At 61.8% G+C, this 115,343-nt stretch carries 92 protein-coding genes, 1 tRNA gene and 20 pseudogenes (2 of these 113 cut by a window edge); 55 read left to right on the forward strand and 58 right to left on the reverse strand.

Features of this window, described 5'->3' with window-relative positions; genetic code table 11:
* From ACFQAU_RS16635 to pdxH, 12 genes and pseudogenes are all read right to left on the reverse strand, one after another.
* Positions 1-128, reverse strand: partial view of a hypothetical protein gene (locus ACFQAU_RS16635; protein ID WP_386283526.1) — the 5' portion only. Its footprint begins 1 nt before the window's first position; the window shows 128 of its 129 coding nt (coding positions 1-128); it begins with the start codon at positions 126-128; its stop codon straddles the left edge of the window (only 2 of its three bases are visible, at positions 1-2).
* The gene (gene exbB / locus ACFQAU_RS16640) at positions 128-844 is read right to left on the reverse strand and encodes a tonB-system energizer ExbB (RefSeq protein WP_386283529.1); all 717 of its coding nucleotides are present in this window, start codon (positions 842-844) and stop codon (positions 128-130) included. The genes ACFQAU_RS16635 and exbB overlap by 1 nt, the downstream gene beginning before the upstream one ends.
* 3 nt (positions 845-847) lie before the next feature.
* Positions 848-1,531, reverse strand: a complete 684-nt coding sequence (locus tag ACFQAU_RS16645) for a Fe2+-dependent dioxygenase (protein ID WP_132443490.1) — start codon at positions 1,529-1,531, stop codon at positions 848-850.
* A gap of 61 nt (positions 1,532-1,592) precedes the next feature.
* Positions 1,593-2,987, reverse strand: coding sequence for a TonB-dependent receptor (locus ACFQAU_RS16650; RefSeq protein WP_386283980.1), 1,395 nt, complete (start codon positions 2,985-2,987; stop codon positions 1,593-1,595).
* Positions 2,885-3,805 carry a TonB-dependent receptor plug domain-containing protein gene (locus ACFQAU_RS16655; RefSeq protein WP_386283533.1) on the reverse strand — a complete coding sequence of 307 codons (921 nt, stop codon included), beginning with the start codon at positions 3,803-3,805 and terminating at the stop codon, positions 2,885-2,887. The genes ACFQAU_RS16650 and ACFQAU_RS16655 overlap by 103 nt, the downstream gene beginning before the upstream one ends.
* 83 nt (positions 3,806-3,888) lie before the next feature.
* Complete coding sequence (locus ACFQAU_RS16660; protein ID WP_386283537.1) at positions 3,889-4,083, reverse strand: hypothetical protein; 195 nt, start codon at positions 4,081-4,083, stop codon at positions 3,889-3,891.
* 557 nt (positions 4,084-4,640) lie between these two features.
* Positions 4,641-8,054, reverse strand: a complete 3,414-nt coding sequence (locus ACFQAU_RS16665) for a vitamin B12-dependent ribonucleotide reductase (protein ID WP_386283983.1) — start codon at positions 8,052-8,054, stop codon at positions 4,641-4,643.
* Positions 8,033-8,296: pseudogene (locus ACFQAU_RS16670) on the reverse strand (hypothetical protein); the annotation flags it as partial. The gene ACFQAU_RS16665 and the pseudogene ACFQAU_RS16670, both read right to left, overlap by 22 nt.
* Positions 8,297-8,991: 695 nt before the next feature.
* Positions 8,992-9,068: transfer RNA gene (locus tag ACFQAU_RS16675), tRNA-Pro, on the reverse strand.
* A gap of 77 nt (positions 9,069-9,145) precedes the next feature.
* Positions 9,146-9,652 carry a DUF192 domain-containing protein gene (locus ACFQAU_RS16680; protein WP_132443492.1) on the reverse strand — a complete coding sequence of 169 codons (507 nt, stop codon included), beginning with the start codon at positions 9,650-9,652 and terminating at the stop codon, positions 9,146-9,148.
* Positions 9,628-10,175 (reverse strand): annotated as a pseudogene (locus ACFQAU_RS16685) (cold shock domain-containing protein). The gene ACFQAU_RS16680 and the pseudogene ACFQAU_RS16685 overlap by 25 nt, the downstream one beginning before the upstream one ends.
* Before the next feature lie 20 nt (positions 10,176-10,195).
* Positions 10,196-10,801 carry a pyridoxamine 5'-phosphate oxidase gene (pdxH, locus tag ACFQAU_RS16690; RefSeq protein WP_120350954.1) on the reverse strand — a complete coding sequence of 202 codons (606 nt, stop codon included), beginning with the start codon at positions 10,799-10,801 and terminating at the stop codon, positions 10,196-10,198.
* A 238-nt stretch (positions 10,802-11,039) separates the two neighbouring features.
* Here pdxH and fabI point away from each other — a divergent pair, with 238 nt between their 5' ends.
* From fabI to ACFQAU_RS16720, 6 genes and pseudogenes are all read left to right on the forward strand, one after another.
* On the forward strand, positions 11,040-11,846 hold the full coding sequence (gene fabI, locus ACFQAU_RS16695; protein ID WP_132443493.1) for an enoyl-ACP reductase FabI: 807 nt from the start codon (positions 11,040-11,042) through the stop codon (positions 11,844-11,846).
* Positions 11,847-11,900: 54 nt separating this feature from the next.
* Positions 11,901-12,434 (forward strand): xanthine phosphoribosyltransferase, encoded by a 534-nt coding sequence (gene gpt / locus ACFQAU_RS16700; RefSeq protein ID WP_067629419.1) that lies wholly within the window; start codon positions 11,901-11,903, stop codon positions 12,432-12,434.
* Between the two features lie 48 nt (positions 12,435-12,482).
* Entirely contained in the window at positions 12,483-13,664 is a 1,182-nt protein-coding gene (locus tag ACFQAU_RS16705) for an aminotransferase (RefSeq protein ID WP_132443494.1), read from the forward strand.
* Between the two features lie 30 nt (positions 13,665-13,694).
* Positions 13,695-15,539 (forward strand): peptidyl-prolyl cis-trans isomerase, encoded by a 1,845-nt coding sequence (locus tag ACFQAU_RS16710; protein WP_132443495.1) that lies wholly within the window; start codon positions 13,695-13,697, stop codon positions 15,537-15,539.
* Positions 15,540-15,659: 120 nt separating this feature from the next.
* Positions 15,660-17,062: pseudogene (gene trpE, locus ACFQAU_RS16715) on the forward strand (anthranilate synthase component I).
* 2 nt (positions 17,063-17,064) lie between these two features.
* The gene (locus ACFQAU_RS16720; protein WP_067935596.1) at positions 17,065-18,105 is read left to right on the forward strand and encodes a succinylglutamate desuccinylase/aspartoacylase family protein; all 1,041 of its coding nucleotides are present in this window, start codon (positions 17,065-17,067) and stop codon (positions 18,103-18,105) included.
* A 24-nt stretch (positions 18,106-18,129) separates the two neighbouring features.
* Here the strand turns inward: ACFQAU_RS16720 and ACFQAU_RS16725 are convergent, their stop codons facing one another.
* The gene (locus tag ACFQAU_RS16725) at positions 18,130-19,656 is read right to left on the reverse strand and encodes a divergent polysaccharide deacetylase family protein (protein WP_386283986.1); all 1,527 of its coding nucleotides are present in this window, start codon (positions 19,654-19,656) and stop codon (positions 18,130-18,132) included.
* 204 nt (positions 19,657-19,860) lie between these two features.
* Between ACFQAU_RS16725 and ACFQAU_RS16730 the strand changes: the two genes are divergently transcribed.
* From ACFQAU_RS16730 to lexA, 7 genes and pseudogenes are all read left to right on the forward strand, one after another.
* Positions 19,861-20,442, forward strand: a complete 582-nt coding sequence (locus tag ACFQAU_RS16730) for an anthranilate synthase component II (RefSeq protein ID WP_132443498.1) — start codon at positions 19,861-19,863, stop codon at positions 20,440-20,442.
* A complete protein-coding gene (gene trpD / locus ACFQAU_RS16735) occupies positions 20,439-21,455 on the forward strand; it encodes an anthranilate phosphoribosyltransferase (RefSeq protein WP_132443499.1) in 1,017 nt (338 codons plus the stop codon). The genes ACFQAU_RS16730 and trpD overlap by 4 nt, the downstream gene beginning before the upstream one ends.
* Complete coding sequence (locus tag ACFQAU_RS16740; protein ID WP_132443500.1) at positions 21,452-22,111, forward strand: uracil-DNA glycosylase; 660 nt, start codon at positions 21,452-21,454, stop codon at positions 22,109-22,111. The genes trpD and ACFQAU_RS16740 overlap by 4 nt, the downstream gene beginning before the upstream one ends.
* Positions 22,112-22,118: 7 nt before the next feature.
* Positions 22,119-22,931, forward strand: a complete 813-nt coding sequence (gene trpC / locus ACFQAU_RS16745) for an indole-3-glycerol phosphate synthase TrpC (protein ID WP_120350946.1) — start codon at positions 22,119-22,121, stop codon at positions 22,929-22,931.
* Positions 22,931-23,404: a cyclic pyranopterin monophosphate synthase MoaC gene (moaC, locus tag ACFQAU_RS16750; protein WP_067941390.1), complete on the forward strand. Its 474-nt coding sequence runs from the start codon at positions 22,931-22,933 to the stop codon at positions 23,402-23,404. Before trpC ends, moaC begins: the two co-directional genes overlap by 1 nt.
* Positions 23,401-24,570, forward strand: a pseudogene (locus ACFQAU_RS16755) (molybdopterin molybdotransferase MoeA). Before moaC ends, ACFQAU_RS16755 begins: the two are co-directional and overlap by 4 nt.
* Positions 24,571-24,641: 71 nt before the next feature.
* Positions 24,642-25,337 (forward strand): transcriptional repressor LexA, encoded by a 696-nt coding sequence (lexA, locus tag ACFQAU_RS16760; RefSeq protein ID WP_120350944.1) that lies wholly within the window; start codon positions 24,642-24,644, stop codon positions 25,335-25,337.
* Here the strand turns inward: lexA and ACFQAU_RS16765 are convergent.
* Positions 25,331-27,358 (reverse strand): ComEC/Rec2 family competence protein, encoded by a 2,028-nt coding sequence (locus ACFQAU_RS16765; protein ID WP_132443502.1) that lies wholly within the window; start codon positions 27,356-27,358, stop codon positions 25,331-25,333. The genes lexA and ACFQAU_RS16765 overlap by 7 nt on opposite strands.
* 115 nt (positions 27,359-27,473) lie before the next feature.
* Here ACFQAU_RS16765 and gltX point away from each other — a divergent pair, with 115 nt between their 5' ends.
* The 3 genes and pseudogenes from gltX (at position 27,474) to ACFQAU_RS16780 (ending at position 31,063) form a co-directional block, all read left to right on the forward strand.
* A complete protein-coding gene (gltX, locus tag ACFQAU_RS16770) occupies positions 27,474-28,874 on the forward strand; it encodes a glutamate--tRNA ligase (protein ID WP_132443503.1) in 1,401 nt (466 codons plus the stop codon).
* Between the two features lie 115 nt (positions 28,875-28,989).
* Positions 28,990-30,284 (forward strand): annotated as a pseudogene (locus tag ACFQAU_RS16775) (citrate synthase).
* A 479-nt stretch (positions 30,285-30,763) separates the two neighbouring features.
* Entirely contained in the window at positions 30,764-31,063 is a 300-nt protein-coding gene (locus tag ACFQAU_RS16780) for a hypothetical protein (RefSeq protein WP_120350941.1), read from the forward strand.
* Positions 31,064-31,065: 2 nt separating this feature from the next.
* Here the strand turns inward: ACFQAU_RS16780 and ACFQAU_RS16785 are convergent, their stop codons facing one another.
* From ACFQAU_RS16785 to ACFQAU_RS16830, 10 genes and pseudogenes are all read right to left on the reverse strand, one after another.
* On the reverse strand, positions 31,066-31,839 hold the full coding sequence (locus ACFQAU_RS16785; RefSeq protein ID WP_120350940.1) for an enoyl-CoA hydratase-related protein: 774 nt from the start codon (positions 31,837-31,839) through the stop codon (positions 31,066-31,068).
* A gap of 67 nt (positions 31,840-31,906) precedes the next feature.
* Positions 31,907-32,359 (reverse strand): cytochrome c-type biogenesis protein, encoded by a 453-nt coding sequence (locus ACFQAU_RS16790; RefSeq protein WP_120350939.1) that lies wholly within the window; start codon positions 32,357-32,359, stop codon positions 31,907-31,909.
* Positions 32,356-34,320, reverse strand: coding sequence for a heme lyase CcmF/NrfE family subunit (locus ACFQAU_RS16795; RefSeq protein ID WP_132443504.1), 1,965 nt, complete (start codon positions 34,318-34,320; stop codon positions 32,356-32,358). Before ACFQAU_RS16795 ends, ACFQAU_RS16790 begins: the two co-directional genes overlap by 4 nt.
* 73 nt (positions 34,321-34,393) lie before the next feature.
* Positions 34,394-34,969 carry a holin family protein gene (locus ACFQAU_RS16800; RefSeq protein ID WP_132443505.1) on the reverse strand — a complete coding sequence of 192 codons (576 nt, stop codon included), beginning with the start codon at positions 34,967-34,969 and terminating at the stop codon, positions 34,394-34,396.
* The gene (locus ACFQAU_RS16805) at positions 34,960-35,571 is read right to left on the reverse strand and encodes a holin-associated N-acetylmuramidase (protein WP_132443506.1); all 612 of its coding nucleotides are present in this window, start codon (positions 35,569-35,571) and stop codon (positions 34,960-34,962) included. Before ACFQAU_RS16805 ends, ACFQAU_RS16800 begins: the two co-directional genes overlap by 10 nt.
* A gap of 82 nt (positions 35,572-35,653) precedes the next feature.
* Positions 35,654-36,097 (reverse strand): cytochrome c maturation protein CcmE, encoded by a 444-nt coding sequence (gene ccmE, locus ACFQAU_RS16810; RefSeq protein ID WP_067937768.1) that lies wholly within the window; start codon positions 36,095-36,097, stop codon positions 35,654-35,656.
* Entirely contained in the window at positions 36,094-37,122 is a 1,029-nt protein-coding gene (argC, locus tag ACFQAU_RS16815) for an N-acetyl-gamma-glutamyl-phosphate reductase (protein WP_132443507.1), read from the reverse strand. Before argC ends, ccmE begins: the two co-directional genes overlap by 4 nt.
* A gap of 38 nt (positions 37,123-37,160) precedes the next feature.
* Positions 37,161-37,970: a glutamate racemase gene (locus ACFQAU_RS16820; protein ID WP_120350934.1), complete on the reverse strand. Its 810-nt coding sequence runs from the start codon at positions 37,968-37,970 to the stop codon at positions 37,161-37,163.
* Positions 37,971-37,979: 9 nt separating this feature from the next.
* Positions 37,980-38,851, reverse strand: a pseudogene (locus ACFQAU_RS16825) (lysophospholipid acyltransferase family protein).
* Between the two features lie 57 nt (positions 38,852-38,908).
* Positions 38,909-42,325, reverse strand: coding sequence for an indolepyruvate ferredoxin oxidoreductase family protein (locus ACFQAU_RS16830; RefSeq protein ID WP_132443508.1), 3,417 nt, complete (start codon positions 42,323-42,325; stop codon positions 38,909-38,911).
* 169 nt (positions 42,326-42,494) lie between these two features.
* Here ACFQAU_RS16830 and ACFQAU_RS16835 point away from each other — a divergent pair, with 169 nt between their 5' ends.
* A complete protein-coding gene (locus ACFQAU_RS16835) occupies positions 42,495-43,406 on the forward strand; it encodes a LysR family transcriptional regulator (RefSeq protein ID WP_132443509.1) in 912 nt (303 codons plus the stop codon).
* Positions 43,407-43,687: 281 nt separating this feature from the next.
* Positions 43,688-45,847 carry a phosphoribosylformylglycinamidine synthase subunit PurL gene (gene purL, locus ACFQAU_RS16840; RefSeq protein ID WP_120350930.1) on the forward strand — a complete coding sequence of 720 codons (2,160 nt, stop codon included), beginning with the start codon at positions 43,688-43,690 and terminating at the stop codon, positions 45,845-45,847.
* A gap of 209 nt (positions 45,848-46,056) precedes the next feature.
* Here the strand turns inward: purL and ACFQAU_RS16845 are convergent, their stop codons facing one another.
* The 3 genes and pseudogenes from ACFQAU_RS16845 to ACFQAU_RS16855 form a co-directional block, all read right to left on the reverse strand.
* Entirely contained in the window at positions 46,057-46,191 is a 135-nt protein-coding gene (locus tag ACFQAU_RS16845; protein WP_386284013.1) for a hypothetical protein, read from the reverse strand.
* A 12-nt stretch (positions 46,192-46,203) separates the two neighbouring features.
* Positions 46,204-47,044, reverse strand: a pseudogene (locus ACFQAU_RS16850) (vWA domain-containing protein); the annotation flags it as partial.
* A 274-nt stretch (positions 47,045-47,318) separates the two neighbouring features.
* Complete coding sequence (locus ACFQAU_RS16855; protein WP_132443511.1) at positions 47,319-48,227, reverse strand: AAA family ATPase; 909 nt, start codon at positions 48,225-48,227, stop codon at positions 47,319-47,321.
* Positions 48,228-48,412: 185 nt separating this feature from the next.
* On the opposite strand from ACFQAU_RS16855, the gene ACFQAU_RS16860 reads away from it, so the two are divergent.
* The 11 genes and pseudogenes from ACFQAU_RS16860 to ACFQAU_RS16910 all read left to right on the forward strand — a co-directional run bounded on the left by ACFQAU_RS16860 (position 48,413) and on the right by ACFQAU_RS16910 (position 59,351).
* Complete coding sequence (locus ACFQAU_RS16860; protein ID WP_132443512.1) at positions 48,413-49,432, forward strand: glycosyltransferase family 2 protein; 1,020 nt, start codon at positions 48,413-48,415, stop codon at positions 49,430-49,432.
* Complete coding sequence (locus ACFQAU_RS16865) at positions 49,429-49,659, forward strand: hypothetical protein (RefSeq protein WP_386283566.1); 231 nt, start codon at positions 49,429-49,431, stop codon at positions 49,657-49,659. The genes ACFQAU_RS16860 and ACFQAU_RS16865 overlap by 4 nt, the downstream gene beginning before the upstream one ends.
* Positions 49,656-50,054: a hypothetical protein gene (locus ACFQAU_RS16870; protein WP_386283569.1), complete on the forward strand. Its 399-nt coding sequence runs from the start codon at positions 49,656-49,658 to the stop codon at positions 50,052-50,054. The genes ACFQAU_RS16865 and ACFQAU_RS16870 overlap by 4 nt, the downstream gene beginning before the upstream one ends.
* On the forward strand, positions 50,054-52,408 hold the full coding sequence (locus tag ACFQAU_RS16875; protein WP_132443728.1) for a glycosyltransferase family 2 protein: 2,355 nt from the start codon (positions 50,054-50,056) through the stop codon (positions 52,406-52,408). Before ACFQAU_RS16870 ends, ACFQAU_RS16875 begins: the two co-directional genes overlap by 1 nt.
* Positions 52,409-52,411: 3 nt before the next feature.
* Entirely contained in the window at positions 52,412-53,101 is a 690-nt protein-coding gene (locus tag ACFQAU_RS16880; RefSeq protein WP_132443514.1) for an FkbM family methyltransferase, read from the forward strand.
* Positions 53,091-54,154 (forward strand): annotated as a pseudogene (locus ACFQAU_RS16885) (glycosyltransferase family 2 protein). Before ACFQAU_RS16880 ends, ACFQAU_RS16885 begins: the two are co-directional and overlap by 11 nt.
* Before the next feature lie 142 nt (positions 54,155-54,296).
* Positions 54,297-55,256, forward strand: coding sequence for a phosphoadenosine phosphosulfate reductase (locus tag ACFQAU_RS16890; RefSeq protein WP_132443516.1), 960 nt, complete (start codon positions 54,297-54,299; stop codon positions 55,254-55,256).
* 46 nt (positions 55,257-55,302) lie between these two features.
* A complete protein-coding gene (gene pyrC / locus ACFQAU_RS16895) occupies positions 55,303-56,334 on the forward strand; it encodes a dihydroorotase (RefSeq protein WP_132443517.1) in 1,032 nt (343 codons plus the stop codon).
* A 55-nt stretch (positions 56,335-56,389) separates the two neighbouring features.
* Positions 56,390-57,067 (forward strand): orotate phosphoribosyltransferase, encoded by a 678-nt coding sequence (locus ACFQAU_RS16900; protein WP_132443518.1) that lies wholly within the window; start codon positions 56,390-56,392, stop codon positions 57,065-57,067.
* 150 nt (positions 57,068-57,217) lie between these two features.
* Positions 57,218-58,720: a replicative DNA helicase gene (locus ACFQAU_RS16905; RefSeq protein WP_132443519.1), complete on the forward strand. Its 1,503-nt coding sequence runs from the start codon at positions 57,218-57,220 to the stop codon at positions 58,718-58,720.
* A gap of 175 nt (positions 58,721-58,895) precedes the next feature.
* Complete coding sequence (locus ACFQAU_RS16910; protein ID WP_132443520.1) at positions 58,896-59,351, forward strand: DsrE family protein; 456 nt, start codon at positions 58,896-58,898, stop codon at positions 59,349-59,351.
* A 177-nt stretch (positions 59,352-59,528) separates the two neighbouring features.
* On the opposite strand, the gene ACFQAU_RS16915 is transcribed toward ACFQAU_RS16910, so the two are convergent.
* Together ACFQAU_RS16915 and ACFQAU_RS16920 are read right to left on the reverse strand one after the other, a co-directional pair.
* Positions 59,529-60,716 carry an alpha/beta hydrolase family protein gene (locus ACFQAU_RS16915; protein ID WP_386283578.1) on the reverse strand — a complete coding sequence of 396 codons (1,188 nt, stop codon included), beginning with the start codon at positions 60,714-60,716 and terminating at the stop codon, positions 59,529-59,531.
* 88 nt (positions 60,717-60,804) lie between these two features.
* Complete coding sequence (locus ACFQAU_RS16920) at positions 60,805-61,416, reverse strand: sterol desaturase family protein (RefSeq protein ID WP_386283581.1); 612 nt, start codon at positions 61,414-61,416, stop codon at positions 60,805-60,807.
* Between the two features lie 241 nt (positions 61,417-61,657).
* Here ACFQAU_RS16920 and alr point away from each other — a divergent pair.
* The 5 genes and pseudogenes from alr (at position 61,658) to purF (ending at position 67,559) form a co-directional block, all read left to right on the forward strand.
* A pseudogene (gene alr, locus ACFQAU_RS16925) lies at positions 61,658-62,700 on the forward strand (alanine racemase).
* Between the two features lie 279 nt (positions 62,701-62,979).
* Positions 62,980-63,777 (forward strand): DNA repair protein, encoded by a 798-nt coding sequence (locus ACFQAU_RS16930; protein WP_120350917.1) that lies wholly within the window; start codon positions 62,980-62,982, stop codon positions 63,775-63,777.
* 102 nt (positions 63,778-63,879) lie between these two features.
* Positions 63,880-65,246 (forward strand): annotated as a pseudogene (gene radA / locus ACFQAU_RS16935) (DNA repair protein RadA).
* A 28-nt stretch (positions 65,247-65,274) separates the two neighbouring features.
* On the forward strand, positions 65,275-65,829 hold the full coding sequence (locus ACFQAU_RS16940; RefSeq protein ID WP_067629130.1) for a CvpA family protein: 555 nt from the start codon (positions 65,275-65,277) through the stop codon (positions 65,827-65,829).
* A gap of 245 nt (positions 65,830-66,074) precedes the next feature.
* A complete protein-coding gene (gene purF / locus ACFQAU_RS16945; protein WP_067629132.1) occupies positions 66,075-67,559 on the forward strand; it encodes an amidophosphoribosyltransferase in 1,485 nt (494 codons plus the stop codon).
* Positions 67,560-67,647: 88 nt separating this feature from the next.
* Here the strand turns inward: purF and ACFQAU_RS16950 are convergent, their stop codons facing one another.
* Complete coding sequence (locus ACFQAU_RS16950) at positions 67,648-67,917, reverse strand: hypothetical protein (protein ID WP_067629134.1); 270 nt, start codon at positions 67,915-67,917, stop codon at positions 67,648-67,650.
* Positions 67,918-68,055: 138 nt separating this feature from the next.
* Between ACFQAU_RS16950 and infC the strand changes: the two genes are divergently transcribed.
* The gene (gene infC, locus ACFQAU_RS16955) at positions 68,056-68,664 is read left to right on the forward strand and encodes a translation initiation factor IF-3 (RefSeq protein WP_465320585.1); all 609 of its coding nucleotides are present in this window, start codon (positions 68,056-68,058) and stop codon (positions 68,662-68,664) included.
* Between the two features lie 111 nt (positions 68,665-68,775).
* Here infC and ACFQAU_RS16960 read toward each other — a convergent pair whose 3' ends face one another.
* The 6 genes and pseudogenes from ACFQAU_RS16960 to ACFQAU_RS16985 all read right to left on the reverse strand — a co-directional run bounded on the left by ACFQAU_RS16960 (position 68,776) and on the right by ACFQAU_RS16985 (position 76,761).
* Positions 68,776-70,719 carry an OmpA family protein gene (locus ACFQAU_RS16960; protein ID WP_132443523.1) on the reverse strand — a complete coding sequence of 648 codons (1,944 nt, stop codon included), beginning with the start codon at positions 70,717-70,719 and terminating at the stop codon, positions 68,776-68,778.
* 162 nt (positions 70,720-70,881) lie between these two features.
* Positions 70,882-71,669: pseudogene (locus ACFQAU_RS16965) on the reverse strand (FAD binding domain-containing protein).
* A 71-nt stretch (positions 71,670-71,740) separates the two neighbouring features.
* Positions 71,741-74,116 carry a xanthine dehydrogenase family protein molybdopterin-binding subunit gene (locus ACFQAU_RS16970; RefSeq protein WP_132443525.1) on the reverse strand — a complete coding sequence of 792 codons (2,376 nt, stop codon included), beginning with the start codon at positions 74,114-74,116 and terminating at the stop codon, positions 71,741-71,743.
* Positions 74,117-74,231: 115 nt separating this feature from the next.
* Positions 74,232-74,717 carry a (2Fe-2S)-binding protein gene (locus tag ACFQAU_RS16975; RefSeq protein ID WP_120350911.1) on the reverse strand — a complete coding sequence of 162 codons (486 nt, stop codon included), beginning with the start codon at positions 74,715-74,717 and terminating at the stop codon, positions 74,232-74,234.
* 86 nt (positions 74,718-74,803) lie between these two features.
* The gene (locus ACFQAU_RS16980; RefSeq protein ID WP_132443526.1) at positions 74,804-75,805 is read right to left on the reverse strand and encodes a molybdopterin-binding protein; all 1,002 of its coding nucleotides are present in this window, start codon (positions 75,803-75,805) and stop codon (positions 74,804-74,806) included.
* Positions 75,802-76,761, reverse strand: coding sequence for an XdhC family protein (locus tag ACFQAU_RS16985; protein WP_132443527.1), 960 nt, complete (start codon positions 76,759-76,761; stop codon positions 75,802-75,804). Before ACFQAU_RS16985 ends, ACFQAU_RS16980 begins: the two co-directional genes overlap by 4 nt.
* A gap of 142 nt (positions 76,762-76,903) precedes the next feature.
* On the opposite strand from ACFQAU_RS16985, the gene ACFQAU_RS16990 reads away from it, so the two are divergent.
* From ACFQAU_RS16990 to grxD, 3 genes are read left to right on the forward strand one after another with little or no spacing between them, the layout of a single operon-like run.
* Positions 76,904-77,140, forward strand: coding sequence for a BolA family protein (locus tag ACFQAU_RS16990; RefSeq protein WP_067629149.1), 237 nt, complete (start codon positions 76,904-76,906; stop codon positions 77,138-77,140).
* A gap of 2 nt (positions 77,141-77,142) precedes the next feature.
* A complete protein-coding gene (locus ACFQAU_RS16995; RefSeq protein ID WP_132443528.1) occupies positions 77,143-77,487 on the forward strand; it encodes a hypothetical protein in 345 nt (114 codons plus the stop codon).
* A gap of 1 nt (position 77,488) precedes the next feature.
* Positions 77,489-77,851 carry a Grx4 family monothiol glutaredoxin gene (grxD, locus tag ACFQAU_RS17000; RefSeq protein WP_120350907.1) on the forward strand — a complete coding sequence of 121 codons (363 nt, stop codon included), beginning with the start codon at positions 77,489-77,491 and terminating at the stop codon, positions 77,849-77,851.
* A 176-nt stretch (positions 77,852-78,027) separates the two neighbouring features.
* Here grxD and rpiB read toward each other — a convergent pair whose 3' ends face one another.
* From rpiB to ACFQAU_RS17020, 4 genes are all read right to left on the reverse strand, one after another.
* Positions 78,028-78,477, reverse strand: a complete 450-nt coding sequence (gene rpiB / locus ACFQAU_RS17005) for a ribose 5-phosphate isomerase B (RefSeq protein ID WP_132443529.1) — start codon at positions 78,475-78,477, stop codon at positions 78,028-78,030.
* 101 nt (positions 78,478-78,578) lie between these two features.
* Positions 78,579-78,914 (reverse strand): MliC family protein, encoded by a 336-nt coding sequence (locus ACFQAU_RS17010; protein WP_132443530.1) that lies wholly within the window; start codon positions 78,912-78,914, stop codon positions 78,579-78,581.
* Complete coding sequence (locus tag ACFQAU_RS17015) at positions 78,911-79,303, reverse strand: cell division protein ZapA (protein ID WP_067629152.1); 393 nt, start codon at positions 79,301-79,303, stop codon at positions 78,911-78,913. Before ACFQAU_RS17015 ends, ACFQAU_RS17010 begins: the two co-directional genes overlap by 4 nt.
* Entirely contained in the window at positions 79,303-79,833 is a 531-nt protein-coding gene (locus ACFQAU_RS17020) for a hypothetical protein (protein WP_206054260.1), read from the reverse strand. Before ACFQAU_RS17020 ends, ACFQAU_RS17015 begins: the two co-directional genes overlap by 1 nt.
* A 327-nt stretch (positions 79,834-80,160) precedes the next feature.
* Between ACFQAU_RS17020 and tkt the strand changes: the two genes are divergently transcribed.
* Positions 80,161-82,176: a transketolase gene (tkt, locus tag ACFQAU_RS17025; protein ID WP_132443531.1), complete on the forward strand. Its 2,016-nt coding sequence runs from the start codon at positions 80,161-80,163 to the stop codon at positions 82,174-82,176.
* 81 nt (positions 82,177-82,257) lie between these two features.
* Here the strand turns inward: tkt and ACFQAU_RS17030 are convergent, their stop codons facing one another.
* On the reverse strand, positions 82,258-83,232 hold the full coding sequence (locus tag ACFQAU_RS17030; RefSeq protein ID WP_132443532.1) for a DUF808 domain-containing protein: 975 nt from the start codon (positions 83,230-83,232) through the stop codon (positions 82,258-82,260).
* 218 nt (positions 83,233-83,450) lie between these two features.
* On the opposite strand from ACFQAU_RS17030, the pseudogene gap reads away from it, so the two are divergent.
* Both gap and ACFQAU_RS17040 read left to right on the forward strand, forming a co-directional pair.
* A pseudogene (gap, locus tag ACFQAU_RS17035) lies at positions 83,451-84,451 on the forward strand (type I glyceraldehyde-3-phosphate dehydrogenase).
* 59 nt (positions 84,452-84,510) lie between these two features.
* Positions 84,511-84,654 (forward strand): hypothetical protein, encoded by a 144-nt coding sequence (locus ACFQAU_RS17040; protein ID WP_162931831.1) that lies wholly within the window; start codon positions 84,511-84,513, stop codon positions 84,652-84,654.
* Positions 84,655-84,971: 317 nt separating this feature from the next.
* On the opposite strand, the gene coaD is transcribed toward ACFQAU_RS17040, so the two are convergent.
* The 3 genes and pseudogenes from coaD to ACFQAU_RS17055 form a co-directional block, all read right to left on the reverse strand.
* Entirely contained in the window at positions 84,972-85,469 is a 498-nt protein-coding gene (gene coaD / locus ACFQAU_RS17045; RefSeq protein ID WP_067629160.1) for a pantetheine-phosphate adenylyltransferase, read from the reverse strand.
* A 132-nt stretch (positions 85,470-85,601) separates the two neighbouring features.
* Positions 85,602-86,036, reverse strand: a complete 435-nt coding sequence (locus ACFQAU_RS17050; RefSeq protein ID WP_067941819.1) for a CBS domain-containing protein — start codon at positions 86,034-86,036, stop codon at positions 85,602-85,604.
* A 61-nt stretch (positions 86,037-86,097) separates the two neighbouring features.
* Positions 86,098-87,017: pseudogene (locus ACFQAU_RS17055) on the reverse strand (LysR family transcriptional regulator).
* A gap of 110 nt (positions 87,018-87,127) precedes the next feature.
* On the opposite strand from ACFQAU_RS17055, the gene ACFQAU_RS17060 reads away from it, so the two are divergent.
* The 7 genes and pseudogenes from ACFQAU_RS17060 to ACFQAU_RS17090 all read left to right on the forward strand — a co-directional run bounded on the left by ACFQAU_RS17060 (position 87,128) and on the right by ACFQAU_RS17090 (position 94,093).
* Complete coding sequence (locus ACFQAU_RS17060) at positions 87,128-88,627, forward strand: CoA-acylating methylmalonate-semialdehyde dehydrogenase (protein WP_132443534.1); 1,500 nt, start codon at positions 87,128-87,130, stop codon at positions 88,625-88,627.
* A gap of 50 nt (positions 88,628-88,677) precedes the next feature.
* Positions 88,678-89,786, forward strand: a pseudogene (locus tag ACFQAU_RS17065) (carboxylate-amine ligase).
* A gap of 81 nt (positions 89,787-89,867) precedes the next feature.
* Positions 89,868-91,010 (forward strand): acyl-CoA dehydrogenase family protein, encoded by a 1,143-nt coding sequence (locus ACFQAU_RS17070; RefSeq protein WP_132443536.1) that lies wholly within the window; start codon positions 89,868-89,870, stop codon positions 91,008-91,010.
* A 7-nt stretch (positions 91,011-91,017) separates the two neighbouring features.
* A pseudogene (locus ACFQAU_RS17075) lies at positions 91,018-92,060 on the forward strand (enoyl-CoA hydratase/isomerase family protein).
* Positions 91,964-92,941: a 3-hydroxyisobutyrate dehydrogenase gene (mmsB, locus tag ACFQAU_RS17080; RefSeq protein WP_236627378.1), complete on the forward strand. Its 978-nt coding sequence runs from the start codon at positions 91,964-91,966 to the stop codon at positions 92,939-92,941. Before ACFQAU_RS17075 ends, mmsB begins: the two are co-directional and overlap by 97 nt.
* Before the next feature lie 80 nt (positions 92,942-93,021).
* Positions 93,022-93,654 (forward strand): hypothetical protein, encoded by a 633-nt coding sequence (locus ACFQAU_RS17085; protein ID WP_386283607.1) that lies wholly within the window; start codon positions 93,022-93,024, stop codon positions 93,652-93,654.
* Entirely contained in the window at positions 93,644-94,093 is a 450-nt protein-coding gene (locus ACFQAU_RS17090; RefSeq protein ID WP_386283610.1) for a hypothetical protein, read from the forward strand. Before ACFQAU_RS17085 ends, ACFQAU_RS17090 begins: the two co-directional genes overlap by 11 nt.
* A 37-nt stretch (positions 94,094-94,130) precedes the next feature.
* On the opposite strand, the pseudogene uvrA reads toward ACFQAU_RS17090, so the two are convergent.
* The 11 genes and pseudogenes from uvrA to ACFQAU_RS17145 all read right to left on the reverse strand — a co-directional run bounded on the left by uvrA (position 94,131) and on the right by ACFQAU_RS17145 (position 106,821).
* Positions 94,131-97,014 (reverse strand): annotated as a pseudogene (gene uvrA, locus ACFQAU_RS17095) (excinuclease ABC subunit UvrA).
* Positions 97,015-97,080: 66 nt separating this feature from the next.
* Positions 97,081-98,256, reverse strand: coding sequence for an MFS transporter (locus ACFQAU_RS17100; protein ID WP_132443539.1), 1,176 nt, complete (start codon positions 98,254-98,256; stop codon positions 97,081-97,083).
* Between the two features lie 6 nt (positions 98,257-98,262).
* On the reverse strand, positions 98,263-98,826 hold the full coding sequence (locus ACFQAU_RS17105; RefSeq protein WP_240791531.1) for a methyltransferase domain-containing protein: 564 nt from the start codon (positions 98,824-98,826) through the stop codon (positions 98,263-98,265).
* Positions 98,827-98,898: 72 nt separating this feature from the next.
* Positions 98,899-100,293 (reverse strand): dihydrolipoyl dehydrogenase, encoded by a 1,395-nt coding sequence (gene lpdA, locus ACFQAU_RS17110; RefSeq protein WP_132443540.1) that lies wholly within the window; start codon positions 100,291-100,293, stop codon positions 98,899-98,901.
* Between the two features lie 97 nt (positions 100,294-100,390).
* Entirely contained in the window at positions 100,391-100,990 is a 600-nt protein-coding gene (locus tag ACFQAU_RS17115) for a DUF924 family protein (protein WP_067626556.1), read from the reverse strand.
* Between the two features lie 65 nt (positions 100,991-101,055).
* Positions 101,056-102,389: pseudogene (locus ACFQAU_RS17120) on the reverse strand (MFS transporter).
* A gap of 72 nt (positions 102,390-102,461) precedes the next feature.
* Positions 102,462-103,525: pseudogene (gene queA / locus ACFQAU_RS17125) on the reverse strand (tRNA preQ1(34) S-adenosylmethionine ribosyltransferase-isomerase QueA).
* A gap of 44 nt (positions 103,526-103,569) precedes the next feature.
* The gene (locus ACFQAU_RS17130; protein ID WP_386283623.1) at positions 103,570-104,181 is read right to left on the reverse strand and encodes an AsmA-like C-terminal region-containing protein; all 612 of its coding nucleotides are present in this window, start codon (positions 104,179-104,181) and stop codon (positions 103,570-103,572) included.
* On the reverse strand, positions 104,127-105,521 hold the full coding sequence (locus tag ACFQAU_RS17135) for a YhdP family protein (RefSeq protein ID WP_386283627.1): 1,395 nt from the start codon (positions 105,519-105,521) through the stop codon (positions 104,127-104,129). The genes ACFQAU_RS17130 and ACFQAU_RS17135 overlap by 55 nt, the downstream gene beginning before the upstream one ends.
* Positions 105,518-106,462 (reverse strand): hypothetical protein, encoded by a 945-nt coding sequence (locus ACFQAU_RS17140; protein WP_386283631.1) that lies wholly within the window; start codon positions 106,460-106,462, stop codon positions 105,518-105,520. Before ACFQAU_RS17140 ends, ACFQAU_RS17135 begins: the two co-directional genes overlap by 4 nt.
* Positions 106,459-106,821, reverse strand: a complete 363-nt coding sequence (locus ACFQAU_RS17145; protein WP_386283634.1) for a hypothetical protein — start codon at positions 106,819-106,821, stop codon at positions 106,459-106,461. Before ACFQAU_RS17145 ends, ACFQAU_RS17140 begins: the two co-directional genes overlap by 4 nt.
* 194 nt (positions 106,822-107,015) lie before the next feature.
* Here ACFQAU_RS17145 and ACFQAU_RS17150 point away from each other — a divergent pair, with 194 nt between their 5' ends.
* The 4 genes from ACFQAU_RS17150 (at position 107,016) to ACFQAU_RS17165 (ending at position 110,328) form a co-directional block, all read left to right on the forward strand.
* Positions 107,016-107,489, forward strand: a complete 474-nt coding sequence (locus ACFQAU_RS17150) for a peroxiredoxin (protein ID WP_132443543.1) — start codon at positions 107,016-107,018, stop codon at positions 107,487-107,489.
* Positions 107,486-108,304, forward strand: coding sequence for a ferritin-like domain-containing protein (locus ACFQAU_RS17155; RefSeq protein ID WP_120350891.1), 819 nt, complete (start codon positions 107,486-107,488; stop codon positions 108,302-108,304). Before ACFQAU_RS17150 ends, ACFQAU_RS17155 begins: the two co-directional genes overlap by 4 nt.
* A gap of 205 nt (positions 108,305-108,509) precedes the next feature.
* Positions 108,510-109,838 (forward strand): M23 family metallopeptidase, encoded by a 1,329-nt coding sequence (locus ACFQAU_RS17160; RefSeq protein ID WP_067623553.1) that lies wholly within the window; start codon positions 108,510-108,512, stop codon positions 109,836-109,838.
* On the forward strand, positions 109,828-110,328 hold the full coding sequence (locus tag ACFQAU_RS17165; RefSeq protein WP_067623551.1) for a bactofilin family protein: 501 nt from the start codon (positions 109,828-109,830) through the stop codon (positions 110,326-110,328). Before ACFQAU_RS17160 ends, ACFQAU_RS17165 begins: the two co-directional genes overlap by 11 nt.
* 81 nt (positions 110,329-110,409) lie before the next feature.
* On the opposite strand, the gene ACFQAU_RS17170 is transcribed toward ACFQAU_RS17165, so the two are convergent.
* From ACFQAU_RS17170 to ACFQAU_RS17180, 3 genes are all read right to left on the reverse strand, one after another.
* Positions 110,410-111,378: a DUF3179 domain-containing protein gene (locus tag ACFQAU_RS17170; RefSeq protein ID WP_132443544.1), complete on the reverse strand. Its 969-nt coding sequence runs from the start codon at positions 111,376-111,378 to the stop codon at positions 110,410-110,412.
* 98 nt (positions 111,379-111,476) lie between these two features.
* Positions 111,477-112,031, reverse strand: a complete 555-nt coding sequence (locus tag ACFQAU_RS17175; RefSeq protein ID WP_132443545.1) for a peptidylprolyl isomerase — start codon at positions 112,029-112,031, stop codon at positions 111,477-111,479.
* Positions 112,024-112,530 carry a peptidylprolyl isomerase gene (locus ACFQAU_RS17180; RefSeq protein ID WP_067623544.1) on the reverse strand — a complete coding sequence of 169 codons (507 nt, stop codon included), beginning with the start codon at positions 112,528-112,530 and terminating at the stop codon, positions 112,024-112,026. The genes ACFQAU_RS17175 and ACFQAU_RS17180 overlap by 8 nt, the downstream gene beginning before the upstream one ends.
* A gap of 127 nt (positions 112,531-112,657) precedes the next feature.
* Here ACFQAU_RS17180 and ACFQAU_RS17185 point away from each other — a divergent pair.
* The 3 genes and pseudogenes from ACFQAU_RS17185 to pdhA form a co-directional block, all read left to right on the forward strand.
* Positions 112,658-113,835, forward strand: a pseudogene (locus ACFQAU_RS17185) (phosphoglycerate kinase).
* 121 nt (positions 113,836-113,956) lie between these two features.
* On the forward strand, positions 113,957-114,256 hold the full coding sequence (locus ACFQAU_RS17190; RefSeq protein ID WP_067265383.1) for an FtsB family cell division protein: 300 nt from the start codon (positions 113,957-113,959) through the stop codon (positions 114,254-114,256).
* A 196-nt stretch (positions 114,257-114,452) separates the two neighbouring features.
* Positions 114,453-115,343, forward strand: a pseudogene (gene pdhA, locus ACFQAU_RS17195) (pyruvate dehydrogenase (acetyl-transferring) E1 component subunit alpha); it runs 116 nt beyond the window's last position.

Genomic DNA, 115,343 nt, shown 5'->3' on the forward strand with positions numbered 1-115,343 from the left:
TACTCCGCCGCCGGGGCTGAAACGGACCCCAGATGGTAGGCGGGTCGTGCCCCTGCCATCTCGTCATCGGCAAGGTCCAGATCGCGCGACAAGGTCCGCTCGACCAGCGCGCCCGCATCGGCCAGCATCACCTTATAGCCCCCAAGCCCCGCGCGAGGATGTTGTAAAAAATTACCGCAGGGATCGCCGCGACAAGGCCGATGGCCGTGGCCAACAACGCCTCGGCAATGCCCGGCGCGACGATGGCCAGATTGGTGGTGTTGCTTTCTGAGATCGAGATGAAGCTGTTCATGATCCCCCAAACGGTGCCGAACAGCCCAACAAAGGGTGCAACCGAGCCGACATTGGCCAAGACCCCAGCCCCCAGCCCCATGCGCCGGGCGGCCCCGGCCTCAATCCGCGCGATTTCCGACCCCACGCGCTCCTTGATCCCGGCCTTAATCCCCGTCTTCATCCCGGCACTCGTGCCCGAGGCTGCGCGCTCACGCTCGGCTGCGCGCACCATCTGCCCCATGACGCCTTTGCGTTTGGCGAAACGCGCACGCGCCGCAACCAGCGAGCCTGCCTTGTCCAGATCGCGATACCGGCGGCGCAGCACGCCGCGTTCCCATCGCAGGATCATCACCCGTGCGACAAAAATCACCCAGACCAGAGCTGAGGCAAAGAGCAGCGACAGCATGACGCCTTTGACAACCCAATCGGCCGCCATGAACATGCCAAGGGGCGACATCTCGTCATGCTCGGCCTGCTCAAGCAGCGTGGTCACCGTCTCAAGATCGAAAGCGGCGGCGGGGGCTGCGGCGATACAAAGGGCAGCAGCGGGAAAAACCAGAGAAAGCTTCATCGTTTAAGTCTCGGCCCATGTGCGAATAAGGTTGTGATAGATGCCGGTCAGACGCACCGTTTCGGGATCATTTGCCCCGATGCTGTCGCTGAGCGCCTGAATGGATTGATCCAGATCGAACAGGATGCGGCGGTTCGCGTCAGAGCGGATCATGCTTTGCAGCCAGAAAAAGGACGACACACGCGCCCCTCGGGTCACGGGGGTGACCTCATGCAGGCTGGTGGCCGGATAGAGGATCATATCCCCCGCAGGCAGTTTCACGGTCTGGCGGCCATAGTGATCCTCGATCACCAATTCGCCGCCGTCGTAGTCTTCTGGCTCGCTAAGAAATAGCGTCATCGACAGATCGGTGCGCAGCCGTTCCTGTGTCAGCGGATTGACCCGAATGGCATTGTCGATATGCGCCCCAAAGGTTTCGGCCTGCGCGTATTTGTTGAACATCGGCGGCAGGATTTTTGCGGGCAGCGCGGCAGACAGAAACAGCGGATCACTGGTCAGCTTTTGCAAGATGAACTTGCCCAATGTTTGCGCCGTGTCCGAGGTTGGCGGCAATTGTTGATTGCGTTTGACCTCCCGTGATTGCGCGCCTGCGGTCTTGGCTCCGTCCTCCCAATCAGCTGCATCAAGATGCGCGCGGACCTGTTTGACGTCGTCTTTGCTCAGGATCGAAGGGATCGTGATCAGCATATCATACCTCTTGCTGTCAGCGGGCAACCCCAGGAGGGCTGCCCGCCTTGATGGCTGCGGTTTAGAACTTCATTTCCAGAGAGAAGGAAACTTCACGGCCCGGCGCGACATAGGTGAATGGCGTGCCCGAACGGTAGGCAGCGTCATAGACCGTTTCATCCGCGACATTGGTGACGGCCATCTTCAACATGGTGTTGTCGGCGAATTCGTATTCACCCAGCAAGTCAAAGGTAAATGCGTCGGGAATGGACCGGCCATTGGCGGCCACGCTGCCCAGATCAATCGCACCTTGATAGTTCACACGCCCGCCCAGCATCAGCTTGTCGGTCACCTGATAGGTGGCGAGAAGATTCAGCTGCTCATGCGCAACGTTCGCCACCGAGAGGCCGATGTTGTCGCTGTCGGCACTGCGCAAGACCTTGCTGTCCATGAAGTTGGCGCCGCCAAAAAGGCTCAACCGTTCGGTCACCTTGCCCGCAACGCCGAGTTCAAGACCCCGCATGCGGTACTTCAGCGTGTCGGAGGTGACGGTCGCACCGCGTGGCCCGATATCCTCTCGCGCTTGGTCTTTGGTGGTTTGATAGAGCGCCGCAGTGAACAGAAGGTTCGGCGTGAAGCTGTATTTCGCACCGATTTCAAGCGAGGTGTTCTCTTCGGGCGCAAGCCCTGACCCGTTATCATCCAGCCCGCCGTAAAAACCGCCGCCCGCTTCCAGTTCCTGCCCCGCCGGGTTGGTCGAAGTAGCCGCCGCTGCATAGATGTTCAGACGGTCGGTAAAGGCATAGGTCGCCCCCAAGTTCCAGTTCAGCATGACATCATCGCGCGACAGCTCATAGGCATCTTCGCCGGTGCCGCCACTACGAGAGATGTCATACATATCCACCCGCAGCCCGCCGTTGACCTTCAGGCGGTTCGACAGGGTCACGGTATCCAGCGCATAGAGGGAGGTGGTCTTGACCGTCGTTTCCGTAAGGTCCGTTCCCAATACGGGTTCTTCGCCGCTCCAGCAGCCTTCCCCGATGGGATCGGGATTGACGGCGCTGACGGTGCAGCCGCGTTGGCCAGCCGGTGGCTCATAATCCTCGCTGGAGAGGTTCGAGTAGCTCAACTTCTCAATCTCTTCGCGCGAGGTGGCAAGACCAAGCACATAAGAATGCGACGCGCCGGCGAATTGGGCGGCCCCGCTCAGTTCCAGAACGTTGGCAAGCACATCGGTTTGCTGGTTCCAGCTTTTGAAGCTGAGACCGACTTCCCAATCCTCGGGATTGGTGGAATCATTGTCGATCAGGCTGCTGGGTGCTGTCAAAACATAGTCGTTGGTCGACCGTGCCGCACGGAATGTGTTGGTCAGCGTCATGCCGTTGTCAAAGGCATAGTTTGCCTTGGCCGTGGCCACCGTCTCTTCGACAGTCTGGAAATCGCGGCCCCGTACCCCGTAGAAAGTATCCCGGTCGATGCCGTATTCCGTGACCGGACCGACCAGGCCCAGGTCTTCGTTGTTGACGTAGGGCACCCCCAATCGGGCGTCTGCTCGATCTTGGTGTAGCTCAGGTTGCCTTCCAAGGTCAGCGCATCGGTCGCCGCGAATTTCAGTGCCAGTGCAGCACCCCGGCGGTCATCGGTGATCTCATCGCGCCCGGCCACTTCGCCATCTTGCAGCATTCCGTTGAAACGCAGTTGCAGACGGTCGCTGATGACCTTGTTGGTGTCGATGGTCTGGCGCAGGGTGGTCGCGTCGGTGACAGTGGTCACCGTTTTGGTGAAATCAACATCCTGCGGGCTTTTGGAGATCAAATCGATCGCGCCGCCCGTGGTCCCGCGCCCGCCGACTGTGCCCGCCGGGCCTTTGGTGACTTCGACCTGCTCGGTGTTGAACGTCTCGGCGACACCGGTGCCGGGGCTGCGGATGCCATCGGTATAGGTGTCGTTATTGGCTTTGAACCCGCGGATATAGATGTTGTCTCCAAAGGAGTTCCCGCCCTCGCCGAAGCCAAGCGAAATGCCCGGTGTCGACCGCGCCAACTCGCGCACGCTGGTTGTGCCGGTGGTTTCCAAGACCTCTTGGGTGATCGCTGTCACCGTGCGCGGATTGTCTTTCAGCGGGCCGGGCATCCGACTGTTGGCAAGCGTGTTGGCTTTGAATGGGGCGTCTTGATCAACGTACGAACTGCCACCTGCCGCCGCTTTTGCGGCAGCGCGGGCCTGCGCATCGGCCAGTTCCTGCGCTTGGCGTTCCGCGGCTTCCTCGGCGGCGCAGACGGGGGTGCCCGCCAATGCAGCTGTGCAGACCGTGGGTTCAGCCGCCCGCGGCTGGGCCGCTCGGCGTGGCGCTGGCTGGGCGGCGCGCGGCGCAGGCTTTACCGCCGGCTGGGGGTTGGTTCTTCGGTCGTCTCGACCTCGACTGTTGGCAGGATGATCAGATCACTGTCCTGCGCGGCGCCGGGTGTGGCCATGCAGGCCATGGCCAAGGAGGCTCCGAAGCCCCCGACCACCAGCGTGGAATGTCTGTGAATTTTGTCTGTGCAGTTTTGGGTGTCGTTGGTACGGCGCATAAGTCCCTCGCGGAGAAGATTTTTTCTTGCTGACCGCGCTTCCAACGGCTGGCTATTTGAATGGGTCACCGCTTAATCTGAGTATTTTAGTAAGTAAAGATATTAATCCTATTAAAATAGTCAAGTATAGCGCCGTGTTGTGAAGCTACACCACTTGGGGAGCGGCGTTTGCGCCCGGGCGCGGGCAGTGAAAGATTTCACGACTGAGGCTGGATGGGCGGTGAAAGCGGCTGGGCTCTTGCGTGGTGGCAGCCTGCGTCTTCGCTATTCGGGCGGGGGCGCATCGAACCGGTGCCCTCAAGAACAAGCGGAAGTCTGGTTCACAGAGGGTGTTTTCGGCGTCGCGCAGCGCGTCTGCAGGCCACGATCAGTGAGACCGCTACGTGATTTCGTATCTCCGACATCGGAAAGCGCAAAACGTCTGAACCAGTGGGTACAGCACCCCGACATAAATAAAGCTCCAGACCCAAAGGACCTGAAGCTTTGACTTTTTAAATTGCGAGCACTTAGGCGCCCTCGGGCTTCAAAACCCTCGCAAATGAGCGCCACAACCCCGTTTAGCTACAGCCGCTGGTGCCGCCGCAGGTGTTGCACTTCATGCAGGTGCCGTTGCGAACCAGCGTATAGTTGCCGCATTCGCCGCAGGCTTCGCCTTCGTAGCCCTGCATCTTGGCCTTGGACCGCGCATCAAGGCTGACCCCGCCGGAACTGACAGCAGTGGAGGATTTCACCGCCAAGGCCATGTCACCGCTGCCGCTGATCTGTGGCGCGAGGCCCTGCAAGCCCGCATCTGTGTCCGCGCTTTGCCCGCCTTGCAGCACCACAAGATCTTGCGGCAGGCGGTTGCGCAGATACCCGGACGAGCTGATTTGCTTGAGCACCTCAAGCGATTTATTCGCCGCGTTCTCACTCAACTCGCTCACATTGCCAAGGTTCTCTTCCTCACCTCGACCCAGATCGTCAAAGGTCGCGCCTTCAGGCTTCACATGCGCCAGATCGGTCCGGTCGAGGTAGGACACGGCGAGTTCGCGGAACACATAGTCAAGGATCGAGGTCGCCTGTTTGATGCTGTCGTTGCCCTGCACCATGCCCGCGGGCTCGAATTTGGTGAAGGTGAAGGCGTCGACGAACTCCTCCAGCGGCACGCCGTATTGCAGGCCCACGGAAACCGCGATGGCGAAGTTGTTCATCATCGCCCGGAAACCCGCGCCTTCCTTGTGCATGTCGATGAAGATTTCACCCAGCTTGCCATCTTCGTATTCGCCGGTGCGCAGATAGACCTTATGCCCGCCGACATTCGCCTTCTGGGTATAGCCCTTGCGGCGCTGCGGCATCTTCTCGCGGTGCGATTTGATGATCTCTTTGACGATCACCTTTTCGACGATCTTCTCGGCCAACACGGCGGCTTTCTCATGCGCGTTGCCGCTTTCCAGCGTTTCGGCGGCGTCATCGTCGTCTTCGACCAGCGCGGCCGCCAGCGGCTGGCTCAGCTTTGAACCGTCGCGGTAAAGCGCATTGGCTTTGATCCCCAAGGACCAGCTTAGCTCATAGGCCTTTTGGCAGTCCTCGATGGTGGCGTCATTCGGCATGTTGATCGTCTTGGAGATCGCCCCCGAGATGAAGCTCTGAGCCGCCGCCATCATATGGATGTGGCTGTTGACCGACAGATAGCGTTTGCCCTTCTTGCCGCAGGGGTTGGCACAATCGAAGATGCCGTAATGCTCGGCCTTGAGGTGCGGCGCGCCTTCCAGCGTCATAGTGCCGCAGACGTGATCATTGGCCGCTTCGATATCCGCCTTGCTGAAACCGAGGGAGCGGAGCAGATCGAAGGTCGGGTCGTTCAGCTTTTCGGTCGGGATGCCCAGCACCTGCGTGCAGAACGCCTCGCCCAGCGTCCATTGGTTAAACACGAAACGGATATCAAATGCCTGCTTCAGCGCGGCATCCACCTTGGCCAACTCATTCGCGCCAAAGCCGTGGCCCGCCAGCGTGGTATGGTTGATCGCAGGCGCGTTGCCGATGGTGCCGTGGCCCACGGCGTAGCTGACGATCTCTTCGATCTGGGCCGACCCGTAGCCGAGTTTCTCAAGCGCTGCGGGCACGGATTGGTTGATGATCTTAAAGTACCCGCCCCCGGCGAGTTTCTTGAATTTCACCAGCGCGAAGTCCGGCTCGATCCCCGTGGTGTCACAATCCATCACCAGACCGATGGTGCCGGTGGGCGCGATGACAGAGGTCTGGGCGTTGCGGTAGCCATGCACCTCACCCAGTTTCAGCGCCTCGTCCCAACAGGATTTGGCGATGTCGACCAACCCGGCCTGTGGGCAATTGCCATGATCCAGCGGGACTGGCGTGACCGAAAGCTGCTCATAGCCATCCGCCTTGCCATAGGCGGCGGTACGGTGGTTGCGGATGACGCGCAGCATATGCTCAGCGTTCTTGGCATAGCCCGGAAAGGCCCCCAGTTCGCCCGCCATTTCCGCCGACGTTGCATAGGCCACGCCGGTCATGATCGCGGTCAACGCCCCGCCAAGGGCACGGCCCTCGTCACTGTCGTAGGAATAGCCCATGTTCATCAGCAGCCCGCCGATGTTCGCATAGCCAAGCCCCAGCGTGCGGAAGTCATAAGACCGCTGCGCGATCTCTTTGGAGGGGAACTGCGCCATCATCACGCTGATCTCAAGCGTCACGGTCCACAGACGCGAGGCATGCATGTAATCCTCGACCTGAAAAACGCCGTCCTTGAGGAAGGTCAGCAGGTTCATCGACGCCAAGTTGCAGGCCGTGTCATCAAGGAACATGTATTCCGAACAGGGGTTCGAGCCGCGGATCGCACCGTCTTCGGGGCAAGTGTGCCAGTCGTTCACCGTGTCGTGGTACTGGATCCCCGGATCGGCGCAGGCCCATGCGGCATGGCCGACCTGATCCCAAAGATCGCGGGCCCGGATGGTTTTCACCACACGGTTTTCGGTGCGGCTGATCAATTCCCAATCGGCGTCCTTTTCCACCGCCTTGAGGAAGGCGTTGGTGACCCGGATCGAGTTGTTGGAGTTCTGGCCCGAAACCGAGTTGTACGCCTCAGAGTCCCAATCGGTGTCATAGGTCGGGAATTCGATGCCGGTATGGCCCTGTTTGGCATAGTCCAGCACGCGCTTGACGTAGGTCTCGGGGATCGCGACCTTTTTGGCCTCGCGGATCGCGGCCTTCAGCTGGTCGTTCTTGGCCGGGTCGTAGGCATCCGCCTCGGCACCGTCCCATGCCTTGATCGCGTCGAACAACAGGTTCAGCTTCTGCTCATGCATCTTGGAGCCAGCGACGATGCTCGCCACCTTTTGCTCTTCGAGCACCTTCCAGTTGATGAAATCTTCGATATCGGGGTGGTCGGCGTCGACGATCACCATCTTCGCCGCGCGACGGGTGGTGCCGCCGGATTTGATGGCGCCAGCGGCGCGGTCCCCGATCTTGAGGAACCCCATCAAACCCGACGACTTGCCGCCGCCCGACAGCTTCTCGCCCTCTCCGCGGAGCGATGAAAAGTTGGTGCCCGTGCCTGAGCCGTATTTGAAAAGCCGCGCTTCACGGACCCAGAGGTCCATGATACCGCCGTCGCCCACCAGATCGTCGGCGACCGACTGGATGAAGCAGGCATGGGGCTGCGGGTGCTCATAGGAAGACTTCGAACGGGTCAGTTTCCCGGTCTTGTAGTCGACGTAGTAATGCCCCTGCGCCGGGCCATCGATGCCGTAGGCCCAGTGCAACCCGGTGTTGAACCATTGCGGGCTATTGGGGGCCGCGCGCTGGCTGGCCAACATGTGGCGCATTTCGTCGTAATAGGCGCGGGCGTCTTCTTCGGTCGAGAAATAACCGCCCTTCCAGCCCCAATAGGCCCAAGCGCCCGCCAGACGGTCAAAGACCTGCTTGGAAGAGGTCTCTCCCCCATCTCGGCGCCCTCGGCGGGGACCGAGCGCCAGAGGAACTCCGGCACGCCCTTTTCTTTGACGCGGCGCGTGGCGCTTGGCACGCCCGCTTTGCGGAAATACTTCTGCGCGATCACGTCGCTTGCGACCTGGCTCCAGGATTTCGGGACTTCGACGTTGTCGAGCTTGAACACCACCGAACCGTCAGGGTTGCGGATCTCTGACACCGTGGTGACAAAGTCCAAATCCGCATAGGCGTCCTGCCCGGCTTTGGTGAAATTCCGTTCAATCTTCATCGTCGCTGCCCTTTTCCAAACTTTTAAAATCCTAAGCCGACCCGCTCTAAGCAGACCGTCTCCCCCGCTTGTTGGCAGTTTGGGCAGAGCTTCGCCGTGCCACCTGCTGACGCGGGCGGCTGGAATCCCATTGAAACACTGGTGCTTGTATTCTGTCCCCACTGCCAAAGCGCCGGCTGCGTTACACACAACATCTTGTGGCGCTCTACTTGACCCCCACAAACTGACGTAGATAGACCTAATCGGTCAACGGTTTTTTTACGTTTTATTTCCGGCAAGACAGTTGACCGATGCGCCCCTATTTGCGCCATCCGCGCGCGAAGTGATTCAGCCTCAGGATATCCCCAAAGATACCCGCAAGCCCGGTGCAGCGTTGAATTCCAAATAATCCATTGCCCCGGCAGAGTTAGGGGCGGTGCTTGAGGGATTGGTCGAATTCATCCACAGGCCGAGACGCCCGAGAGAGCATCAGGCCCGCCGAAGCTGGCCACATATCGCCGCGGAAGGGGTCCAGCGCCCCTGCCCGTCAGCTCAATGCAAAACCGCGACAGAATCATCACGGTCTTCGCAGGCATTGGCGTAAATCTGCCAAAGCACAGGCGGCAGACACTATATCTTGTGCAGAATGGAAATATTCCAGCCGATACAGCCCCTAGATCGCTAAGGACTGAAATAATCTCAAGGCTGGAAGAAAGTGGTCGGAGCGAGAGGATTCGAACCTCCGACCCCCTGTACCCAAAACAGGTGCGCTACCAGGCTGCGCCACGCTCCGACTGGGGCTTCTTTAGCCATAAGCCCGCCGATTGAAAAGCCCCGATTGACCTTAAACTCAGAAAAACGACGAAGTCTTTAGCAAGGCCAGGCCGGGGTGTTCCCAGCAAAGGCCGGATGGCGGATTTCGCTGCCTTCCGTGATGCCCAGACGTTTCGCCAGACCGCCATTAATCTCCAAGACCGACAGCAGATCATCCCCGCCCGGAATCGGTGTCTCATCCAGTGGTATGGCGGAGTGGTGAATTTTCTGCACCACGCCCCTATCGTCGATGAACAACAGGTCGAGCGGGATCAGCGTATTGCGCATCCAAAAGCTCAGCGGTTGGGGGGTCTCATAGATAAAGAGCATCCCCGCACTCAGCGGCAGAGAGCGTCGGTGCATCAGTCCCTTGGCCCGCTCCGCCGTGTCATCCGCCACTTCGACGGAGAACCGCGCCTTGCCCCAGTCGCCCCGCAGGCTCACGCTATCGGCGCGACAGACCTCGGCCAGCGCCGCACCGGTCAGCAGCAGGCTGGCAAGCGCCGCCCCTGCAATATGCCCTGTCAGATGTCGTACCTTCAGCCGTCTATCACCGCGTCCCATGAACTTACCTCCGCCGCCAGATGGCCCCGATCGCCAACAATCACCCGCATGGCAAGCGCTTCGCCCGGTTGCAAATCACAAAGTCCGGATTGGCGCAGTACATCGATATGCAGAAACACATCTTCCGCGCAGCCAAAGACATTTGCAAACCCAAAACCCTTGGCCTTGTCGAACCATTTCACACGGGCGGGCTCGAACTCGGCAGCGGCAAGTTGATCGGGATCAAATCCTGCGAATTCGACCACGGCGGCGGGCGGCTCGCTGGGGGCGTGACGGCAAGCACCTCGACCGCCTGCGCGCCGCGGTCGGTCTGCTGCACCCGCACCGTCACCCGCGCCCCATCAGCGACAGAGCTTTGGCCGAAATTGCGCAGAACATTGACGTGCAGTAATATGTCGGCCCCGCCCGCATCGGCCACGACAAAGCCGAAGCCTTTGAGCGGATCGAACCATTTGACCACGCCCTCAAGGGGATCGCTTAGTCCCGGCGTTTCTGCCGGTTGGGTATCAGACACATCTTTCATCGCTAATCCGTGCCGTCCTATCAAGGATTGAGCCGTGTGACGGCCCAGGGCGCTGCGGCATCCGCGCGGCGCCATTGAAAACGGTCATGCAGGCGGAATTCGCCATCTGCCCAGAATTCGATTTCCAGCGGGGTGATCCGGTAGCCGCCCCAGAACGGCGGACGTTTAGGGTTCACCCCCTGCTGCGCGGTCACTTTGGCGACTTCGGCCATCAACGCCCCGCGCCCCGACAGAGGCTGCGATTGGCGCGAGGCCCAAGCCCCCAAACGGCTCTTGAGCGAGCGCGATGCGTAGTAGTCATCGGCCTTTGGCCCGTCTTCGCGGCTGATCAGCCCACGCACCCGCACCTGACGGCGCAGCGATTTCCAATGCATGACAAAGGCCGCCTTGCCCGCGCCATCCAGTTCTTGGGCCTTTTGGCTTTCGTAATTGGTGTAAAAGACAAAGGCGTCCGGTTCGATCTCTTTCAACAGCACCATGCGGGCGTTTGGCAGCCCTTGCGAATCTACCGTGCTCAGCGCGATGGCGTTGGGGTCATTCGGCTCACTCGTGTCTGCTTCGGAAAGCCAACGCTGCGCAATCGCAAAGGGATCGTCCCCCGCAAATATACCAGTCCGCGTTTCCATTCGGCATCCCCTCCTAGAGTGTTCGAGCCCGTAACCGGTTCTTCGCCGGAATCTGAGTTATTCGCTAAGACATTTGTTAACGATCGGCAACTCAAAGGACAACCTTACCCGATTTCCGTCAGTTAGCCGCCGATCTTATGGCAAATCACGGGGGTGAAGCCGCCTGTGCAGTCTTGATGGCCGCGCTGCAATCGCCTAGACCAAGACAACCTAAACGGAACATAGACAAGGCGGCGGAATGGGAAACGAATTAATGCGGGGCAAGCGCGGGCTCATCATGGGGCTTGCGAATGACAAATCCATCGCATGGGGCGTGGCCAAATCGCTGGCCGATGCGGGGGCTGAGCTGGCTTTTTCCTACCAAGGCGATGCGCTCAAGAAGCGCGTTGGTCCTTTGGCCGAACAGCTTGGCAGCGACATCGTTCTGCCCTGCGACGTCGGCGACGAAGCCTCGATCGACGCGATGTTTGATGGGCTGAAAGAACGCTGGGACGGGCTTGATTTCATCGTTCACGCCATCGGCTTTTCCGACAAGGGGGAACTGCGGGGCCGCTACGTCGACACCAGCCGCGGCAACTTCGCCATGTCGATGGATATCTCGGTATATTCCTTCACCGCCGTGATGCAGCGCGCGGAAAAGATGATGTCGCCCGGTGCCAGCGCCCTGACGCTGACCTACTACGGCGCCGAAAAGGTGATGCCGCATTATAATGTGATGGGTGTGGCCAAGGCCGCGTTGGAGGCGAGCGTTAAATACCTTGCCGAAGATCTGGGCAAGGACGGCATTCGCGTCAACGCGATCTCGGCGGGGCCGATCAAGACGCTGGCGGCCTCCGGCATCGGTGATTTCCGCTACATTATGAAATGGAACGAATACAACTCGCCCCTGCGCCGCAATGTCACCACCGAAGATGTCGGCAAGGCCGCCCTCTTCCTGCTGTCGGATCTGGGCAGCGGCACCACGGGAGAGAACCTGCATGTCGACGCGGGCTATCACGTTGTCGGCATGAAGGCGGTTGACGCGCCCGACATGTCCAAGGAATAAGCCGCCCAAATTAATTCGCGCGGGTGCCCGCGCCAGCTGCTGCAAAGGACCATCATGACCAAATCCAAGGACGCCTCGCGCCTGCCCCATGAAAAGGGCTTTCACATCTCCTGGGATCAGATCCACCGCGACAGCCGTGCGCTGGCGTGGCGGCTCGATGGTCTTGGTCCCGACGATGGCGCGTGGCGTGCCGTGGTGGCGATCACCCGCGGCGGCATGGCCCCCGCGATGATCGTCGCGCGTGAGTTGGATATCCGCACTGTCGATACGATCTCGGTCATGTCCTACCATTCGGGCGGCGGCGCCGCCGACCAGCGCCGCGAGGCCAAGGTCCTGAAATCCCCCGACGCTGAGATGATGGGCGATGGCACCGGCATCCTGATCGTCGATGATCTGGTCGACAGCGGCAAGACCATTGAACTGGTGCGCGAACTTTACCCCAACGCCCATTTCGCCACCGTCTATGCCAAGCCCGAGGGCGAGCCGCAGGTCGATACTTTCATCACCGGCGTCAGCCAAGACACGTGGATCTTCTTCCCGTGGGACATGGCGCTGCAATATGTCGAGCCCTACCGCGGCAAGGACTGAGGGGCCCTGCGCCACCTTCCCCTGCCCCTTACCTGACCGGATACACCTATGCCGCTTTCGCGCACCGCCACCACTTTCTTCCCTCCGGTGATGGAGGCGCGGCGCTGGCTGGATGGCGTGACATTCACCGATGACCGTCCGCTGATCAACGTGAGCCAAGCCGCCCCCGTCGATCCGCCCCCCGAGGGGCTGCGCCGGGCGATGGCCGAGGTCACGCTGAACAACGATGAGGCGCATCTCTATGGCCCCGTGCTGGGCTTGCCGGAACTGCGCGCCGAACTGGCGCGGCAGACGGCAGAGAAATACGCGGGCGTGGTGACCGACGAACAGGTCTGCATCACATCCGGGTGCAACCAAGCCTTTGCCGCCGCCATTGCCACGCTCTGCGGTGAAGGCGATGAGGTGATCATCCCGACGCCTTGGTACTTCAACCACAAAATGTGGCTCGACATGAGCGGGGTCACCGCCGTGCCGCTGCCCGTCGAAGCCGACATGCTGCCCGACCCCGACAAGGCCGCAGCCGCCATCACCCCACGCACCCGCGCCATCGCGCTGGTCACCCCCAATAACCCCGGTGGCGTGGAGTATCCCGCCGCCCTCGTGCAGGAATTCTTCGACCTCGCGCGCCGTCACGGCATCGCGCTGATCCTCGACGAGACCTACCGCGATTTTCACAGCCGCCCCGGCGCGCCGCATGCGCTGTTCCGCGACCCCGACTGGCACGACACGCTGATCCACCTCTATTCCTTTTCCAAAGCCTACCGCCTGACCGGCCACCGCGTCGGCGCGCTGATCGCCAGCACGGCGCGGCTGGCGGAGGTTGAGAAGTTTCTCGATACCGTGGCCATTTGCCCGGCGCAGATCGGCCAACACGGCGCGCTCTGGGGGATGCAGAACCTTGGCCCGTGGCTGGCAGATGAACGCGAAGAAATCCTTGCGCGCCGCGCCGCGATTGCTGCGCTGATGCCCAAGATCGAACCGCTGGGGTGGGAATTGCTCGGGCTCGGCGGCTATTTCGCCTATTTGCGACATCCCTTTGACCTCTCCTCGGCAGAACTGGCCCCGCAATTGGTGCGCGATGCAGGCGTGCTTTGCCTGCCCGGCACGATGTTCCAGCCCGAGGGAGACGCGCGCGGCGAAAGCCAGTTGCGCATCGCCTTTGCAAACCTCGACACCGCCGGTCTCGAAGTGCTTTTCGACAGGCTTGCAGCCCTGCCACGCAACGCATAGACAGGTCCGAAATTAACGAGGGACCGTGTCATGGCCAAAAAAGGCTTCAGCTTTTCGAAAACCGCCGTCTGGGCCTTGATGGCCCTTTTGATCTTGGGTCTTGGCGGCTTTGGTGCGATCAACCTCAGCGGCAATCTGCGCAGCATCGGCAGTGTCGGGGACAAGTCGATCTCGGTCGATCAATACGCCCGCCAATTGCAGCAGGAAATCCGCGCGATTGAAGCACAAACCGGCGAGAGCCTGTCCTTTGCCCGCGCCCAAGAAATGGGTCTGGACCGCGCCGTTCTGCAACGGATCGTCCGCAACCGCGCGCTGGATCACGAAGCCGACGAAATGGGCCTCTCTATCGGCGATGCCACCCTGCGCGACGAGATCGTGGCCATTTCGGCGTTCCAAGGGATCGATGGCAACTTCGACCGCGAAGGCTATCGTTTCGCCCTTCAGCAAAGCGGCATGAGCGAGGCCGAGTTCGAGCGTTCGATCCGCGAAGAGGCCGCGCGCGGCCTGTTGCAGCGTGCGGTTCTGGGCGGCGTCTCAATGCCTGACACCTACGCCCGCACGCTGGTTGACTACGTTGCCGAACAGCGCAGCTTCACTTGGGCCCGGCTGAGCGCGGATGACCTCGACACGCCCGTGGCCGCGCCGACAGAAGAAGAGCTTCAGGCCTATTACGACGCCAACACCGATGACTTCATGCTGCCCGCCAGCAAAGGCATCACCTACGCATGGCTCCGCCCCGAAGACCTGCTGGACGAGGTAGAGGTGCCCGAAGAAGAGCTGCGCGCCGAATATGACGCCCGCAGCGATGAATACGACCAGCCCGAGCGTCGCTTGGTCGAGCGTCTGGTCTTTGCCAACGAAGAGGCCGCCACGCAGGCCGCAGCAGCGCTCGAAGTTGACGGCACCACCTTTGAGGCGCTGGTCGAAGAGCGCGGCTTGGCTCTGGCGGATGTGGATATGGGCGACGTGGCCAAATCCGATCTCGACGCCGCAGGTGACGCGGTGTTTGGAGCGCAAAGCGGCGACATCGTTGGCCCTCTACCCACTTCGCTTGGGCCGGCCCTCTTCCGCGTGAACGCGGTTCTGCCTGCGCAGAACGTACCTTTCGAAGAGGCCCGTGAGGTGTTGGAAGAAACCCTCGCCATTTCCCGCGCGACCCGCGCTGTCGAAGCCCGCGCACAGGAAATCGACGACCGCCTCGCCGGAGGGGCCACGCTTGAAGATCTGGCCGAGGAAACCAAAATGGACCTCGGCACCATCGACTGGACCCAAGAAAGCAGCGAGGGCATCGCCGCCTATGGCGCCTTCCGTGAAGCCGCAGCAAGCCTGAGCGCGGATGCCTTCCCGCAGATCGACCAGTTGGAAGACGGCGGCGTTTTCGCCATGCGCCTTGATGAGACCAAGCCAGAGCGCCCCGAACCTTTCGAGCAGGCCCGCGATGCGGTTGAGACCGCGTGGCGCAATGCCCAGATCGTGGAGGCGCTGACCGCCAAGGCCGAGAGCCTGACCGGCACATTGGCCGAAGCGGACGGTTTTGAGGCCGCCGGTCTCACGCCGCAGCTTGGCGAAGGCCTGACCCGCAGTTCCTATGTCGACGGCACGCCCGACGATTTCATGGATCAGGTCTTTGACCTCGACGAGGGTGGCGTCGCGGTCCTGCCCGCAGGGGACAGCGTCGTGGTTCTGCGCCTTGATGCCGTGACCCCCGCGGGCGAAGACGACCAGACCCAAGCGCTGATGACCCGTCTGTCACAGCAGTTGGATCAGGCGCTGGCCCAAGGTCTTTTCGATATCTACAGCAATGCAGTGATGCGCGATGCCGATCCCCAGATCGACCAGCGCGCGGTCAGTGCTGTGCATGTGAACTTTCCCTGATAGGCAAATTTGATGGCCCTGACCCCGGATTTCGACACTTTCGCCCGCGCCTATGAAGCGGGCGAAAACCAGATCGTCTACACCCGCCTTGCCGCCGACCTCGACACGCCGGTGTCGCTTATGCTCAAACTGACGGGCGCGGCGGAGAATGCCTTTGTGCTGGAGTCTGTCACAGGCGGTGACGTGCGCGGACGCTATTCCATCATCGGCATGAAGCCCGACCTGATCTGGCGTTGCCGGGGTGAGACCGCAGCACTGAACCGTGCGGCGCGCTATGATGCGGATGCCTTTGAGGACATGCCCGGCGATCCGCTGGACCGTCTCCGCGATGTCATCGCGGAATCGCGCATCACCCTGCCCGATGATCTGCCCCAAGCCGCCGCTGGTCTCTTTGGCTATCTCGGCTATGATATGATCCGGCTGGTCGAACATCTGCCCAATGTGAACCCCGACCCTCTGGGCCTGCCTGATGCGGTGATGATGCGCCCCTCGGTCGTGGCCGTGCTGGATGGGGTGAAGGGCGAAGTCACCATCGTCTCCCCCGCTTGGGTGTCCGAGGGCCAGACGGCGCGCGCCGCCTATGCCCAAGCCGCCGAGCGGGTGATGGACGCGGTGCGTGATCTGGAACGCGCCATGCCGCAGACCTCCCGCGATTTGGGAGAGGCCGAAGACGCGCCGGAGTCCGTGAGCAATTTCACCCACGACGGGTACAAGGCCGCCGTCGAAAAGGCGCGCGATTACATCAAGGCGGGCGATATCTTTCAGGTGGTGCCAAGCCAGCGTTGGGCTCAAGGGTTTACCCAAGCCCCCTTCGCACTTTACCGCAGCCTGCGGCGCACCAACCCTCGCCCTTCATGTTCTATTTTAACTTCGGCGGCTTCCATGTGGTCGGCGCAAGCCCAGAGATCCTCGTGCGGGTCTTTGGCAACGAAGTCACCATTCGCCCCATCGCCGGCACCCGCAAACGCGGTGCCACGCCGGAGGAAGACCGCGCGCTAGAGGCCGATCTGCTGAGCGATCCCAAAGAGCTGGCCGAACACCTCATGCTGCTCGATCTGGGCCGCAACGATGTGGGCCGGGTCGCCAAGATCGGCACCGTACGCCCGACGGAAGAGTTCATCGTCGAACGCTACAGCCATGTCATGCACATCGTCTCCAACGTGGTCGGAGAGTTGAAACAGGGCTGCGATGCGCTTGATGCCTTCTTTGCCGGGATGCCCGCAGGCACCGTCTCGGGCGCGCCCAAGGTCCGCGCGATGGAGATCATCGACGAGTTGGAACCCGAAAAGCGTGGCGTTTACGGCGGCGGCGTGGGCTATTTCAGCGCGGGCGGCGACATGGATATGTGCATCGCCCTGCGCACGGCAGTGGTGAAAGACGAAACGCTCTACATCCAAGCCGGTGGCGGCGTTGTCTATGACAGCGATCCAGAGGCCGAGTTCATGGAGACGGTGCATAAATCCGGCGCGATCCGCCGTGCCGCAGCCGATGCGGCGCGCTTTGGCGGTAAAGGGAACAGCTGACCATGCCAAACCGGGCCCCCTTTCAGATTGCGGGGCATTCCGTTGCCCCCGGCAGCAGCCTTGCGGTTGACCTGCCCGTTTCGATCCTGCCGGATCACACGCCGGTGCATCTTTCGCTTGAGATCTATCACGGCAAACGTCCGGGGCCGACGATGTTCGTCTCGGCTGCCGTGCATGGGGATGAGGTCATCGGCGTTGAGATCACGCGCCGACTGCTGCGCGCGCCGCAGCTCTCCGCCCTGCGCGGTACACTGATCGTGGTGCCGGTGGTGAACTCCTTTGGCTTTCTGAACCGCTCACGCTATCTGCCGGACCGGCGCGATCTAAACCGCTGTTTCCCCGGCTCGCCTTCGGGCAGCCTTGGCGCGCGGCTGGCGCATATTTTCCTGCAAGAGGTGGTGCTGCGCTGCGACTTTGGTGTCGATCTGCATTCGGCGGCGATCCACCGCACGAACCTGCCGCAGGTGCGTGTTTCGCCCGCGGACAAGGTGACGCATAAGATGGCGATGGATTTCGGCGCCCCGGTGGTGCTGACCTCGCCGCTGCGCGATGGGTCGTTGCGCGCGGTTGCGGCGCGCGAAGGCACGCCGATTCTGCTTTATGAAGCGGGCGAAGGGCTGCGCTTTGACGAGATGGCCGTGCGTGCCGGGCTCGCAGGCATCCTGCGGGTCATGCGCGGACAAGACATGCTGCCCGCCAAGGGCATCGCCAGCGCCCGCAGCGCGCCCTATATCTGCACCGCCTCGCATTGGCTTCGTGCCCCTGCGGGCGGCCTGCTGCGCACCTTCCGTGCCGAAGGTGAGACGGTGGCCGAAGGCGATCTGCTTGCCATCGTGTCGGACCCCTTTGGCAAAGAAGAGGCCGAACTGCTGGCCGATGCGCCGGGCATTCTTATTGGGCGTGCCATTCTGCCGATCGTCAACGAAGGCGACGCGGTCTTTCACCTCGCCAAGCTCAGCCCCCGCGCGGCAGAGGCGACGGTGGATGAACTGGTCAATCAGTTGGAAGAAGACCCGCTTTTCGACGAAGACGAGATCATCTAATTCAGGGCCATACCCTGCGCGGGGTCACTCCTTGCGCAGCAAGACTGCCGAGATCGGGACCAAGGCCACATCGCTGGCCCGGTCCTGCAGGCCCCAAAGCAGCAGCGCCGAGACGGTATCGGGCCGCAGACGGCCCAGCATGATCACCGCCCCCTCTTGCCCGGCCTTGAACGCCGCTTGATCGAGGAAGCGGCGGATCACCCGTGCGGTCTGGTCCTTGCTGTCGAAATCGCGAAACACCGGATCCGCAGGCACCCCGGCCTTCCGCGCCAGTTTCGGCATGGTGTTGAGCCCTTTGTCCTGCGTCACCAGCCCGTGGCCGGACTGCGCAAGGATATCCGTCACTTGATCGGCCAGCGCCCGGCTGCCTTGAAAGCCGCTCTGGGTCCCTTCCAGCACACCGACCACGGGCCCGATCCGGTCGAGCGTGGCGGCAAAGGCGGTCTCGGCATCGCTTGGCTGTGCGCCCTGCGGCAGATCGACCAGCGCTAAGACCTCAAACCCGGCCTCGCGATAGGTTTCCACCCGTTCCGCCGCGTCCGAGAGGCCGCTGTCGACCGCAAAGCTCAGCGGATAGGGAAAACTGCGCAGCGCGGCCAGCCCGGCGCTGCCCGCGGTGACCGAAGTGCCATCGTCGATCAACACCACGCTCATAAGCGGTTTGCCCTCGGGCAGGTCTCCGGCAAGGCTGTTGACCACCACGGGGCGCGGATCGTCGTTCACAATCTCGTCAGCCTCGGCGGGCTCTGCCGCGGGTGTCGCACCGGGGCGGTTGATCACCACCCCCGTATCACGGTCTGACAAAGTGACTGCGGGTGTGCCGATGATCGGTCGGCCATCGCTCTCCGTATCGGCGGGTTCAGGCGTCGCTTCCGCAGACTGCGGCTCTTCCACCGGCGCGGGGGCGTCTGCTGCGGTGGATTGAGGAGCAGCCTCGGGTGTAGGCGCATCTTCCTCGGCATCAACGACAGGCGGAGTTTCGACGATATCACTCTCCGGTGCCGGTTCCGGCACCGCATCCTCTTCAACGGCAATCTCTTCCGCTGGCAGGGTGATCGCCTCGTCCTCCTCGACCTCCGGCGCTTCCATGCCTTGCGGCGCGTCAAACGCCCCTTCGATATCGGCCACATCCGGCGCAGGCGGCTGCGCGGGTTCGGTGCTGATCGAAAGCTCGTCGGCGGCCTGCGGCGCATCGGGGGCCACGGCCTGCGGATTGGGCAACACCGGTTCTTCCGCGCCCGGAGACATCGGGGTTTGCCCCTCTGGTGCCGCGGGGGTGCTGAGCCCCTCTGCGCTGCCGGTCTCTGGCAGGCTGGCCGACGTCTGCGTGTCGGGGTCAAGCGCGGCTAGGCTGTCTTGCTCAGGCACATCGGCACGCGGCGCGGGAGCATTCAACACAGGCGCAGAATCGCGGCTGCGCCCCTGCTCACCTGCATCGGTCACATTGATCCGCGCCGGGGCGGGACCAGAGCCGGGCGCATCACCCACCTGCGGCGGCAAGGGCAAGGGCATCATCAACGACACCGCACCGGCCACACCGATGCACGTCACACCCCCCAAATCAGCCCGCTCAGAACTCCGCGTGCCATCTGCGCTACTCCTGCTGTCTGCGCCATGGCCAGAAAGCCCGGCGTTCCCCTCAATTGGCTTGCCCCAAACTCTTGACGATGGGGTTCAAGCCTGAACATGTATGCCAAAACCTATACCGCGCTCCGGCGCGGTTTCTCCAGTCCTAATACAAAGAAATGCCTGCCTGTGCTGCTGCTCATCGATAACTACGACAGCTTTACCTATAACTTGGTCCACTATCTGGGCAGCCTCGGGGCGGATGTGCAGGTGCACCGCAACGACGCGCTCAGCGTGGACGAAGCGATGGCCATGAACCCCGCCGGTATCTTGCTGTCCCCCGGCCCCTGTGACCCTGACCAAGCGGGGATATGCCTAGAGCTGACCCATGCCGCTGCCGAAGCGCGGGTGCCGCTCTTGGGCGTCTGCCTGGGCCATCAGACCCTTGGCCAAGCCTTTGGCGGCAAGGTCGTGCGTGCGGATGACATCGTGCACGGCAAGCTGGGCCAGATGCAACATGAGGGGCGCGGTGTCTTTGCCGGACTGCCCTCGCCCTTTGGGGCCACGCGCTATCACTCGCTGGTGGTGGAACGCGCAAGCCTGCCGGAGTGTCTTGAGATCACCGCAGCACTCGAAGACGGCACGATCATGGGCCTGCAACACCGCGACCTGCCGTTGCACGGCGTGCAATTCCATCCAGAATCGATCCGGTCCGAGCATGGTCACGCCCTGCTGCAAAACTTCCTGAATGAGATGAAGGTCCCGGCATGAGTAGCGCGTTGAAACCCTTGCTTGACGCCGCTGCCAACGGGCCGCTCACCTCGGAACAGGCTGTGGAGGCCTTTGAAATCCTCTTCGAAGGCGAAGCCACGCCAAGCCAGATCGGTGGCTTTCTCATGGCCCTGCGCACGCGCGGCGAAACGGTCACCGAATATGCCGCCGCCGCAAAGGTCATGCGCAGCAAATGCAACGCCGTGCGCGCGCCCGAAGGGGCAATCGACATCGTCGGCACGGGCGGCGATGGCAAGGGGACGCTGAACATCTCGACCGCCGCCGCGTTTGTGGCCGCAGGCGCAGGCGCGGTCGTAGCAAAACATGGCAACCGCAACCTTAGCTCGAAATCCGGCGCTTCCGACGCGCTGTCGCAGCTTGGCATTAACGTCATGGTCGGCCCTGCGGTGGTCGAGCGTGAATTGGCCGAGGCGGGCATCGGTTTCATGATGGCCCCCATGCATCACCCCGCCGTCGCCCATGTTATGCCCACAAGGTCCGAGCTTGGCACCCGCACGATCTTTAACATCCTCGGCCCGCTCACCAATCCCGCAGGCGTCAAACGCCAGCTTACCGGTGCCTACAGCCGCGATCTGATTGAACCGATGGCGCTGACGCTAAAACAACTCGGCTCTGAAAAAGCGTGGCTCGTGCACGGGTCCGACGGCACGGATGAGCTGACCATCACCGGTGTAAGCTGGGTCGCCGCACTGGAAGACGGCGTGGTTAACTTGCGCGAATTGCACCCCGAAGACGCGGGCCTGCCGGTCCATCCGTTTGAGGCCATCGCCGGGGGTGAACCTGCCGAGAACACCAAACATTTCAAAGCTTTGTTAGACGGCGCTCCATCAGGTTACCGCGACGCTGTGTTGCTCAACGCGGCCTCCGCCTTGGTCGTAGCGGATGTGGCCCCCGATTTGAAAACCGGCGTTGAAATGGCCCGTGAAAGCATCGACAGCGGCGCAGCGCGTGACCGGATCGAAAAAGTGGCGCAGATCAGCCAGTCGAAATGACACCGCCAAGCCTCAGCGCGCTTGGCGATTGGGCCGAACTACCCTTTTTCGCTGCGGACTGGCCGCGCATCGCCCAACGGCTAGCTGCCGAGCCGCGTGAGATTTTGCCGCCCGCTCCCAAGATATTCGCAGCACTTGAACACCTTCAGCCCGCAGCGGTAGAGGTGGTGATCCTCGGCCAAGACCCCTATCCCACACCCGGCCATGCGCACGGCTATGCCTTCTCAGCCGAGCCTCACGTGCGCCCGATACCACGATCTCTGGCCAATATCTTCAAAGAGTTACACGGCGATCTTGGCGCACCGCCTGAAGATCCAGATCTGCGGTTCTGGGCCGATCAAGGTGTCCTGTTGTTGAACAACGTCCTAACCGTTCCGGCAGGCTGTGCGAATGGACATGCGAAACTTGGCTGGCAAACGCTGACCGCTCAGGTGCTGGCCCGCCTCTCAGATCGCCCCCGCGCCTATCTGCTTTGGGGCGCACATGCGCAGAAGGCCGCGGCGCAAGTTGACCCGGTGCAAAACCTCAAGATCGAGACACCGCACCCATCGCCGCTTTCCGCCCGGCGCGGCTTCTTTGGATCGCGCCCCTTCAGCCGGGTGAATGACTGGTTGCAGGGCCAAGGCAAGCCCGGCATACATTGGACAAAGCCGTGAGGATGCCATGACCGCCACTATTCTGGAAAAAATCAAAGCCTATAAGCTGGAAGAAATCGCCGCTGCCAAGGCCGAAAAGTCGCAGGCTGACATGGAGGCCGCCGCCCGTGCAGCACCGCCCGTGCGCCCCTTTGCGCAGCGCCTGCACGAAGCCTCCCGCGAGGGCTATGGCCTGATTGCCGAGATCAAGAAAGCCAGCCCGTCGAAAGGGCTGATCCGGGAAGATTTCGAACCCGCCGACCTTGCCCGCGCCTATGCGGCAGGCGGCGCCACCTGCCTATCGGTTTTGACCGATACGCCCAGTTTTCAAGGCGCGAAAGAGTTCTTGGTCGAGGCTCGCGCGGCCTGCGATCTTCCGGTGCTGCGCAAGGATTTCCTTTACGACCCCTATCAAGTCGCCGAAGCGCGAAGCCTTGGTGCGGATTGCATTCTGATCATCATGGCCTCTGTTTCTGATGCGCAGGCCGCCGAGTTGGAGCAAGCCGCGCAGGACTGGGGCATGGATGCGCTGATCGAAGTGCATGACGCCGCAGAACTGGCCCGTGCCGAAAAGCTTACGAGCCGGATGATTGGGATCAATAACCGCAATCTCAATACCTTCGAGACCTCTCTTGATGTGACACGTCAACTCTCGGAAGCGGTGCCGCCCGATCGGATGCTGGTCTGTGAATCCGGCCTCTACACCCCTGCGGACCTCGCCGATATGGCGGTTTATGGCGCGCGCTGTTTCTTGATCGGCGAAAGCCTCATGCGGCAAGAAGATGTTGAACAGGCCACCCGCGATCTACTGGCCAGCCCCCTCATCCCGGGAGGCATGTAATGGCGCTAACGCATTTCGACGCCGAGGGTGACGCGCATATGGTCGATGTCTCGGACAAGGCCGTCACCTCTCGCGTGGCCAGAGCCGAAAGCTACATCAAGATGGCACCCGAAACGCTTGAAATTATTACCGAAGGGCGGGCCAAGAAAGGTGACGTTCTAGGCGTCGCAAGGCTTGCCGGGATCATGGCGGCCAAGCGTACGGCGGATCTGATCCCGCTTTGTCACCCATTGCCGATCACGAAAGTCAGCGTTGATCTAACGCCCGACGCCACCCTCCCGGGCATCCGGATCTCGGCCACCGTCAAGACCACCGGTCAAACGGGCGTAGAGATGGAAGCCCTCACTGCCGCCTCTGTCACCGCGCTCACGGTCTATGACATGGCGAAAGCGGTAGATAAGGCGATGGAAATTGGCGGCACGCGGGTCACATTGAAAGACGGTGGCAAATCAGGCCGTTATGAGGCGACATGATCAGCGTTGAAGCGGCAATGGCGGGTGTTTTAGACCTCGTCACCCCGCTAAAACCCGAAGAAATCGCTCTGCGGGCCGCAAATGGCCGCGTCTTGTCACAACCCGTGATGGCGCAGCGCAGCCAACCGCCCTTTGCCGCGTCCTCTATGGACGGCTACGCACTGCGCCGGGCTGAGGTCGAGCCGGACGCGATGTTCAAGGTGGTCGGCGAGGCTGCGGCGGGCCATGGCTACGCAGGTACGCTCCGCGCCGGGCAAGCCATCCGCATCTTCACAGGCGCACCGATCCCCGATGGGGCCGATTTCGTGGTGATCCAAGAGGATGTCACCCGGCGCGGCAACCTTATCACCCTTGGCCACCGCATTGATGACAAAGACAATATCCGCCCCGCGGGGAGATTTTACCCAAGGCGAAGAGCTCACCGCCCCGCGCATTCTGCGCCCTGCTGACGTGGCGTTGCTCGCCGCGATGAACGTCGCGAAAGTGCCCGTCACGCGCAAACCCGTCATCGCGATCCTCGCCACAGGGGATGAATTAGTGCAACCCGGCGAGAGCCCCGGCCCTGACCAGATCATCGCCTCCAACAGCTACGGCCTTGCCGCGATGTTCGAGGATGCAGGCGCCGAGGTGCGTATGCTGCCCATCGCGCGCGACACTGCGGCCTCGCTCAAACAAGCTTTCGCCTTGGCCCGCGGCGCGGACCTTATTGTCACGATCGGCGGCGCTTCGGTAGGCGATCACGACCTAATTGCGCCGGTCGCGGCAGAGCTCGGCATGGAGCAGGCTTTTTACAAAGTCGCCATGCGCCCGGGCAAGCCCCTGATGGCAGGCAAAATCGGAGCCTCAGCAATGATCGGGCTGCCGGGAAACCCAGTCTCAGCAATGGTTTGCGGGGCGGTCTTCGTGTTGCCGATGCTGCGGCGGATGTTGGGGTTGCAAGACGTACAAGCCCCCTGCGCGATGCGCCCCTCGGGCGCGGCATTGGCCCAAATGGACCGCGAGCGCACTATATGCGAGCTCAGCTTCGCGATGGAGCGCTTTATCCGGATGATCGTCAGGATTCATCCCTTCTGTCCGTCTTGGCACAGGCGGATGCTTTGATGGTTCGTCCGCCCGCGGATCCAGCAAGGAATGCCGGGGATATACAGCAGTACATTTTGATTTAACGCCCGCAGCGGTTGACACAAAACAAGAACATCCGTAGAACAAAAGCAATAAAAGCTTCAGGGGCCGTGCAATGCTGACCAAAAAACAACTCGATTTGCTTTCTTTCATTCACCAGCGCGTGCAGCGCGACGGCGTCCCGCCGAGTTTTGATGAGATGAAATTGGCACTCGATCTGCGATCGAAGTCTGGCATTCACCGTTTGATCACGGCACTAGAAGAACGCGGATTTATCCGGCGCCTTGCCCATCGTGCCCGCGCAATCGAAGTGGTCAAACTTCCTGAAAGCCTCGGCGGTGCGCCCGGTTTTGCCCCGCGCGTGATTGACGGGGATCGCCCCGACACCCCGCCGCCGCCCGCAGCACAATCGGTCACGGCGCAGCACGCCTTTGATGTGCCGGTCATGGGCCGGATTGCTGCCGGTGTTCCGATTGAGGCGATTTCACAAGTCTCGCACAGCGTTACGGTTCCCGGTGGAATGATCGCCGGTCAAAGCGAGCATTACGCGCTTGAGGTACGGGGCGACTCGATGATTGAGGCGGGCATTAACGATGGCGACATCGTAGTGATCCGCGAGACATCTGTGGCCGACAACGGTGATATCGTGGTCGCGCTGGTCGAGGATCAAGAGGCGACGCTGAAACGTTTCCGTAGGCAGGGGTCTTCGGTCGCGTTGGAAGCGGCGAACGCGGCCTATGAAACCCGCGTACTGCCCTCGGACAAGGTTAAGGTTCAGGGCCGACTGGTGGGGTTGATCCGCACCTACTGACGCTTTGGCCTGCTGTTCCACAAACGCAGGCCGGCACGGTCCCTCGCCGTGGTGATCTGCCAACCGTGGGATGATTTGGTTAGCGCCAGGGCGCCGGTTTCACGTAGGCGAACAGGATCATAGATCGGGCAGCCCCAAGTCTCGGCTGCCTTTATCTCGACAGATGCCACCACGATATCTTCCGGCTGACAGCCGGTAAATGCGGCGACCGCCCGTTTTCCTGAAAGGTGGATAATTCTATCCTCTTGCGCGGCCCACCTTTGAGCGGCCATGGCCTGATCAACGCCGTCGCCGTCATTTTCCAACCAATTGCGGGCAACAAATCCAGCGCCCCTCTCTTTGCTGAGCGCCCTGCCCGCCGGGGTCATTACACCCACCAACGTCCCAGTATCAGCGACAAGCACATCGGGGCGCGTGGCCCCCTGCCAAACAGCGAAGGACAGCAGCATCGCGGGCGCGCCCAACCAGCGCATGCGGCCTTGCCACAAGATGAGCCATAGAAATCCAAGCGACAGAAGCGGCAGCACCCATCCCACCGGCCCCGGCACGAAACTGCGCGCGCCGGGCAGATGCGCCACCAGATCCGCGACCGATAGTATCCACCTCAGGCCGAGCCCCATGGCCCAAAGCGGAAGCCCCTCGCCCCCGACGGGCGCAAGGATGGCGGCCAGCACGGCGGCGGGAATGACCAAGACGCCCATCAACGGGACCGAAAGCAGGTTTGCGACCAGCCCGTAATGGGCGACCGTGTTAAAATGCGCGGCGGAGATTGGCGCGGTGGCGAAACCCGCAACGGCCGAAGAGATCACGACAGCAGCGACCGGGCGCAGGCGCTTGGGGATGACCTCACCTTCGAAGTCGCGCATCCAGCCAAAGACTGCGACAAGCGCAGTGGTCGCGGCGAATGACATCTGGAAGCCCGGCCCCATCAGCGCCTCGGGGCGCAGGATCAGCACGATGATCCCCGCCGCGGCGACGGCCCGCAACGAAATCGCCCGCCGCCCGATCATCAGCGCGCACAAGGCAACGGCGCACATAATATAGGCCCGCTCGGTCGCGACATTTCCGCCCGAGAGCGCGAGATAGCCGGTGGCGGCGATAAGCGCAGCTGCCGCCGCGATGCTGCGGCTGGGCCAGCCTGTGGCCGAGACCGGATGCAGAGCAAGGATCAACCGCGCCGCGCCAAAGACGACCGCGCTGAGCAGCCCCATGTGCAGCCCCGAGATCGCCAATAGATGCGCCAGATTGCTGCTGCGCAGGTTTTGTAGCGCGGCTTGCGAAATGGCGCTGCGGTCGCCGGTGGTGATGGCGGCGGCAAAACCGCCGATGTCACCGGGCAGATGCGCGCGCACCCGTGCCGATGCGGCCATGCGCAGCCGAAACAGGGCCAGACCGGGGTCCCTTTCGGCTGGTTCTGCGATCCCCAATAGCGGCACCCGGGCATAACCGACCGCCCCCAGCCCCGCGAACCAAGCGTGGCGCTGAAAATCAAATCCGCCGGGCTCAACCGGGCCCGCGGGCGGCGACAGATGCGCGGTGGTCATCACCTGCATGCCCGGCTTGGGCGCAACCGCGCCGGGGAGTTTCGAGTGGAGCGAGACCCGGACCCGGCTCGGCGTACGCGCGGGCGGCACCCGCTCCAACCGGACCTGATCAAGCGTGATACGCGGCGCATCCGATTGGCTGCGGTCAAGCGCCACGACGCGCCCTTCGACAGCGCCGTAGTAACGCCAGCCGAGCACGGGGGCGCTTATCGAATGCGCCCGAAACGCCGCGAGGAGCAATCCCAGCAGAACCAGGGCCAAACCGACCGCGAAGGGTGCGGTAACCTCAGGCAATGCCCGCGCCACAACCGCCAACGCGGCGACGGCGAGTGCGGTGGCCCAAAGCAATGGTATCGAAGGCTCCGCCGCCAGCGAAAAATACCATCCGATCCCCAAGGCGAGACAGACCGGCACCCAGCCGAACAGATGCCCCCGCTGGCGCAGCATCACGGTGCTGAACTGGTTCCAAAGGCCCATGCTTGCCCCCGCGGATCGCACTGGGTAGACAGACGTCAAATCCTAGGACCGGTAGGGTTACCAAACGGTAAACGCCGCTCCGAGCACAATATCTCTGACCGAAAGGCCCACCGCCATGAACGCCCCTGTTGTGACCCGTTTCGCCCCGTCTCCTACCGGGTTCTTGCACATCGGCGGGGCGCGTACCGCCCTGTTTAATTGGCTCTATGCCCGTGGTCGGGGCGGCAAATTCCTGCTGCGCATTGAAGACACCGACCGCGCGCGGTCCACCCCAGAGGCGACGAAAGCGATTCTCGCCGGCATGTCTTGGCTGGGCCTAGATCACGACGGCGAAATCGTCAGCCAGTTCGAAAACGCCCCCCGCCATGCCGAAGTCGCACATGAGCTTCTTGCGGCGGGCAAAGCCTATAAATGCTTCGCCAGCCAAGAAGAAATCACCGCATTCCGCGAGGCCGCACGCGCCGAGGGACGCAGCACGCTCTACCGCTCGCCCTGGCGCGACGCCGATCCGGCAAGCCACCCCGACGCGCCCTACGTGATCCGCATCAAGGCCCCGCTGGAAGGTACTACCGTGATCCGCGATCAGGTTCAGGGGGATGTGACCATCCGCAACGATCAGCTTGACGATATGATCCTGCTGCGCTCGGACGGTACACCGGTTTATATGCTCGCCGTGGTGGTGGACGATCACGATATGGGCGTGACCCATGTGGTGCGCGGCGACGATCACCTCAACAATGCCGCCCGCCAGATGATGATCTATGAGGCGATGGGTTGGGACGTGCCGGTCTGGGCGCATATCCCGCTGATCCACGGCGCGGACGGCAAGAAGCTGTCGAAACGTCACGGGGCCTTGGGGGCGCAGGAATATCAGGTAATGGGCTACCCGGCAGCGGGGATGCGCAACTACCTTGCCCGGCTGGGCTGGAGCCACGGGGATGATGAATTCTTTACCGACGCACAGGCCCAAGAGTGGTTCGACCTTGACGGCATCCGCAAAAGCCCCGCGCAATTCGACCTGAAAAAGCTCGAAAATCTTTGCGGCCAGCATATCGCGCAGGCCGATGATGCCGCGCTGCGGCGCGAAATCGAAGCCTATCTGGAGGCCGCAGGTCAGCCTGCCCTTACGGCACCCCAAGCCAAGGGTTTGGAGCGCGCGATGTATTGCCTCAAAGATCGCGCGAAGACATTCCCGGAACTGCTTGAAAAATCGACCTTTGTCTTAGCCGAGCGCCCGATCACCCCGGATGAGAAAGCGGCAAAGAACCTCGATACGGTATCCCGTGGCATACTGTCGGAATTGACGCCGCAATTGCAAAATGCTAGCTGGAACAAAGAAACGCTGGAGGAGGTACTGAACGGCTTTGCTGCCGCGCATGACACCAAATTTGGCAAGCTGGCGGGGCCGCTTCGGGCGGCTTTGGCTGGCAGGGCAGTCACCCCATCGGTTTTTGACATGATGTTGGTGCTGGGGCGCGATGAGACCCTTGCCCGACTGACGGACGCCGCGGCCTAAGTTTTGGTTCACCACTTCTTTGGGCGGCAGGTATAACTGAACGGGACAGCCCCATTTGGGGCTAGGCCCAGACGGCGGGGAGCATCTCCGCAGCCTACATTCGGGAAGGGATTTCATGACCAATAACAATAAAACCGCAACGCTGACGATCGACGATCAGAGCTTTGAGCTGCCGATTCACAGCCCCACCGACGGCCCCGATGTTGTCGACATCCGCAAGCTTTACGCTCAGGCGGGTGTCTTTACCTACGACCCGGGTTTCACCTCGACGGCAGCCTGCGACAGCACGATCACCTTTATTGATGGTGACGAGGGCGTGTTGCTGCACCGTGGCTACCCGATCGAGCAATTGGCGAGCAAATCGCATTACCTCGAAGTTTGCTACCTGTTGCTTTACGGTGAACTGCCCTCCCCAAGGCGCTTGAAGATTTCGAATGTCTGGTGACCAACCACACCATGCTGCACGAGCAGATGATGAACTTCTTCCGTGGGTTCCGTCGCGACGCGCATCCGATGGCAATCATGGTGGGCGTGGTCGGCGCGATGTCGGCCTTCTATCACGACAGCACCGACATCAACGACGAGCATCAGCGCGAAGTCGCGACGATCCGTCTGATTGCCAAGATGCCGACCATCGCGGCGATGGCCTATAAATACACCATCGGCCAACCCTTCGTCTATCCGCGCAACGATCTGGACTATGCCTCGAACTTCCTGCGCATGTGCTTTGCCGTTCCGGCCGAAGACCATGAGGTAAACCCGATCCTGAGCCGCGCGATGGACCGGATCTTTACCCTCCACGCGGACCATGAGCAGAACGCCTCGACCTCAACCGTGCGTCTGGCGTCTTCTTCCGGCGCGAACCCCTTCGCTTGTATCGCCGCCGGCATCGCCTGCCTTTGGGGTCCGGCACATGGTGGTGCGAACCAAGCCTGCTTGGAAATGCTCAAGGAAATCGGCACGCCCGATCGCATTCCTGAGTTCATCGCCCGCGCCAAGGACAAGAACGATCCCTTCCGCCTGATGGGCTTTGGCCACCGCGTTTACAAAAACCACGACCCGCGCGCGACCGTGATGAAGGAAAGCGCCGACGAGGTTCTGGAGCTGATGGGTGTTGAAAACAACCCGATCCTTCAGGTCGCCAAGGAACTTGAAAAAGCGGCATTGGAAGATCCGTATTTCGCGGAGAAGAAACTGTTCCCCAACGTGGATTTCTATTCCGGCATCATCCTCGAAGCGATGGGCTTCCCCACATCGATGTTCACTCCGATCTTCGCGCTGGCGCGGACCGTGGGCTGGATCTCACAGTGGAAAGAGCAGATCAGCGATCCGCAGCTTAAAATCGGTCGTCCGCGTCAGCTTTACCTTGGTGAAGACAAGCGCGACTACGTCGATATTGAGAACCGCTGAACCAACCGACAGTAACATCGCAAACGCCCCGGATTTCCGGGGCGTTTCGCATTTTGCCCCGGCCCTGCAATCGGTACCCGCGTTGGACGTTGTTGACCCAAGGGCAACAATTGAGATGCGAAGCGGCGTGCGAATACCCCGGCTCCGAATCGCGTAAATCAACGCCACTTCTCGCGACGTATGCAATGGGTCCGAAAAACAGTGAATGTTTCCAAGCGTTTTGCCAGTTGCGAAACACCGAGGCGCAAATTACGGCCAAATTACGGCACTGTTTCGCCTTGCGTGACAATGGCCCAGTCCCGCTTGACGGGAATCCCCCGGGGCGATACCCTCACATCAAGGGGCCTTTTCGGGGTGGGAAAGGCATCATCGCGGCACTGCATTGAGGGATTTCCCCTCTCGCGGTCCGGCTGGAGTCCGCCCCAAAGGTAGATGACATTTGGCAGCTTAGCAGCCCGCCCGCGACGAAGGAAAGCACGATGACCGGATCAGAACGGACCAAAGGGCTTCGCTGGGACTGCGCCACCGGTCTGACGCCCGCCAAGGCCAGTGAAATCCCCGGCCCTCAGGGTGCACTGGTGCCCGACACGCTGCATGATTGCGATCAGATCGCCGTGGTCTATGACAAAGGCCAGACCCCGCCACGGATCACCATCGCGCAGGTGTCGAACTCCGTACATACGGTTTTGGCGGATGGCGTCGCAGTGGCGGTGGTGGCGCGGGCCAATGGCCCGGCACCTTCGGCAAGCGATGTGCTTTTGGTCGAGCGAAGCTGCTAGCCTTACCGACCCTGAAACTTGGGGCTGCGCTTTTGGGTAAAGGCCGTGACCCCTTCGGCAAAGTCTTGTGACTTTCCGCAGCGGCCCTGCGCTTCGGCCTCCAGCGACAGTTGATCCTCCAACCCATTGTCCCAAGACGCGCGGATCGCTTTCTTGGCCTCTGCATAGGCCGCTGTGGGACCGGCGGCCAGTTGCGCGGCCTTGGTGCGCCAATGGGCGTCGAATTCGGCATCCGGTACGGCTTGCCAGATCATGCCCCAATCATCGGCCTGCCGCGCGGTGATCTTATCGGCGAAAAGGGCCGCGCCCATCGCCTTGGCCATGCCCATCTGGCGCGGCAGCGCATAGGTGCCGCCCGCGTCAGGGATCAGGCCAATGCGGGTGAAAGCCTGCATGAAATAAGCGCTCTCACTGGCAAAGACGACATCGGCGGCCAGCGCGATATTGGCCCCCGCCCCCGCCGCCGGACCGTTCACGGCGGCGATGGTCGGCACGGGGCAGTTGATGATGGCGCGCAGCAGCGGGGCATATTCTTCGCGCAGAGTTTTCTCCAGATCGGCGACGCCGCCTGCCCGGTCGGCCAAGTCCTGCCCCGAGCAAAAGGCCCGGCCCGCCCCCGTCAGGACCACGACCCGCGCCGCGCGCCCGCCTTCGGTCACCGCATGTGTCAGCTCCGCCCGCATTTGGGTGGTCAGCGCATTCATCTTGTCGGCGCGGTTCAGCGTGATCAGCGCGACATCATCGGTCAGCGCATAGGTGATCGTTTCATAGTCCATCTTGCTATCCTTGATTGCTTGGCCGCAGCATATCAAAGCAAGTTGCCACTGCCAGTGCAACGGGGCGTCAGCGGTCGAGAATATCGCGCAGGCGGGCTTCTTCCTCGGGCGAGAGTGGGGCCTCGGTCGGGGTTTTGCTGCGCGCACGGCCACGCAGATAGACCACCCCGAGCCCTCCGGCCAACAAAAGCATCAGCGGTCCCGCGCCCCACAGCAGCCAATTGGCCCCCGTGGCCTGCGGGTTCAGCAGGACATATTCACCGTAGCGGTCGACGATGAAATCCACCGCTTCCTCATCGCTGTCGCCGGCCACCAACCGCTCGCGCAGCAGAATTCGCAGATCGCGCGCAAGGCTTGCGTTGCTCTCATCGATGCTTTCGTTACGGCAAACGAGACAGCGCAGACCTTGGCTCAGCTCCCGCGCTCGGGCCTCCAATGCGGGATCGTCCAACACCTCGTCAGGCTGAACCGCCCAAAGCGGGCTGGCGAGCAAGGCCAAGATCAGCAGCAGCCGCTTCATTCCGCAGGCACCCCTGCTGGTTGTTTGCGTGCGCCCGCCGCGACACGGAAGCGCCGGTCGCTCAGGCTCAGTACCCCGCCAAGCGCCATCAGCGCACAACCGATCCAAATCCAATTGGTCATCGGTTTGATATAGGTCCGCACAGCCCAACCGCCGCCGTCCTGCGCATCGCCGATCACCACATAGATGTCCCGGGCGAGGTTATAATCGATCGCCGCCTCGGTCGTCGGCATCTGCGCCACGGGGTAGAACCGCTTTTCAGGCCGCAGGGTCGAGATCACATCGCCCTCCTGCGCAAGCGTGATCTCAGCCATAGTGCTGAGGTAGTTCGGCCCCCTGACTTCACTCACGTCGCGGAGGGTCAGCGTGTAGCTGCCCACGTCAAAAGGCTCATCAATCCGGGCCACGCGGATGTCATCCACGGCCCAAGCCATCAGCCCCGCGATCCCGGCCATGGTGATGCCCAGCCCGCCATGCGCCGTGGCCTTGCCCCAATCAGCGCGCGGCAGACGCCGTAGACGGCGCAACTTACCCGGGCCGCGGCCCAAACGCTGCATCACATCCACCCCGGTGCCCATCAGCAGCCATGCCCCAAGGAACATGCCCACAGGCCCCAACAGCCCGCGTCCGGACTGCATGGCAAATGCCAAGCCCCCAAGCGCCAGCGCCAAGAGGAAGACATAGCGCAGCGGGTATAGTGCGCGCATGATCTTGGCCCGTTTCCACGGCATCGCGCTGCCGATCGGCAGGATCAGTCCAAGCGCTACCATGAAGGGAGTAAACGCAGCGTTAAAGAATGGCGGGCCGACACTGAGTTTGCGGTCAAGGAACATCTCGGCCACCAGCGGCCACATGGTGCCCACGAAAACGACGAAACAGGCCACAGCCAGCAGCAGATTGTTCACCACCAAGGCGGTCTCACGGCTCAAAAGGCCAAAGACGCCCTTGGCCTCAAGCGCCGATGCGCGCAGCGAGTAGAGCACCAGCGCCCCGCCGGTGAAAGACCCCAAAATGGCCAGAATAAAGACCCCGCGCTCAGGGTCGTTGGCAAAGGCATGGACGGAGGTCAGCAGACCAGAACGCACGATAAAGGTGCCGATCAGCGAGAAACCGAAAGCAAGGATCGCCAGCAGGATGGTCCAGCTTTTCAAGCTCTCGCGTTTTTCCACCACAATCGCCGAATGCAGCAGCGCCGCCGCCAAGAGCCAGGGCATGAAGCTCGCATTCTCGACCGGATCCCAGAACCAGAAACCGCCCCAGCCAAGCTCATAATAGGCCCACCAAGACCCGAGCGCGATGCCGATGGTCAGAAACACCCAAGCCGCCAGTGTCCAAGGCCGCACCCACCGGCCCCACGCCGCATCCACGCGCCCTTCGATCAGCGCCGCCACGGCAAAGCTGAAGGCCATGCTGAGGCCAACATAGCCGAGATAGAGAAATGGCGGGTGAAAGGCCAAACCGGGGTCTTGCAAGAGCGGGTTCAGGTCTTGGCCATCAAAAGGCGGCGTGCCCATGCGCAAGAAAGGGTTCGAGGTGAAAAGGATGAACGCCAGAAAAGCCACGCCAATCGCGGCTTGGACCGAGAGCACCCGCGCGCGCAGGCGCGGCGGCAGATTGCCGCCAAACCACGCGGCCATGGCACCGAAAAGCGCCACGATCAGCACCCACAGCAGCATCGAGCCTTCGTGGTTGCCCCATGTCCCGCTGATCTTATACAGCATCGGCTTGGCGGAATGGCTGTTGGCCACCACCAGTTGCAGGCTGAAATCCGAGGTGATGAAGGCCCACATCAGCGCGCCAAAGGACAGGGCAATCAGGATGAACTGCGCCGCCGCCGCCGGTTCGGCCATCGCCATCCAAGCAGCACGGCCCCGCCAAGCGCCCCACATCGGCACCACCATCTGTACAAGGGCCACGCCAAAGGCGAGCACAAGCGCGAAATGTCCAAGCTCTGTAATCATGGGTCGGACTATAGGGGCCTAAGCCCCCTAAGCCATGGCAAATCAAACCTAGGAAACGGTCAATCGGTCGCAGTCAGGCGCGGCTGCGGCGCCATGCGTCTAGGGCCGGATTCTCCGACGGCGTGACTGCGGCAAGGGCCAAGCGGCTGTCGGCACCCGTGTCGGCCACATGGGGGCTATCTGCACGCAACGCGCGCAGCGTCTCGATATTCTCGACCACCTGTGGCACCCGAGCGATTGTGCCCACGATGGCGCGCTGAAACTCCTGCGATTTCATCTGCTGCCGCGCCCCGAAGTAGAAGGACACGATCACGCCCAACAGCCACCAAAGCGGCTCTGGCACCAGCGCAATGCCCTGCATCCGTTCGGCAAACCACAAAGGGTTAACCATGGCCGTGACGAACAGCCCCAAGGTGCCGAGCGCAAGCATCGGGCGGGGCAAACGGTTGATCCCATCCATGAAGCGGTCAAAGCCGCCCTGCCGAGCTTGGGCGAACTCCGCCCCATATTGCGCCATCGCTTTGCCCTGCACCGCATGGGCACGCTGCGCCCCGGCCTCGGCATTCTCGCGAAACACTTCGACCGTGTCGCGGATGACATTGCGCTCGCCGCCGAAAACCGTCGTAAAAATACGTTCGATCAGCCCCATTGTGCCACCCTCCGTGCGAAATCTGCGTCGCTCATGCGATATTGTGGTGCGATGAACTCTTCGGCGCGCCGGATCCAGCCGCCCTTGCCGCCAGCCCGGCTGCGCGCGTATTTTCGGCTGGCGGCGCGACGGTCGGCGAGACGGAAGTAGTAGTTGCGCCGCGCGATACCGTAGGCGTCGACCAGATGATCGGGTGCGGCCTGCCATGCGGCTTGGGCGGCGCGGATCGTCTGCGGCCCGATGGCCCCGTCAACACCGATCTCCTGCCCCATCTCGCGCAGCAAGCTTTGCAGGATCTTCACCGCATTGCTGCCCGCATTGACATACATGTCAAAAACGCTCGGCTGCAACGGCGCGGGCAATTCCGCGATGCGCGGGGCGTTGAAGTAATGTCTGACAAAGATATCCACCGCCTGCGCGCGACTTAGGCGGCGCACGTCGGCCACATCGACCGCCCCATCCCCCGTCAGGTCCAGTCCCAATCGGCGCATGGTATGGATCGTCACCCCGAATTTCGTCGCCCCGCCGGGGTCATCGGGGTCATTCACAAAGCCGCCCTCCCGGACGACGATGGCGCTGGCGATCTCTCGGACGGTCTGCATCGCGGGCTCTCCTGTCTTGGGTGCAAACAGGCTCGGCCGGATGGGTTAACGGGGCCTCAGCCCCGCGTGCGTTGCGCGCAGATCACCCTTCGGGCTCGCGGTAGACGCCCTGCTCTTTCAGCGCATCCGTTACTTCCTTGGGCATGTAAGTCTCGTCATGTTTGGCAAGGATTTCAGAGGCTTCGAAAGTCCCATCGATATAACGTCCGGTGCCGACCATGCCTTGGTTCTCTTCAAACAGATCAGGCAGCACCCCGGTAAAGACGACCGGCACGGAGGCCCCACCATCGGTCACGGCAAAGCGAATCTGTTCGCCCTGTCCGCGTTTGAGTGACCCTTCTTCGACCAGACCGCCAATGCGGAACACCTCTGCCGGGCCGGGCGGCTCGGCGATGACTTGGCTCGGCGCGCGGAAATAGTTGATCCCGTCGCGCAGCGCATAGCCGATCAGAGTAGTCGACAGCACCAAGGCCACCGCCGCAACGGCAATGATCTGGATCCGGCGCTGTTTCTTGAGGCTCTTCATGGGAACAGCGGGGCCATCATCAGCCCCTCGGTTTCCGGCAAGCCGAGCATCAGGTTCGCGTTTTGCAACGCCTGACCGCTGGAGCCTTTGGTCAGATTATCGAGCGCCGCGACCACGGTCGCCCGCCCGGTCTGACGGTCGGCGACCACGCCGATATGGCAGAAGTTCGAGCCGCGCACATGCCGGGTGCTGGGCGCTTCGCCGAAGGGCAGCACCTCGATAAAGGGCTCATCTGCATAGGCGTTCTGCAGCGTCTCATAAATCGTCTGCGCGTCGCCTTTGACATAGCAGGTGGCCAAGATGCCGCGGTTTGCGGGCACCAAATGCGGGGTGAATTGCACCTGCACGGGCCGCCCGGCAATGGCCGAGAATTCCTGATCGAATTCACCCAGATGCCGGTGCGTGCTGCCAAGCGCATAGGCGTGATAGCCCTCGCTCAACTCCGCATGAAGCAGGTTTTCCTTGAGCGAGCGCCCCGCGCCCGAGACCGCGCATTTCAGGTCGAGAATGATGTCATCCAGATCAATCACACCCGCGGCGATCAGCGGGCGCAGGGCAAACTGCCCCGTCGCTGCGTTGCAGCCCGTGCCTGCCACCAACCGCGCGGCTGAAATCTCTTTGCGGTAGAATTCGGTGAGGCCGTAAACCGCCTCTTTCTGCTGCTCTAGGGCGGCGTGTTCATTGCCGTACCACTTGGCGTAATCCTCTGGGTCGCGCAGGCGGAAATCGGCAGAGAGGTCGACGATCTTCAGGTCTTTGGGCAGTGCCGCGATCACCTCTTGGCTGGTCTTATGCGGCAACGCGCAAAAGCACAGATCAATCTGCGAAAAGTCGATTTCTTCAATCGTGACCAATGTGGGCAGATCAAAATGGCGCAGATGCGGAAACACCTCGGCCATAGATTGCCCCGCCTTGGAGTTCGCCCCCAAAGCTTTGATTTTCATTGAGGAATGGCCAGCGATTAGCCGGATGAGTTCTGCCCCGGTATAGCCGGAGGCGCCAAGAATGGCGATGTTCTGGGTCATGGTCTGTCCCCTTGTTCGGAACGAAATATAATTGGAGTTCAGGCGGCGGTGAATGTGATCTGTCGTCGCAGGAACTGCGTCGCACGGTCGCTCACCCGGGCGGGATCGCCGGTGGTGAGAAACGCCGCCTCGCCACTGCCCATCATATTGGGATGCCGCTCAAGATAATCCGCCAATGAATCCGCCACCAACTCGGCTTGGCTAAACACTTTGACTTGCCCGCCCAAGGCCGCCTGAAACGCCTCCTGCATCAGCGGGTAATGGGTGCAGCCCAAGATCGCCGCGTCGGGGTCGGGCATTTTACGTTTCAACGCATCGACATGGCTGCGCACCAGCGCTTCGGCGAGGATCATATCGCCCTCTTCGATGGCATCGACCACCCCACCGCAGGCCTGCGCTTCGACATCCACCCCGATGGCGCGGAAGGACAGTTCACGCTGAAAGGCGCGGCTTGCCACCGTCGCGGGCGTGGCGAAAAGCGCCACATGGTTCACCGCCACTTCGCGCGGCGGGGAGTTATCGCCCCATTGGCGTTCGGTCATCGCCTCGATCAGCGGCACAAAGACGCCCAACACCCGTTTCTCGCGCGGGATCCAGCCCTCTTGCATCCGGCGCAGCGCAGCGGCCGAGGCGGTGTTACAGGCAAGGATCACCAGATCGCAGCCCGCATCGAACAGCCGCTGCACGGCGGCGCAGGTCAGCGCATAGATATCATCGGCATTGCGCACGCCGTAGGGCGCATGGGCGCTGTCAGCGAGATAGACAAAATCCACCTCCGGCAGCCGTTCTTGCACCTTGTTCCAGACGGTCAGCCCGCCCAGCCCCGAATCGAAAATACCAACTGCCATGGTCTATCGTCACCTGTCGGCTCTATGCCGTTCCTCAAACTCGTAGCCAAGACCCTGATACTGGCCCGGCTTTGGTGACAACTCATAAGTGGCTTTGCGCAGGAAATCCATCATCGCTTTTGCGTCCCCGCAAGCGGGTCAAGCATGGTGCGCGGAATCGGGTCGCCGATGGCCACGCGCACGGGGCTATCGACACGGGCGCGGAACTCTTTGATCAGCAGCCCCATTCGCAGATTGGCATGCAGGTGGCTGGCGATTTGGAACAGCCGGCTGGTGTGGCCGTCGAAATAGATCGGCACCACCGTGGCGTCAGACTTGGCGATCATCCGCGCGGTGAAACTGCGCCATCCGGGGTCCATCGGTTGCGAAAAGGGCCGCGCGGCGGTGCTGACCGTGCCGCCCGGGAAGATGCCAATCGCACCGCCTTGGTCTAGATAGGTCAACGCGGTCCGGCGCGTGGCGAGGTTCAGCGCCAGCGCGGCGCGATCTTCGGCAAAGCTGATCGGCAAAAGATGGTGTGCCAGATCCGGCGCTTGGCTGAACACCGCATTGGCCATGATCCGAAAGTCACCGCGCGTCCGGCTGAGGATATGGCCTAGCATCAGCCCGTCCAGAATGCCGTAGGGATGATTGGCGATCAGAATGACAGGGCCACGCTTTGGAATATCGGCCAAAGACCCGCGCATCACATCCAATGTCAAACCACAGCGCCGCACCATGGCATCAAAGAACCCCAGCCCCGCGGCCAGATCGTCTTCGTAGCCCTCGGCCCGTTTCAGTAAGGACACCCGCCCGGTGGTGTTTTCCATCAATCGGATGAGCGCCCTCCCGCCCCGAGTTCGGGCGGAATGGGCATAGCTTATGTCATGGGCGTAGGTCACATCTGGGCCTCAGGATCGCACTGATGCTCTCCCTAGCCCAGAAATGTAACAGCCGTATTACTCCGCGGCCTTGGCCGTGGAGGTGCCGCCCGCGCGGATCACCGCCAGCAGTTCCTCGCGGCGCTTCTCGGCCTTGGCTTCATTGGCCTGTTTCACCGGACCGAAACCGCGGATTTGCAAGGGCAGTTCGGCCAGCGCCACGATGGCGCCGCGGGTCTGATCGGTCAGTTTGGGCAGCACTTCGGCCATGTCGGCCTCATACTGTTTGATCAACGCACGTTCCATCTTGCGCTCGGCGGTATAGCCAAAGGGGTCGAAAGGCGTGCCGCGCAGACCCTTGAACTTCGCCATAACCCGCAGCGGCCCTTCGAGCCATTGGCCGAATTCGCGCTTCTGGGGCCGACCGTTGGGCCCCATCTTGGACAAGAGCGGCGGCGCCATGTGGAAGGTCATGTTGAAATCGCCGTCGAACTGCGCCCGCGCCTTGTCACGGCTGGTGATCAACAGGCGGGCGACCTCGTATTCGTCCTTGTAGCTCAGGAGCTTATGATAGCCCATCGCCATCGCCGCCTTGACGTCACGGTCCTCAATACCGTCGAGCATCTTCGTGTAGCGCTTGGCCAGTCCCTTACCCTGATACTCGGTCAGGTGGTTCTCACGGAAGGCGATCTTCTCCCCCAGCGATTTGGGCAATTCCACCACGTTATCAGGCTGGCTTACCGCTTTGGCGTCTTCGGGATAGAGCACGGCCCAGCGGCCAATCTCAAACGCGCGCTTGTTGCGCTCTACCGCCGCACCGTTCATCTCAATCGCCTGCATCAGGCTTTCGAACGAGAGGGGCAGAAGGCCGCGCTGCCATGCGGCGCCGAAGATCATCATGTTGGAAAAGATCGAATCTCCCAAACTCGCCTTGGCCAGATCCGAGGCATCAAACATCGCGACATCATCCTTCAAACGCGCTTCGAGCGCGAGGCTCAGCCGGTCATAGGGCATCTGAAACTCGGTATCGCGGGTGAAATCGCCGGTGATGATCTGGTGCGAGTTCACCACCGCACCGGTGCGCCCGGCGCGGGTCAGACCCAGTGTCTTATGGCCGGCGGAAACCACCAGATCGCCGCCGATCAGCGCATGCGCCTCGCCGGTGGCCACACGGATTGCGCTGATGTCTTCGGGACGCTCGGCCAGACGGCAGTGGATATGCACCGCACCGCCCTTCTGGGCGAGGCCCGCCATCTCCATCATGCCAGCCCCCTTGCCATCAAGTTGAGCCGCCTGCGCCAGCAGCGCGCCGATGGTGACGACCCCGGTGCCGCCCACGCCGGTGATGACGACGTTATGGGTGCCGTCGATCTTGGGCAGGTCTGGCTGCGGCAGGTCGGGGATGGTCAGTTCGGTGGTCGGATCCTTGCGGATCTTGGCGCCTTCCAACGTCACGAAGGAGGGGCAGAACCCGTCAAGACAAGAGAAGTCTTTGTTGCACTGCGACTGGTCAATGGCGCGTTTGCGGCCCAGCTCGGTCTCGTTCGGGACCACGGCCACGCAGTTCGACTGCACACCGCAATCGCCGCAGCCTTCGCAAACGTCCTCGTTGATAAAGACACGCTTGTCGGGGTCCGGGAACAGCCCGCGCTTGCGGCGGCGGCGCTTCTCGGCGGCGCAGGTCTGGATATAGACGATGGCCGACACGCCCTTGTGCTTGCGGTAGGCCTTTTGCACATTCGGCATCTCGGCGCGCTCGTGTATTTCGACGCCCTTGAAGCGGCTGAGGTCCACGTCTTCCTTCTGGTCATAGACCACGGCGAGGTTCTTCACGCCCATCGCCTTCAACTCTTCGACGATGCGGTAGGCGTCAAGGTCGCCTTCGTTGTGCTGACCGCCGGTCATTGCAACCGCGTCGTTATAGAGGATCTTATAGGTGATGTTCGTCCCCGCCGCGATGGCGGCCCGAATGGCCAGCACACCGGAGTGGTTGTAGGTGCCGTCGCCAAGGTTCTGGAACACATGCTCTGTATTGGAGAACGGCGCTTCGCCGATCCAGTTCGCGCCCTCGCCGCCCATATGGGTGAAGCCCGTGGTCTCACGGTCCATCCATTGCACCATATAGTGACAGCCGATCCCCGCATAGGCGCGGGAGCCCTCTGGCACTTTGGTCGAGGAGTTATGCGGGCAGCCCGCGCAGTAATACGGCAGTCGCGCGGCGATATCTTCGGCATTGTCCGACCGGCGTGCCTCGTTCAGCGCCTCAAGCCCCGCGCGGATCCCATCGGTCTCGCGGCCCTCTTCCAACAGAATGCCGCCGATCTTTTCGGCGATCAGAATAGGGTCGAGCGCGCCACGGGTCGGGAACAACTCTTCGCCGTGCTCCATGCCCGCGCCACCTTTGTGCCACCCATAGACGCGGCGGTGGGTATCATTGAACAGCGCTTCCTTGATCTGCACTTCGATCAGCTTGCGCTTTTCTTCGACCACGACCACCAGATCAAGCCCGTCGGCCCATTCGTGGAACCCCTGCATGTCGAGCGGGAAGGTCTGACCGATCTTATAAGTGGTGATGCCTAGCCGCTCGGCTTCGTTCTCATCGATGTTCAGCAGGCTCAGCGCGTGTACCAGATCGAGCCAGTTCTTGCCCGCGGCGGCAAAGCCGATCTTGGCCCCGCGCTTGCCCCAGACGCGCTTGTCCATCTTGTTGGCATGAGAGAACGCCTCGGCGGCGAAGCGCTTGTAGTCAATCATCCGCGCTTCTTGCAGATGCGGGGTGTCGCCCAGACGGATACTCAGCCCGCCATCGGGCATGTCGAACTCAGGGATCACCAGCTTCATCCGGTTCGGATCGCCGTTGACGACGCTCGTCGCCTCCACGGTGTCCTTCATCGTCTTCAGGCCCACCCAAAGGCCCGAAAACCGGCTGAGCGCCCAGCCGTAGATGCCGTAATCAAGGATTTCCTGCACACCAGCGGGCGAGACCACCGGCATATAGGCATCCACCATCGCCCATTCCGACTGGTGCAACACGGTGGAGGATTCGCCGGTATGGTCATCCCCCATCGCCATCAACACACCACCATGAGGCGAAGTGCCCGCCATATTCGCATGGCGCATCACATCCCCGGTGCGGTCCACCCCCGGGCCTTTGCCGTACCATAGGCCATAGACGCCATCATATTTCCCCTCGCCGCGCAGTTCCGCCTGCTGGCTGCCCCAAAGCATCGTCGCCGCGAGGTCTTCGTTCAGCCCCGGCTCAAAGCGCACGTTATGCTCGGCGAGTTTCTTCTCTGAACGCTGCATTTGCAGGTCGACCCCGCCCAGCGGACTGCCCCGGTAGCCGGTCACATAGCCTGCGGTGTTCAGCCCCGCCGCGCGGTCGCGGGCGGACTGCATCATCATCAGCCGAACCAGCGCCTGCGTGCCGTTCAGCAGCACCGGGCCTTTCTCAAGGTCGAAACGGTCGTTCAGTGAAATCTTTTGCGTTGTCATGGCGGGCCCTCCCTAGCACGTCAGTCTTGCATGATTGCCTCCTATATAGGTCACAGCTGCTGACCTGTATAGCAGTTATTCCGCAACGGCAGCCCTGCAGGGGACGGTTTGTGCTGTTTTCTCCCGGCTATTAAGGTAGGAGAAAGGCTGGGCAAGGAAAGTACGGGCCATGGATTGGGACAAACTCAGAATTTTTCACGCCGTGGCCGATGCCGGGTCGCTGACCCATGCAGGCGACAAGCTTAACCTGTCGCAATCTGCCGTCAGTCGGCAGATTCGCGGGCTTGAGGAACAGCTTAATACCAACCTCTTTCACCGCCATGCGCGCGGACTGATCCTGACCGAACAGGGCGAGCTTTTATTCGACGCGACCTCGGCCATGGCCAAGCGTCTTGACGCCGCCGCCGCACGCATTCGCGACAGTGAGGAAGAAGTCTTTGGCGAATTGCGCGTGACCACCACCACCGGTTTCGGCACCCTCTGGCTCGCCCCGCGGCTGCCCAAACTTTATGAGCAATATCCTGACCTTAAGGTCGACCTGATGCTCGAAGAGCGCGTGCTCGACCTGCCGATGCGCGAGGCCGACGTAGCGATCCGCATGAAAGAACCAAGTCAGGCCGATCTGGTCCGCAAACGGCTGATGACCGTGCGGATGGGGCTCTACGCCAGCCCCGAATATCTGGAAAAACACGGCACGCCAGAGCGGATGGAAGACATGACCGACCACCGGTTGATCTGTCAGAACACCGACAGCGATCAAGTCGGCGCCGGGCTGCAACTGGTCAAAGAGCTGATGATGTATGACCTGCGTTCGCTCTTGACGGTGAACAACTACTTCGGCGTGTTGCAAGGCGTGGTGCATCACCTTGGCCTTGGCGTGCTGCCCAACTACCTGATCCAAGACTTCCCGCATATCGTGCAGGTGATGCCCGATATCGAATCCGCCGAAGTGCCGGTCTACCTCGCCTATCCCGAAGAGCTTCGCCAATCCAAACGCGTCGCGGCCTTCAAGGATTTTGTGCAGGAAGAGATCATAACCTACCGCAAACTATGGCGCGAACGGGTCGAAGGCGACAACTGAACCGCAGCCCCGCCGCAAGCCATGCAATAAGCGCATATCGGCCATGATGACTTGCGATGTTAAATAGCCTTGATTTGAACAGCCCTGCCTCCTATTTCACCATTATGAAGATTGACAGCCTGAGGGCGCGTCGCTTCATACCTCCCTGTTGGACTTGGCCGAGCTTTTAGCTCGGCCTTTTTTTGGCCTATCGCCTTCTTTCAGCCCACAGGCTGCCAAAGCCACTTCCCCCGGCATTTCCCCTTGTATGAGGGCGCAAACGCGCCAGCCGGGGAATTTCCATGCAAGATCCAGCCATCACGCCCGACCTCATCGCCAGCCACGGGTTCACGCCCGAGGAATACACCGAGGTCGTCAACATCCTCGGGCGCGAGCCGAACTACACCGAGATGGGCATTTTCTCAGCAATGTGGAACGAGCATTGCTCTTATAAGTCTTCCAAGAAATGGCTGCGCACCCTGCCCACCGACGGCCCCCAAGTCATCTGCGGCCCCGGCGAAAACGCAGGCGTGGTCGATATCGGCGATGGCCAAGCGCTGGTCTTCAAGATGGAAAGCCACAACCACCCCTCCTACATCGAGCCCTACCAAGGTGCCGCGACCGGCGTGGGCGGCATTCTGCGCGATGTCTTCACCATGGGCGCGCGCCCGATTGCTGCGATGAACGCGCTCAGCTTTGGCCGCCCTGATCACCCCAAGACCCGCCAACTTGTACATGGCGTCGTCGAAGGCGTCGGTGGCTATGGCAACTGTTTCGGCGTGCCGACCGTCGGCGGCGAAGTGCGGTTCGACACAGCCTATGATGGCAACTGCCTCGTCAACGCCTTTGCGGCGGGCCTCGCGGATGCCGACAAAATCTTCTATTCCGCCGCATCCGGCGTCGGCATGCCGGTGGTCTACCTCGGTGCAAAAACTGGCCGCGACGGCGTCGGCGGCGCGACCATGGCCTCCGCCGAATTCGACGACACCATCGAAGAGAAACGCCCCACCGTCCAGGTCGGCGACCCCTTCACAGAAAAGCGCCTGATGGAAGCCACGCTTGAGCTGATGGCAACCGGCGCCGTGATCTCGATCCAAGACATGGGCGCTGCGGGCCTGACCTGCTCTGCCGTGGAAATGGGGGACAAAGGCGGCCTTGGCGTGCGTCTCGACCTTGAAAAAGTGCCGACGCGCGAACCGCATATGACGGCCTATGAAATGATGCTCAGCGAAAGCCAAGAGCGGATGCTCATGGTCCTGCGCCCCGAACTTGAGGCCGAAGCCAAAGCCGTCTTCGACAAATGGGACCTCGATTTCGCCATCGTCGGTGAAACACTCCCCGAGGACCGCTTCCTCATCTGCCTCAATGGCGAGGTAAAAGCCGACCTGCCGCTGTCGAAACTCGCCTCCACCGCGCCGGAATATGACCGTCCTTGGGTCGAAACCCCTGCCGCCGCCGCTTTGTCCGACGCGCCAACCATCGACCCCATCGACGGTCTCCGCGCCCTCATAGGCTCCGTGAACCACGCCTCCAAAGCGTGGGTCTATGAGCAATACGACACGATGGTCATGGGCGACACCGTCCGTCTGCCCGGCCTTGGCGCTGGCATCGTGCGGGTCCATGGCACCGACAAGGCGCTGGCCTTCACCTCCGACGTGACCCCGCGCTACGTCAAAGCCAACCCAACCGAGGGCGGCAAACAGGCCGTGGCCGAAGCCTATCGCAACCTCTGTGCGGTCGGTGCCAAACCACTGGCGACAACCGACAACCTCAACTTCGGCAACCCCGAAAAGCCCGAAATCATGGGCCAGTTCGTCGGCGCTATCAAAGGCATCGGCGAAGCCGTGGGCGCGCTCGACATGCCGATCGTGTCGGGCAACGTATCGCTTTATAACGAGACTGACGGCAAAGGCATCCTGCCCACGCCCACCATCGGCGCGGTCGGCCTGATCGACAATGTCGAGCAGATCATCTGCAACCAGCTGTGCGAGGGGCATGTGGCCCTCTTGATCGGCAGCGCGGGCAGCCACCTCGGCCAATCCGCCCTGCTCGCCGAAGCCTTCGGCCGGGCCGAGGGCGATGCGCCCCATGTCGACCTCGTGGCCGAACGCCGCCACGGGGAATTCATCCGCGCCCAGTCAGGCCAAATCTCCGCCTGCACCGACCTCGGCGATGGCGGCCTCGCCCTCGCCGCCTTCGAGCTGGCCGAGACCGCAGGTATCGGCATCGAGATCGAGAGCGATGACACAGCCACCCTCTTTGGCGAAGATCAGGCCCGCTACCTTGTGGCCTGTACCGCCGAGGCCGCTGAGGCACTGATCGCCGCAGGCAAAGAGGCCGGCGTGCCCGTGGCCCAAGTCGGCGCATTCGGCGGCGAGAAGATCAGCTTCGGCGCGGCCTCTGCACTGCTGGCAGATCTGCGCGCCACTTACCGCAGCACCTTTGCGCAAGCCTTCGCCTGAACCTCTGGTTTCGGAGCCGCCCTTGCTTGAGACCAAACGGTCGCGCGCAGGGCGGCGGGGCAAGCTAAATCGCCGAGGGGCCCCTTCAGGGGATACGGCTATTTAGCTTGGCGCGACGACAGGCGGGTGACAGGCCGGGATCAATCAAGGGTGGTTCCGAAACCTTCTGGTTTTGGAGAGACCCGCAGCCGGCTCCCTCGGCCTCGCGCCTAGCCTTCCGCGTTCAACCCCGCCAACATCCGCGCCTTTTCACCCGGATCATCGGGGCACGAGATCGCCTCGGCCAAGGCCTCCAACGACGCAATGGAATGCCCCGCGCGAAAACTATCGACATGGGGCAACATCGCGCGAATGCCCGCCGCTTTGGGCGCAAACCCGTCCCACCTCAAAAGCGGATTTAGCCAGATCACCCGCCGCGCGGTCAAATGCAGCCGCTGCATCTGCCGCGCCAGTTCCGCCGGATCGTCCCGGTCCAACCCGTCGGTGATCAGCAAGACCACCGCGCCTTGGCCCATGACCCGCCGCGACCAGTCGCGATTGAACGCGGCCAGCGCGGCCCCAATGCGCGTCCCCCTCCCAGTCCTGCGCCTGCGCGCCCGCCGCTGCCAGCGCCGCATCCACATCGCGGGTCGCAAGATGCCGGGTGATATTGGTCAGCCGCGTGCCAAAGGTGAACCCGTGCACCTGTGCCCAGCCCGCGCCTTTGCGGTTGGCCACCGCGTGCAGGAAATGCAGGATCACCCGGCTGTATTGGCTCATCGAGCCGGAGATATCACAGAGCACCACAAGGTTCGGATAGCGCGCGCGCGGAGTCATCCGGTAGAGCCGTTCCATCTCTCCCCCGCGCCGCAGCGCCGCTTTCATCGTGCGTGCCACATCAATCCGCCCCTGTGCCGCTGCCACATTCCGGCGGCTCGGCATCGGCGGCACCGGGAGTTCCAGCTTGGCCAACATCCGCTTCGCCTGAGCCATCTCGGAAAGGCTCATCTGTTCGAAATCCAGCGTCCGGAGCCGCTCGCGCGCCGACATCGTGAGGCTCGCATCGACTTCAATGAGGGTCTCTTCCGGCTCGGGCTGCTCTTCTCGTTCCGGCGCTTCGGCCCCGTCCAGCAGGGCTTCTGCCGCGCGTTTCTCTGCCGGGGTTGCGGGGCGGTCCTCTTGCACACTGCGGATGGCGGGCAGCATCGCGGCCATCATATGTTCCAGATAGCGCGGATCGCGCCAATAAAGCCGGAATATCTGCGCAAAAACCCGCGCCTGTTCAGGGCGGTTCACGAAACAAGCGTGCAGCGTCCAATAGAAATCACGGCGGCTGGTGAACCCCACGGCGACGACAGCCTCCACCGCCTCCACCACGCGCCCCGGCCCGATGGACAGCCCCGCCCGCCGCAGGGCGCGGGCGAAATGAGTGATATTCCCCGCCAGCTTCGGGTCGTCCGGCAGGTCGAGGGGGTCTGCTCAGCCATCCTGCTTAGGCGGGCATCAGCGACGCGCGGGCCTGTTCGAGAATGCGCGCGGCCTCGGACCCTTGCAGCTTGGCGATGTCGTCTTGGTATTTCAGCACCGCCCCCAACGTATCGGCGATGACCTCGGGGCTTAGGGTCGTTACATCCAAGGCCAGCAAACATTTCGCCCAATCGATGGTCTCTGCCACACCGGGTTTTTTGAACAGATCCTCCGTCCGCAATTGCTGAACAAAAGCCACCACCTCGCGGCTGAGCGCCTCTGCCGCCTCGGGCGCGCGGGCCGAAAGGATCGCCATCTCACGCGCCACATCCGGGTAATCGACCCAATGGTAAAGGCACCGCCGCTTCAGCGCGTCATGCACCTCCCGCGTGCGGTTGGAGGTCAGGATCACGATCGGCGGCTCCGGCGCACGGATCGTGCCAAGCTCGGGGATCGTCACCTGAAAATCACTCAGCGCTTCTAACAAAAACGCCTCAAAAGGCGCGTCGGTGCGGTCCAACTCGTCGATGAGCAGCACCGGCGCGCCGTTCTCATCGGGGCGCAGCGCCTGCAAAAGCGGGCGTTCGATCAGGTAGTCGTCGCTGAACAACTCTTGGGTCAGCGCGCGCCGATCCGCGCCACCGCCCGCCTCCGCCGTGCGGATCGCCACCATCTGGGCGGGGAAATTCCACTCATAAACCGCGCTCGACGCATCAAGCCCTTCGTAGCATTGCAACCGGATCAACCGCCGCCCCAACCCGGCGGCCAGCGCCTTGGCTATCTCGGTCTTGCCGACACCCGCCTCGCCTTCCAGAAACAAAGGCCGCCCCAGCGTAAGGCTGAGGAAAACCACAACCCCAAGCGCGCGGTCGCAAACATAGCCCTCAGCGCTCAGCATCTCTTGGACCGCGTCGATCGTATCAATGTTTTTCATGGCCCCAGTGGTGCATTCCCGCCCCGCCCCGTCAAGGGGCCTGACAGGGCGCGGGCAGATTGACGTGATTTCCCCGCGCTGGCATAGTCTCAAGCAATAATCGACGGTCACCGAGAACAACGGGGCCACAGGGGCGGATATGGGACTGAGCATTTTCATCGCGATCCGGCGCGGCGGGGTCTGACATGCGCATCACCGCTGTCACCTGCGTCAAGAACGAAGGCCCGTTTCTGCTGGAATGGATTGCCTTCAATCGGGTGATCGGGGTCACGGATTTCCTATTCTATTCAAATGATTGCACCGATGGAACCGACCGCCTGCTGGGCGCGCTTGACGGGCACGGTATCGTCACCCATCTGCCCAACCCGGCCAGCAATCGAAACTACCAAATGCAGGCGCTGAAGGATGCCCGGCGCCAACCCGTCGTCACGCAGGCCGATTGGGTCTGGGTCGCGGATGTGGACGAGTTTCTAAACATCCATGTGGGCGACCACCGCCTGCCCGCGCTGATCACAGCCTGCGGCGATCCGCAGGCAATCTCGCTGCATTTCCAGTTCTTCGCCAATGGCGGGATCGAGGAGTTCGTCGATGAACCGATCATCGCGCAATTCACCCGCAGCCATAACCCCGACATCTGGTGCGCCGATACGGCGATTGAGGTTAAATCATTGGTCCGGCAAGATTTCCCCTTGGGCTATTACGGGGCGCACCGCCCTTTTCATGATGACAGCAAAGTTCAACCCCATTGGACGGACGGCGCAGGCAGGCAGGTGCCCGCGCCGTTTCGGACTGCCGCCAACAAGCGCCGCATCCGCGCCTTTCCCGCCCGCGGCGCGCGGCGTTTTGCGACGTTAAACCATTACGCGCTGCGCTCGCTCGACAGCTATCTGGTCAAGAATGATCGGGGTGACGTGAACCGCGAACACCGCGCCTTTGACGACACCTATTGGCGCGACCGCAATGATGCAGCTTGGGAGGATCGCTCGATCCAGCGTTACCTGCCCGCCCTGCGCGCCGAGATGGATCGCCTCAAAGCGCTGCCCGGCATCGCTGAACTTCACGCCAATGCCGTGGCCGCGCACCGCGCCCGCCGCGATGCCCTGCTGGCCGATCCGGCCTACCGCGCGATGCAGGCACAACTGCGCGAGGCCAGCCCCTACTCCGCCGCCGAAGCGCAGGTCCGTGCCCAGATTGGACTGAAATGACCGGCCCACGGATCATCAACCTTGGCCTGCCCAAGACCGGCACCACCACGCTCACCGATGCGCTGCGCCACGCGGGGCTTAGGGTCGCCGATTGGCGCATCCGCAAAGGGCAAAGCGCTCTGCCTGACATTACCGGAGAGCATGTCGGCCGGATCATCTATGCCGATTATTTTGCCAGCGGCGACCGCTGGCGCGGCTGCAAGAATTCGACGCAATCAATGAGATGAGCGCCGTGCGCCATGACCGCAGCCTTTGGCCGCAGACCGATTGGGGGCTGCTGAGCGCCATTCAGCAGCACCACCCCGACATCAAGTTTTTGCTGTCGCACCGCAATCCGGCAAAGACGGCGAACAGCATGATGCGCTGGAACAATCTGGGCCGCCGCCGCCTGCCACAGGCCGATGTGCCGGGCCTGCCCCGCGGCTTTGGCCGCAGCGAGGCCGAGCTTGCCAAATGGGTTGAGGGGCATTTCACCTTTTGCCGCCGAGTCTTTGCCGGCTATGCCAACTTTCTGGAATTCGACATCGAAGACCCCGGCGCCCGCGACAAGATCGCCGCCCACCTCGGCATCGACCTGCCATGGTGGGGCCAAAGCAACACCGGCAAAGAAGTGGCCGAGTGATGCGCCTCACCCTGTTCATCGGCCCGACCGAGAAAGCCGCCGCGCGACTGCGCAATATCTTGCAGCAGGAAAAGGGCGCGCTGTTGAAACAAGGGGTTTTGGCCCCCGATTGGAACCACGTCCGCCTCTATGCCGCCTGCGCCGCGCCTGATGCGGTTGGACTGCTGCGCTATCGACGCGGGCTCGACAGTGCTTTGATCGGCGCCACGCTGCGTGATGAATTTCACGCACTGATCCCTCGCGATTTGGCCGAGAGCCGCGCCGATCATGTGGTGCTGAGCGCGGCACAACTGGGCAACCTGCTGTCGCGCCCCGAGGAGCTTGCCCGCCTGCGCGATCTGCTCTGCCCCTATTTCGACGACATTCGCATTATCGCGCATCTTGATGAACAGGCCCGACTTCTCACCGCGCATTATACCTTTGCCGTGACCGAAGGCCGCCGCCATTCGCTGACACAGGAACTCACCTTGGCGGAGCGTGGCAGGTGGTGGCAAGGCGCGCTCGAACCTGCTGAGGATGCCCCCGACTTTGGCCTATTCTCAGATGTACAAAACCCGCCCTTCTGGCTGGATTATCAGGCCCTTCACAGTCATTGGGCAGACGCCTTTGGGGCCGAAAAGGTCCAATTCCGTCCGCTCGACCTGCCGCAACTCCTGTCCAAAAACGGGGCGCGGGAAGTTTCCGATAGCCTTGACCTGACCACGCTCCTCGGTCCGGTTGATCCGGGCCGCGCGCTTGCCCCTCTGCCCGCGCCTTGGCTGGCCCGAATGCGCGCGTTTAACGATGTACTGATCCGTTATCTGCAAGCGCATGACCTCTCCTGCCCGCGCAGCACATGGAGCCAGATGTTGCAGGCGCTGCAGATCGGTGGCGCAGCGATTGCGCCCGGCAGTCTCGCCCCGATCTCCGACCATTTCGCCCGCGACAACGCAGCCCTCATCACCCGATATCCCGCGCTGGCTGCGGCGCTCACCCCCGACAGGCCAGAACCCCTTTGGACCGAAGCAGACCCCGAACGCGGCTTTCGCGCCACGCAGTACCTCGCCGCTTTCGCCCACCGCATCCGAACAACCGCGACCCCTCTGGCGCAGAAACACGCTGAGGCTGAGATGGCGCGCCAGTCGGCCGCGAAATTCGAGGCGATGCTATCGGACCCCGCCGCCTCAGAAGACGCCCGCGCGGCCAATGCCCAGCTTTTGAACCGGGTGAAGGTCAACCACGAGATGATCCTCAGCAGCCCCTTCCGCCCGCATAACGACGCGGCGTCCGAGGGTGCAGACCAGCCCGCGCCCGCCTATACCACCGTCCCGCCGCGCCAATTACCGCCCGGCAACAGCGGCAATGTCATCGTCGGCTGCATGAAGAACGAGGCCCCCTATATCCTTGAATGGGTCGCCTATCACCGCGCCGTGGGATTTGATAACTTCCTGATCTACACCAACGATTGCACCGATGGCACCGATGCCGTGCTCGGGCGGTTGCAAGACATGGGCATCCTGCAACACCGCAACAACGACGACTGGAAGGGCAATTCGCCCCAGCAGCATGCCCTGAACCAAGCGCTGAAAGAGCCGCTGATCCGGGACGCGGAATGGATCGCGCATATCGATGTTGACGAATTCGTGAACATCCGCACAGGCAACGGCACGCTCAACGATTTTTTCGCCGCAGCGCCCGAGGCGACCAATATCGCGATGACCTGGCGGCTCTTTGGCCATAACGGCGCGACGGCCCTGTCCGATGCGCCGGTGATCGGCCAATTCGACCACTGCGCACCCAGCTTTTGCCCGAAACCCCATACCGCATGGGGGTTCAAGACAATGTTCCGCAACATCGGCGCCTATGAAAAACTCTCCTGCCACCGGCCCAACAAATTGGACGACGCGCAGGCGGAACGGGTCAAATGGGTCAACGGCTCGGGCCGCGACATGACGCGCGATGCGCTGCGCAACGGGTGGCGGTCTTCCAAAAGCAACATCGGCTATGACCTGCTGCAATTGAACCACTACGCTCTGCGCTCAGCCGACTCCTTTCTTGTCAAACGCCAGCGCGGGCGCGCGCTGCATGTCGACCGCTCCATCGGTATCAACTACTGGATCCGCATGGATTGGAACGACCACCAAGATGTCTCAATCCAGCGCAACCTGCCGCGTCTGCATGCCGAGATGGCCCGCCTGCTGGCCGACGACCCGCTTCGCGCGCATCACGAAGCGGGCCTTGCCTGGCACCGCGCCAAGGCGGAAGAGCTGCACCAAACGCCAGAGTTCCGCGATCTCTACCGCCAAGCGCTTAACGTCAAGTTAAGCGCGACCGAGCGTGTCGCCTATGCCCTCGCTCTCGACATGGAAAGCTGACCCGTGACAGACACCAAGCCTGAGCCGAATTTCATCCACTCGCGCGGCATGAAATTCCCCGACGATCCAACGATCCTGCGCGGGCGGGTCCGCAAACTGCTGCGCCAAAACGCCTATGAGGCAAAAGAAAGCGAGGCCGCGCTGCGCGTGGTCCGCGAGGGCGACCGGGTGATCGAACTGGGTGGCGGCGTGGGCTATATGTCGACGCTGGTGGCCAGCAAACGCAACGTGGCTTCGGTTCATTCATTTGAGGCGAACCCGAACCTTATCCCCTATATCCGCCGGGTCCATGCGGCCAACGGGCTGAGCAATGCCCATGTCACCAACGCCATCCTCGGCCCCGCGCCGGGCAAGGTCGATTTCCACGTACGCGACCAGATCCTGTCCTCCTCCATGACCCGTTTCGAAGGCGAAGCCCCGCCCGAGACCCATCAAATCGACGTGCTGAGCGCGGCTGAGGTTTTCGCCGACATCGCCCCCAGCGTGCTGATCTGCGACATTGAAGGCGCTGAAGTTGACCTGATCCCGTCGCTGCCGCTCGACACTCTGCGCGCCGCCATCATCGAGTTGCACCCACAATGGATCGGCCCCGAGGGGGTCAACAAGGTCTTTGCCGCTTTCATGCAGGCGGGCATGGCCTATTACCACCGGGGCTCGCATAACAAAGTCGTGGCCTTCCGCCGTGAATGGTAAAGTCTCCCACCTCGCGATCCTTTGTGTGCGCAACGAAGGCGCGTTCTTGCTGGAATGGCTTGCCCATCACCGCGCTATCGGCTTCGATCATGTGCTGGTTTTTCCAACGATTGCGACGACGGCACCGATGACATGCTTGACCGGCTGCAAGCGCTTGGCGGTGTCACCCACATCCGCAACGACGGCCCCTATGAGAAAGGCGGCATCCAGTTCACCGCGCTGAAGGCCGCTGCCGAACTAAAGATCGTGCAGCAGGCCGATTGGATCCTGCCGCTCGATGTCGATGAATTTGTAAACATCCATGTCGGCGATCACAGCCTCTCCGCGCTGCACGCCGCCCTGCCCGAAGCCACGGCGATCACCCTCACATGGCGGCTTTTCGGCAGTGGCGATCAGGTCCGCTACGAAGACCGCCCGGTGACCGAAGGCTTTACCCGCTGCGCCCCTGCGGTGATGCACTGGCCATGGCGGGCTGCCATGTTCAAAACCCTCTACCGCAACGATGGCACCTATGCGCAGCCGGGCGTGCACCGCCCCCGTGGCCCCAACCCCGCACGGCTGGACCAATCCCGCTGGTTTGACGGCCATGGCCGCGCCCTGCCCGATCTCTTCAAGACGCGGCGCATTTTTTCAACCTACGGTCGGCAGAACTATGGGCTGGCCCAGATCAATCACTACCCCTTGGGCGCGATGGAATCCTATGTGCTCAAAGCCGACCGCGGCCGCGCGGTGCACCGCGCAGACATGCTGGGGCTGGACTATTGGGTTGAGCGGAATTTCAACACCGAAACCGACACAACCATCAACGCCAGCGCCCCGGCGCGGGCCCGCGAACTTGCCGCCCTCAAGGCCGACGCACCCCTCACCGCCCTGCACGAAACGGCCGTCGCTTGGCGTCGCACCCGGTTCGACGCGCTAATGGCCCAAGAGCCATTCCGCGCCCTATTCGGACGCCTGCTGATGGCCCCGCCAAGCCGCCCGGTCACCGCCAAAGCGGCGCGTATCATGCTGGAATATGCGAGGCGCGCCCAAGCCGCCGAGCCATCCCAATAGCGCACAGCCACCACACCGCCCCCGGAAAACCGTCACATTCTCTTCAATTTCTCACGGATTTTCCGCATTTTCGCCCTATTATCCGGCTATACCCTGCTGAAACGGCGGTTCTGCCCCGCCCTGACAAGCCCGAGGATGCCCGATGCCGCGCGAGACGCCCACGATCGAAAGCTCACTGGCCGATATGCCCAAACGCGACTGGCTGCGCGCAATAGAGGCCGTGGCCGAAGAGGATGGCTATTTCCAGTCCTTGGGCAAACGCCATTTCTCTGCCTTCATTGAGCGTGAGACCACCCTGCTGGTCACGTTTGAGACCTATCAAGGCATGCACGCCCTTTCCGACAAGGCGCAGCCCTTGGGCTGGGACATGGTCCGCAATCACGACTGGTCGCATCTCTGCCTTGCCAGCGATGGCGACACATGGTTCCGCGCCGAAGAGGTCTATGCCTATTTCGACAGGCTGATCGACGACGGGTTCTTTGATGAATTCGATCGGGTGCTGTTCTACGGCGCTGGCCCCTGCGCCTATGCCGCCGCCGCCTACTCCGTCGCCTCCCCCGGTGCAGCGGTTGTGGCGATCCAACCGCAGGCCACGCTGAACCCGCGCATCACCGATTGGGACGACCGCTTCACCGATATGCGCATCCTCGATTTCACTTCCCGCTATGGCTATGCGCCCGATATGCTTGACGCCGCAGAACGGGTCTTTGTGCTCTACGACCCGCGAGAAAAACTCGACGCGATGCATGCCGCGCTCTTTACCCGCGCCAATGTCACCAAACTGCGCATGCCCTTCATGGGCGATGCGCTGCAAACCGACCTGCTGGAGATCGACCAGCTTGACCCGCTGCTGCAGGCCGCCGCCGACGGCACGCTGGACGCGGCCCGTTTCGCCGCCCTCTACCGCGCACGACGCGACTATCTGCCCTACCTGCGCAACCTCAGCCAAGCGGTCAACGCCCAAGGCCGCGAGAGACTGCTCGAAGCGGTCTGTGCCAATGTCAGCGCGCGGATGAGCGCCCCACGCTTTGCTCGCCGCCTTGAACGCATTCGCGCCCGCCGAGAAGCCGCCGTGACAGAGGTGGCGACCGCCACCGGATAGGTTTTCAATCTGGCGCGCGCCCCCGCTCTGTGCTAGCCCCGCGGCCATGACACAAAGCTTCACGATCCGCCGTCCCGACGACTGGCACCTGCACCTGCGCGACGGCGACATGCTGCGCGCCGTGCTGCCCCATAGCGCCCGCGACTTTGCCCGCGCCATCATCATGCCAAATCTCGTGCCCCCGGTGGTCACCGGCACCCAAGCCGCCGCCTACCGCGACCGCATCATGGCCGCCCTGCCTGCGGGTGCCGATTTCACCCCGCTGATGACCCTCTACCTGACCGAGGACACGGACCCTGACGACGTGGCCCGCGCCCATGCCGATGGCCTCATCCACGCGGTCAAACTCTACCCCGCCGGCGCCACCACCAACTCCGCCAGCGGCGTGTCCAACTTCGACAAGGTCGCCCCGGTGCTCGACCGTATGGCCGAGATTGGCCTGCCCCTTTGCACCCACGGCGAAGTCACCGACAGCGAGATCGACATCTTCGACCGCGAGGCCGTCTTCATCGACCGCGTGCTCGACCCAATTCGCCGCGCGCATCCTGCGCTGCGCGTGATCATGGAACATATCACCACCGCCGATGCCGCCGACTACGTGCGCAGCAACGACAGCGGCCTTGCGGCCACGATCACCACGCATCACCTCGTGATCAACCGCAACCACATCCTCGCTGGCGGCATCCGCCCGCATTACTACTGCCTGCCCGTGGCCAAACGCGAGACCCACCGCCTCGCCCTGCGCCAAGCGGCCACCTCTGGCGATCCGCGCTTCTTCCTCGGCACCGACAGCGCGCCCCATACCGATGGCGCCAAGCTGCAACCCTGCGGCTGCGCCGGCTGCTTCACCGCGCCCAACACAATGTCGATCCTCGCACAGGTTTTCGAAGAGGACGGCGCCCTCGACAAGCTCGAAGCCTTCACCTCGCTCAACGGCCCCGCCTTCTATGGCCTGCCGCCAAACGAGACTCGCATCACCCTGCGCCACGAAACACCGAAACACCCCACCAGCATCGACACCCCCGACGGCCCGGTCACGGTCTTCGACCCCGGCTTCGATCTGCACTGGACCACCTAATCTTCATCCTTTCTTAAATACCGATCCGACCTCTCCCCAGCCAAGGACGCCTGCCATGATCCCCACCAGCCACCCCAGCCCCGAAGAAATGGCCCGCCTCACCGCGCGCATGTTGCTGGAGATCGGCGCGGTGCATTTCAACGCGGATGAACCCTTCACACTGGCCTCGGGCCTGCCGTCCCCGACCTATATCGACTGCCGCAAGCTGATCTCCCACCCGCGCATCCGGTCGACGCTGATGGACTTCCTCACCGTCACCGTGATGCGCAACGCGGGGTTTGAGGCTTTCGACAATATCGCCGGTGGCGAGACCGCAGGCATCCCCTTCGCCGCCATGGTCGCCGAGCGGATGGCGCTGCCGATGACCTATGTGCGCAAAAAGCCCAAAGGCTATGGCCGCAACGCGCGGATCGAAGGTGACATGACCGAAGGCCAACGCGTGCTGCTGGTCGAGGATCTGACCACCGATGGTGGCTCAAAGCTCAGCTTTGTCGACGCGATTCGGGAAACCGGCGCAAGCTGCGCCCATACCGCCGTGATCTTCCACTACGGCATTTTCCCACAAACCGAAAAGACCCTTGGTGACCATGGCGTTACGCTTCATGCGCTGTGCACATGGTGGGATGTCTTGGCCGAAGCGCGCGCACAAGGCGCCTTTGACGCGGCAACATTGACCGAAGTCGAAGCCTTCCTGAACGCCCCGCGCGAATGGCAGGAATCCCGCAAAAGTTAACCGAATTTCCGCAAGATGTTGACCCAAGGCCCCTCCACAAGGCAAAATGTGGTGGGGCCGTTTGTTGATAAAGATATCCACAAAAGATACAATTTGCGCCGGACGACCCCACTGGCTATGACGACCATCTGGGTAGAAATGGGTGAGGTCATGAACGAAATTACATCGCTGAACGCGAACCAATTGGCCGTGCAGGCACCGGAATCGATGCCGCATTCGATCGAGGCCGAGCAGCAGTTGCTGGGTGCGATCCTCACCAACAACGACGTTTATGACCGCGTGGCCTCAGTCATTGGCCCCAAGCATTTCTACGAGCCGGTCCACGCGCGCATCTTCGACATCGCCTCCCAGCGGATCGCCAAGAACAACCTCGCCTCTCCGGTCACGCTCAAAGCCTTTATGGAGGACGACGAGGGGCTGAAGGAGCTGGGCGGCCCTGCCTATCTCGCCCGTCTTGCGGGGGCTGCGATCAGCGCCTTTGCGGTGCGCGACTACGCGCAGATGATCTATGACCTCGCCGTGCGCCGCGACCTGATCCAGCTGGGCCGCGACATTTCGGCCAAGGCCGCGCAGGTCGATGTCGCCTCCGAGCCGCGCGAGCAGATCGTCGAGGCCGAGCAAGAACTCTACAAGCTGGCCGAACAGGGTCAGGTCGAAAGCGGTTTCCAGTCTTTCCTCAAGGCCGTGACAGATGCGGTCAACGTGGCTAACGCCGCCTACCAGCGTGACGGCGGCCTCTCAGGCGTCTCCACCGGGCTGATCGACATGGACAAGAAACTGGGCGGTCTGCACCGCTCTGACCTTCTGATCCTTGCGGGCCGTCCATCGATGGGGAAAACCTCGCTTGCGACCAACATCGCCTTCAACGTGGCCAAAGCCTACAAACGCGGGATGAAGCCCGACGGCACCGAAGGCGCGGTCGACGGCGGCGTGGTGGGCTTCTACAGCCTTGAGATGAGCGCCGAACAGCTTGCCGCGCGGATCCTGTCGGAAGCCGCCGAGATCCCCAGCCAACAGATCCGTTCGGGCGACATGACCGAGACCGAGTTCCGCCGCTTCGTCGATGCCGCCAAAGCACTGGAAGCCTGCCCGCTGTTCATCGACGACACGCCCGCCCTGCCGATCAGCCAGCTTGCCGCCCGTGCGCGGCGGCTCAAACGGACCCACGGGCTTGATGTGCTGATCATCGACTACCTGCAGCTGGTCCGCGGCACCGGCAAATCGGAAAACCGGGTGAACGAAATCTCGGAAATCACCATGGGTCTCAAGGCCATCGCCAAGGAACTCGACATTCCGGTGATCGCGCTTTCGCAGCTCTCGCGTCAGGTGGAGAGCCGCGAAGATAAACGTCCGCAGCTGTCGGACCTGCGTGAATCCGGCTCGATCGAACAGGATGCTGATGTGGTGATGTTCGTCTACCGTGAGGAATACTATAAGGAACGTGAGAAGCCCGGCGATCACGAGTTGGACAAGATGGCCGCGTGGCAGGAAGAGATGGAACGCTTGCACGGCCGCGCCGAAGTGGTGATCGGCAAGCAGCGTCACGGCCCGATTGGGACGGTAGACCTTAGCTTTGAGGGCAAGTTTACCCGCTTCGGCAACCTTGTGCAGCCGTGGCAGCAAGGCGGCGGCAACGACGATCAGGAATTCTAATCTCTCGATTTATGGCCACTGCTCTTTTCGGGGCGGTGGCACTCTCCTATCGTTCCCCTCCTCATCAAATTCACATACTTGAATGAATGATTTGGATTGCCCCAAACTGCCGTTAGGCTAGATGGGCGGTTCTGCGCCTCGCGCCAGTACCGTCACTCACCTTGGGAGGACCAAAATGACCAATATCATCCGCGCCATCTGTCTGATGCTCGCCACCAGCTTTGCCTTCGCGCTCCACGCCGAAGAGACCGAGCGTTACGGCAAGCAGAAAGTCGTCTATCACATCAACTATAACGGCGGCGAAGGCTCCAAAGCGCATCTGGGGGCCATGCGCAACATTCAGAACCACATCAATGCCGTCGGGGCCGAGAATATCGACGTGAAGGTCGTGCTGCATGGCAATGGGCTGAGCCTCTTGGCCGATGCCAAGGGCATCGACAAGATGCAGACAACCGTATCATCGCTCAAAGGGCAGAACGTCAGCTTTCACGTCTGCAACAACACCCTGCGCGGCCGCGAGATCAGCTATGAGGATGATCTCTATGATGTGTGGGAGGAAGACATCGTGCCCTCCGGCGTGGCGGAACTGTCGCGCCTGCAACAGATGGGCTACACCTACATCAAACCTTGAACCGTACCGCCCGGGAGGGGGAACACTCCCCCGGGCGTTCGTTTTGTCACTCTCCCGCTGCGCGGGTCTCATACATCAGCCCCTTGGCGCTGCCTTCGGCGAAACCCTTCCAATAGCTGTGGTCGTCCTTTTCGGTCCCGTCGTCTTCGACAGACCAGACGCCAGCGTTGGAATCCTCTACCAGATCAAGGTAGCCCCCTTCTCGGCATCATTCTTCAGATGGCTATCCATCCATGCGGTCACGAAATGCTGGGCGATATTGTTCATCCGCGCCGTGTCCCAAACCGCATCGGTGTAATGTTCTGAAATGTTGAACCCTTTGTCCTCGCTGAAGTAATAGGACTCCGTGGGCGCAGGCATCGGCGCGCCGGCGTTATGGCCTGCGTTCATATAGGTCAGCAGCGCACGGTCGACGTTTGAGGTGTTTTGCCAAATCGCGCGAATGCCGTCTTCGTAAAGCGATGTGTCATCCTGCGATCCGGCGATAAAGAGCATCGGGATCTGCACACCCGCCAGACCTTCGGCATCCCAAAAGCCCCGGTTCATGCCCCAAGGGCCAAAGGCCACGGCCGTCTTGATGCGCGGATCAGGCAGGGCGTCGTGGGTGTCTGACCCGGCCTGATGAATGCCCAATGTGCCATGCGGCCCACCCCATGTGTAGCCTACAGAAGCCTCGGTCACGCCACCGCCTGCGGTGATGATCGCGCCGTAGCCGCCCATGGAGTAGCCGATCAGCCCGGTGTTCTCGGCGTCATAAAGCCCTGCAAAATCGCCACCCTCCGCGGCTTTTTGCGCCATCTGCTCCAGCACAAAGAGTTGGTCCAGCGAGCGGTTCACCAGCGTCGAGCCAAAGGCCGCCTGCGTGCGGTAGGTGCTGTCGGTGTGGTCGATGGAGGCCACGACATAGCCCTTGGAGGCGAGGTTCTCGGCCAGATGCGACAGCAGATAGCGGTTGCCCGGATAGCCGTGGCTGATCAGGACCAGCGGAAAGGTCTCGCCCGAGGCCGGATCGACATCGCGCATCGCCTGTCCCTGCAACGTGACCTCGGTGGTGCCGTCGCGCAGATAGGCTTTGAAGGCGGTTTCGCCCTGCGCGCCCTCGGCGGCAGGGTAATACATCTCAACGGTCAAAGGTCGGTCATAGCGCGGCATCTCATCGGGCTTATCGGCGGCCGGGTCGATGGCGAGTATGTCGATCTGATCGCGGTTGACCATCTCAAGCGTGCGCACGCCCACCGCGTGGTCGCCATAGGCCGCGAGTTCGGGCGCGTTCGGCAATTGTCGGTCGATCCGATTCTCCGCCTGCGCCGCCCCTGCGGTAAGGCTGGCGGCAAGCAGGGCCGTGGTGGTCATATGTCTATGCATGGTTCGTCCTCCCTTGGATAGGCCCGAGCCTACCTGCGTTGCGGAGGCAAGCAAGCGCCCTAGCCGTGACGTTACGGAAGTTTCACACTTACCCCCGCGCGGCGCGGGCCACTTCTGCCTCAGAGAGCCCATACCTCCCGGCGAATTTGGCGCGGGCGGCCAACAGCCTTGGGTCATCGGGTTTCATGCCCAAGGTGCGGATAAAGGCGATGCGCTGCTGCTGTTTCAAGGCTTCGGTGTCGATATCCGTGCCCATGGCGCGGTCGATAATCTCTCCGCCGGGGCTGACGTGGAACCACTTGTTGAAGTCGCGGAAGTGATGCTGGTTGTGCAGCCGCGTGACATGCCGCTCGACCGCCGTTTTGGGGACCGTCAGATGCGCCGTCATGTGGAACCACTCATAGCCCAGAAAGGTCAGCACCCCACCCAAGGGTACGATTGCCGTGGCAATCCAAAGGCTTGCGTCAAACCCCAGCAGCGCCGCAATGCCCCAAACCAAAAGGAAATTACCCACAAGCATCGGCAAAGCGACCCAAAGCGGCACAAAGAACAGCCCGTGATTGGTGGGAAAATCATGATGCCCGTAATGCGCGCGGTAGAGCAGATCAAAGGCCCATTGCCGTTTCGGCGGATCAAGGTGAAAGACATGCCGGTGCAGGTTGTATTCATTGAGCATCTGCGCCGCGATCCCCAGCGGCACCAGCGCCCAGCACCACAGCGGCGCCCCCAGAGCATCGCGCCAAAGGCAACCACACCGGCCAGCGCCATGAGCGATACCCCCGCGTGGCCAAACATGATCCTGATCCGTGACATCCGCCTGACCTCCCCATCCTGCGCATCCGGCAGGCAAAAGTGTAACAAATCCCCCTCGCCCCTGTCGCGCATGACGTTAGGTGCCCTTGGCCGCTTGACCTCCCCCGCATTCTGGCCCACATCCGCCCATGAGCAAAGCGACCCTGACCATCGACCTGCAAGCCATCGCCGACAACTGGCGCGCCCTTGACCGCATGACGGGGGCCGAGACCGGCGCCGTGGTCAAAGCCGACAGCTATGGCCTTGGTGCGCCCCGTGTGGCGACAGCCTTGGCCGAGGCTGGCGCGCGGCAGTTCTTTGTGGCCTTGGCCGAAGAAGGCGTAGCACTGCGGCAGGCTTTGGGCGAAGGCCCGGTGATCAACGTCTTTTCCGGTCATATGGCAGGCGACGCCGAGGCAATTGCCGGTGCCGCCTTGACGCCGATGGTCAACTCGACCGAGCAGCTTTTGCGCCAGCTTGAGACCCTGCCCGGCCATGGCTTTGGCATTCAACTCGACAGCGGCATGAACCGGCTGGGGATGGAGCCTGCGGAATGGGCGGCCCTGCGCGACATCGCACTCAGCCAGAACCCCTCGCTGATCATGTCGCATCTGGCCTGCTCAGACGAACCGGGACACGAGATGAACGACGCGCAGCTGCGCAGCTTTCACGAGATGACCCAAGGGATCGACGTCCCGCGCTCGCTCTCTGCCACGGGGGCATCCTGCTGGGCTCTGATTATCACTTCGATGTCACGCGGCCCGGGATTGGCCTTTATGGCGGGCGGCCCTTCACCGATGCGCGGCCTGTGGTCACCCTTGATGTGCCGGTGATCCAAACCCGCAACGTCACCCCGGGAGAGACTGTGGGATATGGCAACACATGGACGGCAGAGAGCACGGTGAAGCTCGCCACCGTCGCTGCGGGCTACGCCGACGGGCTCCAGCGCGCCATGGGCAATGCAGTCGGCGCGGCCTCTTTCCAACATGACGGCATTTCGCTGCCGATTGTCGGGCGCGTGTCGATGGATCTGATCACGGTGGATGTCTCTGCGTTGGATGAAGTCCCCGCGACTTTGCAATTGCTGGGGCCAAAGCAGGGTGTCGATGATCTGGCGGATTGGGCCGGGACGATCGGCTACGAAATGCTCACCTCGCTCGGGGCGAGATACGCGCGGACCTACGCCGAATAGTTCGGCGACTTTCCCCCGTTTCGTATTGAGTGGACTGCAGATCGGCGGCGCTTTAGCGTGGCTATTTTCCCACAGGCCTGCCCCGCCCGTCTTCGGCAGTCGACAGGTAAATCACCCCAATCACTGCAAAAAGTTTACGAAAAACCTGAGGTTGTGCCATAATGTGGGCAAAACTGCGTTAAATCCTCAGCATAATTCCGCACTGAATGGGAACAAAGAAGGATAAAGAGGCGTTGGTCGGCAGAAACTTGCTTAGTAGCTCTTCCAGGGGGAGAAAGTATGTCCCAGCTTCGTTCATTCGCCTACCTCATCCAATTCGCCTTTCAACGGCTGGCCGTTGTGGTCTTTGCCCTCGCGGCCCTTGCCCTCACCATGGCCAGCATCATGGCCGGGATCGGCCTTTGGGATTGGATCAGTCTTGACCTTCGATATGGCGGCGAGCCTGTTGAAAACGCTGGGATGTACGCCCAGCTAACCTTGACCGCTCTTGCCGTGGGCCTGTGTTTTTTCCTGCCCACCAACCGTCGCGTCATGCAGCTTGAAACCTCGCACCGCCAGTTCAATGTTGGCATGCAGGACGTGGCCCGCGCCTACGGTGCCGTGCACGCTGCCGACCGTGCGGAAACCTTTCAGATGAGTTCGGAATTTGATTCGGTGCGCGAACGTCTGGCCTATCTGCGCGATCACCCCGACCTCAGCACGCTGGAGCCCGCCGTGCTGGAAATGGCCGCACAAATGAGCCACGTGGCCCGCGATCTGGCCGAAGTTTACTCGGATGAGAAACTGGCCCGTGCACGCAGCTTCCTGAAACAGCGCCAAGAAGAGGTCGAGTTGTTCAACAGCCGTCTGGATCAGGCCAAAGCCATCTCGACAGAGATGAAACATTGGCTCCACGAAGTCGAACTCGAAGAGAGCGTCGCCGTAGCCCAGCTTGAGCGCCTGCGTGACGAGATGCGTGAGATCATGCCGGAGCTTGGCCTCGAACGTGTGGTGCAAACCGAAGCCCCCGAGCGCCAGCCGGAGCCGACATCGCTCGACAATATCGTGATCGATCTGCCTCCCAAAGCTGCCGAGTAACACCGGCGGCAGCATCCGGCCCATTGGGTTCCCCCGGGATCATCACCCAAAGGCCGGATGCTTTTCCTTTGACGCCATCCGGCACCTGCGCGAAAAGGGCCCATGGCCAAATCCTCCTCCAGTTTTTCCTGCGCCGAATGCGGTGCGAAACATTCCAAATGGTCCGGGCGCTGTGACGCCTGTGGCGCTTGGAATTCGATCGTCGAAGACAAGGGCATCTCCGCAGGCCCGCCCAGCAAATCCTTGGGCGCACGGCGCGGCTCTGCCATTGAACTCACCGACCTTGCCACCCAAGAAACCCCGCCACCGCGCGCGCAATCCGGTATTGCCGAATTGGACCGCGTTCTGGGCGGCGGCTTGGTGCCCGCCTCGGCGATCCTTGTGGGCGGCGATCCGGGCATCGGCAAATCAACCCTCCTGCTTCAAGCCGCCGCCCATTTTGCGAATTCGGGTCTAAAGACGATTTACGTCAGCGGAGAGGAAGCCAGCGCGCAGGTCCGCATGCGCGCCCAACGGCTGGGCCTTTCCGAAGCGCCGGTCAAACTGGCGGCGGAAACCAACCTGCGCGATATCCTCACCACGTTGGAAGCCGAGCGGCCGCAGCTTGCCATCATCGATTCCATTCAAACCATGTGGGCCGATAACGTCGAAAGCGCGCCGGGCTCGGTCAGTCAGGTGCGCGCCGCGGCGCATGAGTTGACCAGTTTCGCCAAACGGCGCGGGGTTGCCGTGATCCTCGTGGGCCACGTCACCAAAGAAGGCCAGATCGCAGGGCCGCGGGTGGTTGAGCATATGGTCGACACCGTGCTTTATTTCGAAGGCGAACGGGGCCACCAATTCCGCATCCTGCGCGCGGTCAAAAACCGTTTTGGCCCGGCGGATGAAATCGGCGTGTTCGAGATGACGGGCGGCGGTCTGTCTGAGGTCCTCAACCCCTCGGCGCTGTTTTTGTCGGAACGCGGCCAACCCTCCCCGGGTCGGTGGTCTTTGCGGGCATCGAAGGCACGCGGCCCGTCTTGGTCGAGCTTCAGGCGCTTGTTGCCCCCTCGCCCCATTCCCAGGCGCGCCGCACCGTGGTGGGGTGGGATTCGGGCCGTCTGGCGATGATCCTCGCGGTGTTGGAGGCGCGCTGCGGGATTCCTTTTGCGGGGCTGGATGTCTACCTCAATGTGGCCGGCGGCATGAAAATCTCGGAGCCTGCCGCCGATCTGGCCGTGGCTGCCGCGATCCTTTCGGCCCGAGAAGACGCGGCCCTGCCCGCCGAAACCGTTGTTTTCGGGGAAATCAGCCTGTCCGGTGCGCTGCGCCCCGCCAGCCAGACGGAAAACAGGTTGAAAGAGGCGCAAAAACTTGGTTTTACGAGCGCTATTGCACCGCGCGGCGGGAAAGCCGTGGGTGCGACCGGAATTGCGCTGAATACGATGAGCGATCTGACCGGATTTGTTGGCGAAATTTTCGGGGCGGGCTGATCCCCCTTAGACGAGGGCGAGAACGCGCATGGACGGTTTTACCATTATTGACGGGGTGGTCGCGGTGGTCATCGTGCTATCGGCACTGCTGGCCTATGGCCGCGGGCTGGTGCGCGAGCTGATGGCGATTGTCGGCTGGATTGCAGCGGCAGTGCTGGCCTTTCTCTTTGCGCCGCAGGTTGAGCCGCTGGTGCGTGAGCTGCCCTATGTTGGCGAATTCCTTGCCGACAGTTGCGAATTGTCGGTGATCGGTGCATTCGCATTGGTCTTTGCCGCCGCGTTGATCGTGGTCTCACTTTTCACCCCGCTGTTCTCTTCGTTGGTGCATCGTTCGATGCTGGGCGGCCTTGATCAAGGGCTTGGCTTTATTTTCGGCGTCGTGCGCGGCGTGCTTTTGGTGGCGATTGCCTTCTTCGTCTACGACACGGTCATCACGGGTGAGCGCACGACAATGGTCGAAAACAGCCGCTCCGCTGCTGTATTCTCGCGCTTTACCGGCCAGATCGAAGAAAAAGACCCACAAGAGGCGCTTGGTTGGATCACCAACCGTTATGAGGCGCTCGTTGGGAAATGTAGCGCCTAAAGCGTTCACAAACTCTTAACACTATCGTTTTAGACAGGCGGCCAGAACAACGGGCCGCCTGTTTTGCGTTTGGGGCACATCCGGGACTGGCAGCGGTGCACCTGCTGCCCAGTTCTCGACCCCTCGGCACGCTTTATCGCGCCTGTCGCTCCTTGCGTGCGACATGCGGGGTGACAGTCGGGTGCGAAGCCCCTACATAGGCACCGACCCCACCCGGATTCGGAGTTGCCCCGTTGTCCAAGCTCATGCCACCCGCCCATCCCTTTGACACATCCTACCTGCGCGACAGCGGAGATGAGGATAAACTGAAGGAGGAATGCGGCGTTTTCGGCGTGGTTGGCGTTGCTGATGCCGCCACTTTCGTGGCCCTTGGCCTCCACGCCCTCCAGCACCGCGGACAAGAGGCAGGCGGCATCGTCAGCTACGATCCCGAAGCTGGTTTCCAATCGGCCCGCCGCTTTGGCTATGTCCGTGATAACTTCACCTCGCAGGATATCATGCAGACCCTGCCCGGCGAATTGTCCATCGGACATGTGCGCTATTCCACCTCCGGCAACAAAGGCCCCACCGCGATCCGCGATGTGCAGCCTTTCTTTGGCGAGTTTGCCATGGGCGGTGCCGCGATTGCGCATAACGGCAACATCACCAATGCCAACGCGCTGCGCCGCGAGCTGATCGAACGCGGTTCGATCTTTCAGTCTTCCTCGGACAGTGAGTGCATCATTCACCTGATGGCGCGGTCGTTGCAGCGCAACATTCCCGAACGGATGGAAGATGCGCTGCGCCGGGTCGAAGGGGCCTTTTCTGTCGTGGCAATGACCCGCACCAAGTTGATTGGCGTGCGCGATCCGCTGGGGGTTCGCCCGCTGGTTCTTGGCCGTGTCGGCGATGGATGGGCGCTGAGCTCTGAAACCTGCGCGCTTGACATCATCGGGGCCGAATTCGTGCGGGAGATCGAGCCGGGCGAGATGGTGGTAATCACTGAGAAAGGCGTCGAAAGCCACTTCCCCTTCCGGCGCGTCGCCTCGCGTTTCTGCATTTTTGAGCATGTGTATTTCAGCCGCCCCGACAGCATCCTCGGCGGTCGCTCGGTCTATGAAACGCGCGAGAATATTGGCCGCGAACTGGCCAAGGAAAGCCCGGTTGACGCCGATCTCGTCTGCCCCGTGCCCGACAGTGGCACCCCGGCAGCGATTGGTTTCAGTCTTGAATCCGGCATTCCCTACGCGATGGGCATCATCCGCAACCAATATATGGGCCGGACCTTCATCGAGCCGACAGAGCAGATCCGCAACATGGGTGTGCGCCTCAAGCTCAACGTCAACCGTGCGCTTATCAAGGGCAAGCGGGTGATCTTGGTCGACGACTCGGTGGTGCGCGGCACGACCTCGCGCAAGATCAAAGAGATGATCCTCGACGCTGGCGCCGCCGAGGTTCACTTCCGCATCGCCTCCCCGCCCACGGCATGGCCTTGTTTCTACGGTGTCGACACCCCGCAGCGCGAAAAGCTGCTGGCGGCGACCATGTCCGAAGACGAGATGCGCGATCACCTACAGGTCGACAGCCTCAAGTTCATCTCGCTCGACGGTCTGTACCGCGCGGTGGGCGAAGCCGAAGGCCGCAAGGCCGAGTGCCCGCAGTATTGCGACGCCTGCTTCTCGGGCGACTACCCGGTCACCCCTGCCGATCAGGTCAAGGAAGGGTTCCAGATGAAGCCCGCCGCCGAATAACCTGCGAGACAGATTTTATCAAAGCAAAGGCCGCGCCCGGAACCCCGGACGCGGCCTTGTTTTTTACCACCCTCGCGGGGTCGCTTGCTTAGTTTTGCGCCGCAGGCTCGGCCGCATCATTGGCGCTGTCCGTCGCATCATCCACGGCGTCGCTGATCGCCTCTCCGGCGGCGTCGACCGTATCGGTGATCGCCTCTGCCGCGTCTTCGGCGGCATTGGTCACATCCTCGGCCACCTCTGGGGCATTTATCGCCTCAGAGGCTTCGATGGCCACTTCCTGCGGCCCTTTGCCGGTGAAAAGCATATAGCCCGCCAGCGCAATCAACGCCGCCACGACCAACCAGACCAGATTCTTCATTCCATTCCCCTTAATCTACGCCCCGCGACGTTAGAGATTACCCCCGGGGCCGCATAGCCGTCAATTGCGCCACATTCGCCCCAGATCAAGGGTAAATCGCCGCAAAGCCCACGCATAGCGCGATTTTGCGGCTTGAAGATGCCCCCTGCGGGTTTACCTTGCATTCTCGAATTAGGTAACAATCAAAGGACCATCACCATCGCTCGCAGACCTCATAACGCGCCGCCCCAACGTGACACCGGCCCGCGCGTCAACGACAAGATCCGCTCCAATGAAATCCGCCTGATCGGGGCGGACGGCGAAAACGTCGGCGTTGTGACGCCTCAGCGTGCCATGGAAATGGCCGAAGAAGCTGGGCTCGACCTTGTCGAGATTTCGCCCAATGCCAAGCCGCCCGTGTGCAAGATCATGGATTTCGGCAAGTTCAAATATGAACAGCAAAAGCGCGAGAGCGAAGCCCGCAAGAAACAGAAGATCATCGAGATCAAAGAGGTCAAGTTCCGTCCCAATACGGATACGAATGACTACGATGTGAAGATGCGCAATGTCTTCAAGTTTCTCGAAGGTGGCGACAAGGTGAAGGTCACCCTACGGTTCCGTGGCCGTGAGATGGCGCACCAGAACCTGGGTCGTGAGCTTTTGGAGCGCGTTGCTGCGGATACCAAAGACATCGGCCGGGTTGAGAACTTCCCCAAGATGGAAGGCCGCCAGATGGTCATGGTGATCGGGCCCCTGCCCAACAAGTGATCCGCTCTATGTCGGGTCCGCACGGCGGGCCCGATTGATCATCTTACAGCCTATAACGCAAAACGCCCCCGGATCGCTCCGGGGGCGTTTTCATTTTAGGGGTAGGTCTGCTTAACGCAGCAGACCGGTAATGTTCCGCACGACCGCACGGCGGTTCGCAGGTTCCGCTGACGTCGTCGGCACGCGCAGCTGGCTTTCACCGTAGCCCTGCGTGATCAGGTTGGCAGGCGGTACATCGAAGTACTCCGTCAGAGCCAGTGCAACGGTCTCTGCACGGCGGTCCGACAGGGCGAGGTTGTAGCTCGCATCGCCAACCGCATCCGTATGCCCTTCGACAAGGATCACGGTGCGCGGATCCTTTTGGATCAGGTCACGCAGTGTGGTGCCGATATTGGCAAGCGAACGGGCCTGCTCAGGCTGGATCGCAGCGGAGCCTGTGGGGAAGCGCACGGCGTCCAATTCCAACTGCGGCGCGAGAGAGCGCACCTCACGGATTTCGCGCACCTGACGCAGGGAGAATGTCCGCCCCTGGTCGTTGCGCAATTCCGTTTGCAGTGCCTGACGCAGCGCCGCTTCGTCTTGCGTGCTGGCGCGCTGAGCCTGCTGGGTTTCCTGAACCTGCGGCAGGTCGTTCACCACAACTTCACGCTCTTCGACAAGGTCATCCACAAGTACGTACTCGCGGCCCTGTGCGTCAAAGTTGGTGCGGCGCAACACGGTACCATCGCGCGAACGAATGGTCTCAACCCGGCTGCCATCGCTCTTGGTCACGATGGTACGGGTGGAGCCGTCGTCGAAGGTCTGCGTTTGCACTTCATCGCCGGGGCGACGCAGCAGCGCGTTGTCGTCCTTCAGAACACGCAGCTCACCAGTGTCGTCCTGAACAACCACACGGTCACCGGAACGGCTGACGATCTTTTCACCGTTGTTCAGCACCGACCCCACGGCCACGGCGCCAAGGCCAAGCAGCAAGGCTTTCTCGAAGTCCGACAGCCCGCTGTCGTCATCGTTTGAGGCCGCTGCTTCGGCTTCGCCGGCGGCGGTCACTTTGGTGTCGAAATCTTCGTCCGAGGTACGCACGTCCTCTTCGGTAACTTCTTCGGTCACTACTTCTGCTTCCGCATCGTTTTCGGCAGCAGCGGCAGCCGCAGCAGCGGCGGCCTCACGCTCGGCACGGCGTTCCTCACGACGCTCTTCGCGGCGCTCGGCACGGCGGGCTTCGCGGCGCTCTTCACGGGCTTGGATCTGCTCTTCGGTCAGACCAGCGTTGTCTTCTTCGCCCACCGCTTCGCCGCTCATTTCGGCTTCGGTTTCGGCATCCTGAGCGGTTGTGGCAGCAGCTTCGTCATTCTGGACCGTTTCTGCTTCGGTCGCAGTTTCGGCCTCCAGCTCGCTTTCGACAGGCTCGGTGGTTTCTACCGGCTCGGTGGTCTCGACGGCTGTATCAGCAGTTTCTTCGGCTTCTGCAGTGGTTTCGGCCTCGGCCTCAACTTCCGCGTCCTGCATGGTCTCGGCTTCAACTTCAGCCTCTTGCTCGACGACGGGTTCGGCTTCGACCTCTTGCTCAACCTCTGCTTCTGCTTCCGCTTCGGCCTCTACCTCTTCGTCAACTTCGGCTTCAGCAGTCGCCTCGGCCTCGGCTTCCGACGCAGCTTCGGCGGCAGCTTCAGCTTGCGCCTCTGCGGCATCAGCAGCTTCGTCGGCCTGTTCAACCGCGCTGTCTACAGCGGCAGCGGCGGCATCGCCAGTGGACTCAACCGCATCAGCGGCTTGATCCAAGACAGAACCGGGTTCCGCTTCGGCCTCGGTTTCAGCTTCAGCTTCCGCTTCGGCTTCCACTTCCGCCGATGCATCCGCATCAGCGCTCAGCCCGGCGATGACGCGCAACTCTTCGGCGTTCTCTACCGTTTGATCGTCAAATGCGCAGGGAAACTCTGTCGCTTCGCCCACGGGGCCGCATTCGGCCAGATTCTGCTCCTGAGCGAAAGCGCCATGCGGGAAGGCCAATGCAAGGCTCAGACCCAGCGAAGTCGTAGATCTCAGTAGGTTTTTCATGTTCACGTCCTCATTATTACGGGAACGCCGTTCGGGCAGCGCTTGTCACCCAACGCATAATGGGGGCGCTGGTTCCGCTATCCAATATCAATACCTTATCCCATGAAAATACCGCGCCCCCATTCGGGGACGCGGCAAAGGTTTACAAAGTGTTATCGACTATCAGGCGATGGCTGCGACAGCGCGGCGGGTCATCACGCCGCAAAGATGCGCGCGGTAGGCGCCGCTGCCGTGCAGATCACTGATCATATCATCCGAACCGAGGGTGAGCCCCTCTAAGGCACCAGCCTCAAACCGGCCAGACAAAGCGGCTTCGGCCTCCGTCCAGCGGAAGACACCATCATTCGACGCGCCGGTGATCGCCACGCGCACCCCATCACTGAACCGGGCGACATAGGCCGCGACCAGCGGAAAGCGTGACGCGGGTTGGATGAACTTCTCGTAATGCGCGGCATGCGGAATGGGAAAGCGCACGCCGGTCACGATCTCCCCTTCTTCCAAGGCGGTGGTGAACATGCCCTGAAAATAGTCATCAGCCGCAATTTCGCGCCGGTCGGTTTCAATCGTCGCTCCGCTGGCCAAGGCCCCGGCGGGATAGCAGGCAGAGGGGTCGTTATTGGCAAGCGATCCGCCGATCGTGCCGCGGTTGCGTACCGCCGGGTCACCGATCCGCGCGGCGAGGCTGGCCAAGGCGGGATAGCTTTCCGCGGCCTCGCGCATGACGGTTGCGTGGGTCGTGCCGCCGCCAATCCAAAGCGCGCCATCGCGCATTTCCACGCCTTTCAACGCATCAATCCCCGCCAGCGACACCAGAACCGAGGGCATCGCCAGCCGCGCCTTCAGCGTGGGGATCAGCGTCTGCCCCCGCTCAGCGGTTGCGCGTCTTCCTGCCCCAAGGCCTTGACCGCATCCGCCACGCTGCTGGGGCACTCTACTTCGAATTCATACATCTTTCATCCTTCCCAGAGGCCGCCCGTGCGTCGCCTCTTTGTCCAATACACTTTTCAGTAGGCCAAGGCGCTCAGCCATTCATCGCCTCCCAAACCCGCGCGGGGCTGACCGGCATGTCGATATGGCCAATGTCCTTCCCGCCCGAGCGCATGGCGTCGAGCACCGCGTTCACCACCGCCGGAGGTGAGCCAATCGCCCCCGCCTCCCCGCAGCCTTTCACGCCCAAGGGGTTGTGGGTGCAGGGCGTCTGACAGGAATGATCTACGTCATAGAACGGCAGATCGCTGGCGCGGGGCATGGCGTAATCCATGTAAGACGCGCTGAGCAATTGGCCGTCCTCGTCATAGGCGCAGTTTTCCAGCAGTGCCTGGCCGATGCCTTGTGCCAAACCGCCATGCACTTGGCCTGTGACGATCATCGGGTTCACGACGTTGCCAAAGTCATCGGCTGCGGTGAACCGCTCGACCGTGACATGCCCGGTTTCGGGATCAAGCTCGACCTCGCAGGCATAGGCGCCTGCGGGATAGGTAAAGTTCGACGGATCGTAGAAGGCCGTCTCCTCCAGCCCCGGTTCGATCTCCTCCAGCGGGTAATTATGTGGCACGTAGGCCGCCAGCGTCACATCGCCCCAAGCCACGGATTTGTCGGTGCCTGCCACGCTGAAGGCCCCATCCTTCAACTCGATATCCCCTTCCGAGGCTTCGAGCAGGTGGCTGGCGATCTTTTTGGCCTTGGCGATGATCTTTTCCGTCGCCCGAACCATGGCGCTGCCGCCCACGGCCAGCGAGCGTGAGCCATAGGTGCCCATGCCCATCGGTGTGCGCGCCGTGTCGCCATGGACGATCTCGACCATATTCTCATCGATGCCAATCATATCGGCCACCACTTGGGCAAAGGAGGTCTCATGCCCCTGCCCGTGGCTGTGGCTGCCGGTCATGACAACCAGCCCGCCGGTCGCGTTGACCCGCACCGTGGCGCTTTCATACAGGCCCGCACGTGCACCCAGTTGGCCGACAAGGTTCGAAGGTGCGATGCCGCAAGCCTCGATATAACAGTTCACACCGAAGCCGCGCAGCTTGCCTTTGGATTCGCTTTCCTTGCGCCGCGCCTCAAAGCCCGCGTGGTCAGCGATCTCTTCGAGCTTGTCCATCGTGGCGTTGTAGTCGCCCGTGTCATATTCCACCGCCACCGGAGTGGCATAGGGAAACTCCGTCAAGAAGTTCTGACGGCGCAGTTTGATCGGGTCGACCTTCAGCTCATGTGCGGCCTTGTCGATCAGACGCTCCAGCTGATAGGTCGCCTCGGGCCTCCCGGCACCGCGGTAGGCGTCTACTGGCACGGTATTGGTAAAGACCGCCTTAACATTCACGTAGATCAGCGGTGTTTTATAGTTTCCGGCCATCAGTGTGCCATGCAGCCACGTCGGCACCGAAGGCGCGAAGGTCGAAAGATAGGCGCCCATATTGGCGTAGGTATCGGTGCGCAGCGCGGTGAAATTGTTGTCGGCATCCAGCGCCAGTTCAATCTTGGTCACATGGTCGCGGCCATGGGCATCCGACATGAAAGCCTCCGACCGGCTGGAGGTCCATTTCACCGGACGCCCCACCGCCTTAGCGGCGAAGGTGCAAAAGGCTTCTTCTTGGTAGTGGAAAATCTTGGTGCCGAAACCGCCGCCCACATCCGGGGCCACAACGCGCAGCTTATGCTCGGGGATGCCCAGCACAAAGGCGCCCATCAGCAGGCGGATCACATGCGGGTTCTGGCTGGTTGTATAAAGCGTATGGTCCCCCGCCGAACGGTCGTAATCGCCGATGGCCACGCGCGGCTCCATCGGGTTGGCCACAAGGCGGTTGTTGACCAGTTCCAGCGTGGTGACATGGTGGGCCTCCTCAAAGGCCTTGTTCACCGCGTCTTTGTTTTCCTCAACGAAACCCCAGTCATAGCACAGGTTGCTGGTCAGATCGTCATGCACCTTGGGCGCATCGTCTTTGACCGCCTCCTTCATGTTGACCACGGCGGGCAGCTCGTCGATGTCTACGACGATTGCCTCAGCAGCATCGCGCGCCTGTGCCAAAGTCTCCGCCACCACGGCGGCGATTGGTTCCCCCACATGGCGGACCTTTTCGTGGGCCAGCACCGGGTGCTTCGGCTCTTGCATGGGTTGGCCATGTTTATCGGTGATCTGCCAGCCACAGGGCATGCCGCCGATTTCGGCAAAATCCGCGCCGGTGAAAATCTTCAGCACGCCGGGCATGTCTTCGGCGGCAGAGGTATCGACCCCCGTTAGCCGCCCATGCGCCACGTCGGAGCGCAGGAAAAACACATGGGTCTGGCGGCGCAGGTTAATATCATCCGTGTAGCGCCCCGACCCGGTGAGAAAGCGAATGTCCTCCCGTCGTTTGCTGCTGGCACCAATTCCGCTGCTCGGTTCAAAATCCTTAGGCATAACGTCCTCCCGTTTGGTGGCGGTGCGGATGCACCTGATCTGTCACGCGGCGCCCGGTTCTGGTGGTCCTCCCTCCGCCATCACCGGTCTGCTCAGCATGACGCTGTTCTTGGATTTACTCTGCTGCCAGCGCGCTGACGTCCTGACCACTGGCGGCCATGATCGCTTTGACGATGTTATGATACCCGGTGCAGCGGCAAATATTGCCGTCAAGGTAATGGCGCACCTCGGCCTCCGAGGGCTTCGGGTTATCTTTGAGTAGGGCAGCCGCCGACATCACCATGCCCGGCGTGCAAAATCCGCATTGCAGCCCGTGGTGATCCTGAAACGCCTGCTGGATGGTGTTGAGCGTGCCATCTGGGGCCGCCTGCCCTTCGATGGTGTCGACTTCGGCGCCGTCAGCCTCAATCGCGAACATGGTGCAGGCTTTGACCGCATTGCCATTCACATGAACCACACAGGCCCCGCATTGGCTGGTGTCACAGCCCACATGAGTCCCGGTAAGTTCCAGATCATCGCGTAGGAAATGCACCAGCAGCGTGCGGCCTTCGACCTCCCCTGACGCGGGTTTGCCGTTCACGGTCATATTGACCTGTGTCATGTTCTTCCTCCCAGTCTGACGCTTGTTAGAGGCAGTTAAGCACGACAAGCCCTAGTTGAGAACATATATTTTCCTAGGGCTTTCTCTCAGCCCCCACCTGCGCTTTTGCCGGGGTTTCGCGGCTGCGGGCGGGTTGGAATTTCCTTGAGCAATCCGCCCACCCCCATGCTCGCGATATCCGCGCTGGTGACGGGAATGCCGCAGACCAGCCGCGACAGCACCCAATCCGCGCCGTTGAGCGCAGGCGAGCGGGCGCAGCCCGGCAGGCCAATCACCGCGCGGCCCCCAAGGTGGCCGAGAAAGAGCAGGTTGCCGGGGTCCACCGGCATGCCAAAACGCGTCACTTCGCCGCCTGCATGGCGCAAGGCCGACGGGGCGATGTCATTGATGTCTGAGGTGGCCGAGGCGGTGAGGATGAGGATCAGATCGGTCTGGGCTGCGGCAATGGCCTTGGCCAGCGGGGCGGTGCGATGAGGGACCGTTGTGGCATCTTTCAGCGTCACGTTCAGGGCTTTCAGCCGCCCCTCCACCGCCGCGCGGCCCTTCTCTCCGGCGCCGCCGGGGACATCGGTAATGATAAGTGTCGCATTGCGCAAGACGGGTGGCGCAAGGCGCAGCGCGCCCTCTCCCGCAGCCGCGCAGGCGGTCGCCACCGCCTCGGCAGGCACGGCGTAGGATATGATCTTGATTGTCGCCACCATGCCGTTCTCGCCCATCTGTTGATGGGGCGGTACCGTGGCCAGCGTGATCATCGGATGCACCGCGTTGACCGCTTCAAGCGCCGCGCGGTCCATCACCACCACACCCGGCCCATCGGAAAGCAGGTTTACCCGCCCGGTAAAGGGTTTCGACATGCGAAGACCCTGACCACAGAGCGATTGGGCCAGTCTGGCAGCACCGGCGTTTTCGTCAATGTCGCCGGGGTCGAGCCGGGCGACGATCACCTCTTCGATGCCAGCAGCCAAAAGCGCGTTGATATCGGGCTGCTCCAACACCCGCCCCTTGCGCAGACGCCCCTCTGCAACGGCCACGGAATGCGCCAGCGTCGCGCCAAGCGCATCGCTTAAGGGAACCGGGCCGAACCTCATGGGCGACGCAGGCTTTGGATCATTTGGGCGAGGATCGACACGGCGATCTCGGCGGGGCTGGCAGCACCAATGTCGAGACCGACCGGCCCGTGGATCCGTGCAGCCTGATCTGCGGCCACACCCGCGTCTTCCAACCGCGCAAGGCGGCTGGCCTGTGTTCGGGTCGAGCCGAGCGCGCCGATATAGAAGGCCTCTGACCCAAGCGCCACATGCAGCGCCGGATCGTCGAGTTTGGGGTCATGGGTCAGCAAAACAACGGCAGAGCGGGCATCGAGGCCAATCTCGCGCAGCGCGGCGTCGGGCCAGTCGTTCATCACCCGGCAGTCGGGGAAGCGCGCGGCTGAGCCAAAAGCTTCGCGCGGGTCGACGACAATCGGATCAAACCCAGCCTCCCCCGCCATATGCACCAGATGCTGCGCGATATGCACCGCGCCGACAATCACCAGCCGCAGCGGCGGGTTGTGGATGGCAATGAAACGCCTGCTGTCTTCCTCTACCCCTGAACGGTCTCGGCGGAAGCGGTCTTGGTGGCCGTCGTGGGTCAGGTGCCGGGTGCTGCCGTCAAGCGCAACCTCATAGGCCACGGCCTGCCGGCTTGCGCGTTTCGCGACCAATTCCCGCAACATCTCAAGGCTCAACGCCTCAGGCCCGACTGGCTCCACCAGCACTTTGATTGTGCCGCCGCAGGCCAGACCAACGGCAAAGGCATCACCGTCGCTGACACCGTATTCCAGCAGCCGCGTGCGCCCGTCCTCCAGCGCTTCCAGCGCCTCAACCACCACCGCGCCTTCGACACAACCGCCCGAGACCGAGCCCATCATCGTGCCATCGCCCGCCACCACCAGCTGCGCCCCCGCGCGGCGCGGGGCAGAGCCCCATGTCTCCACCACCGTGGCCAACGCCACGGGCTGTCCGGCCTCGGCCCAATTCAGCGCCTGCTCGGGGATCCGGTCCATCTGGTTTCCTTTCCTATCGGGGGCAGAGTGTGTTGCTTCGCGGCCAAAGGTCAATGCGAGAACGGCACAAGCCTTCGCCTTGCACGCAGCGCAGTGCGGCACTACATCTAGGCCAAGATATCACAACACTCGGAGCCACCCCATGCCCATGCAAGCCAGCGAAATCGAAGACCTGATCCGCGCTTCCTTTCCGGACGCCAAGATCACCGTCGAAGGCAATGACGGCGTGCATATGGCGGCCATGGTTGTTGACGAGAGCTTTCGCGGTATGAACCGGGTGCAGCAACAGCGCGCCGTCTATGCGGCCCTTAAGGGCAAGATGGACGGCTCAAACGGCGATTTGCACGCGCTGGCGCTGACCACGCGGACGCCGGACTAACGATGTGGGGCTGGGCCGCAGCGGTTGTTCTGGGCGGGATCGCCGCAACTGCCTATGTCCAACACCGTATGCAGCGCGGGCGGCATGTGCCGCTGTCGCAACGCCAGCCTCCGCGCCCTGAGACCGGCAAAGTGCCGCTGGGGATGGAGGCGCTGGATCTGGATGCCGTGGCCAGCACCGCGCGGCGCAATGAGAGCCTTGAGCGTGGGCAGACGAATTGGACGAAAAAACGGGGCGGTTTCTTTCTCGGCGGGGCCGAGTTGGACGTAAAGCCTTGGGCCGACGATGAAACCTATGCGCGGCGCTATCACGCTGCGTTCAAAAAATCAGATGTGAAGGACAAATGACATGAGCGATGCCGCCAACCAGATCAAAGAACAAATCACCAAAAACGACGTGGTTCTGTTTATGAAAGGCACCAAGGAAATGCCGCAGTGCGGTTTCTCCAGCCGCGTGGCCGGGGTGCTGAACTACATGGGCGTTAACTTTGCCGATGTGAACGTTCTGGCCGACGAAGGCCTGCGTCAGGGCATCAAGGAATTTTCTGACTGGCCGACCATTCCCCAGCTTTACGTCAAGGGCGAGTTCGTCGGTGGCTGTGACATCATCACCGAGATGACGCTCTCGGGCGAGTTGGACACGCTCTTTGCCGAGAATGGCGTGACCTTTGATAAGGACGCTGCGGACAAGATCCGCGAAGCCAACGGTTAAAGCGACCACAGGTTAGACGAAAACACCCCGGAGCGGCTTGGCCCTCGGGGGTGTTTTTTTGTCCGGCACCTGCAGGCGCCCCGCGCAGCACCACCAGCGATAGCGCCCTGCAAAATCGGTGTCGAAAACCGCCCCGAACGCACCCCAAACGGGCGCGCCCCGGCAGCACCTTAACCTCAGTCTTCAATCGCCGTGATCATATCGACGCGGCGGCCATGACGCCCGCCTTCAAACTCGGTATCAAGAAAGGCATCCACGATCTCAAGCGCAAGCCCGCCCCCAATCACCCGCGCGCCCATCGACAGCATATTCGCGTCGTTATGCGCCCGGATCATCTTGGCCGAAAAGGTATCGGCACAGACGCCGCAGCGAATGCCCTTGACCTTATTGGCCGCCATCATGATGCCCTGCCCCGTGCCGCAGATCAGAATGCCAAGGTCGAACTCCCCCGCTGCGATGCGTCGTGCGGCGGCTTCGCCGTGTTTGGGGTAATCCGTGCTCTCTGCCGTTGCCGGGCCGATGTCTTCGACCTCAAAACCGCGCTCGGCCACATGGCGCGCGATGTCTTGGCGCAGGGCGATGTCGGCATGGTCGCTTGAGATGATGATGCGGGGTTTCACGGTCATGGGAGGGTGTCCTGATTGTTAGGTCGCAAAAGCCAGCGCCCAAGGGGCACTTTTCGCGCCCCCAGAGCATATTGCCGCCCGCGCCGCAATCCCGCATGGGGTCAATCTTGCGGCACACAGTCCGTATAGATCGGCGTCATCGCGTCACTGGCCCCCTCGTGCCAGCCAAGGCGCGCACGGCCCTGATGTTCCCACCATTCATAGGACGACCCATCCGAAGGCCAGCCGTATCGCGCGCCAGAGCCGGAGGGCATGGTCTGCAAATGGATGAGCCGCCCTTCGATATAAAGCACCGCAACAGCGGGATCGGCATCGGGGACATAGACCACCGGCACCGATACCCCACGGTCACAGAGATAGGTCATGGCGGTGGTCTCGGCCCCCGCGGGCGCGGCCCAGAGCAGCACGCAGAGGGCTGCCCTGATGCCAGTGCTCATTTGCCAGATTTCTCTTCGATCTCGGCGGCCAGCGCCTCGGCCCGTGCGGCGATCTCGGCCAGCGTGTCTTTGACACCCTGCGGCACGACGGGCACTTCGATACGCTCCGGCTCGATCTTGGTGTTGCGCAGGCTGGTCAACTCGGCCTCACGCTCGGCCAATTCGGCGCGCACTTCGGCGATGCGGTCTTCGACGCTGGCGGTTTTGTCGGCCAAAAGCAGACCGGCCATCAGCAACATCCGCGCCTCGGGCATGCGGCCCACTTGATCGCTCAGCACGCGGGCTTCATCGTCCAGCATCTTGGCGGCGGCGTGCAGATAGCTCTCTTCACCTTCCTGACAGGCGACCTCGAACTGGCGGCCGCCAATGGTGATCCGTATTTCGGGCATCAGTCGGCCCCTCCTGACTTGGGTTCTTCTTGGGCGCGGTCATCCTCGGCGGGTGCTTCGGGTTCGGGCTCACCGTCTTCGACCAGAGGTGCCAGCGCAGTCAACACGGCGTCAATCTCGGCCATCTCAATGGCGCGGGTGGCACGCAGGCTTTCCAGCTCGGCAATAACGGCGGTGTCGATCAACTTGGGGTCGGCCAGCCCTTCGGCATTGGCCAAGCGCAACTGTTCACAGGCCGCCGACAACTGCTCATTCGCCTGACGCAGACGCTGCACGTCCATATCCAGCTGGGTCACCCGGTCATTGTTGAATTCCATCTGATCGCGCAGGGCGGTCAATTCGTCCTGATGGCTTTCCTTCAGGGTTTTGACCCGGTCGGTCAGCTGAGCGTTGGCTTGCCGCTCGTCTTCCAGCGCCTGCACGATATCCTCATCCGGCTCGGCCGGGGCGGCGTTGAGCTGATCCAGCCCCTTCGCCATCCGGTCCATCGCGGCCGTGATGCGGCGTTGATATTCTTCAAGTTCACTCATCCGCATGAAGTCTCCTCGTTCGTCCTGCTCTATCGGCGGCGTTTTCGCCTGCCGTGCCCCGTGGCGGCGGCCCGTTATGGCTGCCATATTCGGCAGATAGCGCGCAGCCCACGCAATGTCACGCGCGCGAATCGCCCGGATCAGCCGGTTTCCGCAATCCTAGCCAAAGCGCAGGCAAATTGCGCCCCCTTTCGTTTCAGCGACTTGAGGCGCAGAGTTCACCTCTGCCCGTACCGCACACCGCTGCTGGCGCCCGGTTGTGCTTGAACTTTGCCCGATCGCTGGTATGCACAGGCCCAATCTGCCACAGCCGCAAAGGAACGCCCCGTGGATCTGACAGCCCTCGCACGCGCAAACCCCGATCACTGGTCCAAGGCCACCGCCATTCGCGCGCTGACCCTCGATGCCGTCGCCGCCGCCAATTCGGGCCACTCCGGCATGCCGATGGGCATGGCCGATGTGGCAACCGTGCTTTTCGAAAAGCACCTCAAGTTTGACGCGGCGAACCCGCTTTGGCCTGATCGTGACCGCTTCATCCTGTCTGCGGGCCACGGCTCCATGCTGATCTATTCACTGCTGCACCTGACGGGCTACGAGCAGTTCCCCATCGAAGAGCTGAAGAATTTCCGCCAGATGGGCGCGCGCACAGCCGGGCACCCGGAGAACTTTCTCGCCGACGCGATTGAAACCACCACCGGCCCGCTCGGCCAAGGTATCGCCAATTCGGTCGGTTTCGCCATGGCCGAAGAGATGCTGCGCGCCCAGTACGGGGCAAAGGTCGTGGATCACCACACCTATGTCATCGCGGGCGACGGCTGCTTGATGGAAGGCGTGAGCCAAGAGGCGATCACCCTCGCCGGCCGCCACAAACTGAGCAAGCTCATCGTGATGTGGGACAACAACAACATCACCATCGACGGCCCGGTGACCCTGTCGGACAACACCGATCAGGTCGCGCGTTTCAAAGCCGCGCAGTGGCATGTGATCGAGATCGACGGCCACAACCCCGATGAGATCGACGCGGCCCTGACCGAGGCGAAAGCCACTGACCTGCCGACGATGATCGCCTGCAAGACCCATATTGCTCTGGGCCACGCGGCGCAGGACACCTCGAAAGGCCACGGCGCTTTGACAGACGCCGACCAGATGGCCGAGGCCAAAAAGGCCTACGGCTGGACAACCGGCCCCTTCGAAGTGCCCGCTGACGTGAAATCCGCATGGGAAGAGATCGGCAAACGCGGCGCCGACACGCGCCGCGACTGGGAAGAGCGTTTCGACAAGATGCCCCGCGCCAAGCGCGAGACGTTTAACCGCGCCTTGGCTTTGGACGCGCCCAAAAAGATGAGCGCGACCGTCAAAGCCTTCAAAAAGCAGATCACCGAGAGCGCGCCCAAAATGGCGACCCGCGCAGCGAGCGAAAAAGCCCTCGAAGTGCTGAACCCGATCCTGCCCGAAACGGTTGGCGGCTCGGCGGACCTGACCGGCTCCAACAACACCAAGACCTCCGATCTGGGCGTCTTTGATGTGGACAACCGCGGCGGGCGCTATGTCTACTGGGGCATCCGCGAGCACGGCATGGCGGCGGCGATGAACGGCATGGCGCTGCACGGCGGCATCCGTCCCTATGGCGGCACCTTCATGTGCTTCACCGACTACGCGCGTCCTTCGATGCGTCTGGCGGCGCTGATGCAAATTCCCACGGCCTTTGTCATGACCCATGACAGCATCGGCCTTGGCGAAGATGGCCCGACCCACCAGCCGGTCGAGCATCTGGCGATCAGCCGCGCGACACCCAACACCTATGTCTTCCGCCCCGCCGACGCGGTGGAAACGGCGGAGGCTTGGGAGATTGCCTTCACCTCGAAAACCACGCCGTCGGTTCTGTCGCTGACCCGTCAGGGCCTGCCGACCGTGCGTCTTGAGCATAAGAACAACAACCTCACCGAAAAAGGCGCCTATGTCTTGGCCGATGCCGAGGGCAAGCGTCAGGTGATCCTGATCGCCACCGGTTCGGAAGTGCATGTGGCACTGGCTGCGCGTGATCTGCTGCAGGCCGAAGGCATCGGCACCCGCGTCGTCTCTATGCCTTGTATGGAACTTTTCGCCGCGCAGGATGAAGCCTATCGCAAGCGCGTGCTGCCCGGTGGTGCCGTGCGTGTTGGCGTTGAGGCAGGCATGCGTCAGGGCTGGGACCAGTGGCTCTTTGGCGAGCGCGGCAAATACGGCAAGGCCGATTTCGTCGGCATGGACCGTTTCGGTGCCTCTGCCCCGGCCGAAGAACTGTTCGAACGGTTCGGCTTTACTGCTGAGAATGTCGCTCAGAAAGCCAAAGCACTGCTCTGAGCCACGGATCATATGGTACAAAAAAGGGGGCGACGGACTATCCGTCGCCCCTTTTCGTTGTTCTACCCTCTGGCCTGCGGTTTACACAGCGGCCTTGTGAAAGACCTTGCGCCATATCGGCGTGACGATCTTTTCCCCGATCGGGATCAGCACCAGACCAAGCGCCAGACCAAAGAGCCCATCAATCCCCGCCGTGGTGATCCATTCGACCGCCCCCTCGAACTGGGCCGGGACCGCGTGACCGACGGCGACCGCGATGTCGTGGATCCAGTTGTAGGGCGCGGCAAAGCCCATCTGCTCCAACCCGTGAATGATGATCGACCCGCCGACCCACAGCATGGCCGCCGTGCCAACAACAGTGAGCAGTTTCAGGAACCCCGGCATCCCGCGCACCAGCCCGCGGCCCACGCTACGCGTCAGGCCAAAACGCCCCCGGTTCGCCATCACCAGCCCCAGATCATCCATTTTGACGATCAAAGCGACGGAGCCATAGACCGCGATAGTGATCATCACCGCCACCGCCGCCAGCGTGGCCGCTTCCATCCAAAAGTTACTTTCGGGGATCGCGGACAGGGCGATGGTCATGATCTCCGCCGAGAGGATAAAGTCAGTCTTGATCGCGCCTGCTGCCTTCTTCTCTTCCAGCTGTGCGGGGTCTTCGACGACCTTCTCCTTATCGGGATAATCCTCGTGCCCGTGCCCCCAGCCAAGCGCATGGGCAACCTTCTCGGCCCCCTCGAAACACAGGTAAGCCCCGCCCAGCATCAACAAAGGCGGAATCGCCCATGGCGCGAAATTCGCCAACAGCAGCCCCACTGGGAGCAGATACACCAATTTGTTGCGCAAAGACCCTTTGGTGATCCGCCAGATCACCGGCAGCTCACGTTCGGCCTTGAACCCATGCAGATACTTCGGCGTCACGGCCGCGTCGTCGATCACCGCGCCCGCCGCCTTCGAGCCCGCCTTGGCCGCCTGCCCGATCACATCATCCACGCTTGCCGCCGCAACCTTGGCGATGGCCGCCACATCATCCACAAGTGCCAGTAAACCGCTCATTCCATGCCCCTTTTTGCGTGTTGCAACCGAAGTAGCATGTGCAGCCCATCTGGCAAGTCCGAAGCCGGAGCGACCTTTACCGCTAACATGCAGGTTTAACGCTAACATCCGGAAATCATTTAGCTTTGCCCCTTTCCCCTGACTGCCTACCCCAGATATAGAGCCCGCAACCCCGACATACGGCCCCCGATCGCGCGGCCCATGACAAGGAATGCACCATGACCATCAAAGTTGGCATCAACGGATTTGGCCGCATCGGCCGCTGCACCTCAGCCATATCGCAGCCTCGGGGCGCGATGACATCGAAGTGATCAAGGTGAACGCCACTGGCCCGCTCAGCACCGCCGCGCATCTCATCAAATACGATTCCGTCCATGGCCGTTTTCCCGGCGAAGTCTCTGTCGACGGCGGCTATATGAACCTCGGCCAAAACGACATCGAGATGATGTCGAGCTATAACCTCGAAGAACTGGACTGGTCCGGCTGTGACGTGGTTCTGGAATGCACCGGCAAGTTCAACGACGGCAACAAAGCCAACGTTCACCTTAAGAACGGCGCCAAACGCGTACTGCTCTCCGCGCCCGGCAAAAATGTCGATAAGACAATCGTCTACGGCGTGAATGACGACCAGTTGACCGCTTCCGACCGAATGATCTCAAACGGGTCTTGCACCACCAACTGTCTCGCGCCCCTGGCCAAAGTCATGCACGACGCCGTGGGCATCGAAAGCGGCCTGATGACGACGATCCACAGCTACACCGGCGACCAGCCGACGCTCGACCGACGCCACGATGACCTTTACCGCGCCCGCGCCGCTGCCATGGCCCTGATCCCCACCTCCACCGGGGCTGCCAAAGCTCTAGGCGAAGTGCTTCCCGCGCTCAAAGGTAAGCTCGACGGCACCGCCATGCGCGTGCCCACCCCCAACGTCAGCGCCGTTGACCTGACCTTCCAAGCCAGCCGCGACGTAACGGTGGAAGAGATCAACGCCGCCGCCCGCGCCGCTGCCGATGGCCCGATGAAACGTGTGCTGGCCTATGATCCCGAACAGAAAGTCAGCATCGACTTCAACCATACGGAGCAAAGCTGCATCTTCGCCCCCGACCAGACCATCGTCGTCGCAGGCCGCACCGTGCGCGTGCTCGGTTGGTATGACAACGAATGGGCCTTCTCGGTCCGCATGGCCGATGTGGCCGTTGCCATGGGCCAGTTGGGCTAAGGCTTGCACGGCGGGGGCGTGGCTGTAATATCAGGCCAACCCCCGCCCGGAGCCGCGCCATGACCAATTCCATCGCCATCGTGCTGGCCCTCGTCATCGCCGGGGCGATGCTGGTCGACCTCTATGCCTATGGCGCGGACCATATGATCTATCTCGGCAAAAAACTCTTTGAATTGATCGAATGGGTTGCCTTCTGGCGGTAAGGCAAGCGGCGGCGCAAATTCCTTCTTTTCTGTCCCATCGCTATCGGTCACGAACCGAAAACTGGTCTCAACCGATTTCCACCACGCCACCGATCAAACGGCGCTGCACCAAGGCAATCTACTGTAGGTTTTGCCAAGGTTTGACAACGAAGGGGCGTCTCCCACGGCATGCTGGCCCCAGCCGTTATCATAGCCGCCCAACGCCGCTGACGACAAAAAGACGCGGCCGCCACTCACGCGCCACGCCCCTCCCCTTCATCCTTTTAAAAATACCGCGCAGAACCGCGCCGCACACGGCCCGCTCTCTACTCAGGACGCTACTTCCGCGCAAAGCGCTCAATCAGCACTTCGTTCACCGCTGGGGTCACAAATTTGCTGACATCCCCATCAAGTCGCGCAATTTCTTTCACCAGTTTGCTGGCAATGGCCTGATGGGTGGCCTCGGCCATCAGAAAGACCGTCTCAATAGAATCGTCCAGCTGCCGGTTCATGCCAACCATCTGGAACTCATACTCAAAATCCGACACGGCCCGCAGACCGCGCACGATGGTCTGCGCCCCGACATCGCGCGCGCAGTCGATCAGCAGGTTCTCGAAAGGGTGCACCACGATCTCAACGCCGGTCTCTTCGGCCAATTGCACGCATTCCGCTTCAATCAGCGCGACACGTTCCTCAAGACTAAACAAGGGCCCCTTGTCGCGGTTGATTGCCACGCCGATCACCAGCCGATCGACCATACGAGCGGCGCGGCGGATGATATCGATATGCCCCAGCGTGATCGGGTCGAACGTACCGGGGTAGAGGGCTATGCGCATGTAATTGTCCTGCGTATCTGCTGCGTTGCGGCGCAGCCAAGCATTTCACCGCCGCAAGCGCAAGTCGGTTAGCGGTAGCACTGCCCCGCGGTCAGTCCGCAGAACCGCCCTGTCGTGGCTCCTGAAAACGCTTCAGTGGCCCATGATCATGCCTTCGAGGGCCTGCTTCTCCATCGACAGTTCCTGCAACTGCGCCTTGACCACGTCGCCGAGAGAGATCAGCCCCACGAGTTCCCCGTCTTCCAGAACGGGCATATGGCGAAACCGCCCGTCGGTCATCTGTTGCAACACCGCGTCAGAGCGATCATCCCGGCTACAGGTCACCAGTTTGCGGGTCATGATGCTCTCAGCCGCCTGCTGCAGGCAGCCCGCGCCCGAACGGCCCAGTTCGCGCACGATGTCCCGCTCAGACAGAATCCCATCCGGCGTCTTGCCATCGGCTGAGATCACCAGCGTCCCGATCCGCTTTTCAGCCAGCATCGCCGCCGCCTCAGAGATCGCCAATCCGGGTTTGGCCGTGACCACCTTGCCATCGGGCTTGGTCTTGAGAATCTGCGATACGAGCATCTGGCGCCTCCTTTGATGCAGGGCAAAGTCCCCTCCAGCGTCACCGCGAAATCCTTTCATGTCAAGCTTTTGGCGCAGTCTTCTGCGCGGCTTCGGCCTCCAGCCGGGCAGTCTCGGCCCGAAGCCCGGCGGCCAGCGCCTCGGCAAAAGCCGCCAGCCGGGCGTTGCGACGGTCGTCGGCATGGCGGATCAGGTAAAAGGCCCGCTTGAGGCTGACGGCCTGCGTCAGAATGCGCCGCACGCCTTGGGTTGCGGCAAGCGAGAAGTCATGCGCGATGCCGATCCCGCCCCCTGTTGGATCATCCGCACCTGAACGGAGACGGAATTTGATGCCAAGGCCACGCGGCTGATGCCGAGGTCGGCGAGGTAGTCCAACTCCCGATCAAAGATCATATCCGGGATATAGCCGACCATCCGGTGCCCTTGCAGATCGCCGACCGAGGTCACCTCGGGGTAGCGTGCGAGATAGCTTTCCGCGGCCGCAAGATGGAGATGGTAATCCGTCACTTTCTGCACCACCAGCCGCCCCGCCGTGGGCGCGCTCACCCCGATCGCCATATCCGCCTCGCGCCGGGACAGGTTAAAGACGCGCGGCAATGCGATGATCTGCACGTCCAGATCGGGGTTTTTTGCCGCAATGGCCGCACAGACCTGCGGCAACAGATAGTTCGCCGCCCCATCGGGCGCGCCGACCCGGATCTGCCCCGAGAGTTGATCGCTTTGCACCGGTACCCCGGCGGTGGCGGCGCGCATCGCCTGCTCGGCCCGCTCGGCCCGTTGCATCAGATCACTGCCTGCTTCGGTCAGCATATAGCCCTGTGGCGATTTGACGAAGAGCACGGTCTGCAACGCCTTTTCCAAACGCGCCATGCGGCGGCCCAGCGTTGCCGGATCCAGCCGCAGCAATTTGCCCGCGCCCGACAGGCTCTCTTCCCGCGCCACGGCCAGAAACAGCCGCAGGTCGTCCCAGTTCTGATCCAATGGCCTGCTTTCTTTGGTTTTGCAAAAATGCAAGACGGTTTTGCCATCCTTCCTCTGTTCCATTGCTTTTTGCAAGGCTATCGTGCCGCCAACCAAAGAGGAGACCGATCATGCAAGAGATGACCCACTACCTGAACGGCGAACACGTCAAAGGCACCTCCGGGCGCTTTGCCGATGTGATGAACCCCGCCACCGGCGAAGTGCAGGCGAAAGTGCCGCTGGCCAATGGCGAAGAGCTGAACAAAGCCGTCGAATACGCCGCCGCCGCCCAGCCCAAATGGGCCGCGACCAACCCACAGCGCCGCGCCCGCGTGCTGATGAAGTTCGTCTCCCTGCTGAACCGCGACATGGACAAGCTGGCCGAGGCGCTGAGCCGTGAGCACGGCAAGACCCTGCCCGACGCTGCAGGCGACGTGCAGCGTGGTCTTGAAGTGGTGGAATACTGCATCGGCGCACCCGAACTGCTGAAAGGTGATTTCACCGACAGCGCCGGCCCCGGCATCGACATGTACTCCATGCGCCAAGCGCTTGGTGTGACCGCAGGCATCACGCCCTTCAACTTCCCCGCCATGATCCCGATGTGGATGTTCGCCCCCGCCATCGCTTGCGGCAACGCCTTCATCCTCAAGCCGTCCGAGCGTGACCCCTCCGTCCCTCTGATGCTGGCCGAACTGCTGGAAGAAGCCGGTCTGCCCAAGGGCATCATCCAAGTCGTCAATGGCGACAAAGAAGCGGTCGATGCGATCCTGCACCATGACGTGATCCAGTCGGTGGGCTTTGTGGGCTCGACCCCGATTGCCGAATACATCTATGCCACCGGCTGTGCCAACGGCAAGCGCGTGCAGTGTTTCGGCGGTGCCAAGAACCACATGATCATCATGCCCGACGCAGATATGGACCAAGCCGCAGACGCGCTGATCGGCGCGGGCTACGGTGCCGCTGGCGAACGCTGCATGGCGATTTCCGTGGCCGTGCCGGTGGGCGATGAGACCGCCGACCGCTTGATTGAAAAGCTGGTGCCGCGCATCGAAAAACTGAAAGTCGGCCCCTACACCGCGGGCAACGATGTGGACTATGGCCCCGTCGTGACCGCCGCTGCTAAGGCCAACATCGAGCGTCTGGTTCAGACCGGCATCGATCAGGGTGCTGAACTGGTCGTCGACGGGCGTGACTTCAAACTGCAGGGCTATGAGAACGGCTATTTCGTCGGCCCGCACCTGTTTGACCGCGCGACTAAGGACATGGACATCTACAAGCAGGAAATCTTTGGCCCCGTGCTGACCTGTGTGCGTGCCCAGACCTACGAAGAGGCCATCGGCCTTGCCATGGACCACGAGTACGGCAACGGCACCGCGATCTATACCCGCGACGGTGACGCCGCGCGTGACTTTGCCAACCGGATCAACGTCGGCATGGTCGGCATCAACGTACCGATCCCGGTGCCGCTGGCCTATCACACCTTCGGCGGCTGGAAGAAATCCGTCTTTGGCGATTTGAACCAGCACGGCCCGGATGCGTTTAAATTCTACACCCGCACCAAGACCGTGACGGCCCGCTGGCCGTCGGGCATTAAAGAGGGTGGCGAGTTCTCCATCCCCGTGATGGAGTGATCCATCCCGCCGGCCGCCTTCGGGCGGCCGGCCTGCCGGAGGCCAGAGCCATGCAGTCCACGTTCACCATCGGAATCGAAGAAGAATACCTGCTCGTTGATAAGGATTCATTGGCACTGGCCGATGTGCCCGACGCTCTGATGACCGCCTGCCGAGAGGCGCTGCAAGATCAGGTCAGCCCCGAGTTTCTTGCCTGCCAGATCGAGATCGGCACCAAACCCTGCGAGACTGTGGCCGAGGCCCGCGAAGATTTGCGCCACCTGCGCCGCACAATTGCCGAACTGTCAGACAAGCACAATCTCGCACCGATCGCCGCGGGTTGCCATCCGTTCTCAGATTGGAAGGCGCAGGAAACTACGGAAAAACAACGCTATACCCAGCTTGAAAGCGAATTGGAAAACATCGCTCGGCGGATGCTGATCTGTGGCATGCATGTCCATGTTGGCCTCGAAGGCGACGATCTGCGGATCGACCTGATGCCGCAGCTTTCCTATTTCCTGCCGCATCTGCTTGCGCTTTCCGCGTCCTCCCCTTTTGGCAGGGCGAAGACAGCGGACTTGCCTCCTACCGCATGTCGGTGATGGACAACATGCCCCGCACCGGGCTGCCGCCGCAGTTTGACAGCTGGGCGGAATATCAGCGCACGACCGATACGCTCGTTGACTTGGATATTATCGAAGACGCTTCGAAAGTCTGGTGGGATCTGCGCCCGTCGGTTCATTACCCGACGCTGGAGACGCGTATTTTCGACGTGCAGCCGCGCATGGCCCATAGCTTGGGCTTGGCCGGACTGACCCAAGCGCTGTGCCGAATGCTCCTTAGGCTGCGCGACGCGAACCAGAGCTGGCGCAAATATGACCGTTTTCTGATCTCCGAAAACCGCTGGCGTGCCCAACGGTATGGCACGCGTGACAGCCTAATCGATTTTGGCGATCAAAAGATGCAGGGCTTTGACACCCTTTTCGAAGAGATCGTCGAACTGCTGGCCGAGGACGCCGAAGCGCTTCGCTGTCTCGATGAGGTCTGCGCCCTGCGCGATGTCGTCGCTAAGGGCACATCGGCTGAGCGGCAGCGCAAAGTCTGGGCCGAAGCGCCCGAGGGTAAGGGCGGCGAGGCCGTCGTCCGCCATCTGATCGAGGAATACCACGCCGATCTGTGACGCTTGTTGCGGCACCTTTCGGCTGATAGAATTAAACAAGTGTTCAGTTCCAAGGACACATGACTTCAGGGAGGAGCCGCGATGGATTTCGCATTGAACGAGGAACAGACCGCCATTTTCGACATGGCCCATGCATTCGGGCAGGAGAATATCGCGCCCCACGCCCACCAATGGGAGAAAGACGGCACCATCCCCAAAGAGCTTTGGCCAGAGGTCGGCGCATTGGGGTTCGGCGGGCTTTATGTCTCTGAAGAGACCGGCGGCGCGGGGCTCACACGTCTGGACGCCACGCTGGTCTTTGAGGCGCTGTCGATGGCCTGCCCCTCGGTCGCGGCGTTCCTGTCGATCCACAACATGTGCGCCAAGATGCTCGACACCTTTGCCAGTGACGGGATGAAAGAACGCGTGATGCCCAAGGTGCTCACGATGGAAACCGTGCTGAGCTATTGCCTGACCGAACCGGGCTCCGGCTCAGATGCGGCGGCGCTCAAGACCCGTTGCGCGCGCACAAACGACGGCTACACGCTGAACGGCACCAAGGCTTTCATCTCAGGCGGGGGCTATTCGGATGCCTATGTCACCATGGTGCGTACGTCGGATGACGGCGCTAAGGGTGTCTCGACAGTCTATGTCGAGGATGGCACGCCGGGTCTCAGCTTTGGCGGGCTAGAAGACAAGATGGGCTGGCGCAGCCAACCGACGGCGCTGGTGCAGTTTGATGACTGCAAGGTCGGTGCGGAGAACCTTGTTGGCGAAGAGGGCAAAGGCTTCAAATACGCGATGGCGGGCCTCGACGGTGGGCGGCTGAACATCTCGGCCTGCTCGCTCGGGGCCGCGCAAACTGCGCTGACCAAGACGCTGGAGTACATGGGCGACCGCAAAGCCTTTGGCCAGAGCATCGACCAGTTCCAAGGGCTGCAATTCCGCCTTGCCGATATGGAGATCGAGTTGCAAGCCGCGCGCACCTTCCTGCGCCAAGCGGCGTGGAAGCTCGACACTGGCGCGCCGGATGCGACCAAGTTCTGCGCTATGGCCAAGAAATTCGTGACTGAGACCGGCAGCAAGGTCGTCGACCAATGTCTGCAGTTGCACGGCGGCTATGGCTACCTTGCCGACTACGGGATCGAGAAACTGGTCCGCGACCTGCGGGTGCACCAGATCCTTGAGGGCACGAATGAGATCATGCGCGTGATCGTCGCCCGCGACATGCTCAAGAATCGCTGAGGCCCCCATGAGTGATATCCACATCCGCAAAGCGGGCCGCGCCGGACGCATCACACTCACCCGGCCCAAAGCGCTGAACGCGCTGAGCTACGACATGTGCATCGCCATCGAAAAGGCGATCGACGACTGGCGCGATGACCCTGAGGTCGCCGTGATCGTTCTGAATGCCGAGGGTGAAAAAGCCTTCTGCGCGGGCGGTGACGTGGCACAGCTCTACCAAACGGGCAAGGATGGGGATTTCGACTTCGCCCGCCGTTTTTGGGCCGATGAATACCGGCTTAATAACAAGCTGCACGGCTTTCCCAAGCCGGTGATCTCCTTCATGCAGGGCTTCACCATGGGCGGCGGGGTCGGCATCGGCTGCCACGGCTCGCACCGGGTGGTGAGCGAAAGCAGCAAGATCGCCATGCCCGAATGCGGCATCGGTCTGGTGCCCGACGTGGGCGGCACACTGCTGCTGGCACAGGCACCGGGACGGATGGGCGAATACCTTGGCCTCACCGGTGCGCGGATGGGCGCGGGCGACGTGCTCCACGCCGGTTTTGCGGATTATTTTATCGCGCAAGCCGAATGGCCCGATCTTATCGCGCAACTGGAAGAGAACGGTGATCCCTTCATTCTCGACCGCGCGGCAAGCACCCCGCCCCCGTCCACGCTCGCAGAGGTTCAAGAGGAGGTGGACCGCCTCTTTCATGCCGAAAGCCTCAGTGAAATCGACGCGGCGCTTGCGATGTCCGACAGCGGTTTCGCCGCAGAAACAGTGAAAACCCTGCGCCGCAACTCCCCCTGTCGATGGCCTGCACGCTTGAGATGCTGCGCCGCCTGCGCGGCCCCGACATCGGCATGGTCCCGGCACTGGAACAGGAATACCGTTTTACCGCGCGGTCACTGGAAAAAGGCGATTTCATCGAAGGTGTGCGCGCCGCGATCATCGACAAGGACCGCAGCCCCAAATGGCAACACGCCGACTGGGACGTGCCGCAGGCCGATATCGACGCCATGCTCGCCCCCTTGGGCGACAACGAATTGAAGTTGGAGGAAAATTCATGAGCAATCTTACAATCGGTTTCATCGGTCTGGGCAATATGGGCGGGCCCATGGCCGCCAATCTCGCCGCCGCTGGTCATACCGTGCGCGGCAATGACGTGGCCGGCACCACCGCCGAAGGGGTCGCCGAGGCCAAGACCATCGCCGAGGCGGTCGGGGATGCCGATGTGGTCATCACCATGCTGCCCAACGGCGCAATCCTGCGCCAAGTGGCCGAAGAAGCGGTCGCACATATGGCAGCGGGCGCGCTGCTGATCGATTGCTCCACCGTCGACGTCGAAAGCGCGCGTTTCGCGGCAGAGGCGGCGCAGAAGGCCGGATTGCTCTTTGTGGATGCCCCCGTCTCTGGCGGGATCGGCGGCGCGCAGGGCGGCACGCTCACCTTTATGGCGGGCGGCGCGGAGGCGGCCTTTGAAAAGGCCAAACCGCTGTTCGACATCATGGGTCAGAAAGCCGTTCATTGCGGCGATGCGGGCGCAGGCCAAGCGGCGAAAATCTGCAACAACATGATCCTTGGCGCCACGATGATCGCCACCTGCGAAGCCTTTGCACTGGCTGACAAACTGGGCCTTGATCGCGAACGGATGTTCGATGTGGTCAGCACGTCTTCGGGCTATTCATGGTCGATGAACGCCTATTGCCCGGCCCCCGGCGTCGGCCCCCAATCGCCTGCCGACAACGACTACAAACCGGGGTTCGCGGCAGAGCTGATGCTCAAAGATCTGGGGCTGTCCCAACAGGCCGCGGAAATGGCCAATGCCGACACGCCGATGGGCGCGCTGGCCAAGGAACTCTACACCCGTTTCGTCGAGGAAGAAGGCGGCAAGGGCAAAGACTTCTCTGCCATGCTGCCCCGTTTTGAGCAGCGCGGCTGGCAAGGTTAAGCCGACCGCCCCCCACGCGGGAACGACATGACCCGAGCAGGCGTTAACTTCAGAATGACCCCATCTGAGGAGATCACCTGATGCGACGCCTGCTCATTACCACAATCCTGACCACCGCCTGCGCGACCGGCCCGCTGGCCGCCGCCGGAACCGGCTTTGCCCCGGCCCAGCCCGCGGTTGCCTTTGACAGCAGCGGCCCTGAGACGCTTTGGCTTGCCAAAGACGACAAGGGCGATAAGGGCAAAGACAAGAAAGACAAAAAGGCCAAGAAGAAGGACAAGCAGGAAAAGAGGGCCGAGAAGAAGAGAGAAAAGCGCGAGGAAAAGGCCGAGAAGCACAAAGAGAAGAAGGACAAAAAAGACAAGAAAGACGATAAGATCGAGATCAAAATCAACGGTGATAAGGTCAAGATCAAAGGCGATGAGGTCAAACTGCCCAAGGGCATGGACCGCGCCGACTTTGATGAGCGCGTGACCCGCTTTACGCAGGACCGCGAGACTGTGGTCACCCGTCTTTTGAACACCCCGGCGCCCGAAGGGCGTGACATGGCCGCTATCCTCGGTGCGGCGGCGCTTGCCTTGGCCGCGCCTGAATTGAACGCAGCCGCCGTGCCCGAGGACGAGCTGATTACCTATCGCAACTGCCCCCCGGTCTGGCCAAGAAAGACCCGCCCTGCGTGCCCCCGGACTGGCAAAACAGGGCGTGACCTATGAACAATGGGCCAGCTATTCCGACGATGAGCTGGACACTCTGCTGGAAGCGCGCCGCCAACCCTATCTTGAGGCCGATCCGCTGACCGAACGCGAGTTGCTCCTACTGGAGTCCAACCAGATCGCACAGCTCTACAGCCTTGATGCCGCGCCTGCTGGCCATCGCTACGCGCTGATCGATGGTCAGCCGGTGCTGCTCAGCAACGAAGATCACACCGCCCTGCTGCGTATTAACGAATTGGCGCGGGTGCCCACCATTGGCTCAGGTGTGAACATCGCTCCGACCGCCGCGCTGACGCAGGCGGACCTCATCAATCTCTACCGTCTGGCCGAGCCGGAAGAAGGCTATAACTACGCGGTACTGAATGGGCAGGTGATTTCGCTGCGCGATAGCGCTTATGAGACGCTGCAACTGATCCGCATCGCCCGTGCCGTGTTGTAAGGACACGCCGCAGGCCAAGCCAACCAAGTGGCGGCGGTTATTCCGCCGCCACTTTTGTTTGCTTATACAGCATCGGCTTGAGGTACTTGCCGGTATGGCTTTCGGCCACGTCCGCGACCTTTTCGGGCGTCCCTGTAGCCACAACCCGGCCACCGCCGTTACCGCCTTCAGGGCCGATATCAATAATATGATCGGCGGTTTTCACCACATCTAGGTTATGCTCAATCACAACCACGGAATTGCCCTGATCGACCAATTCGTGCAGCACTTCCAACAGCTTGCGCACGTCTTCGAAATGCAGACCCGTTGTCGGTTCATCAAGGATATAAAGCGTGCGCCCGGTGGAGCGTTTGCTCAACTCCTTGCTGAGCTTCACCCGCTGCGCCTCACCGCCCGACAGGGTCGTGGCCTGCTGTCCGACCTTGATATAACCCAGCCCCACGCGCATCAGCGCATCCATCTTTTCACGGATCGACGGCACGGCGGCAAAGAAGCTTTGCGCATCTTCCACCGTCATATCGAGAACATCGGCGATGCTCTTACCCTTGAACCTCACCTCCAGCGTCTCGCGGTTATAGCGCGCGCCTTTGCAGGTCTCGCATTCCACGTAAACATCAGGGAGGAAGTGCATCTCAATCTTAATGACCCCGTCACCCTGACAGGCCTCGCAACGCCCGCCTTTGACGTTGAAAGAGAAACGCCCGGGCTTATAGCCGCGCTCTTTCGCTTCCGGCAAACCGGCGAACCAATCCCGGATCGGCGTGAAGGCCCCGGTGTAGGTCGCTGGGTTCGAACGCGGAGTCCGACCGATGGGCCGCTGGTCAATATCGATGACCTTGTCGAGATGTTCCAACCCTTTGATGGTCTGACAAGGCGCAGGTGTCTGCCGCGCGCCGTTCAGGTTCATCGAAGCGGTTTTGAACAGGGTTTCGATCGTGAGGGTGGATTTGCCGCCCCCGACACGCCCGTAACACAGACGAATTTACCCAGCGGGAAATCTACTGTCACATTCTGCAAATTGTTGCCGGTGGCCTTCACGACCTGCAGCTTCTTCTTGTTCCCCTTGCGCCGCTTCGCCGGGACCGAGATTTCACGAACGCCGGTAAGATACTGACCAGTAACAGAATTCGGATCATTAGCCACCTGTTCAGGCGTGCCATGGCTTACCACTTGCCCGCCGTGAACCCCAGCACCCGGCCCAATGTCGAACACATAATCAGCCTCGCGGATGGCCTCTTCGTCGTGCTCTACAACGATCACCGTATTTCCCTGATCCCGCAGGTTCTTCAAGGTATCCAGCAATCGGTCATTATCGCGCTGATGCAGCCCGATCGACGGTTCATCAAGCACGTAAAGCACGCCCGTCAGGCCAGAGCCAATCTGGCTTGCCAAGCGGATTCGCTGGCTCTCGCCACCACTTAAAGTACCACTTGAACGCGACATCGTAAGGTACTCAAGACCCACGTTATTTAGAAACCCAAGACGTTCCCGGATTTCCTTTAGAATGGCTTTCGCGATTTCATTCTTTTGCGGGGTCAGATGGTCTGGTACCGCCTTGCACCAGTCAAAGGCTTCACGGATCGACATCTCCACCACCTTACCGATGTGGAGCAACTCGTTCTCATTGCCAGTCGTGGGGCCAATCCGTACCGCAAGCGCTTCTGGCCGCAAGCGATAGCCGCCACAGGTGCCACAGGGGCGGTTGTTCTGATAGCGCTCAAACTCCTCGCGGACCCAGTTGCTGTCCGTTTCGCGGTAGCGGCGCTGCATATTGGGGATCACCCCCTCAAACACGCGCTTGACCTCATAAACGCGCCCGCCTTCGTCATAGCGGAAGGTAATCTCTTCTTTGCCGGAACCACGAAGGAACACCTCTTGCACCTTCTCAGGCAAGTCTTTCCAGCGGGTCTTTTGGTCAAAATTATAATGTTTCGCAATGGCTTCGATGGTTTGCTTAAAGTACGGGGACTTCCCCTTACGCCAAGGCGCCAAGGCCCCGTCATAGATTTTCAGGTTCTGATCCGGCACCACCAAACGCTCGTCAAAAAAGAGCTCGACCCCAAGGCCATCACAAGAGGGGCAAGCCCCAAAAGGCGCGTTGAAGGAAAACAGTCGCGGCTCAATCTCGGGAATGGTGAAGCCACTGACAGGGCAGGCAAATTTTTCCGAAAACGTATGACGCTCGGGCTCGCCTTCACTGGGCGCCGTTTCGAGAATGGCGATGCCATCGGCAAGGTCGAGCGCCGTGCGCAGCGAGTCCGCCAGGCGCGTTTCCAGCCCTTCGCGCACCACGATCCGGTCGACGACAACATCAATGTCATGGCGGAATTTCTTGTCCAACGTCGGCGGCTCATCCAGATCGTAGAATTCACCGTTCACCTTGACCCGTTGAAAGCCTTGCTTGCGCAATTCTATGAACTCTTTGCGGTATTCGCCTTTGCGGTCGCGAATAATCGGCGCCAGCAGATAGGCCCGCGTGCCCTCTTCCATGGTCATGATCCGGTCGACCATGTCCTGCACCTGCTGGGCTTCGATGGGTTTGCCGGTGGCCGGGCTATAGGGGTGCCGACGCGGGCGAACAACAGCCGCAGATAGTCGTAAATCTCGGTCACCGTGCCGACGGTGGATCGGGGGTTCTTTGAGGTGGTCTTCTGTTCGATTGAAATCGCGGGGCTGAGACCGGAAATGTGATCCACATCCGGTTTTTGCATCATATCAAGGAACTGCCGCGCGTAGGCCGACAGTGATTCCACATAGCGCCGCTGCCCTTCGGCATAGATCGTGTCGAAGGCAAGGCTCGACTTGCCCGAGCCGGAAAGCCCGGTAATTACAACCAGTTGGTCACGCGGAATATCCACGTCGATGTTCTTTAGATTGTGCTCGCGCGCGCCGCGCACTTCGATGTTCTTCAGCTCAGCCATGACATGCCCCTCTTAACGGTTTGTACATAGGTGCTGATGCAGTGTTTTCCAACGGAAAAGTGAGAACTAAACAGGAACGCACCGACTGCGACGTCGGGCCGCACCAAGGAGGAGATGTGCCACCAGCCCCATAACAAAGGCCCCACCCGCCAATAAAGGCAAGGCCGCGCCGCCAAAGCTCGCTAACCCGAACGCCATGACCGGTGTGCCAAGGCTGTTTCCAAGGTTCCCCATCTGCGCCACTGCGCCGTTTGCCTGCGCCTGCGCGGCGGGGCCGCTGTTGAGTTGCGCGACCGCGGTAAAACTTGCGCCTTGGATCAGCCCCATGGCCCCAGCCAGTGCCAAACAGGCCAAGGGCGCGCCGGGCGCGAGCCAGAGCCAAAGCATAGAAAGGGCGGAAAGGGCAAATCCAGTTTGCACAACAGAGACCGCCGGTAGACGGCGGAGCAACGCGACGCCGATGGTCATCGAGACCGCGATGCTGGTCAGCGGCATGGCCGCCATGGTGGGCGCGCGCCATGCTTCCGGGAGGTAGGGCGGCAAGACAGTGAGGATGGAAACGAAACTGAATGTATAGAACAGCCAACCCACCGCCGGGGCGGAAAGGAAGGGAGAGCGGTAGATCGCGAGGTGATCACGCAGTATCTGCGGCAAAGAGAATGGCGGCTGAGGGCCCTCGTCCGGCAGACTGCGTAAGCTGCCGGAAAGCACCAGCGCACAGCCCGCCATATAGAGCGCGTGGACGGCGAAAAGCGCAGGCACGCCCCATGTCAGCGCAAGCGGGCGGCCTATGAGGGTCAGGATCGCGAAAGCCACGCCAAAGAAGGTGCCCCAGAGGGTCAGGGTAAACCCACGGTCCTTCACGGTACTGAGTTGCGCAATCAACGTCGGCGCGGCAACGACGATGGCCAGATGCGACAGCCCTTCGACCACGCGGCTGGCCAGCATCCAACCAAACCCCGGCAGCAGCGCCTGAAAGGCCGATACAGCCGCGCCCAGCCACAGGGCAAATAGCAGCGCGCGACGGTAGCGGATACGGGCGACCACCAGCCCCGCCACAACGCCAAGGAGGATACCGACACCGCCCACCATTGAAACCAAGAAGCCCAGCGACGCTCCGGCCTGCGGATAAATCTTTGGAAGCAGGTCGAAGATGACGCTCATCTTACCATATTGCGCCGCCGCCCCCAGGCCCGCGGCCCAAAGCGCGAACACGCGCGGAAAGGAGGTTTGGTCAGCCATTAGCTCTCAGTTCTTCTGGGCCAGCGCCCAAGCGCAAAGCGGCATTTCGGGATCGTTAGTCAGGTCATCCGTGTTTTTATCGAAACGCGGCGGCCAGTCGGGTTCAAGATTGCGGGCGGCGGCGGCACGGTTACCCCATTGTCGCGCGATGACCCGGCTCTCGTCGAAGCCGGCTTCGATCAGCAAGTTCTTCAGCCCCCGTGCGGACCAGCGCGAATTGTCATTGGGGGCCGCATGAAAGGGGATGAAAAACGGAACAGCGATCCAGAAATACCCGCCCGCTCTGAGCATCTGTTGCACATGGGCCAGCGCCGTATAAGGCCGGTCAAGATGCTCCCAGACCTGATTGGCGAGGATCAGATCAAACTGCCGCACGGCACTGGTTTCGGGGTCGGTAAATGGACCTGCGCAGATGTCATAAGCCGGGTAGCCAAACTGGATATAGCTCTTGAATGCGAAGCGCTTACCGAACCTGCCAGAGATTTCGGCGGCATCCAGCGTCGCCGGGTTCAAACGGCCAATCAGCCGACGGCTGCTGCGGTGCATGACGACACGGTTAAGGCTGACCACGACATGGCTCCCGACGGATTGGCCAAATTGCGGCGGGGCGAGGCGCGGTCAATGCACCCTGCCCCGCCCGCGTTACATGTGGATCACGCGGTCAAAGGCGTCGAGCACGGATTCGTGCATCATCTCGCTGAGTGTTGGATGCGGGAAGACGGTGTTCATCAGGTCTTCTTCGGTGGTCTCCAACTGGCGGCCCACGACGTAGCCTTGGATCAGCTCGGTCACCTCGGCCCCGACCATATGCGCGCCCAGAAGTTCGCCAGTTTTGGCATCAAAGATGGTTTTCACCAGCCCTTCCGGCTCCCCCAAGGCCACGGCCTTGCCATTGCCGATAAAGGGGAAGCGACCAACCTTGATGTCATAGCCTTGCTCTTTGGCCTTCGCCTCGGTCAGGCCGACAGAGGCGACCTGCGGATGGCAATAGGTGCAACCGGCGATGCTTTCGGGTTTGACGGGATGTGGTTTCTGGCCCGCGATGAGTTCGGCCACCATCACCCCTTCATGGCTCGCTTTATGCGCAAGCCACGGCGCACCAGCGATGTCGCCGATGGCATAGAGCCCGTCGACACCTGTGCGGCAATATTTGTCCGTCACCACATGGGTCCGGTCAACTTTGACGCCAAGTTCTTCCAGGCCCAGACCTTCGGTATTGCCGACAATGCCAACCGCAGAGATCACGGTGTCGAACTCAAGCTTTTCGACTTTGCCGTCACGTTCGATATGGGCGGTAACCTTGTCGTCCGCACGGTCGAGTTTCTTGACCGTGGCCTTTTGCATGATGGTCATGCCCTGCTTCTCAAACGCCTTCTTGGCGAATTTAGAGATTTCTTCATCTTCTACTGGCAGAACACGGTCCATCACCTCGACCACGGTCGTGTCAGCGCCGAGTGTGTTGTAGAAGCTGGCGAATTCGATCCCGATGGCGCCGGAGCCGATGACCAGTAGCTTCTTGGGGTCATGGACGGGCTGCAAGGCGTGGCGGTAGGTCCAGACGCGCTTGCCATCCGCCTCGAGCCCCGGCAGTTCGCGGGCGCGGGCGCCGGTTGCCAGAACGATGTTCTTGGCCGTCAACTCTTCGCTGCCCTTGTCAGTTTTGACAGAGACCTTGCCCTTTGCCGGGATCGAGGCTTCGCCCATGAAGACGTCGACCTTGTTCTTCTTCAGCAGATGTTTGACCCCGCCTTCCATCTGCTTGGCGACGCCACGCGAGCGTTTGACCACCGCTTCGAGATCATAGTCGATCTTATCCGCTGCCAGACCAAAGTCCTTGGCGCGGTGCATCAGGTGAAACACTTCGGCAGAGCGCAGCAGCGCCTTGGTGGGGATACAGCCCCAGTTGAGGCAGATGCCGCCCAGATTTTCTCGCTCAACAACCGCGACCTTCAGGCCTAGCTGTGCGCCACGGATGGCGGCGACATAGCCGCCCGGCCCCGCACCGATCACGATCAGATCAAAGGATTTGGCAGCCATGGCAAGGACCTCGCGTTAGGGTTTGCAAATATAGTTTACCGCTAAACCATATTTGCAATCGCCACAACCACGCGAATTTACCCTGCCCTGCCGAAGCTCAGGCCGCTTGCAGATTTTCACGCAGCTGTTTGACGGTCCGGCCATATCCGCCCTCGTCGATATAAGAGGTCTCCTGCGCGGTGAAACTGCGCGACAGCGCCGCGTTTCGGTAGGGAAAGCGGCCAAACTGACGGATCACTTCGCGGTGCGCGCGGGCGTGCAGCAGGTTGCTGCCATTGCTTTCCGGCATCCGTTCGCACATCAAACGCACGCAACGGTCCTGATCGCAGAGGTTCTCTGAATGCATCAGCGGCAGGTAGAAAAACTGCCGCTCGGGCGCTTCCACGCGCATGTCCCAGCCCTTCTCGATCCCCAGCTTCGCGGCCGCGAGCGCGATACGATCGCTGGCAAATGCCTTGCCGGTATCGCGGAACATATTGCGCGGGAATTGATCGGTCACGATCAAAAAGGCCAGCGCGTCGGTAGGATTGGTCAGCCAATGGTTCAGCTTGCCCGCCTCTGCCTCACTCCAGAGCCCCTCGAAACGGCTGCGGATCTCGGCGTCCAGCGCATCGGAACTATTGTACCATCCCGCCGGACCCACGTCCTTGAGCCAGAAATTCAGTACATCTTGGGGTTCTGCATTTGTGGCAGCCATCCCGCACACTCCTTTGCCGTCATCTGGGCGTTTCGTTAAAGTTAAGAACGTCTTACCCCAAAAGCCTAGTCACGTTTTATGTCATCCGCGACATCGTTATCGCTATCAGGGGCGTTTTTGTCAGCTTCGGCGTTTTCTTGGGCAGCTTCTTCGGCGGCTTCCTGTTCCGATTCAATGGCATACTCTTGCGCGATTTCCACGGCCACCGCGGTGGCAGAGGGGTAAATCGGCACGTAGTTGCCCGTTTCGTCCACCGGAACCGCAGCACGCTGCGTCTTACGGTAGGAAGCATAGCCGGCCAGCGCGGCAAAGAGCACGGCGGTAAAGAGGTAAAAGCCCCCGGCCCCAGAGCCGTGCCCATCATCCAACCGGTAATCACCGGGCCAAGGACGGCACCTAAGCCGTTGATAAACAACATCCCACCCGAGGCCGCGGCCATATCCTCTTGTTCGAGGAAATCGTTGGTATGGGCCATAATCAGCGAGTAAAGCGGATTCGACATGCCGCCCACAACAAAGGCCGTAGCGAGCAGGATCGGAAAGATATGCCCCAGCATCATGCCGACCATGGAGCCCGCGCCACCGATCAGCGCGGTGATGACGATCAGGCTGCGTCGGTCCATCCGGTCAGAAATCCAGCCGATGGGATATTGCAGGATCACCGAACCGACAAAGAAGGCCGCCACGAAAAGTGAGATCTGCGCGACGCTCAGCCCTGCCTCGGCACCGTAAACCGCCGCCATGCCGAACTGCGCCGAGAAAACACCGCCCAAAAGGAACATGCCGACACAGCCGAGCGGAGAAGTCTCCATCAGGGTGCTCAAGCTCATCGGTTTGGTGGTGCCGAAGGGCGGTGTGGGGCTGATCGACAGCAGGATCGGCGTGACCGCGATGCTCACCAAAACCGAAGGAATAACAAAGAGCACAAAGCCCGACGGGTCAGCCGTCAGCAACAGCGCTTGGGCGATGACGATGCCGAGTGTTTGCACGATCATATAGGCCGAAAGCGCCTGCCCCCGGTTCTCGTTGGTGGCGGCATTGTTGAGCCAGCTTTCAGCGGTCACGTAAACAGCCGAGAAACAAAAGCCGATCAGCACCCGGCCCAGCGACCAAACGATGGTATTGGGGAATGTCGGGTAGAGGATCATCACCGCCGAGATCAGCGAGGCCAGCGCCGCAAAGACCCGCACGTGGCCCACACGCCGGATCATCCCCGGCGCCATCCGCGACCCGCCTAAAAAACCGACGAAGTAAGCCGACATGACGATCGACATTTGCAGGGTCGAAAACCCTTCGATGCCGCCGCGAATACCCAGCAAAGTGCCCTGCATGCCGTTGCCGACCATCAACAGGCACATGCCCAGCAATAGCGCCCATGCGCTTGAAACCACTTGAATCATCGGTCAATTCCTTGTTCGCCCAAGCCCTCCCATGGACGGCAATCGCAGGCTAGTCACCCCCTAGAACGACATTCAAGCGGGTTTTTGCGCCTCAGGCAGCAGAAGAGAGGAATCGCCGTATGAAAAGAAACGGTATTTTTCGGCGATGGCATGGGCATAAATGTCTTTTACCTGCTGCACGCCCATCAGGGCCGAGACCAGCATCATCAGCGTGGATTTGGGCAGGTGAAAATTCGTCATCAGCCCATCGGTCACGTTGAAGTCGAACCCCGGCGTGATGAAAATATCGGTATCCCCTTCCCACGCCGCGATCTGCCCGCCGCGCGCCGCTGTTTCGATCAGGCGCAGCGCGGTGGTGCCCACGGGGATCACGCGCCCTCCGGCGGCACGGGTGGCGGTGATCTCTTTGGCGGCCTCGGCGCTCACTCGGCCCCATTCGGCGTGCATTTTGTGCTCGGAAATGTCATCGACCTTGACCGGCAGGAAGGTGCCCGCCCCGACATGCAGGGTGACATGGCTAAAGGTGACCCCCTTGGCCGCCAGCGCCCCGAGCAGCGCCTCGTCGAAATGCAGCGACGCCGTGGGGGCCGCGACCGCGCCTGCGTGGCGGGCAAAGACGGTTTGGTAATCCGTCATATCCTGCGCGTCAGCCGCGCGCTTTGCGGCGATATAGGGCGGCAGCGGCATGGCCCCGGCCGCGTTCAGCGCAGCATCGAAATCATCACCTGTGCAGTTGAACCGCAGATGCCCTTGCCCGTCTTCCACCGCCTCAAGCGTGGCGCGCAGATCGTCGGAAAAGACGACTTCTTCGCCGATTTTCAGCTTGCGCAGGGTTTGATCAACGCCGACCACGTGCCATCGCCGCGCGGCTCTAAAAGCGTGACTTCGATTTTGGCCTGCACCGCCCCTTGGGCCGAGGCACGGTGGCGCAGCCCAGAAAGCCGCGCCGGGATCACACGAGTGTCGTTCAGCACCAAACGGTCGCCGGGGCGCAGCCAGTCTGTCAGGTCGGTCACGCGGCGGTCATGCAACTGATCCCCCGCGGCCACCAGCAACCGGGCGGAGCTGCGCGGATTGGCGGGGCGCGTGGCAATCAATTCCTCGGGCAGGTCGAAATCGAAATCGGAGAGCTTCATCGGTCGGCGTTCCTATTGGTCTGGCAGCATAGGTCGCCCGGCGCTTAGCGGTCCTCTGGCACCCGGGCAACCGGATCTGCTTGGCCCTGCACCGCCGGGGGTGTTGGGGGCGGGCGGCGGAACAACTCGCGGAACATGCCGGGCGTGAGCGCCGAGAGCGGATTAACCGAGACGCTCGGCTCTTTCGCGGCGCCGGTCAGACGGTAGTTGAACCCGATCAGCCCCTCGCCCTTGCGGGTGAACAGCGACCCGATCCCGTTGAACATATAGACCGGAGAGATCACGCCCTGCATGTCGATCAACCCACTGTCGAGCGCATAGACCCCATCCATCGACAGCCCCAAGGACGCGCCCACGGCGCTGGCCTCGGTCAGGGTCAGGCGGTTCGGGGTCAAGCGAAACTTCGCCTCAACATCGTCAAAGTAAATGCCATCGCCGTTGAGTTCGTTGATCAACCCCACGACCGAAATGGCATTCACCAGCGCCGCGATCCCGGGCGCGTCTTGAATGGCGACATTGCTGACCTCAAGCTGCCCATCAAAGGCCCCGCCTGACCCGACAGGCAGCAGGGTAAGCGACAGATTGCCCCCGACGACCTGTTTCACCAGCCCGGCCGAGCGCAGTATCCCGCCCGCATCATCCGAGACCACGCGCACCGCGCTGCGCCCGCCTTGGGGCAGGACACGCCCTTGCACAGGCGTGCCGCCGTTGAGCCGCGCAGTAAAGGACCCGTCCATCCCCTTGGCCGTGTCAAAGGTGCCCGCAAGGTTCGTGAGGTAAATCGTATCGGTGATTTGCAGCCGGTCCAGCGCCACGCGCATCGGCGGTCCGGCTTGCCCCCGGCCCCGCCGAATTCGGCCCGGCGCATGTCCAGCGTGCCGCCGCCCAGCACCACCTGCACCGGATTGCCCTTGCCACGCCCGATCAGTTGCACGGGGATATCAAGCCAGTCGCCGCGCCGCAGACGGTCTATCCGCACTCGGTCCAACGCGCCGCCGGGTTCAAGGTCAATGGAGCCTGCCACCCGCAGCCCCGGCGCGTTCAGTTGAAAGGCGTCGATGTTCGGCGTCTCGCCCAACCGTCCGGCCAGCCGCAATTCGCCTTTGGTCGCCGGTGCTTTGGACCACGATAGCTGCGGCACGGAAACGCCCAAGCCCGCCAAATCGCTTTGCAGTGAAAACCGCGGTGCCGCGCCTTTCTTGAGGTCCACCGCAATCTGTCCGCTGCTCTCCCCGCGAAGGCTGCCGGGGGGCAGTGCGACGCCAAAAGCTTCGAGCCCGGCAGGAGTCAGCGCCACTTGGGCAGTCAGCCTGCTTTCGTCAGAGCCGGGCGCAATCGCCTGCGACCATTCCCCGTCGAAACCCACGCCATCGATACGTCCTTCGCCGCCGATGGTGATCCGATCATTGCTGGCGGTGATGGCCAGTTTGCTGGCCTGAAGGCTGCGGTTCTTGACCAGTGTATCGGTCGAGAGCGACAGCAAATCCCCCGCGAAGTGATAGCGCACATCTTCGGGCTTGCCGCCCTTTTTCAACGGCAGCGCCAGCGTGCCTTTCAGCACCGCCTCCCCATCCGCAAGCGTCACCGGCAGCCCGGCCTTGTCCATCACCCGCATCGGCGGCTGGTTCAGCAGCGACAGCGCGGCGGTCAGGGTTGACCGGGTATTGAGCCGGATCACCGAAGGGCTGCCGTCTTTCACGCGCACATCCGGGATGATGAAAGACGACCCATCCAGCGTCACCGCCCCGCCCTGCGGCGCGATCACCTCGCCTGCGTCCACCGTGACGACAAGACGATTATCGAGCAGGCTCATATGGCCGCTGCCGTCGGTGATATGCGGCAGGGTTTTCAAAAACCGCACCTCGGCCCCGGCGTAGTCGAAGGCCACATAGGTCTGCGGCACCTGCCCCGGTGCCATGCGCAGCGCCAGATCAAGATTGCGCATCCGGCCTGAATGAAGGTTCTCGTCGAGCCATTTGCGGGTCTTGGGTTTCACCCCTCGGGCCAGAGCGCCAGCAGACGCTCCGGGCTCAGCCTGTCCATGCGCCCGTCGAGCGACAGGTTCCAGCCCTCAGGCTCGGCCACAAGCGCCCCATTAAGGCGCAGGCTACGGCCCTGATCGCTGATCTCCAAACGGCCCAGTTTCAGGCGAAACGGGTTGAGGCTGAGTTCAAAGTCGATATCCGCCTGATCCAAGGCCACCGTCTCGGGGTAGACTTCCGCCGGATTGGCGCGCAGATCGCGTAAGGAAAACTGCCCTACCATCCGCCCCGGAATGCCCCCCGTGACATCGCCCAGTTGCGAAGTGCCGGTGATGTTGCCCGACACCCAAGGGCTGTCGAGTGACATCTCGTCAAAGCGCAAAAGCTGGCGCGCGGGGTGATAGCTGAAGTAGCTCTGCGCCCCATCAAAGGGGATCGGCTTGGTCTGTGAGTTGGGCTGCAACACGCCTTTGCCGATTTGCAGCGATGCGTTGATCGGCGCAAAGCGGCCCGCGCTGTCGATCCCGCTGCGCACCGCGCCCGAAATATTGGCGCGCAGCACCTCTAGCCATGAAAACGCAGGCCCCTGTGCTGCGATGTCGCGCGCATCGATCCCGTCGAATGTCACACCAAAGGTCGCGGCATTCTGGCCGATGCGGCTGCTGTAATTCGCGGTGAGCGTGGCCACATCGGCCCCACCGCTCAGCACCGCAAGATCGGCCGACAGGTCAAGTTGATCGCCGCTGCGCGACAGGCGCAGCCGCCCGCCATCGCCGGTCCAAGCCCGGCCCGCGCGGGCATCCTCGAACCGCAGGGTCAGGGCGCGCAGCTCAACCGAGCGTAGGGCCGAGAGCGCGGGGGCGGCCAGCACCTCGTCGATCTGACCGATGAGTTGCGGCAGGGTCGCGGCCTCACGCTCAGGCGGGGCGATCCCGGCCCCGGCAGAGAGGCTCACCCGGCCATCCGCCCCCGGCGCAGGTTTGCCACCACGCCTGAAAGGGAAATCGCCCGCGGCTGTGCCACACCGCGCAGCAGTGACCGCATCGACAGGCTGGCCTTGAACTCATTGAAACTGACGATCTCGTCGCCTTCGGGGGTGGTGACAAAGATATCTTGCAGCCGCACGCGCGGCCGCCAGCCTTCGTCGACGACGAATTCCATCGCGCCGAAATCCACCCGCGCCTGCGGCAGCGCAGTCGCGATCCGCGCCTCGATCCGCTCTTGCACCCAAAGCGGCGCGGGGATCGGACGCCCGGTGAAATAGACCGCCGCCCCCGTCGCCAGCGCCGCCAATAGCACCAACACCACAACCAATGCGATCCCCGCGCGGCGGCGCGGCCTGCGGCGGGACGACCCTTCGCCGTCTGGCGCAGGGGGATGGAAGGGGATGGGTCGCGCATCGGGCTCCGGTTCGGATAGGGCGGCTTTCGGGGGCGGCTTTGACGTTGTCAAATCAGATGCAGTATGACAGCCCTGAACGACCCTTCACAAGCCAAAGGAACCGCCCCATGTCGCAGATCGGACCCCAGCCCGGCCAACCGGCCCCGGATTTCACCCTTCCCGTGACTGGCGGTGGCGAGATTACGCTGTCTGCGCAGCAAGGCGACCCCGTGGTGCTGTTCTTTTACCCGCGCGATGACACGCCCGGCTGCACCAAGGAATCGATCGGCTTTTCCGAGCGGCTGTCGGAGTTTGCCGAGGCTGGTGTGCAAGTCTTTGGCATTTCACGCGACAGCATGGACAAACACGATAAGTTCGCCGCCAAACACGCGCTGACCGTGCCGCTGTTGTCAGACACCGATGGCGCGGTGACGGAAGCCTATGAGGTCTGGGTCGAGAAGAACATGTACGGCAAGAAATCCATGGGCATCGAACGCGCGACCTATCTGATCGACGCGACAGGCCAGATCGCGCAGGTCTGGCGCAAGGTGAAAGTGCCCGGCCATGTCGATGCGGTGCTGGACGCGGTGCGCGGCGCATGATGCCGCTGGCGGAAATGGCCGAGGCGGTGCTGCGCACAGCGGATGGGCGCGAAAAGACCGCACTGTCGCGGAAATTCGCAGCGGAATGGCTCTCAGCCCGGGCCGAGGGAGCGCGCCCCGAGGTGGGCCGTGCCGATCCGCCGCTGCACCCTGCCCGCCCCGCCCAGCCCGAATTGCTCAGCCCGCGCGAAGTGCCTCGCCGCCGCCCCGGCACGCCTGAGGGGCGCGCGGCGCTGTTGCATGCCGTGGCGCATATCGAATTGAACGCCGTGGACCTACATTGGGACGTGATCGCGCGGTTTTCGCATGTGCCGCTGCCCTTGGGGTTCTTTGACGACTGGGTCAAAGCCGCGGATGACGAATCCAAACATTTCAACCTAATGTGCGACTGTCTTGAGGAAATGGGCAGTCATTACGGCGCCATGCCCGCCCATGCTGGCATGTGGCGCGCAGCCGAAGACACGGTGGACGATCTGATGGGCCGCCTTGCCGTGGTGCCCATGGTGCTGGAGGCGCGCGGACTGGACGTGACGCCGGGCATGATCAAGATTTTCCGCAATGCGAAGGCCGACAGTGCCGTGGCAGCCCTTGAGACTATTTACGCCGAAGAAGTCGCCCATGTCGCCTATGGTAGCAAGTGGTTTCACTTCCTTTGTGGCCGCCATGACGAAGACCCGAAAGACCGGTTTCACGCCCTCGTGCGCAAGTATTTTCACGGCGATCTGAAGCCGCCTTTCAACGAAGAAAAACGCGCCGAGGCGGGAATCCCGCCCGATTTCTACTGGCCTCTCACGGCGGACGGGGGCCCAAGCTGATCCGGCCATAAAACACCAAGTGCTTGGTATCGGCGGTTTTTTGCCAATGGCAAAGCGCTTTTTCCGGGGCGAATGGGGGATTGCCGCGCAGGCGCGGGCCGCTGCGGGTCAATAGGGTTGCCCCATTCGCGGGCACTGGCTATTGACGTTGGGCGCGGGCTGGGCGAGCCCTCCGCGCCGACGGGACGGGACAAAGGACGACAACGTGCGCACACGGATTGCCATCAAGACGCATGCTCTGCTTGAGCATTATTTTCCCGAACGCCGCGTCTTTTTGAAATCCGACAGCGATACACGTTTCATCCGCCTGCGCCCCGGCACCCAGATTATCGGGCTGGCGGGGTCGGCCTTCCTCGTGTCTTGGGCCATCATCGCCACGGCGATCATTTTGATGGACAGCATCGGCTCGGGCAACTTTCGCGAGCAGGCCAAACGCGATCAGCGCACCTATCAGGCCCGTCTGAACGAGCTTTCCGCGCAGCGTGACCTGCGGGCCGAAGAGGCACTGGCCGCACAAGACCGCTTTAACGCCGCGCTCACACAAATTTCCGTCATGCAATCCGAACTGCTGGCGTCAGAGACCCGCCGCCGTGAGTTGGAGACCGGGATCGACGTGATCCAATCCACTCTGCGCGACACGATGAAAGACCGCCAAAAGGCCCGGCTGAAGCTGGCCGAATTGGAAGGCAGCCTTGAGAACGGTGAAGCGGGCAGCCTGCGCGCCGATGCCGATCAAGCGCCGGTCGATTTCCTTGCCCAAGCTCTGGCACGCACCGCGGCAGAGCGCGACAAAGTTGTGGTCGACGCGCAGGATGCGCTGCTGCAGGCCGATGAAATGGCGCAAGAGATCGCGTTGATGCGCGATCAGAACGACGCGATCTTCCGCCAGCTTGAAGAAGCGATGAGCGTCTCTGTCGCCCCGCTCGATAAGATGTTCCGCAGCGCGGGCATGCCGACCGACCGTATCCTCGCCACCGTGCGCCGCGGCTATTCCGGCCAAGGTGGCCCGATGACGCCGCTGTCCTTCACCACCCGCGGCGAAGAGCTTAGCCCCGATACGCTGCGCGCAAACCGTCTGCTGAACCAGATGGACCGGTTGAACCTTTACCGCATCGCCGCCGAAAAAGCGCCTTTTGCGAACCCGGTCAAAAACGCTTTCCGCTTCACCAGCCAGTTCGGCTATCGCCGCGACCCCAAGACAGGTGGCCGCCGGATGCACAAGGGCGTCGACTTTGCCGCTGGCATGGGCACGCCGCTTTATGCGACCGCCGATGGTGTGGTGATTCACGCCGGCTGGTCCTCGGGCTATGGCCGTTTGGTCAAGATCCAGCACGAGTTCGGGATTGAGACCCGTTATGCCCACATGTCCAAGCTGCGCGTGAAAGTTGGTCAAAGAGTCTCGCGCGGGCAGCATATTGGTGATATGGGAGCATCAGGACGGGTCACCGGTGTCCATCTCCACTATGAAGTCCGCGTAGGTGGCAAGGCTGTTAACCCCATGATCTATATCAAGGCTGCAAACGATGTTTTCTAAAAGCAAAATCAACGATCCCGCGCCCCAGGATGCAGATGCGTCCAAACCGGCACCTTCCAGCGCTTCGGCGGCCCCTGCGCCCTCCAAGCAGAGCGAGTTCAAGGCCAGCGCCCCCAAGGCGAAGCCGCCCGCATCCGTTCTGTCTTCGGACCTGCATGTGACCGGCAACATGAAGACGACGGGCGATGTTCAGGTTGAAGGCACTGTTGAGGGCGACATCCGCGCGCATCTGTTGACCATCGGTGAAACGGCGACGATCAAAGGCGAAGTGGTTGCCGATGACGTGGTGATCAATGGCCGTATCGTGGGCCGCGTGCGTGGCCTCAAGGTACGTCTGACATCGACCGCACGGGTTGAGGGTGACATCATCCACAAGACCATCGCGATCGAATCCGGCGCGCATTTCGAAGGTTCGGTGCAGCGTCAGGACGATCCGCTGAACCCCGGCGCAAAATCCGCTCCGGCGCAGAAGCCGAACCCGGCGTCCTAAGACCCGCGGTCGGTTCACAGCATTCACGGGCGTCGCAGGAAACTGCGGCGCCCGTTCTCATTTCGGGCTTGCTGCGCGGGCTTAACGCCCCAGCATCCAAGTACCATCTGGCCAGAAGGCATCAAAGGCGAAGGCAAACATCACATCATGCGGCACGTCGCTGCCGGCGCTGTCACGCACGCGGATGCTGCCCACGTCACGCCCCTGGCCGATCTGCCCCGCGTCCAACGCCGAGGCCTGCCCTGCCCGCCACGAGATCGTCACACCGGCCTCACGCACCTCGCCTTCCTCGGCCAGGCGGTTGAGCCGCCACGCCCGGTCTCCCACACGCACCACGCGCTCTAGCGGTGCAATTCCGTGCGGCGGCTGCGCGCCGTCGTAGAGGAAGGGTTTGGCCGAAGAATCATAGTTCCGGTAAGGGTTGCGGCCATAGTCGCGGTTGTAGGAAGGTTCCTCCATCACCAGCCCGTCGGGGTTTCGCGCGGTGAAATCGGCCCAGCTTTCCAGCCAGCTTGGGAGGTGTTTTAGCTCGGTGCCCGTCAGCGCCCCCACGATGGCGCGGCCTTCGGCCTGTTGCCACCAGCTTTGGGTCTCGCGGTCATACATTACCATGTCGGAATGGCGCAGCTTCCCTGATACGCCAAAGCGCAGCACCTGCCCCGCGACGCGGCGGTCAAAGACCAGCGCAGAGTTACACAGCGGGCAAAAGGTCACGGCGATGGGCTGGCCATTGACCCTATCGTTAACAATCTCATGCCATGTCAGATAGCGGATCGGATAGGCGCGCGGTTTGGCACCCTCTATCGCGACCGTGATGACTGGCTCGCGCGGGGCGATGCGGGTTTCGGCGCGCGCGGCTTTGAAACCCGGTGCATCGAGTGCCGGGATGCCATCCTTGGGCGGCCCGCCCGAGATGATCTCGGACCAATCTGTGATGCTTGTTTTGGAAAAATCGGTCTCAGGCCATTCCCCCTGCCAGCGGGCGGGATCGGCGAGAAGACTGTTGGCCGCAAGGCCAAGGCTTAGAACGATGGCGCTTAATTTTATCATGGCCCGAGCGTGCCGCATGCGGGGGTGAGCAAGCAAGCCCACCCCACGCAATCGGGAACAGATGTTACTCGGTCCCCGATGCGACTTGGGGCCGACGGTTACTCGGTCACAGTGACCTTTTGCATCACGTCCGGCGTGCCGACAACGGCACCGCTGGGGCCGGTCCCGCGTTTGATGGCGTCGACCACGTCCTGACCTTCGGTGACCTTGCCCACGACAGTGTACTGACCGTCAAGGAAGGGGGCTTCGTCGAACATGATGAAGAACTGACTGTTGGCGCTGTTCGGGCTCTGGCTGCGGGCCATGCCCACGACGCCCTTCTCATAGGCGATGTCCGAGAACTCCGCCTCTAGGTCGGGCTTGTCGGAGCCGCCCATGCCAGCACGCGCGGTGTCGCCATCGGCGCGGCCAAACTGCACGTCGCCGGTCTGCGCCATGAACCCGTCGATCACGCGGTGGAAGACCACCCCGTCATAGGCGCCTTCTTCGGCCAGTTCGGTGATCTGCGCGACATGGGCGGGTGCCACATCTTCCAGCAGGTCGATCTTGACGGTGCCATTGGCCTCGCCCGCAACTTCGATCTCAAGCCCGGTGGCCATGGCCGCCGAACCGAGGAGCGCCAAAACGGCGCTGGTGCCTACGAGCTTACGCATCTGCGGCCACCTTGACGGAGATCATGCGGTCGGGGTTCGCAGGCGGCTCGCCCCGTGTGAGCGCGTCGACATGTTCCATGCCCGAGATGACTTGCCCGTAAACGGTGTACTGACCGTTGAGGAAATCATTGTCCTTGAAGTTGATGAAGAACTGGCTGTTGGCGCTGTCGGGGTTGGCCGAACGAGCGGCGCCGATGGTGCCACGCGCGTGGGGAACCTTGGAGAATTCCGCAGGCAGGTTCGGCAGGTCGGAGCCGCCGGTGCCGGCCGCACGCAGGTTGAAGTTGTCTTCCATGTTGCCGTTGGCCACATCGCCCGTCTGGGCCATGAAACCTTCGATCACGCGGTGGAAAGCCACGTTGTCGTATTTCCCGGCGCGGGCCAGTTCTTTCATGCGCTCGACGTGCTTGGGCGCAAGGTCGGGCATCAACTCAATAGTGACGGTGCCGCCTTTGAGTTCCATCAGGATGGTGTTTTCGGGGTCTTTGATCTCGGCCATTGGGCAATCCTTTGGTTTGTCTTTGCCAGATACCTAAGGAGCTTGGCCGCGATTGCCAAGCCGCGCATTGACCTGAGCCAAGATAACAGCAAAACACAGCGCAACGGATTGGATTGGGAGAAGACCGATGGGCTGGAAGTCACTGGACGATATGGAACTGGACGGCAAGCGGGTGCTTTTGCGCGTCGACATCAACGTACCGGTCGAAGATGGCCGCGTTACCGATGCCACACGGATCGAGCGGATCGTGCCCACGGTGACCGACATCCTGTCGCGCGGCGGCAAGGTGACGCTGCTGGCGCATTTCGGACGGCCCAAGGGCAAAGTCGTGGACGAGATGAGCCTGAAACAAGTCCTACCCGCGCTGGAAAAGGCATTGGGCCGCGATGTGGCTTTCGTGCCCTCGCTGGATGCCGCTGCCGAGGCGCAGGGCGATCTGCAACTTATGGAAAACATCCGCTTTTATCCCGGCGAAGAAGCCAATGACGAAGGCTTCGCCCGCCAATTGGCCGCGCTTGGCGATATCTATTGTAACGATGCCTTCTCTGCCGCCCACCGCGCCCATGCCTCGACCGAGGCGCTGGCGCGGCAGTTGCCTGCCTGCGCGGGCCGTTTGATGCAGGCGGAACTCTCGGCGCTTGAGGCAGCCCTCGCTAAGCCTGAGCGTCCTGTTGGCGCTGTCGTTGGGGGGCCAAGGTCTCGACCAAAATCGCGCTTTTAGAAAACCTCGTGAACCGGCTGGATGTTCTGGTGATCGGCGGCGGCATGGCGAACACTTTCCTCGCCGCGCTCGGTGCTGATCTGGGCAAGTCGTTGGAAGAGCCGGATTATTACGACACGGCCAAAGACATCATGGCGCAGGCCGAAAAGGCGGGCTGCCGGGTGATCTTGCCGGTTGACGGTCTGGTCGCGCGTGAGTTCGCCAAAGGGGCCGCGCATGAGGTGGCCCAGCTCGGCCCCGATGCCAGCCTCGCCAAAGACCAGATGGTGCTGGATGCGGGCCCCGATACGGTCGCCTTGGTCGAAACGGCTTTTGCCGGGCTGCGGACCTTGATCTGGAATGGGCCGATGGGGGCCTTTGAAATTCCGCCTTTCGATACCGCCACCGTCGCCGCGGCCCGCGCAGCAGCGGCCAAGACGCGCGAAGGCACGCTGACCTCGGTCGCCGGGGGCGGTGACACGGTTGCCGCGCTGAACCAAGCGGGCGTGGCGGATGATTTCACCTATATCTCAACCGCCGGGGGCGCTTTCCTTGAGTGGATGGAAGGCAAAACCCTGCCCGGCGTTGCTGCTCTGGGCGGCTAAGCCGCGCAAAATCGTGATTTCGCGCTAAAAACAACGGGTTTCCCGCAATTGTGGGATTCCCATGTCGAATCGCCTGTGTCATACTGATGTCACGTCCGCCAAGAGACGCAGAGGCAGAACCATGACACGCAACACCCGTCCGGCTTTCGGCACATTGCTGTTTTTCGCAATCGCTTTTGCGCTGAGCCTGTATTTCACCTTTGCCGCCGTGCAAGGGGATTTCGGCCTGTTCCGCCGGACCGAGATCGTGGCCGAGAACCAAAAGCTGAGCGACCGTCTGGCCGAGGTCCGCGCCGAGGTTGCGCGGATGGAGAACCTGACCCGTCGCCTGTCGGACGATTACCTTGATCTTGATCTCTTGGACGAACGCGCGCGCAAGGTGCTGGGCATGGTCCGCACCGATGAGATCGTCATTCGCTGACCTTTCGCCCCTGATCGCCCTGCCCCGCGCCTGCGGCCTTGCAATCACTTAAAATCTCTGGCCTCCTTCGCCTTGTCAGCCGTGGCGCGCGCGCCACGTCACAAAGTCTCTCGCAATCCATTCCGGAATGCGCTAGGGAATAGTTTAACGCTAAACTACTTTTGGCACCTGACCAAAGCCGACGGAGGAGACGTCCATGGCCGCGAGGAAATCGAGCAAGAAACCCAATGTCTCTGCGGAGGAGCTGACCAGCTACTACCGCGACATGCTGCTGATCCGGCGGTTTGAAGAGAAAGCCGGACAACTATACGGCATGGGGCTGATCGGGGGTTCTGCCACCTCTATATTGGGCAAGAAGCTGTTGTTGTCGGCCTTGAGGCCGCCGCCGAAGAAGGCGACAAGCGCGTCACTTCCTACCGCGATCACGGCCATATGCTGGCCTGTGGCATGGACCCGAACGGCGTCATGGCCGAGTTGACGGGCCGCGAGGGTGGCTACTCCAAGGGCAAGGGCGGGAGCATGCATATGTTCTCGAAAGAAAAGCATTTTTACGGCGGCCACGGCATTGTCGCAGCGCAGGTGCCGCTCGGCGCGGGGCTGGCCTTTGCCGATCAGTACAAGGGCAACGGGCGCGTCACTTTCACCTATTTCGGCGATGGTGCGGCGAACCAAGGTCAGGTCTATGAGACCTTTAACATGGCCGCCCTTTGGAAGCTGCCGGTGATCTTTGTGATCGAGAACAACCAATACGCCATGGGCACATCGCAGCAGCGCTCGACCTCCTCTGCCGAGATTTGGGAGCGCGGCAAAGCCTTTGGTATCCCCGGTGAGGCCGTCGATGGGATGGACGTGCTGGCGGTGAAAGAGGCCGGTCAAAAGGCCGTGGCCCACGCCCGTGAGAACGGACCGTATATTCTGGAGATCAAGACCTACCGTTACCGTGGCCACTCCATGTCCGACCCCGCGAAATACCGCACCCGTGAAGAGGTTCAGAAAATGCGCGACGAGCGTGACCCGATTGAATCGGTCCGCACCCTGTTGCTGGAAGGCAATCACGCCAGCGAAGAGGACCTCAAGGCCATCGACA

It is taken from the genome of Sulfitobacter profundi, from assembly GCF_042661425.1.
In the GTDB taxonomy this organism is placed as follows: Bacteria; Pseudomonadota; Alphaproteobacteria; order Rhodobacterales; family Rhodobacteraceae; genus Sulfitobacter; species Sulfitobacter profundi.

Excerpts from the sequence above, each read along its gene's own strand:
- exbB (WP_386283529.1), bottom strand. The coding sequence starts at position 844 with ATGAAGCTTTCTCTGGTTTTTCCCGCTGCTGCCCTTTGTATCGCCGCA.
- ACFQAU_RS16645 (WP_132443490.1), bottom strand. The coding sequence starts at position 1,531 with ATGCTGATCACGATCCCTTCGATCCTGAGCAAAGACGACGTCAAACAG.
- ACFQAU_RS16660 (WP_386283537.1), bottom strand. The coding sequence starts at position 4,083 with ATGCGCCGTACCAACGACACCCAAAACTGCACAGACAAAATTCACAGA.
- ACFQAU_RS16680 (WP_132443492.1), bottom strand. The coding sequence starts at position 9,652 with ATGGGACGCGGTGATAGACGGCTGAAGGTACGACATCTGACAGGGCAT.
- pdxH (WP_120350954.1), bottom strand. The coding sequence starts at position 10,801 with ATGGAAACGCGGACTGGTATATTTGCGGGGGACGATCCCTTTGCGATT.
- fabI (WP_132443493.1), top strand. The coding sequence starts at position 11,040 with ATGGGAAACGAATTAATGCGGGGCAAGCGCGGGCTCATCATGGGGCTT.
- gpt (WP_067629419.1), top strand. The coding sequence starts at position 11,901 with ATGACCAAATCCAAGGACGCCTCGCGCCTGCCCCATGAAAAGGGCTTT.
- ACFQAU_RS16705 (WP_132443494.1), top strand. The coding sequence starts at position 12,483 with ATGCCGCTTTCGCGCACCGCCACCACTTTCTTCCCTCCGGTGATGGAG.
- ACFQAU_RS16710 (WP_132443495.1), top strand. The coding sequence starts at position 13,695 with ATGGCCAAAAAAGGCTTCAGCTTTTCGAAAACCGCCGTCTGGGCCTTG.
- ACFQAU_RS16720 (WP_067935596.1), top strand. The coding sequence starts at position 17,065 with ATGCCAAACCGGGCCCCCTTTCAGATTGCGGGGCATTCCGTTGCCCCC.
- trpD (WP_132443499.1), top strand. The coding sequence starts at position 20,439 with ATGAGTAGCGCGTTGAAACCCTTGCTTGACGCCGCTGCCAACGGGCCG.
- ACFQAU_RS16740 (WP_132443500.1), top strand. The coding sequence starts at position 21,452 with ATGACACCGCCAAGCCTCAGCGCGCTTGGCGATTGGGCCGAACTACCC.
- trpC (WP_120350946.1), top strand. The coding sequence starts at position 22,119 with ATGACCGCCACTATTCTGGAAAAAATCAAAGCCTATAAGCTGGAAGAA.
- moaC (WP_067941390.1), top strand. The coding sequence starts at position 22,931 with ATGGCGCTAACGCATTTCGACGCCGAGGGTGACGCGCATATGGTCGAT.
- lexA (WP_120350944.1), top strand. The coding sequence starts at position 24,642 with ATGCTGACCAAAAAACAACTCGATTTGCTTTCTTTCATTCACCAGCGC.
- ACFQAU_RS16765 (WP_132443502.1), bottom strand. The coding sequence starts at position 27,358 with ATGGGCCTTTGGAACCAGTTCAGCACCGTGATGCTGCGCCAGCGGGGG.
- gltX (WP_132443503.1), top strand. The coding sequence starts at position 27,474 with ATGAACGCCCCTGTTGTGACCCGTTTCGCCCCGTCTCCTACCGGGTTC.
- ACFQAU_RS16780 (WP_120350941.1), top strand. The coding sequence starts at position 30,764 with ATGACCGGATCAGAACGGACCAAAGGGCTTCGCTGGGACTGCGCCACC.
- ACFQAU_RS16785 (WP_120350940.1), bottom strand. The coding sequence starts at position 31,839 with ATGGACTATGAAACGATCACCTATGCGCTGACCGATGATGTCGCGCTG.
- ACFQAU_RS16790 (WP_120350939.1), bottom strand. The coding sequence starts at position 32,359 with ATGAAGCGGCTGCTGCTGATCTTGGCCTTGCTCGCCAGCCCGCTTTGG.
- ACFQAU_RS16795 (WP_132443504.1), bottom strand. The coding sequence starts at position 34,320 with ATGATTACAGAGCTTGGACATTTCGCGCTTGTGCTCGCCTTTGGCGTG.
- ACFQAU_RS16800 (WP_132443505.1), bottom strand. The coding sequence starts at position 34,969 with ATGGGGCTGATCGAACGTATTTTTACGACGGTTTTCGGCGGCGAGCGC.
- ACFQAU_RS16805 (WP_132443506.1), bottom strand. The coding sequence starts at position 35,571 with ATGCAGACCGTCCGAGAGATCGCCAGCGCCATCGTCGTCCGGGAGGGC.
- ccmE (WP_067937768.1), bottom strand. The coding sequence starts at position 36,097 with ATGAAGAGCCTCAAGAAACAGCGCCGGATCCAGATCATTGCCGTTGCG.
- argC (WP_132443507.1), bottom strand. The coding sequence starts at position 37,122 with ATGACCCAGAACATCGCCATTCTTGGCGCCTCCGGCTATACCGGGGCA.
- ACFQAU_RS16820 (WP_120350934.1), bottom strand. The coding sequence starts at position 37,970 with ATGGCAGTTGGTATTTTCGATTCGGGGCTGGGCGGGCTGACCGTCTGG.
- ACFQAU_RS16830 (WP_132443508.1), bottom strand. The coding sequence starts at position 42,325 with ATGACAACGCAAAAGATTTCACTGAACGACCGTTTCGACCTTGAGAAA.
- ACFQAU_RS16835 (WP_132443509.1), top strand. The coding sequence starts at position 42,495 with ATGGATTGGGACAAACTCAGAATTTTTCACGCCGTGGCCGATGCCGGG.
- purL (WP_120350930.1), top strand. The coding sequence starts at position 43,688 with ATGCAAGATCCAGCCATCACGCCCGACCTCATCGCCAGCCACGGGTTC.
- ACFQAU_RS16845 (WP_386284013.1), bottom strand. The coding sequence starts at position 46,191 with ATGTTGCCCCATGTCGATAGTTTTCGCGCGGGGCATTCCATTGCGTCG.
- ACFQAU_RS16855 (WP_132443511.1), bottom strand. The coding sequence starts at position 48,227 with ATGAAAAACATTGATACGATCGACGCGGTCCAAGAGATGCTGAGCGCT.
- ACFQAU_RS16860 (WP_132443512.1), top strand. The coding sequence starts at position 48,413 with ATGCGCATCACCGCTGTCACCTGCGTCAAGAACGAAGGCCCGTTTCTG.
- ACFQAU_RS16865 (WP_386283566.1), top strand. The coding sequence starts at position 49,429 with ATGACCGGCCCACGGATCATCAACCTTGGCCTGCCCAAGACCGGCACC.
- ACFQAU_RS16870 (WP_386283569.1), top strand. The coding sequence starts at position 49,656 with ATGAGCGCCGTGCGCCATGACCGCAGCCTTTGGCCGCAGACCGATTGG.
- ACFQAU_RS16875 (WP_132443728.1), top strand. The coding sequence starts at position 50,054 with ATGCGCCTCACCCTGTTCATCGGCCCGACCGAGAAAGCCGCCGCGCGA.
- ACFQAU_RS16890 (WP_132443516.1), top strand. The coding sequence starts at position 54,297 with ATGCCGCGCGAGACGCCCACGATCGAAAGCTCACTGGCCGATATGCCC.
- pyrC (WP_132443517.1), top strand. The coding sequence starts at position 55,303 with ATGACACAAAGCTTCACGATCCGCCGTCCCGACGACTGGCACCTGCAC.
- ACFQAU_RS16900 (WP_132443518.1), top strand. The coding sequence starts at position 56,390 with ATGATCCCCACCAGCCACCCCAGCCCCGAAGAAATGGCCCGCCTCACC.
- ACFQAU_RS16905 (WP_132443519.1), top strand. The coding sequence starts at position 57,218 with ATGAACGAAATTACATCGCTGAACGCGAACCAATTGGCCGTGCAGGCA.
- ACFQAU_RS16910 (WP_132443520.1), top strand. The coding sequence starts at position 58,896 with ATGACCAATATCATCCGCGCCATCTGTCTGATGCTCGCCACCAGCTTT.
- ACFQAU_RS16915 (WP_386283578.1), bottom strand. The coding sequence starts at position 60,716 with ATGCATAGACATATGACCACCACGGCCCTGCTTGCCGCCAGCCTTACC.
- ACFQAU_RS16930 (WP_120350917.1), top strand. The coding sequence starts at position 62,980 with ATGTCCCAGCTTCGTTCATTCGCCTACCTCATCCAATTCGCCTTTCAA.
- ACFQAU_RS16940 (WP_067629130.1), top strand. The coding sequence starts at position 65,275 with ATGGACGGTTTTACCATTATTGACGGGGTGGTCGCGGTGGTCATCGTG.
- purF (WP_067629132.1), top strand. The coding sequence starts at position 66,075 with ATGCCACCCGCCCATCCCTTTGACACATCCTACCTGCGCGACAGCGGA.
- ACFQAU_RS16950 (WP_067629134.1), bottom strand. The coding sequence starts at position 67,917 with ATGAAGAATCTGGTCTGGTTGGTCGTGGCGGCGTTGATTGCGCTGGCG.
- infC (WP_465320585.1), top strand. The coding sequence starts at position 68,056 with ATGCCCCCTGCGGGTTTACCTTGCATTCTCGAATTAGGTAACAATCAA.
- ACFQAU_RS16960 (WP_132443523.1), bottom strand. The coding sequence starts at position 70,719 with ATGAAAAACCTACTGAGATCTACGACTTCGCTGGGTCTGAGCCTTGCA.
- ACFQAU_RS16970 (WP_132443525.1), bottom strand. The coding sequence starts at position 74,116 with ATGCCTAAGGATTTTGAACCGAGCAGCGGAATTGGTGCCAGCAGCAAA.
- ACFQAU_RS16975 (WP_120350911.1), bottom strand. The coding sequence starts at position 74,717 with ATGACACAGGTCAATATGACCGTGAACGGCAAACCCGCGTCAGGGGAG.
- ACFQAU_RS16980 (WP_132443526.1), bottom strand. The coding sequence starts at position 75,805 with ATGAGGTTCGGCCCGGTTCCCTTAAGCGATGCGCTTGGCGCGACGCTG.
- ACFQAU_RS16985 (WP_132443527.1), bottom strand. The coding sequence starts at position 76,761 with ATGGACCGGATCCCCGAGCAGGCGCTGAATTGGGCCGAGGCCGGACAG.
- ACFQAU_RS16990 (WP_067629149.1), top strand. The coding sequence starts at position 76,904 with ATGCCCATGCAAGCCAGCGAAATCGAAGACCTGATCCGCGCTTCCTTT.
- ACFQAU_RS16995 (WP_132443528.1), top strand. The coding sequence starts at position 77,143 with ATGTGGGGCTGGGCCGCAGCGGTTGTTCTGGGCGGGATCGCCGCAACT.
- grxD (WP_120350907.1), top strand. The coding sequence starts at position 77,489 with ATGAGCGATGCCGCCAACCAGATCAAAGAACAAATCACCAAAAACGAC.
- rpiB (WP_132443529.1), bottom strand. The coding sequence starts at position 78,477 with ATGACCGTGAAACCCCGCATCATCATCTCAAGCGACCATGCCGACATC.
- ACFQAU_RS17010 (WP_132443530.1), bottom strand. The coding sequence starts at position 78,914 with ATGAGCACTGGCATCAGGGCAGCCCTCTGCGTGCTGCTCTGGGCCGCG.
- ACFQAU_RS17015 (WP_067629152.1), bottom strand. The coding sequence starts at position 79,303 with ATGCCCGAAATACGGATCACCATTGGCGGCCGCCAGTTCGAGGTCGCC.
- ACFQAU_RS17020 (WP_206054260.1), bottom strand. The coding sequence starts at position 79,833 with ATGAGTGAACTTGAAGAATATCAACGCCGCATCACGGCCGCGATGGAC.
- ACFQAU_RS17030 (WP_132443532.1), bottom strand. The coding sequence starts at position 83,232 with ATGAGCGGTTTACTGGCACTTGTGGATGATGTGGCGGCCATCGCCAAG.
- ACFQAU_RS17040 (WP_162931831.1), top strand. The coding sequence starts at position 84,511 with ATGACCAATTCCATCGCCATCGTGCTGGCCCTCGTCATCGCCGGGGCG.
- coaD (WP_067629160.1), bottom strand. The coding sequence starts at position 85,469 with ATGCGCATAGCCCTCTACCCCGGTACGTTCGACCCGATCACGCTGGGG.
- ACFQAU_RS17050 (WP_067941819.1), bottom strand. The coding sequence starts at position 86,036 with ATGCTCGTATCGCAGATTCTCAAGACCAAGCCCGATGGCAAGGTGGTC.
- ACFQAU_RS17060 (WP_132443534.1), top strand. The coding sequence starts at position 87,128 with ATGCAAGAGATGACCCACTACCTGAACGGCGAACACGTCAAAGGCACC.
- ACFQAU_RS17070 (WP_132443536.1), top strand. The coding sequence starts at position 89,868 with ATGGATTTCGCATTGAACGAGGAACAGACCGCCATTTTCGACATGGCC.
- mmsB (WP_236627378.1), top strand. The coding sequence starts at position 91,964 with ATGGCAACACGCCGACTGGGACGTGCCGCAGGCCGATATCGACGCCAT.
- ACFQAU_RS17085 (WP_386283607.1), top strand. The coding sequence starts at position 93,022 with ATGCGACGCCTGCTCATTACCACAATCCTGACCACCGCCTGCGCGACC.
- ACFQAU_RS17100 (WP_132443539.1), bottom strand. The coding sequence starts at position 98,256 with ATGGCTGACCAAACCTCCTTTCCGCGCGTGTTCGCGCTTTGGGCCGCG.
- lpdA (WP_132443540.1), bottom strand. The coding sequence starts at position 100,293 with ATGGCTGCCAAATCCTTTGATCTGATCGTGATCGGTGCGGGGCCGGGC.
- ACFQAU_RS17115 (WP_067626556.1), bottom strand. The coding sequence starts at position 100,990 with ATGGCTGCCACAAATGCAGAACCCCAAGATGTACTGAATTTCTGGCTC.
- ACFQAU_RS17150 (WP_132443543.1), top strand. The coding sequence starts at position 107,016 with ATGTCGCAGATCGGACCCCAGCCCGGCCAACCGGCCCCGGATTTCACC.
- ACFQAU_RS17155 (WP_120350891.1), top strand. The coding sequence starts at position 107,486 with ATGATGCCGCTGGCGGAAATGGCCGAGGCGGTGCTGCGCACAGCGGAT.
- ACFQAU_RS17165 (WP_067623551.1), top strand. The coding sequence starts at position 109,828 with ATGTTTTCTAAAAGCAAAATCAACGATCCCGCGCCCCAGGATGCAGAT.
- ACFQAU_RS17170 (WP_132443544.1), bottom strand. The coding sequence starts at position 111,378 with ATGATAAAATTAAGCGCCATCGTTCTAAGCCTTGGCCTTGCGGCCAAC.
- ACFQAU_RS17175 (WP_132443545.1), bottom strand. The coding sequence starts at position 112,031 with ATGCGTAAGCTCGTAGGCACCAGCGCCGTTTTGGCGCTCCTCGGTTCG.
- ACFQAU_RS17180 (WP_067623544.1), bottom strand. The coding sequence starts at position 112,530 with ATGGCCGAGATCAAAGACCCCGAAAACACCATCCTGATGGAACTCAAA.
- ACFQAU_RS17190 (WP_067265383.1), top strand. The coding sequence starts at position 113,957 with ATGACACGCAACACCCGTCCGGCTTTCGGCACATTGCTGTTTTTCGCA.